Origin of the sequence: Hyphomicrobium sp. CS1BSMeth3, assembly GCF_900117415.1 — a bacterium.
In the GTDB taxonomy this organism is placed as follows: domain Bacteria; phylum Pseudomonadota; class Alphaproteobacteria; order Rhizobiales; family Hyphomicrobiaceae.
On sequence record NZ_FPEI01000006.1, the window covers coordinates 1,017,591 to 1,128,119 of the forward strand.

113 protein-coding genes (2 of these 113 running past the window's edge) are annotated in these 110,529 nt (G+C 65.3%); 55 read left to right on the forward strand and 58 right to left on the reverse strand.

The window, feature by feature from the left end:
- Positions 1–973, forward strand: the 3' portion of a protein-coding gene (gene ychF, locus CS1BSM3_RS19825) for a redox-regulated ATPase YchF (RefSeq protein ID WP_072389873.1). It extends 125 nt beyond the left edge of the window; 973 of the gene's 1,098 nt are visible here — the last part of the coding sequence; its start codon lies off the left edge, out of view; the stop codon is at positions 971–973.
- Between the two features lie 107 nt (positions 974–1,080).
- Here ychF and CS1BSM3_RS19830 read toward each other — a convergent pair whose 3' ends face one another.
- The gene (locus CS1BSM3_RS19830; protein ID WP_072389875.1) at positions 1,081–1,917 is read right to left on the reverse strand and encodes an invasion associated locus B family protein; all 837 of its coding nucleotides are present in this window, start codon (positions 1,915–1,917) and stop codon (positions 1,081–1,083) included.
- 345 nt (positions 1,918–2,262) lie between these two features.
- Between CS1BSM3_RS19830 and CS1BSM3_RS19835 the strand changes: the two genes are divergently transcribed.
- The 3 genes from CS1BSM3_RS19835 (at position 2,263) to CS1BSM3_RS19845 (ending at position 6,014) form a co-directional block, all read left to right on the forward strand.
- Positions 2,263–4,116, forward strand: coding sequence for an extracellular solute-binding protein (locus CS1BSM3_RS19835; protein WP_244540571.1), 1,854 nt, complete (start codon positions 2,263–2,265; stop codon positions 4,114–4,116).
- Positions 4,117–4,271: 155 nt separating this feature from the next.
- Positions 4,272–5,243, forward strand: a complete 972-nt coding sequence (locus CS1BSM3_RS19840; RefSeq protein WP_072394130.1) for a zinc-binding dehydrogenase — start codon at positions 4,272–4,274, stop codon at positions 5,241–5,243.
- Between the two features lie 15 nt (positions 5,244–5,258).
- Entirely contained in the window at positions 5,259–6,014 is a 756-nt protein-coding gene (locus CS1BSM3_RS19845) for an MBL fold metallo-hydrolase (protein ID WP_072389878.1), read from the forward strand.
- A gap of 143 nt (positions 6,015–6,157) precedes the next feature.
- On the opposite strand, the gene CS1BSM3_RS19850 is transcribed toward CS1BSM3_RS19845, so the two are convergent.
- Entirely contained in the window at positions 6,158–6,862 is a 705-nt protein-coding gene (locus CS1BSM3_RS19850; protein WP_072389881.1) for a hypothetical protein, read from the reverse strand.
- A 220-nt stretch (positions 6,863–7,082) separates the two neighbouring features.
- On the opposite strand from CS1BSM3_RS19850, the gene CS1BSM3_RS19855 reads away from it, so the two are divergent.
- Positions 7,083–8,024, forward strand: coding sequence for a sterol desaturase family protein (locus CS1BSM3_RS19855; RefSeq protein WP_072389884.1), 942 nt, complete (start codon positions 7,083–7,085; stop codon positions 8,022–8,024).
- A gap of 67 nt (positions 8,025–8,091) precedes the next feature.
- Here CS1BSM3_RS19855 and CS1BSM3_RS19860 read toward each other — a convergent pair whose 3' ends face one another.
- Complete coding sequence (locus tag CS1BSM3_RS19860; protein ID WP_072389887.1) at positions 8,092–8,310, reverse strand: hypothetical protein; 219 nt, start codon at positions 8,308–8,310, stop codon at positions 8,092–8,094.
- A 263-nt stretch (positions 8,311–8,573) separates the two neighbouring features.
- Here CS1BSM3_RS19860 and CS1BSM3_RS19865 point away from each other — a divergent pair, with 263 nt between their 5' ends.
- Positions 8,574–8,906 carry a DHCW motif cupin fold protein gene (locus CS1BSM3_RS19865; protein WP_072389890.1) on the forward strand — a complete coding sequence of 111 codons (333 nt, stop codon included), beginning with the start codon at positions 8,574–8,576 and terminating at the stop codon, positions 8,904–8,906.
- A gap of 105 nt (positions 8,907–9,011) precedes the next feature.
- On the opposite strand, the gene CS1BSM3_RS19870 is transcribed toward CS1BSM3_RS19865, so the two are convergent.
- The 6 genes from CS1BSM3_RS19870 to CS1BSM3_RS19895 all read right to left on the reverse strand — a co-directional run bounded on the left by CS1BSM3_RS19870 (position 9,012) and on the right by CS1BSM3_RS19895 (position 15,512).
- Positions 9,012–9,437, reverse strand: coding sequence for a hypothetical protein (locus CS1BSM3_RS19870; RefSeq protein ID WP_143149294.1), 426 nt, complete (start codon positions 9,435–9,437; stop codon positions 9,012–9,014).
- The gene (locus CS1BSM3_RS19875; RefSeq protein WP_072389896.1) at positions 9,427–10,068 is read right to left on the reverse strand and encodes a DUF5671 domain-containing protein; all 642 of its coding nucleotides are present in this window, start codon (positions 10,066–10,068) and stop codon (positions 9,427–9,429) included. The genes CS1BSM3_RS19870 and CS1BSM3_RS19875 overlap by 11 nt, the downstream gene beginning before the upstream one ends.
- A gap of 78 nt (positions 10,069–10,146) precedes the next feature.
- Entirely contained in the window at positions 10,147–11,805 is a 1,659-nt protein-coding gene (ettA, locus tag CS1BSM3_RS19880) for an energy-dependent translational throttle protein EttA (RefSeq protein WP_072389899.1), read from the reverse strand.
- Positions 11,806–12,126: 321 nt separating this feature from the next.
- Positions 12,127–12,876: an N-acetylmuramoyl-L-alanine amidase gene (locus tag CS1BSM3_RS19885; RefSeq protein WP_072389902.1), complete on the reverse strand. Its 750-nt coding sequence runs from the start codon at positions 12,874–12,876 to the stop codon at positions 12,127–12,129.
- Positions 12,876–13,571, reverse strand: coding sequence for a TerB family tellurite resistance protein (locus CS1BSM3_RS28835; protein WP_072389905.1), 696 nt, complete (start codon positions 13,569–13,571; stop codon positions 12,876–12,878). The genes CS1BSM3_RS19885 and CS1BSM3_RS28835 overlap by 1 nt, the downstream gene beginning before the upstream one ends.
- A 165-nt stretch (positions 13,572–13,736) precedes the next feature.
- Complete coding sequence (locus tag CS1BSM3_RS19895) at positions 13,737–15,512, reverse strand: aminopeptidase P family protein (RefSeq protein ID WP_348532911.1); 1,776 nt, start codon at positions 15,510–15,512, stop codon at positions 13,737–13,739.
- A gap of 326 nt (positions 15,513–15,838) precedes the next feature.
- Between CS1BSM3_RS19895 and CS1BSM3_RS19900 the strand changes: the two genes are divergently transcribed.
- The 3 genes from CS1BSM3_RS19900 to CS1BSM3_RS19910 all read left to right on the forward strand — a co-directional run bounded on the left by CS1BSM3_RS19900 (position 15,839) and on the right by CS1BSM3_RS19910 (position 18,163).
- Positions 15,839–16,090 carry a DUF1127 domain-containing protein gene (locus CS1BSM3_RS19900; protein ID WP_072389911.1) on the forward strand — a complete coding sequence of 84 codons (252 nt, stop codon included), beginning with the start codon at positions 15,839–15,841 and terminating at the stop codon, positions 16,088–16,090.
- Positions 16,091–16,207: 117 nt separating this feature from the next.
- On the forward strand, positions 16,208–16,435 hold the full coding sequence (locus CS1BSM3_RS19905) for a hypothetical protein (protein ID WP_072389914.1): 228 nt from the start codon (positions 16,208–16,210) through the stop codon (positions 16,433–16,435).
- A gap of 123 nt (positions 16,436–16,558) precedes the next feature.
- Positions 16,559–18,163, forward strand: a complete 1,605-nt coding sequence (locus CS1BSM3_RS19910; RefSeq protein WP_143149295.1) for a GMC family oxidoreductase — start codon at positions 16,559–16,561, stop codon at positions 18,161–18,163.
- 349 nt (positions 18,164–18,512) lie between these two features.
- On the opposite strand, the gene CS1BSM3_RS19915 is transcribed toward CS1BSM3_RS19910, so the two are convergent.
- On the reverse strand, positions 18,513–19,268 hold the full coding sequence (locus tag CS1BSM3_RS19915; RefSeq protein WP_072389919.1) for an SDR family oxidoreductase: 756 nt from the start codon (positions 19,266–19,268) through the stop codon (positions 18,513–18,515).
- 276 nt (positions 19,269–19,544) lie between these two features.
- Here CS1BSM3_RS19915 and CS1BSM3_RS19920 point away from each other — a divergent pair, with 276 nt between their 5' ends.
- On the forward strand, positions 19,545–19,745 hold the full coding sequence (locus tag CS1BSM3_RS19920; protein ID WP_072389921.1) for a hypothetical protein: 201 nt from the start codon (positions 19,545–19,547) through the stop codon (positions 19,743–19,745).
- Positions 19,746–19,766: 21 nt separating this feature from the next.
- Here the strand turns inward: CS1BSM3_RS19920 and tilS are convergent, their stop codons facing one another.
- From tilS to CS1BSM3_RS19940, 4 genes are read right to left on the reverse strand one after another with little or no spacing between them, the layout of a single operon-like run.
- On the reverse strand, positions 19,767–21,122 hold the full coding sequence (gene tilS / locus CS1BSM3_RS19925) for a tRNA lysidine(34) synthetase TilS (RefSeq protein ID WP_072389924.1): 1,356 nt from the start codon (positions 21,120–21,122) through the stop codon (positions 19,767–19,769).
- A gap of 57 nt (positions 21,123–21,179) precedes the next feature.
- On the reverse strand, positions 21,180–21,689 hold the full coding sequence (locus CS1BSM3_RS19930; protein WP_072389927.1) for a CoxG family protein: 510 nt from the start codon (positions 21,687–21,689) through the stop codon (positions 21,180–21,182).
- A 24-nt stretch (positions 21,690–21,713) separates the two neighbouring features.
- Positions 21,714–22,370, reverse strand: coding sequence for a histidine phosphatase family protein (locus CS1BSM3_RS19935; RefSeq protein WP_072389930.1), 657 nt, complete (start codon positions 22,368–22,370; stop codon positions 21,714–21,716).
- Positions 22,371–22,381: 11 nt separating this feature from the next.
- On the reverse strand, positions 22,382–23,566 hold the full coding sequence (locus CS1BSM3_RS19940; RefSeq protein WP_072389933.1) for an acetyl-CoA C-acyltransferase: 1,185 nt from the start codon (positions 23,564–23,566) through the stop codon (positions 22,382–22,384).
- Between the two features lie 216 nt (positions 23,567–23,782).
- On the opposite strand from CS1BSM3_RS19940, the gene CS1BSM3_RS19945 reads away from it, so the two are divergent.
- Together CS1BSM3_RS19945 and CS1BSM3_RS19950 are read left to right on the forward strand one after the other, a co-directional pair.
- Positions 23,783–24,304, forward strand: a complete 522-nt coding sequence (locus tag CS1BSM3_RS19945; protein WP_174263738.1) for a MarR family winged helix-turn-helix transcriptional regulator — start codon at positions 23,783–23,785, stop codon at positions 24,302–24,304.
- Between the two features lie 2 nt (positions 24,305–24,306).
- Entirely contained in the window at positions 24,307–25,395 is a 1,089-nt protein-coding gene (locus CS1BSM3_RS19950) for an HlyD family secretion protein (RefSeq protein WP_072389939.1), read from the forward strand.
- A 35-nt stretch (positions 25,396–25,430) separates the two neighbouring features.
- Here CS1BSM3_RS19950 and CS1BSM3_RS19955 read toward each other — a convergent pair whose 3' ends face one another.
- Both CS1BSM3_RS19955 and CS1BSM3_RS19960 read right to left on the reverse strand, forming a co-directional pair.
- Positions 25,431–26,522, reverse strand: coding sequence for a MerR family transcriptional regulator (locus tag CS1BSM3_RS19955; RefSeq protein ID WP_072389942.1), 1,092 nt, complete (start codon positions 26,520–26,522; stop codon positions 25,431–25,433).
- A 353-nt stretch (positions 26,523–26,875) separates the two neighbouring features.
- Positions 26,876–27,757 (reverse strand): sulfurtransferase, encoded by an 882-nt coding sequence (locus CS1BSM3_RS19960; RefSeq protein WP_072389944.1) that lies wholly within the window; start codon positions 27,755–27,757, stop codon positions 26,876–26,878.
- Between the two features lie 128 nt (positions 27,758–27,885).
- On the opposite strand from CS1BSM3_RS19960, the gene CS1BSM3_RS19965 reads away from it, so the two are divergent.
- The 5 genes from CS1BSM3_RS19965 to CS1BSM3_RS19985 all read left to right on the forward strand — a co-directional run bounded on the left by CS1BSM3_RS19965 (position 27,886) and on the right by CS1BSM3_RS19985 (position 31,626).
- Positions 27,886–28,677, forward strand: coding sequence for a vWA domain-containing protein (locus CS1BSM3_RS19965; RefSeq protein ID WP_072389946.1), 792 nt, complete (start codon positions 27,886–27,888; stop codon positions 28,675–28,677).
- A gap of 6 nt (positions 28,678–28,683) precedes the next feature.
- Positions 28,684–29,391 (forward strand): DnaJ domain-containing protein, encoded by a 708-nt coding sequence (locus CS1BSM3_RS19970; protein ID WP_072389949.1) that lies wholly within the window; start codon positions 28,684–28,686, stop codon positions 29,389–29,391.
- Positions 29,392–29,584: 193 nt separating this feature from the next.
- On the forward strand, positions 29,585–29,953 hold the full coding sequence (locus tag CS1BSM3_RS19975; RefSeq protein WP_143149296.1) for a hypothetical protein: 369 nt from the start codon (positions 29,585–29,587) through the stop codon (positions 29,951–29,953).
- A gap of 248 nt (positions 29,954–30,201) precedes the next feature.
- Positions 30,202–30,939: a CDP-alcohol phosphatidyltransferase family protein gene (locus tag CS1BSM3_RS19980; protein ID WP_072389955.1), complete on the forward strand. Its 738-nt coding sequence runs from the start codon at positions 30,202–30,204 to the stop codon at positions 30,937–30,939.
- 309 nt (positions 30,940–31,248) lie between these two features.
- Positions 31,249–31,626, forward strand: coding sequence for a hypothetical protein (locus CS1BSM3_RS19985; RefSeq protein ID WP_143149297.1), 378 nt, complete (start codon positions 31,249–31,251; stop codon positions 31,624–31,626).
- Positions 31,627–31,632: 6 nt separating this feature from the next.
- Here CS1BSM3_RS19985 and mazG read toward each other — a convergent pair whose 3' ends face one another.
- Complete coding sequence (mazG, locus tag CS1BSM3_RS19990) at positions 31,633–32,505, reverse strand: nucleoside triphosphate pyrophosphohydrolase (RefSeq protein WP_072389961.1); 873 nt, start codon at positions 32,503–32,505, stop codon at positions 31,633–31,635.
- Between the two features lie 21 nt (positions 32,506–32,526).
- Positions 32,527–33,183 (reverse strand): LOG family protein, encoded by a 657-nt coding sequence (locus tag CS1BSM3_RS19995; protein ID WP_083528751.1) that lies wholly within the window; start codon positions 33,181–33,183, stop codon positions 32,527–32,529.
- Between the two features lie 263 nt (positions 33,184–33,446).
- On the opposite strand from CS1BSM3_RS19995, the gene CS1BSM3_RS20000 reads away from it, so the two are divergent.
- A complete protein-coding gene (locus CS1BSM3_RS20000; protein WP_072394136.1) occupies positions 33,447–34,361 on the forward strand; it encodes a PhzF family phenazine biosynthesis protein in 915 nt (304 codons plus the stop codon).
- A gap of 69 nt (positions 34,362–34,430) precedes the next feature.
- Here CS1BSM3_RS20000 and CS1BSM3_RS20005 read toward each other — a convergent pair whose 3' ends face one another.
- Positions 34,431–36,329, reverse strand: a complete 1,899-nt coding sequence (locus tag CS1BSM3_RS20005) for a methylmalonyl-CoA mutase family protein (protein ID WP_072389964.1) — start codon at positions 36,327–36,329, stop codon at positions 34,431–34,433.
- A 335-nt stretch (positions 36,330–36,664) separates the two neighbouring features.
- On the opposite strand from CS1BSM3_RS20005, the gene typA reads away from it, so the two are divergent.
- Positions 36,665–38,485, forward strand: coding sequence for a translational GTPase TypA (gene typA / locus CS1BSM3_RS20010; RefSeq protein WP_072389967.1), 1,821 nt, complete (start codon positions 36,665–36,667; stop codon positions 38,483–38,485).
- A 261-nt stretch (positions 38,486–38,746) separates the two neighbouring features.
- Here the strand turns inward: typA and CS1BSM3_RS20015 are convergent, their stop codons facing one another.
- Genes CS1BSM3_RS20015 through proB form a run of 3 tightly spaced genes read right to left on the reverse strand, consistent with a single transcriptional unit; the run spans position 38,747 to position 41,922 of the window.
- The gene (locus tag CS1BSM3_RS20015) at positions 38,747–39,415 is read right to left on the reverse strand and encodes a cyclase family protein (protein ID WP_072389979.1); all 669 of its coding nucleotides are present in this window, start codon (positions 39,413–39,415) and stop codon (positions 38,747–38,749) included.
- A 25-nt stretch (positions 39,416–39,440) separates the two neighbouring features.
- Positions 39,441–40,730, reverse strand: a complete 1,290-nt coding sequence (locus CS1BSM3_RS20020) for a glutamate-5-semialdehyde dehydrogenase (protein ID WP_072389982.1) — start codon at positions 40,728–40,730, stop codon at positions 39,441–39,443.
- 16 nt (positions 40,731–40,746) lie between these two features.
- Positions 40,747–41,922, reverse strand: coding sequence for a glutamate 5-kinase (gene proB, locus CS1BSM3_RS20025; RefSeq protein ID WP_072389985.1), 1,176 nt, complete (start codon positions 41,920–41,922; stop codon positions 40,747–40,749).
- 403 nt (positions 41,923–42,325) lie between these two features.
- Between proB and CS1BSM3_RS20030 the strand changes: the two genes are divergently transcribed.
- From CS1BSM3_RS20030 to CS1BSM3_RS28335, 5 genes are all read left to right on the forward strand, one after another.
- Positions 42,326–43,222 carry an amidohydrolase family protein gene (locus tag CS1BSM3_RS20030; RefSeq protein ID WP_072389988.1) on the forward strand — a complete coding sequence of 299 codons (897 nt, stop codon included), beginning with the start codon at positions 42,326–42,328 and terminating at the stop codon, positions 43,220–43,222.
- Between the two features lie 11 nt (positions 43,223–43,233).
- Positions 43,234–43,689: an NUDIX hydrolase gene (locus CS1BSM3_RS20035; RefSeq protein ID WP_072389991.1), complete on the forward strand. Its 456-nt coding sequence runs from the start codon at positions 43,234–43,236 to the stop codon at positions 43,687–43,689.
- The gene (locus CS1BSM3_RS20040) at positions 43,686–44,111 is read left to right on the forward strand and encodes a methyltransferase domain-containing protein (protein WP_143149298.1); all 426 of its coding nucleotides are present in this window, start codon (positions 43,686–43,688) and stop codon (positions 44,109–44,111) included. The genes CS1BSM3_RS20035 and CS1BSM3_RS20040 overlap by 4 nt, the downstream gene beginning before the upstream one ends.
- A gap of 228 nt (positions 44,112–44,339) precedes the next feature.
- On the forward strand, positions 44,340–45,323 hold the full coding sequence (gene meaB / locus CS1BSM3_RS20045) for a methylmalonyl Co-A mutase-associated GTPase MeaB (protein WP_083528752.1): 984 nt from the start codon (positions 44,340–44,342) through the stop codon (positions 45,321–45,323).
- Between the two features lie 51 nt (positions 45,324–45,374).
- Positions 45,375–45,533, forward strand: coding sequence for a hypothetical protein (locus CS1BSM3_RS28335; RefSeq protein WP_174263739.1), 159 nt, complete (start codon positions 45,375–45,377; stop codon positions 45,531–45,533).
- Between the two features lie 14 nt (positions 45,534–45,547).
- On the opposite strand, the gene CS1BSM3_RS20050 is transcribed toward CS1BSM3_RS28335, so the two are convergent.
- Entirely contained in the window at positions 45,548–46,588 is a 1,041-nt protein-coding gene (locus CS1BSM3_RS20050; protein ID WP_072389997.1) for a 5-oxoprolinase subunit C family protein, read from the reverse strand.
- Positions 46,585–47,331, reverse strand: a complete 747-nt coding sequence (gene pxpB, locus CS1BSM3_RS20055) for a 5-oxoprolinase subunit PxpB (RefSeq protein WP_072390000.1) — start codon at positions 47,329–47,331, stop codon at positions 46,585–46,587. The genes CS1BSM3_RS20050 and pxpB overlap by 4 nt, the downstream gene beginning before the upstream one ends.
- A gap of 155 nt (positions 47,332–47,486) precedes the next feature.
- On the opposite strand from pxpB, the gene CS1BSM3_RS20060 reads away from it, so the two are divergent.
- The 3 genes from CS1BSM3_RS20060 to CS1BSM3_RS20070 all read left to right on the forward strand — a co-directional run bounded on the left by CS1BSM3_RS20060 (position 47,487) and on the right by CS1BSM3_RS20070 (position 51,030).
- Complete coding sequence (locus CS1BSM3_RS20060; protein WP_072390003.1) at positions 47,487–48,266, forward strand: LamB/YcsF family protein; 780 nt, start codon at positions 47,487–47,489, stop codon at positions 48,264–48,266.
- 47 nt (positions 48,267–48,313) lie between these two features.
- Positions 48,314–48,694, forward strand: coding sequence for an MAPEG family protein (locus tag CS1BSM3_RS20065; protein WP_072390005.1), 381 nt, complete (start codon positions 48,314–48,316; stop codon positions 48,692–48,694).
- Between the two features lie 77 nt (positions 48,695–48,771).
- A complete protein-coding gene (locus CS1BSM3_RS20070; RefSeq protein WP_072390008.1) occupies positions 48,772–51,030 on the forward strand; it encodes a DUF3604 domain-containing protein in 2,259 nt (752 codons plus the stop codon).
- A gap of 12 nt (positions 51,031–51,042) precedes the next feature.
- Here the strand turns inward: CS1BSM3_RS20070 and CS1BSM3_RS20075 are convergent, their stop codons facing one another.
- Positions 51,043–53,322: a hybrid sensor histidine kinase/response regulator gene (locus tag CS1BSM3_RS20075; RefSeq protein ID WP_072390011.1), complete on the reverse strand. Its 2,280-nt coding sequence runs from the start codon at positions 53,320–53,322 to the stop codon at positions 51,043–51,045.
- Between the two features lie 32 nt (positions 53,323–53,354).
- Positions 53,355–53,807 carry a response regulator gene (locus tag CS1BSM3_RS20080; RefSeq protein WP_072390014.1) on the reverse strand — a complete coding sequence of 151 codons (453 nt, stop codon included), beginning with the start codon at positions 53,805–53,807 and terminating at the stop codon, positions 53,355–53,357.
- A 494-nt stretch (positions 53,808–54,301) separates the two neighbouring features.
- Here CS1BSM3_RS20080 and CS1BSM3_RS20085 point away from each other — a divergent pair, with 494 nt between their 5' ends.
- Positions 54,302–55,678 carry an MATE family efflux transporter gene (locus tag CS1BSM3_RS20085; protein ID WP_072390017.1) on the forward strand — a complete coding sequence of 459 codons (1,377 nt, stop codon included), beginning with the start codon at positions 54,302–54,304 and terminating at the stop codon, positions 55,676–55,678.
- A gap of 182 nt (positions 55,679–55,860) precedes the next feature.
- Here CS1BSM3_RS20085 and CS1BSM3_RS20090 read toward each other — a convergent pair whose 3' ends face one another.
- The 5 genes from CS1BSM3_RS20090 to CS1BSM3_RS20110 all read right to left on the reverse strand — a co-directional run bounded on the left by CS1BSM3_RS20090 (position 55,861) and on the right by CS1BSM3_RS20110 (position 59,179).
- Positions 55,861–56,139, reverse strand: coding sequence for a CtrA inhibitor SciP (locus tag CS1BSM3_RS20090; RefSeq protein ID WP_072390019.1), 279 nt, complete (start codon positions 56,137–56,139; stop codon positions 55,861–55,863).
- Positions 56,140–56,426: 287 nt separating this feature from the next.
- Positions 56,427–57,239, reverse strand: coding sequence for a twin-arginine translocase subunit TatC (gene tatC, locus CS1BSM3_RS20095; RefSeq protein WP_072390022.1), 813 nt, complete (start codon positions 57,237–57,239; stop codon positions 56,427–56,429).
- A 7-nt stretch (positions 57,240–57,246) separates the two neighbouring features.
- Positions 57,247–57,849, reverse strand: coding sequence for a Sec-independent protein translocase protein TatB (tatB, locus tag CS1BSM3_RS20100; protein ID WP_072390025.1), 603 nt, complete (start codon positions 57,847–57,849; stop codon positions 57,247–57,249).
- 178 nt (positions 57,850–58,027) lie between these two features.
- Positions 58,028–58,273 (reverse strand): twin-arginine translocase TatA/TatE family subunit, encoded by a 246-nt coding sequence (locus CS1BSM3_RS20105; protein WP_072390028.1) that lies wholly within the window; start codon positions 58,271–58,273, stop codon positions 58,028–58,030.
- Positions 58,274–58,480: 207 nt separating this feature from the next.
- Positions 58,481–59,179: a response regulator transcription factor CtrA gene (locus CS1BSM3_RS20110; protein WP_072390031.1), complete on the reverse strand. Its 699-nt coding sequence runs from the start codon at positions 59,177–59,179 to the stop codon at positions 58,481–58,483.
- Positions 59,180–59,907: 728 nt separating this feature from the next.
- Here CS1BSM3_RS20110 and CS1BSM3_RS20115 point away from each other — a divergent pair.
- On the forward strand, positions 59,908–60,288 hold the full coding sequence (locus CS1BSM3_RS20115; protein WP_072390034.1) for a flagellar export protein FliJ: 381 nt from the start codon (positions 59,908–59,910) through the stop codon (positions 60,286–60,288).
- Between the two features lie 85 nt (positions 60,289–60,373).
- Here CS1BSM3_RS20115 and pip read toward each other — a convergent pair whose 3' ends face one another.
- The 3 genes from pip to CS1BSM3_RS20130 form a co-directional block, all read right to left on the reverse strand.
- Positions 60,374–61,339 carry a prolyl aminopeptidase gene (pip, locus tag CS1BSM3_RS20120; RefSeq protein WP_072390037.1) on the reverse strand — a complete coding sequence of 322 codons (966 nt, stop codon included), beginning with the start codon at positions 61,337–61,339 and terminating at the stop codon, positions 60,374–60,376.
- Positions 61,340–61,378: 39 nt separating this feature from the next.
- Entirely contained in the window at positions 61,379–63,220 is a 1,842-nt protein-coding gene (locus CS1BSM3_RS20125; RefSeq protein ID WP_072390040.1) for a sodium:solute symporter family transporter, read from the reverse strand.
- 80 nt (positions 63,221–63,300) lie between these two features.
- On the reverse strand, positions 63,301–63,561 hold the full coding sequence (locus CS1BSM3_RS20130; RefSeq protein ID WP_072390043.1) for a DUF4212 domain-containing protein: 261 nt from the start codon (positions 63,559–63,561) through the stop codon (positions 63,301–63,303).
- Between the two features lie 293 nt (positions 63,562–63,854).
- Here CS1BSM3_RS20130 and CS1BSM3_RS20135 point away from each other — a divergent pair, with 293 nt between their 5' ends.
- Complete coding sequence (locus CS1BSM3_RS20135) at positions 63,855–64,508, forward strand: response regulator (RefSeq protein ID WP_072390046.1); 654 nt, start codon at positions 63,855–63,857, stop codon at positions 64,506–64,508.
- A gap of 16 nt (positions 64,509–64,524) precedes the next feature.
- Here the strand turns inward: CS1BSM3_RS20135 and CS1BSM3_RS20140 are convergent, their stop codons facing one another.
- Positions 64,525–68,025 carry a hybrid sensor histidine kinase/response regulator gene (locus tag CS1BSM3_RS20140; protein ID WP_072390049.1) on the reverse strand — a complete coding sequence of 1,167 codons (3,501 nt, stop codon included), beginning with the start codon at positions 68,023–68,025 and terminating at the stop codon, positions 64,525–64,527.
- Positions 68,026–68,337: 312 nt separating this feature from the next.
- On the opposite strand from CS1BSM3_RS20140, the gene mscL reads away from it, so the two are divergent.
- Positions 68,338–68,748, forward strand: a complete 411-nt coding sequence (gene mscL, locus CS1BSM3_RS20145; RefSeq protein WP_072390052.1) for a large-conductance mechanosensitive channel protein MscL — start codon at positions 68,338–68,340, stop codon at positions 68,746–68,748.
- A 47-nt stretch (positions 68,749–68,795) separates the two neighbouring features.
- Here mscL and CS1BSM3_RS20150 read toward each other — a convergent pair whose 3' ends face one another.
- From CS1BSM3_RS20150 to CS1BSM3_RS20165, 4 genes are all read right to left on the reverse strand, one after another.
- Positions 68,796–69,608 carry a YkgJ family cysteine cluster protein gene (locus CS1BSM3_RS20150; RefSeq protein WP_072390055.1) on the reverse strand — a complete coding sequence of 271 codons (813 nt, stop codon included), beginning with the start codon at positions 69,606–69,608 and terminating at the stop codon, positions 68,796–68,798.
- Between the two features lie 422 nt (positions 69,609–70,030).
- Positions 70,031–71,044, reverse strand: a complete 1,014-nt coding sequence (locus CS1BSM3_RS20155; protein WP_072390058.1) for a radical SAM protein — start codon at positions 71,042–71,044, stop codon at positions 70,031–70,033.
- Positions 71,045–71,114: 70 nt separating this feature from the next.
- A complete protein-coding gene (locus tag CS1BSM3_RS20160; RefSeq protein WP_072390061.1) occupies positions 71,115–72,317 on the reverse strand; it encodes a cytochrome P450 in 1,203 nt (400 codons plus the stop codon).
- A 10-nt stretch (positions 72,318–72,327) separates the two neighbouring features.
- Entirely contained in the window at positions 72,328–72,543 is a 216-nt protein-coding gene (locus CS1BSM3_RS20165) for a ferredoxin (protein WP_072390064.1), read from the reverse strand.
- Between the two features lie 187 nt (positions 72,544–72,730).
- Between CS1BSM3_RS20165 and CS1BSM3_RS20170 the strand changes: the two genes are divergently transcribed.
- Together CS1BSM3_RS20170 and CS1BSM3_RS20175 are read left to right on the forward strand one after the other, a co-directional pair.
- The gene (locus CS1BSM3_RS20170; RefSeq protein WP_072390067.1) at positions 72,731–75,493 is read left to right on the forward strand and encodes a valine--tRNA ligase; all 2,763 of its coding nucleotides are present in this window, start codon (positions 72,731–72,733) and stop codon (positions 75,491–75,493) included.
- Between the two features lie 25 nt (positions 75,494–75,518).
- Positions 75,519–76,166 carry an FMN-binding negative transcriptional regulator gene (locus tag CS1BSM3_RS20175; RefSeq protein WP_072390070.1) on the forward strand — a complete coding sequence of 216 codons (648 nt, stop codon included), beginning with the start codon at positions 75,519–75,521 and terminating at the stop codon, positions 76,164–76,166.
- A gap of 5 nt (positions 76,167–76,171) precedes the next feature.
- On the opposite strand, the gene CS1BSM3_RS20180 is transcribed toward CS1BSM3_RS20175, so the two are convergent.
- The gene (locus CS1BSM3_RS20180; protein WP_072390073.1) at positions 76,172–76,633 is read right to left on the reverse strand and encodes a GNAT family N-acetyltransferase; all 462 of its coding nucleotides are present in this window, start codon (positions 76,631–76,633) and stop codon (positions 76,172–76,174) included.
- 171 nt (positions 76,634–76,804) lie between these two features.
- On the opposite strand from CS1BSM3_RS20180, the gene rimO reads away from it, so the two are divergent.
- From rimO to CS1BSM3_RS28115, 3 genes are all read left to right on the forward strand, one after another.
- Complete coding sequence (gene rimO / locus CS1BSM3_RS20185) at positions 76,805–78,136, forward strand: 30S ribosomal protein S12 methylthiotransferase RimO (protein WP_244540638.1); 1,332 nt, start codon at positions 76,805–76,807, stop codon at positions 78,134–78,136.
- A 225-nt stretch (positions 78,137–78,361) separates the two neighbouring features.
- Positions 78,362–78,775: a hypothetical protein gene (locus tag CS1BSM3_RS20190; protein ID WP_072390076.1), complete on the forward strand. Its 414-nt coding sequence runs from the start codon at positions 78,362–78,364 to the stop codon at positions 78,773–78,775.
- Between the two features lie 6 nt (positions 78,776–78,781).
- Positions 78,782–79,369 carry a hypothetical protein gene (locus tag CS1BSM3_RS28115; protein ID WP_143149300.1) on the forward strand — a complete coding sequence of 196 codons (588 nt, stop codon included), beginning with the start codon at positions 78,782–78,784 and terminating at the stop codon, positions 79,367–79,369.
- 10 nt (positions 79,370–79,379) lie between these two features.
- Here the strand turns inward: CS1BSM3_RS28115 and CS1BSM3_RS20200 are convergent, their stop codons facing one another.
- Entirely contained in the window at positions 79,380–79,919 is a 540-nt protein-coding gene (locus CS1BSM3_RS20200; RefSeq protein WP_072390082.1) for a GNAT family N-acetyltransferase, read from the reverse strand.
- 120 nt (positions 79,920–80,039) lie between these two features.
- Here CS1BSM3_RS20200 and CS1BSM3_RS20205 point away from each other — a divergent pair, with 120 nt between their 5' ends.
- A complete protein-coding gene (locus tag CS1BSM3_RS20205; RefSeq protein ID WP_072390084.1) occupies positions 80,040–81,047 on the forward strand; it encodes an FAD-dependent oxidoreductase in 1,008 nt (335 codons plus the stop codon).
- Between the two features lie 30 nt (positions 81,048–81,077).
- Positions 81,078–82,127, forward strand: a complete 1,050-nt coding sequence (locus CS1BSM3_RS20210) for a fumarylacetoacetate hydrolase family protein (RefSeq protein WP_072390088.1) — start codon at positions 81,078–81,080, stop codon at positions 82,125–82,127.
- 33 nt (positions 82,128–82,160) lie between these two features.
- Here the strand turns inward: CS1BSM3_RS20210 and CS1BSM3_RS20215 are convergent, their stop codons facing one another.
- Positions 82,161–82,751 (reverse strand): DUF4337 domain-containing protein, encoded by a 591-nt coding sequence (locus tag CS1BSM3_RS20215; RefSeq protein WP_072390091.1) that lies wholly within the window; start codon positions 82,749–82,751, stop codon positions 82,161–82,163.
- Between the two features lie 291 nt (positions 82,752–83,042).
- Between CS1BSM3_RS20215 and CS1BSM3_RS20220 the strand changes: the two genes are divergently transcribed.
- From CS1BSM3_RS20220 to CS1BSM3_RS20270, 11 genes are all read left to right on the forward strand, one after another.
- Positions 83,043–83,546, forward strand: coding sequence for a cupin domain-containing protein (locus CS1BSM3_RS20220; protein WP_072390094.1), 504 nt, complete (start codon positions 83,043–83,045; stop codon positions 83,544–83,546).
- Between the two features lie 255 nt (positions 83,547–83,801).
- Positions 83,802–84,275: a Na+/H+ antiporter subunit E gene (locus tag CS1BSM3_RS20225; protein ID WP_072390097.1), complete on the forward strand. Its 474-nt coding sequence runs from the start codon at positions 83,802–83,804 to the stop codon at positions 84,273–84,275.
- Positions 84,275–84,553, forward strand: a complete 279-nt coding sequence (locus tag CS1BSM3_RS20230) for an MrpF/PhaF family protein (protein WP_072390100.1) — start codon at positions 84,275–84,277, stop codon at positions 84,551–84,553. Before CS1BSM3_RS20225 ends, CS1BSM3_RS20230 begins: the two co-directional genes overlap by 1 nt.
- Entirely contained in the window at positions 84,550–84,921 is a 372-nt protein-coding gene (gene mnhG / locus CS1BSM3_RS20235; RefSeq protein WP_072390103.1) for a monovalent cation/H(+) antiporter subunit G, read from the forward strand. The genes CS1BSM3_RS20230 and mnhG overlap by 4 nt, the downstream gene beginning before the upstream one ends.
- Before the next feature lie 17 nt (positions 84,922–84,938).
- Positions 84,939–85,472, forward strand: a complete 534-nt coding sequence (locus CS1BSM3_RS20240) for a DUF4040 domain-containing protein (RefSeq protein ID WP_244540572.1) — start codon at positions 84,939–84,941, stop codon at positions 85,470–85,472.
- Entirely contained in the window at positions 85,469–85,885 is a 417-nt protein-coding gene (locus CS1BSM3_RS20245; RefSeq protein WP_072390107.1) for a Na(+)/H(+) antiporter subunit B, read from the forward strand. Before CS1BSM3_RS20240 ends, CS1BSM3_RS20245 begins: the two co-directional genes overlap by 4 nt.
- Entirely contained in the window at positions 85,885–86,250 is a 366-nt protein-coding gene (locus tag CS1BSM3_RS20250; protein WP_072390110.1) for a cation:proton antiporter subunit C, read from the forward strand. The genes CS1BSM3_RS20245 and CS1BSM3_RS20250 overlap by 1 nt, the downstream gene beginning before the upstream one ends.
- Positions 86,247–87,740: a monovalent cation/H+ antiporter subunit D family protein gene (locus CS1BSM3_RS20255; RefSeq protein WP_210188813.1), complete on the forward strand. Its 1,494-nt coding sequence runs from the start codon at positions 86,247–86,249 to the stop codon at positions 87,738–87,740. The genes CS1BSM3_RS20250 and CS1BSM3_RS20255 overlap by 4 nt, the downstream gene beginning before the upstream one ends.
- Positions 87,740–89,227: a monovalent cation/H+ antiporter subunit D family protein gene (locus CS1BSM3_RS20260; protein ID WP_072390113.1), complete on the forward strand. Its 1,488-nt coding sequence runs from the start codon at positions 87,740–87,742 to the stop codon at positions 89,225–89,227. The genes CS1BSM3_RS20255 and CS1BSM3_RS20260 overlap by 1 nt, the downstream gene beginning before the upstream one ends.
- 2 nt (positions 89,228–89,229) lie before the next feature.
- Entirely contained in the window at positions 89,230–89,484 is a 255-nt protein-coding gene (locus CS1BSM3_RS20265) for a hypothetical protein (protein WP_210188814.1), read from the forward strand.
- The gene (locus tag CS1BSM3_RS20270) at positions 89,474–91,162 is read left to right on the forward strand and encodes a Na(+)/H(+) antiporter subunit D (protein WP_072390116.1); all 1,689 of its coding nucleotides are present in this window, start codon (positions 89,474–89,476) and stop codon (positions 91,160–91,162) included. The genes CS1BSM3_RS20265 and CS1BSM3_RS20270 overlap by 11 nt, the downstream gene beginning before the upstream one ends.
- Positions 91,163–91,431: 269 nt before the next feature.
- On the opposite strand, the gene gmk is transcribed toward CS1BSM3_RS20270, so the two are convergent.
- Together gmk and CS1BSM3_RS20280 are read right to left on the reverse strand one after the other, a co-directional pair.
- On the reverse strand, positions 91,432–92,082 hold the full coding sequence (gene gmk / locus CS1BSM3_RS20275; RefSeq protein ID WP_072390119.1) for a guanylate kinase: 651 nt from the start codon (positions 92,080–92,082) through the stop codon (positions 91,432–91,434).
- Positions 92,083–92,090: 8 nt separating this feature from the next.
- On the reverse strand, positions 92,091–92,993 hold the full coding sequence (locus CS1BSM3_RS20280) for a YicC/YloC family endoribonuclease (protein WP_072394153.1): 903 nt from the start codon (positions 92,991–92,993) through the stop codon (positions 92,091–92,093).
- Positions 92,994–93,314: 321 nt separating this feature from the next.
- Between CS1BSM3_RS20280 and CS1BSM3_RS20285 the strand changes: the two genes are divergently transcribed.
- The 4 genes from CS1BSM3_RS20285 to CS1BSM3_RS20300 all read left to right on the forward strand — a co-directional run bounded on the left by CS1BSM3_RS20285 (position 93,315) and on the right by CS1BSM3_RS20300 (position 97,589).
- Positions 93,315–94,529, forward strand: coding sequence for an LLM class flavin-dependent oxidoreductase (locus tag CS1BSM3_RS20285; RefSeq protein ID WP_210188815.1), 1,215 nt, complete (start codon positions 93,315–93,317; stop codon positions 94,527–94,529).
- Positions 94,530–94,565: 36 nt separating this feature from the next.
- Positions 94,566–95,093 carry a thiamine pyrophosphate-binding protein gene (locus CS1BSM3_RS20290; protein WP_072390122.1) on the forward strand — a complete coding sequence of 176 codons (528 nt, stop codon included), beginning with the start codon at positions 94,566–94,568 and terminating at the stop codon, positions 95,091–95,093.
- A gap of 174 nt (positions 95,094–95,267) precedes the next feature.
- Positions 95,268–95,879, forward strand: a complete 612-nt coding sequence (locus CS1BSM3_RS20295) for a thiamine pyrophosphate-dependent enzyme (protein ID WP_072390125.1) — start codon at positions 95,268–95,270, stop codon at positions 95,877–95,879.
- 69 nt (positions 95,880–95,948) lie between these two features.
- Positions 95,949–97,589 carry a flavin-containing monooxygenase gene (locus tag CS1BSM3_RS20300; RefSeq protein WP_244540573.1) on the forward strand — a complete coding sequence of 547 codons (1,641 nt, stop codon included), beginning with the start codon at positions 95,949–95,951 and terminating at the stop codon, positions 97,587–97,589.
- Between the two features lie 72 nt (positions 97,590–97,661).
- Here the strand turns inward: CS1BSM3_RS20300 and rpoH are convergent, their stop codons facing one another.
- The 7 genes from rpoH to CS1BSM3_RS20335 form a co-directional block, all read right to left on the reverse strand.
- The gene (gene rpoH, locus CS1BSM3_RS20305) at positions 97,662–98,555 is read right to left on the reverse strand and encodes an RNA polymerase sigma factor RpoH (RefSeq protein ID WP_072390128.1); all 894 of its coding nucleotides are present in this window, start codon (positions 98,553–98,555) and stop codon (positions 97,662–97,664) included.
- A gap of 319 nt (positions 98,556–98,874) precedes the next feature.
- Positions 98,875–99,381 (reverse strand): phosphatase domain-containing putative toxin, encoded by a 507-nt coding sequence (locus CS1BSM3_RS20310; protein ID WP_072390131.1) that lies wholly within the window; start codon positions 99,379–99,381, stop codon positions 98,875–98,877.
- Positions 99,382–99,397: 16 nt separating this feature from the next.
- Positions 99,398–100,522 carry an NADH:flavin oxidoreductase/NADH oxidase gene (locus CS1BSM3_RS20315; protein ID WP_072390134.1) on the reverse strand — a complete coding sequence of 375 codons (1,125 nt, stop codon included), beginning with the start codon at positions 100,520–100,522 and terminating at the stop codon, positions 99,398–99,400.
- Between the two features lie 158 nt (positions 100,523–100,680).
- A complete protein-coding gene (locus tag CS1BSM3_RS20320; protein WP_072390137.1) occupies positions 100,681–100,995 on the reverse strand; it encodes a lipid-A-disaccharide synthase N-terminal domain-containing protein in 315 nt (104 codons plus the stop codon).
- On the reverse strand, positions 100,944–101,816 hold the full coding sequence (locus CS1BSM3_RS20325; protein WP_072390140.1) for a glycosyltransferase family 2 protein: 873 nt from the start codon (positions 101,814–101,816) through the stop codon (positions 100,944–100,946). The genes CS1BSM3_RS20320 and CS1BSM3_RS20325 overlap by 52 nt, the downstream gene beginning before the upstream one ends.
- Positions 101,813–102,610: a phosphatase PAP2 family protein gene (locus CS1BSM3_RS20330; RefSeq protein WP_083528757.1), complete on the reverse strand. Its 798-nt coding sequence runs from the start codon at positions 102,608–102,610 to the stop codon at positions 101,813–101,815. Before CS1BSM3_RS20330 ends, CS1BSM3_RS20325 begins: the two co-directional genes overlap by 4 nt.
- Positions 102,611–102,613: 3 nt before the next feature.
- Positions 102,614–104,173, reverse strand: coding sequence for an ArnT family glycosyltransferase (locus tag CS1BSM3_RS20335; RefSeq protein ID WP_174263740.1), 1,560 nt, complete (start codon positions 104,171–104,173; stop codon positions 102,614–102,616).
- A 230-nt stretch (positions 104,174–104,403) separates the two neighbouring features.
- On the opposite strand from CS1BSM3_RS20335, the gene CS1BSM3_RS20340 reads away from it, so the two are divergent.
- On the forward strand, positions 104,404–105,597 hold the full coding sequence (locus CS1BSM3_RS20340) for a type III PLP-dependent enzyme domain-containing protein (protein ID WP_072390146.1): 1,194 nt from the start codon (positions 104,404–104,406) through the stop codon (positions 105,595–105,597).
- Between the two features lie 50 nt (positions 105,598–105,647).
- Here CS1BSM3_RS20340 and CS1BSM3_RS20345 read toward each other — a convergent pair whose 3' ends face one another.
- Together CS1BSM3_RS20345 and CS1BSM3_RS20350 are read right to left on the reverse strand one after the other, a co-directional pair.
- A complete protein-coding gene (locus CS1BSM3_RS20345; RefSeq protein ID WP_072390149.1) occupies positions 105,648–106,097 on the reverse strand; it encodes an HIT family protein in 450 nt (149 codons plus the stop codon).
- A gap of 63 nt (positions 106,098–106,160) precedes the next feature.
- Positions 106,161–107,033 (reverse strand): MBL fold metallo-hydrolase, encoded by an 873-nt coding sequence (locus CS1BSM3_RS20350; RefSeq protein WP_072390152.1) that lies wholly within the window; start codon positions 107,031–107,033, stop codon positions 106,161–106,163.
- A gap of 148 nt (positions 107,034–107,181) precedes the next feature.
- On the opposite strand from CS1BSM3_RS20350, the gene CS1BSM3_RS20355 reads away from it, so the two are divergent.
- Positions 107,182–107,949 (forward strand): enoyl-CoA hydratase/isomerase family protein, encoded by a 768-nt coding sequence (locus CS1BSM3_RS20355; protein WP_072390155.1) that lies wholly within the window; start codon positions 107,182–107,184, stop codon positions 107,947–107,949.
- A 9-nt stretch (positions 107,950–107,958) separates the two neighbouring features.
- On the opposite strand, the gene rlmH is transcribed toward CS1BSM3_RS20355, so the two are convergent.
- The 5 genes from rlmH to CS1BSM3_RS20380 all read right to left on the reverse strand — a co-directional run.
- Positions 107,959–108,441, reverse strand: coding sequence for a 23S rRNA (pseudouridine(1915)-N(3))-methyltransferase RlmH (rlmH, locus tag CS1BSM3_RS20360; protein ID WP_072390158.1), 483 nt, complete (start codon positions 108,439–108,441; stop codon positions 107,959–107,961).
- 49 nt (positions 108,442–108,490) lie between these two features.
- Positions 108,491–108,901 (reverse strand): ribosome silencing factor, encoded by a 411-nt coding sequence (gene rsfS / locus CS1BSM3_RS20365; protein ID WP_072390161.1) that lies wholly within the window; start codon positions 108,899–108,901, stop codon positions 108,491–108,493.
- A gap of 251 nt (positions 108,902–109,152) precedes the next feature.
- Entirely contained in the window at positions 109,153–109,575 is a 423-nt protein-coding gene (locus tag CS1BSM3_RS20370; RefSeq protein WP_072390164.1) for a GFA family protein, read from the reverse strand.
- A gap of 25 nt (positions 109,576–109,600) precedes the next feature.
- A complete protein-coding gene (locus tag CS1BSM3_RS20375) occupies positions 109,601–110,305 on the reverse strand; it encodes a ribonuclease activity regulator RraA (RefSeq protein ID WP_072394162.1) in 705 nt (234 codons plus the stop codon).
- A 153-nt stretch (positions 110,306–110,458) separates the two neighbouring features.
- Positions 110,459–110,529, reverse strand: partial view of a histidine phosphatase family protein gene (locus CS1BSM3_RS20380; protein WP_072390166.1) — the end only. 505 nt of this gene lie beyond the right edge of the window; 71 of the gene's 576 nt are visible here — the last part of the coding sequence; the start codon falls outside the window, past its right edge — the gene reads right to left on this strand; the stop codon is at positions 110,459–110,461.

Sequence of the window (110,529 nt, forward strand, 5' to 3'; positions counted from 1 at the left end):
GGGCGAGGTCGGCGTGCCGGATCCACGCCTCGACGAGCTTGCGAGCATCGCCAAGTCCGGTGAGACCATCCCGACGCGGTTGACCTTCGTCGATATTGCAGGGCTCGTGAAGGGCGCTTCGCGCGGCGAGGGGCTCGGCAACAAGTTCCTCGCGCACATCCGCGAGGTCGATGCCGTCGCGTACGTGCTGCGCTGCTTCGAGGATGACGACATCACCCACGTCGCCAACCACATCGATCCGCTGGCTGACGCGGAGGTCGTCGAGACCGAGCTCATGCTCGCCGACATGGAGAGCCTCGAGCGTCGGCTCTCGACGGTCGAAAAGCGCGCCAAGAGCGGCGACAAGGAAGCGGCCGCCCAGGTCGCGCTGATGCAACTCGCATTGGTGCCGCTGCGTGAGGGCAAGCCGGCGCGCACGGCCGTTGTTCCCGAGGAGGATCGGGCGGCCTTTCGCGCCTTGCAGCTCCTGACGGCCAAGCCGGTCCTCTACGTCTGCAATGTCGACGAGGCCTCGGCCGCCGCCGGAAATCGTTTCTCGGCGGTCGTTGCCGAGCGCGCCAAGGCCGAAGGCGCGGCAGTGGTCGTGATCTCCGCCAAGATCGAATCCGAGCTTGCGGGGCTCGCCGACGACGAGCGCCAGGCTTTCCTCGCCGAGATGGGTCTCGAGGAGCCGGGCCTCAATCGCCTCATCCGCGCCGGCTACAACCTTCTGGATCTCGTGACGTTCTTCACTGTCGGGCCCAAGGAGGCGCGCGCCTGGACCGTCTCGCGCGGCACACGGGCGCCGCAGGCGGCCGGCGTCATTCACACGGACTTCGAGAAGGGCTTCATTCGCGCCGAGACGATCGCGTACGCCGACTACGTCGCCAACAAGGGCGAGGCGGGCTGTCGCGACGCCGGCAAGATGCGGCTCGAAGGGAAGGAGTACGTCGTCCAGGACGGCGACGTCATGCACTTCCGCTTCGCGAATTAATCGGCGCCAAGAGCAGCTCAAAGCGCTCGACCGGCCAAAGTAAAACCCCTCCCCGCGGCCAGCGGAGAGGGGTTCTTCATTTCACGAAGTCCAGCGCTGCGCGCCGCTTACTTCTTCTGGGCTGGCGGCGCGGCCGGAGCAGGCCCCTTGCCGTCCTTGGCCGCTTCCGCCTGACGCTTGCGTGCCTCCTCGACGAGCTGCTGCTGGCGCTCGGCAATCTGCGTCATGAGAGCCTTGCGGGCCTCGGAATACTTCTCGTTGTCGATGGGCTGGCCTTCGAGCGCCTCGGTGAAGCCGGTCAGCGGCACTGGGAATGCCACGACCTGCCCCTGCGCATTGATGGCGAGCACCATGAGACCAGCGCCGGACTTGAAGCCGTCGACGAGCTGCTTGGTGGCCTCGATCTCGGCCGTGCAGCCGGCCGGATGGCAGAGCGTATAGTTGAACTTGATCGGCTCGAGCTTGCTGTCGTCGAACTTCTCGTTCTTCTGGATCTTGTCCCACAAGTCGGCATTGTAGATCGTGGCGCGCAGGCCGGGACCGATCGCCATACCGAGCGGCACCATGATCATCAGGTGCTGCTTCTCCTCGCCTTCGACCTGACGAAATGCCGCCGACACTAGGACGAGGCCCGTATTGCCATCGAGCCGCTCATGATGCGTGAGGCAGATATTGCGCTGCTCGCGGGTCGGCTTGCCCTCTTTGTCGCGAAGTACGATCGGGGCCTTCTCGCACAGCTTGACCCACGCGCTCTGCGGCTTCTCGCCGGCCTGCGCTGCGGGCTGTTCCTTCTTCGCAGCAGGCGCTGCTTTCTTCTGATCCTTCTTTGGGGCCGGCTGCTGCGCCAGCGCTGCGCCCGTCGCCAGAGCGAGCGCGCAGGCGGCCACAGTCATGGCGCGTGCACTATTTGACAGCCACCCGAAAACCCGAGTCTTCTCGATCATCGTTCTCGAACCCTCGTCTGCAGAGCGGCCACGTAGGCCGGAATCCCCTTGATCGTCGAGCCTCACCCGGGCTGACGACGACGTGCGGCGCACCTGTTGGCGTCGCCCATCTCACCCATCGCCTGTTGCCCGGCACTAAGGGCCCGAATACGGCATTCCCGTGACGTGGTCTTGAGCTTGCGTCGTCGTGCACAAGCGATGCCGGGTCTACCGTGGCGTTCCGGCAACTGCAGCGTTCAGTTTGGCCCGCCGACGAGGCCGGGCGGCGGCGCCAAGTTCAAGTCGTTCCAAGGAAAGGCGGCGCGAGACTTGATCCCGCCCCGATCGCCGTGCATGTGTCGCGGCATGGGCTGGAGGGTAGCTGGAAGGCGGATCACGCGGACGCGGGCAACGCACCTCAGTGTCTGGACTGGGGCGTGTACGCTCCTTCTTGCGCTGCTCGCACTTATCGCGCTCGACGCTGGTCGAGCCTCGGCCGAGCCCCAGCACGGCATTGCCATGCACGGTGCGCCGGCGCTGCCGGCGGACTTTTCTTATCTCCCCTATGTCAATCCGGATGCGCCCAAGGGCGGCCGGATCGTGCTCGGTCAGCACGGCTCCTTCGACAGTCTGACGCCCTTCATCGTCCGGGGCGTCGCCGCGGCGGGTTTGCGCGACTACGTGTACGAGAGCCTGCTCGGGCGCTCGCTGGACGAACCCTTCTCGCTGTACGGCCTCATTGCCAAGTCCATCGAGACGGACCGCGATCGCAGCTACATCGTCTTCAACATCGATCCGCGCGCGCGGTTCTCCGACGGCCAGCCGGTAACGCCCGAGGACGTCCTCTTTTCCTGGGAGCAGCTCAAGGACAAAGGCCTGCCTTTCATGCGGGCCCACTACCGCACGGTCTCGAAAGCGACCATCCAGCCGGGAAATGCGGTCCGCTTCGATTTCGAGGGCCACGGCAATCGTGAAGCACCGCTGCTGCTCGGTCTCATGCCCATCCTGCCGAAGCACCGCTTCGATGCAGAGACCTTCGAGCAGACATCCCTCGAAGTTCCGATCGGGAGCGGTCCGTACATCGTGGGTTCGGTGGAAGCCGGGCGGTCGATCACCTATCGCCGCAACCCCGAATGGTGGGGACGCGATCTGCCGATCAATCGCGGGCGCTTCAACTTCGACGAGGTGCGCTTCGACTACTACCGCGACGCGACAGCGCTCTTCGAGGCCTTCAAGAGCGGGCAGATCTCGCTCCGGCCGGAGGAGGATCCAGCGCGCTGGGCCGAAGGCCGCGCGCTTCCCGCCGTAGCCGAGGGCCGAGTGAAGATCACCGAGTTCGATGTCGGCGTGCCAGCCGGCATGGCCGCATTCGCTTTCAATACGCGGCGCTGGCCCTTCAATGATGCGCGCGTGCGCCAAGCGTTGATCCAGATGTTCGATTTCGAATGGATCAATAGCAATCTCTATCACGGCGGGTTCACGCGCACCCAAAGCTACTTCGAGCGCTCGGCGCTCGCCTCGACGGGCCGGCCGGCCGATGCGCGTGAGCGAGCCCTGCTCGCGCCCTTTGCCGGGCTGATCAAGCCTGATGTGCTCGAGGGGACGTGGCGTCTGCCCGTCAGCGACGGCTCGGGCCATAACCGCGAGAACCTCTCGCGCGGCATTGCACTGCTCAAAGAAGCGGGCTTCTCCCTCCAGAAGGGGCGTATGCAGGCCGCGGAGGGGCGGCCGCTGAGCTTCGAGATCCTCGCGGCGACGCGCGCGCAGGAGCGCCTCATGCTGAGCTTCACCAATACGCTGAAGCGGATCGGCATCGACGTGCGCGTCCGGCAGGTGGACAGCTCCCAGTACCAGGAGCGCCTCAGGACCTTCGATTTCGACATGATCCAGGCGCAGTGGTCGGCCTCGCTCTCGCCCGGCAACGAGCAGGTCAACCGCTGGGGAAGTGCCGCCGCCGATATCGAGCGCTCGCTCAACTATCCCGGTGTCAAAAACTCGGCCGTCGACGCCATGATCGAGGCCCTGCTCAAGGCCGAGGAGCGGGAGGATTTCGAGGCGGCCGTGCGCGCGCTCGATCGCGCCCTCATCTCTGGCGATTACGTCATCCCGCTGTTTCATGCGCGACGCCAGTGGGTCGGCTATTGGTCGTACCTCGAGCCTGCGCCGCGCCCGACGCTCTTCGGCTTCAACGTCGATACGTGGTGGCACAAGCCGCAGTAATCCCTGCTCCGACTGCCTTCCAGCAAAGCTCTGCCGACGTCCCAAGTTGTGCGCCACGTCGCGCTCCTCGCTGGGCCTTAACGCGCGCGCACAATCAGGTATCATCGCCGCAGACCTGAAAGGCGACAGAAACTCATCGCGGAGGAAGCGACATGATGAAGGCCGTGGTTGTCGGCACGTCCGGCGTCGAGGTGCGCGAAGTGCCGAAGCCCACGCCGGGACCGACGCAGGTGCTGGTGCGGGTGCAGGCTAGCGGGCTCAATCGCGCGGATTTGATCATGGCCTCGGGCCGACCGCATGGTGCGCATGGCGGCGCCGGCGCCATTCTCGGCCTCGAGTTCGCCGGCGAGGTCACGGAGGTCGGCAGCCAGGTGAGCGGCATCAAGGCGGGCGACCGCGTCATGTGCTCCGGCAATGCGGGCTACGCCGAATACGCGGTGTCGGACTACGGCCGCGTCACCAAGATCCCCGCGAACAACATGACCTTTACGCAGGCGGCGACACTGCCTGTGGCGCTGCAGACCATGCACAATGCCGTCGTGACCGCAGGGCGCCTCAAGAAGGGCGAAAGCATCCTGATCCAGGGCGCGAGCTCGGGCGTCGGGCTCATGGGCATGCAGATTGCCAAGCACATGGGGGCGAGCCTCGTGCTCGGCTCATCGACGAACGCGGGCCGCCGCGCGCGTCTCAAGGAGTTCGGCGCCGACGTCGCCATCGACACGACAGACCCGACATGGCCTGATACGGTCATCAAGGCGACCGACGGCAAGGGCGTCGACGTCATTGTCGATCAGATCTCGGCGCCCGTCGCCAACGGCAATCTCAAGGCGGCCAAGGTGCTCGGCCGCATTGTCAATGTCGGCCGGCTCGGCGGCTTCACCGGCGAGTTCGACTTCGACCTCCATGCCATGAAGCGCATCGACTATATCGGCGTGACGTTCCGGACCCGCTCCGTCGAGGAAGTGCGCGAGATCAACCGTCTCATGCGCGTCGATCTCTGGGATGCGGTCGAGTCCGGGAAGCTCGCGCTCCCGATCGACAAGACCTATCCGCTCGACAAGGCGGCCGAGGCGCTCGCCCACATGAAGGCGAACGAGCACTTCGGCAAGATCGTGCTGACGCAATAGGGCGGGCGGAGTGTCATGAAGTTCGGGAGCTACAACCTCGACATTCTCATCACTGGTTACCCCGGAAAATCCGTCTGTCATGGCAGCCTCGGCTGGAGCACGATCGCGCTTCTGCGCGGCGAGGGCCGTGTCGCGCTCGTCGATGTCGGGTCGTTCAACCAGCGTTCGCTCATCCAGAAGCAACTCGCCACGCATGGGCTTGGTCCGGCTGACGTGACGGACGTCATTCTGACCCATTCGCATCATGACCACTCGGTGAACTGGGTCATGTTTCCGAAGGCGCGCGTGCACATCGGCGCGGGCGAGCTCGAGTGGTCCTTGAAAGAGCCCTTCGGCACTGGGCCGGTGCCTGAACTGTACGTGCGCGAGCTCGCGGGCTCACCGCAGCTCGTGCGCGTCACACCCGGCAGCGAGGTCCTGCCGAGGATCGTGAGCCACCACGCCCCAGGTCATACGCCGGGACATCTCATCTTCACGATCGAGGGCGCCGAGCGCGACGTCATCTTCACCGGCGATGCGGCCAAAAACCGTGTCGAGCTGACGACCCTCGAAGCGGACATGACCTACGATCCTGCCGTCACGCGCGCCTCGATCGAGCTCATGTGGAAGCTCTGGCAGAAGAAGCCCAACACGCTTCTCGTTCCTGGGCACGACGTCCCGATGGTGCTGAGGGACGGAAAGCCGACGTACATCGGCAAGCGCGAAGCCGCCATCACGGCGTGGTTCGGCGATACGCTGGAGCAGACGACGCTGATCTCGCTCGTCACGTGATCGGTCGCGTCTTTGCTTCTCCTTCTCCCCGTTCTTACGGGGAGAAGGTCGGGATGAGGGGCGGGAGCTTGTGCGACGTTAGCGTATGCCGCCGCCCCCCCCCCTAACCCTCTCCCCGCAAGCGGGGAGAGGGGACTAAAGGCTTATTCTTTCGCCGCAGCCGTCGGCCCACCCTGCGTCGAGCGCCAGTCCTTCGCGTAGAGCGGCAGCGTGCCGTTGTTGAAGGCGCGCGCATCGTAGAAGCGCAGCTCGCGCTCGAAGCTCACCGAAACCGGCCCCGATGACAGCCACTTGTCGACGACGCCGAGATCATCGGCCACTGCCTGCTCCAGCGTCAGCTTGAATCCGTAGGGGCCCGTCTTCTCAATGATCTGCGCTGGCTTCTGGTCATCGCCGCGCGTGTAGAAGAGCACGGTTTCCGTTCGGGAGGCGCGGCCCGCGAGCGAGAGCGGCGCAAAGGGCTGGTAGGCCTGGGCGCGCGTCCTCTCCATGGTCCAGCGGCCGAAGTCCGCTGCATAGAAAAGTTTCGTCTGGCTCGTGCGCGGGTCCGTGACCGCAAGCTCCATGGAGAGGACCGTGCCCGTGCGCGCGCCTTCGTTGGCGAACGTCACCGGGATCGCGATGACCTCGAAATTCGAGTTGTTGTACGGCGCCGAGAACTGAATGACCGGCGGCACGAAAATGCGCACGTCCGGCTGTTTCAGCGAGGTCTCCCAGAGGCTGTAGGCGGAGAATGCCAGTGCAACGAGCGCAACCAGCGTCGCGACCTTCCCACCCTCGCGCTTGACCACCGTACCGACGGCAACGTCGCCCGCCTCGCTCTGGATGCGCCGTGCCATCAGTGCCATGCCTGTCCCCTGCCCCAATATCCCGTGCGCGGAACATGGGACAGCAAATTGGGCAGGCATGAGGCGCTGGGCCGGGCATCCGCCGAGCCGCTCTGCCGGCGGTCGCCGTCATGGTTTCGCGTTCGTTACTTGCGGGCGAGCCCCTGGCCGCAATGACCTTCGCTCGAAATTAACTCGACTTGCTTAAACTGGAAAACCAAGACGATCTCAGCGGGGTGCCATGCTGATCGACTATTTCACCGGCCGCGCGGTCGCCTGGACAGGAATGATCAGCAAGCCGCACATGATCGCGGTCATCGGCTTTCTCTGCGCGCTGCTCGTCATCGATCTCGCCCTGCGCGGATGGCGCCTCTCATGGTCGCGACGCGCAGTCATGGGTGTCTTCGCCACGCTGACCATCTTCCACGTCAACTTTCTGCTTGTGCCCCTCATCTGGCTGCTCTCCGAGAAGATCAAGGCACTCTATGCGCTCGCCGGGATCCCAAGCATCCCGACAGAGTTCTGGGGCCACGCACCGACGTGGTTCATGGTCATTCTCGCCCTCTTCGCATACGACTTCGCGAACTACTGGAACCATCGACTGCTGCACATGCGCCTGCTCTGGCCGGTGCACGCGATCCACCACTCCGACCCCGATGTGAACGGGCTCACGGCGTATCGCATTCACCTGTTCGAAGGCTTGGTGATGTGGGTCTCCTTCACGCTCATGCTGACGTGGCTCGGCCTGCCGAGCGACGCGATCGGGATCAGCGCCGCGTTGCTTGCCCTGCACAACATCTACGTCCACGTGAACGTCGATTGGGATCACGGACCGCTCCGGCTCCTGGTGGCCTCGCCGCGTTTCCATCGCTGGCATCACGCGGACGTGCCGGAGGCTTACGGCAAGAACCTCGCCAATTTCTGCCCGCTCTTTGACGTCATGTTCGGCACCTACTACAACCCCGGCAAATGCGAGGAGCGCGTGGGGGCGACCGGCGTTCCCGAGAACGACGTCGTGAAGCTTCTGCTCTATCCGCTCAAGGAGTGGGCGCGCATGCTGCTCGGCGGCCTATCCAGCCTTTCTCGGCGCTTTGCTGCCGAGGCACAGAGTCAGACCTCGGAAGGCCATCTCGAGGATGCGCCGGCGTCCGCCTCGCATTTCAATCCCTCGCGAAGCGCCTGAGTTCGTAGGCGTGGCATCCTTTGGCTGAGGCTCGCATGCCTCAGCCAATACGCGGCGTGAGCGCACGTCACCAGCGGGGGATGCGAATGGGGCCGTTGATTCCGATAATGAATGTACCCGGGCCGTCGGCGTCGCGCCCGACGACGACATCGCCACAGGTGGGCTGGCGGAATACAATTGGGCCTCTCAAGACATCCAAGGCACTCGCAAGACCAGCACCGCTGGCGGCACAGATCTCGTCGGCGCGGAGCGGACGAATTTCAGCGCGATTGTCACTGTCGGTCATTTCCGTTCTCCCGGATCAGAAGCAGGCCACCATGGTCTACCCATGGCACTCTCCTATCGCGACTACGACCGTGCGCGCTGTTTCGTGCGGAACATGATGCAGCACTTTCTGCCGAGGTCGACCGGGCGAAGCGTTTTCAGGTCTGAATCTGAGGGTCGCGACGGCGGCCTCTCCATGCGCTAGATTGGCCGAGGCGCGTCGCGCGCGATCGCGTCGCGCCTCGGCGCCCACTCGGCCACGTCGACAAGAAGCAGGAAGCAACAATGGAACTGCCCACTCTTCCCTTCACCATTACGGATTGGAGCGCGGTTCCCGCGGAAGATCACGCCGGAGAAACGGGCAAAGCCATCTGGCGCACGTTCATGATGGGTAATGTGCGCGTCCGCCAAGTGGAATACACGCCCGGCTATCTCGCCGATCACTGGTGCGACCGCGGGCACATCCTCTACGTGCTCGAAGGTGAGCTCGAGACTGAGCTGCGCGACGGCCGCCGCTTCGTTCTTCGCCCCGGCATGAGCTACCAGGTGTCGAACTTCGGCGATGCGGCGCATCGCTCCTACACGAAGACCGGCGCGAAGCTGTTTATTGTGGACTAGGCGTGTGAGCGCGCTTCTGCGACTGATCTGGCCGACGGGTTTCCGGGGACGCCGTCGCGTATTCCGCGCCTACGCTTCATCGAGGACAGCGGGCTTTGCGCGAGCCTAGCGAATGCGTCCCGTGATGCACCCGGAGGCCGGCTCGAACGCCCATCGCGTATTCGGAGAGCTGGACGAGAGGCGCGCCACGCGGTGGGCATCGTGGAATTTGGCGCAGATCGAATAATCTTCTTCGCTCTTCCGCGTGTATTTGTAGGGTTCACCGGTCTCATCGTCGAGGAACGCCGGCGGCTGCAGGTTGCGCGCCCCACAATAGGATCGCAGGCTTTCCGTGGTCAGCGCGACGGGGAGAACTGTAGTCTTGTCGGATGTGCAGAGCAGCGTTCCGGCGAGCATTGCGAGTTCCTGATAACGGCGATCGTCGAATGTCCGGCGCCGCGCCTCAGAGGGGCTGCCGACGACGTAGGCTCCAGCGATCACAGCAAGCAATGTCGCACCGACGGCCGCAATCATGAAAGCTCTAGTGCTCATCTCTAAAATCCTCGAGGCCGCGCAGATAGAAGACGAAGATGCCCGCCGAGACCAACGCGACGGTTGCGGCCTTCAGGATGAAACGAAGAGTAATCTCCCCCTTCAGGAAACTGTAGATGACGTAAACGGCGACGCCGAGAAAGCTGAGCGCCGACACGAACAACGCGAGATAGGTCAGCCAATTCCTGACGAGCGACCTCTGGTGGCCGGCGTCCTGCGCGATCTTTCGATCGGTGTAGAGTGTCATTGCGACGAACGCGGGCACCGAAACAACGAGCGACGCTATTCCCCAGCGGATCTGGTCAGCCGATTGCCGCTCCACGTATGCGTAGTCGACCGGATCGGGGAGCACGAGATTGAGGATCGAGAAGATCAGCCAAATGAGCTGCCAGGCCGAAATGCCGAGGGCCGTGAATAGGAGCAGATAGACGAATGCGTCGCGCGCCGTCAGACGGAGGCGTGGTCGTGGGACTGGTGGGATGAACGGCACATCGGAATAGGCAGCGAGGGCTGAGTCGGCCTCTTTCGATGACCAGCCGCTGGCTTGCAGCACAGACTGGATCTCAGCTCGCGATTTTCCTGCAAGCAGTGCCTCGCGGACGAATTGAACCAGAGGATCTTTGGCGTCCATTTGGCCTCCGCTTGCTGTGATTGGATCTGTGGCGCGTTCCGTCAGAGCCGCGAGCCTAGCGTCCGATCCGACGTTTCATTACCTCTCAAACCGCTTGAACTTGATGCGGTGGGGCTCGACGGCGGCATCGCCGAGGCGGCGCTTCTTGTCCTCCTCGTAGTCCGCGAAGTTCCCCTCGAACCACTCGACGTGGCTGTCGCCCTCGAAGGCGAGGATGTGCGTCGCGATACGATCGAGGAAGAAGCGATCGTGCGAGATGATCACGGCGCAGCCGGCGAAGTCTTCGAGTGCGGCTTCGAGCGCCGAGAGCGTCTCGGTATCGAGGTCGTTCGTCGGCTCGTCGAGCAGCAGCAGGTTGCCGCCTTCCTTGAGCAGCTTCGCAAGGTGCACGCGATTACGCTCACCGCCCGAGAGCAGGCCGACCTTCTTCTGCTGATCCGCACCCTTGAAGTTGAACCAGCCGCAGTAGGCACGTGAGTTCACTTCACGCTTGCCGCCGAGGCTGATCTGGTCGAGGCCGCCGGAGATCTCCTCCCAGACGGTCTTCTTGTCGTCGAGGTGCGCGCGCGACTGATCGACGTAGGAGATCTTGACCGTGTCGCCGACCTTGATGCTGCCCTTGTCCGGCTTCTCCTGATCGACGAGCATTTTGAAGAGTGTGGTCTTACCAGCGCCGTTCGGGCCAATCACGCCGACGATGCCGCCCGGCGGCAGCTTGAAGGAGAGGTTGTCGATCAGCAGGCGATCGCCGAAGCCCTTGCCGAGCCCATCGGCCTCGACGACCATGTCGCCAAGGCGCGGGCCTTGCGCGATCGAGATGGTGGCGCGGCCGACATCCTCGCGCCCGGCCTCTTCGGCAAGCTTGTCATAAGCCTGGATGCGCGCCTTGGACTTGGCCTGACGCGCCTTGGGCGAGGCCTGGATCCACTCCAGCTCGCGCTTGAGCGCGCGCTGGCGGCCTTCCTCCTGCCCCTTCTCGACCTCGAGGCGCTTCGCCTTCTGCTCGAGCCAGCTCGAGTAGTTGCCCTTGTACGGCACGCCCTGACCGCGATCGAGCTCGAGCGTCCACTCCGTGATGTTGTCGAGGAAGTAGCGGTCGTGCGTGACGAGGATCACGCAGCCGGCATACTCCTTGAGAAAGCGCTCGAGCCACGCGACGCTTTCGGCATCGAGATGGTTCGTCGGCTCGTCGAGCAGCAGGATGTCCGGCTTCGACAGCAGCAGGCGCGTGAGCGCGACGCGGCGCTTCTCACCGCCCGAGAGCTTCGTGACATCGGCATCACCGGGCGGGCAGCGCAGCGCATCCAGCGCCTGCTCGACCTGGGCGTCGAGGTCCCAGAGGTTCTGCGCGTCGATCTGATCCTGGAGCGCCGTCATCTCGTCGGCGGTTTCCTCGGAGTAGTTCGCCGCGATCTCGTTGAAGCGATCAAGGATCGCCTTCTTCTCGGCGACGCCCTCCATGGCATTGCCGAGCACGTCCTTCTCGGCATCGAGCTCCGGCTCCTGGGGGAGATAGCCGACGCTGATGCCCTCGGCGGCCCAGGCCTCGCCGGTGAAATCCTCGAGCTGGCCGGCCATGATCTTGAGCAGCGTGGACTTGCCCGCGCCGTTGAGGCCGACGACGCCGATCTTGGCGCCCGGGTAGAACGAGAGGTTGATGTCCTTCAGCACCTGCTTGCCACCCGGATAGGTCTTCGAGAGGCGGTGCATGTGATAGACGAATTGCGGGTTGGCCATCGGCGGCGGATCCTCGTCGCGGAGAATTTGGGGATTGGGCGCCTTTTAGCCGATGCGGCTTCGGCCCGCAAATCGCGCCTTTGGCGCGAACGAGGCTGCCGCCTCGCGCTCCGCCCGGGGGACACCCCCGAACCCCCGTCTTTTTGAGATTTGGAGCGAGCCGCGAGCGCCTCTCATCCCCTCTCCCCGTCCTTACGGGGAGAGGGTTAGGGTGAGGGGCGGCGGCAACCGCTAACGCCGCGCAAGTTCCCGCCCCTCATCCCGACCTTCTCCCCGTGAAGAACGGGGAGAAGGGGAAGTACGCCGCACTGCAGGCGCCAGCTATACCGCAGCCAGCAAGGCTTCGAGTGTCGCAAGCGTCGAGCGGTCGACGCGGCCGTCAGGGCGCTCAGGACGGAAATGGAGCTGGAAGGAGCGCACGACGGTGGCGCCCTTGGCATCGAGCGTCTCGGAGGGCGCAATGCCGTAGCCGTATTGCGCGAGAAGTGCCGTGGTCTGCCCGATGAGGGGGGCGCAGTCCCCAGCGCCGAAGCCGAACTCGGACACATCGACGGGTGTCGGCGCAACCCAATGCCCGACGCTGGCGGCATGGAGCCTGGCCCAGTCGAACTTCTCGCCGGGGTCGATCTTGCGTCCGGGCGACACATCCGAGTGCGCGAGCACGCGCGTCGCAGGAATGCCGTTCCGCGCGACGATGTCCTGTGAGAGGGCAATGACGGCCGCCATCTGCGTCTCGCCGAATTCGGGATAGCCGAGATCGTGGCCTGGGTTCTGGATCTCGATGCCGATCGACGCCGAGTTGATGTCCGTCTCGCCGGCCCATGAGCCGACGCCTGCGTGCCACGCACGCTGACTTTCCGCCACCATCTGCGTGATGCATCCCGCTTCGTCGATCACGTAGTGGCACGACACGCGCGACACGGGTTCTGCGAGCCAGGCAATGGCGCGCGCCGCGCTCATCATCCCTGTGTAGTGCAGGACGAGCATGTCGGCGCGGGGCTTGCCACGGCGCGGCTCGAAGTTCGGCGATGGATGCAGCGCCTGGACCAGCGGCGAGCAAGCGCGGTCCATCAGAAGCCGCGCTCCTTGCGCAGTGTGTCGAAGGCGGCGTTGATCGCGGCGAGCTTGCGGTTCGCGGCGGCGACGAGCTCTGTGCCCTCGCCGAGGCCCGACAGGCGGTCCGGGTGGTACTGCACCGCGAGCTTGCGGTGACGTGACTTGACCTCGCTGTCGCTTGCCGAGGGTGAGAGCCCGAGGATCTCGTACGGGTTGCCTGCATCGCGCACGAAGAGCGCTCGGACATAGCGAAAGTCACTCGGCGAAATGTCAAAGATCTCCGCAACCGAGCGCAGATAGCTCTCCTCGCGCTCGTGCAGTACGCCGTCGGCCGCGGCCACCACGAAAAGACCTTCAAGCACCTGCAGGAGCATGGCGCGGTCCCCGGCGAGCAACTCGGCGATCTGGCGCGCATAGGCGTCGTAGCCGGCGACATCCTGCTTGGCGAGGTCGAACACCTGCCGGACGTGGCCCGTTTCTTCAGCCGGGACATGCATGAGGCGGGAAAAGGCCTCGACCTCGTCACATGTCACGACACCATCGGACTTGGCCATCTTGGCCGAGAGCGCGATGAGGCCGATCGTGAACGCGATATTATGACGAGGATCGGCGCGCCGGCCCCCGCGCGTGAGACTGCGCAGATAGGAAATAACCGAGCCGGCTTTCGCCAGCCCTGCCGCCACATTCGGAAATCGCTGCCAGATGGTCATGGGGCGCGCATGATAGTGGGAGTTCCGGGCACAAAGAAGCGGCGGTTTGCCTCTATGACGACTTGCCAAGCGGAATGTGATGACGCGTGATTTAGGTGTCGCGCTTGCAGCGCCCCATCCGGGACACCCTCAATACCCAAGGACGGGCCCCCGCCCTTTATGACTTCAAGAAAGCGCGATCGGCGCCGTCGCCTGTGCGAGCCACGTGCGGTCCGCGTCATTGAGATGGGGGCCGACCACGGCCGCGACATGCGCATGATAGGCATTGATCCAGGCAAGCTCGCCCGCGCTGAGGAGGGCTGGATCGATGAGGCGGCGATCGATCGGCACGAGCGTCAGTGTCTCGAAGCCGAGCATCTCGCGTTCACCGCCGGGAAGGGCGGCAGGCGGATAGATGAGCAGCAGGTTCTCTATGCGGATGCCGTACGCGCCGGTCTTGTAGTAGCCGGGCTCGTTCGAAAGGATCATGCCCGGCTCGAGCACGACGTGCCCGCGCTTCGAGATCGACTGCGGCCCCTCGTGCACCGAGAGATAGCTGCCGACACCATGGCCCGTGCCGTGGTCGAAGTCGAAGCCCGCTTGCCACAGCGCGTGCCGCGCCAGCACGTCGATATGAGCGCCGGTCGTGCCCGCAGGAAAGCGCAGCTCCGAGATCGCAATGTGCCCCTTGAGCACGCGCGTGAAGCGATCGCGCATCTCCGCTGTGGGCGCGCCGATCACGACGGTGCGTGTGATGTCGGTTGTGCCGTCGATATACTGGCCGCCGGAGTCCACCAGGAAGAGCTCGCCTGAGCGAAGTTGGCGGTTCGTCGCCTCTGTCACGCGATAGTGCACGATCGCGCCATTGGGCCCCGAGCCGGAGATCGTATCGAAACTGATTTCCTTCAGCGCCTGCGTTTCCGCCCGCATAGCTTCGAGCGTGCGCACGGCCGTGATCTCGTCGACGCCGCCCTTCGGCGCCTCGCGATCAATCCAGGCGAGGAAACGCGTGACCGCAATGCCGTCGCGCTCATGCGCGATGCGCATACCGCGGATCTCGGCCTCGTTCTTGCGCGCCTTGGGCAGGATGCACGGGTCCGACGCATCGCTGATACGGCCCCGCGCGCCGCCGAGCCGCTGCCATATCCACATATTGGCGGTGGTCGTATCGAGGCGCACCCGCTTCTTTTCATGACGGAGCGACGTCAGCCGATCAGCAAGCGCTTCGGGCGCGCGAACGTGCGTGACGGCGCTCAGGTGCTTCCTGACCTCCGGGCCGATCTTGGCCTTGTCGATGAACAGCTCAGGCTTGCCGGTGACCGGCACGACGGCAAAGGCCAGCGGCGTCGGATTGTGCTTCACATCCGATCCGCGGATATTGAAGAGCCAGGCGATCGAGTCCGGCAGCGTCAGGACGACGGCGTCCTCGCTCGCCCCCTTGAGCAGCCTCTGCAGTGCCTTGATCTTGTCGGCGGCGCTAACGCCCGCCCATTCGAGAGGCTGGATCGAGAGCGCCCCTTGGGGAGGCGCGGGCCGCTCGGCACCCCAGACAAGGTTCACAGGATTGCGCGCCAGCGGCTTGAGCACGAGGCCGGCCTTGGCGAGGCCTTCCTCAAAACGGGCTATGGCGGCCCGCGTGTGCAGCCAGGGGTCGAAGCCGATCCGGGCCCCTTTCGGCAGGTTCTCCGCCAGCCATTGGCGCGGCTCGGTCTCGGGGATCTGCACGATGTCGAAGATGGACGTGTCCACCTGATCGGCGGCCTGGAGGGTATAGCGCCCATCGACGAAGAGCGCGGCCTTCTTGGCGGCAATGACCGCGAGACCGGCCGATCCCGTAAAGCCCGTCAGCCATGCGAGACGCTCGGCCGAGGGAGGCACGTACTCGCCCATGTGCTCGTCGGAACGCGGGACGAGCACGGCATCGACGCCCAGCGCCGCGAGCCGCGCACGGAGCCGCGCCACCCGGTCTGCCCCCAATGCCGGGTCCGCGGACGAGGAAAAGTCCTGGAACATGATCACCTTAGTAGACGGCGACTGATCGCCGTGCAATGCGCCTCTTTATTGTGCGTCGCATCAATTGTGTTAGAAATATAACTCATTGTAAGCGCTATTTTAAATCCATGCGTATTCCGCATAGCTGAGCCTGGATGCGGAGACTACCGCATATGCGAAGGACTCATTACATTCAGCATATCGCAGTGCACAACGGGCCCACCAGAGGCCCAAGGCCCTGCAAACAAAACAAAATTCGTGCGTACGCGCAAAACTAAACAGAGATGAGAGCAATCATGGCCACGACAACCACGCCGGTCGGCTTCGCCGCCGAAGACATCTCCACCGAAACCACTGCCGCGAAGCCCGGTTTCTTCGCCCGCTTCTTCCAGAGGCTCATCGAAGCTCGGATCGCGCGCGCCGAAGCAGAGGTCAAGCCGTACCTCGCACGCCTCAGCGACGACCGCCTCAAGGACCTCGGCTTCACGGGCGGGGACATCGAGAAGCTTCGCGAGAAGCACTACGTCCAGGCCGTGTACTGGAGCTGAGCCCACGTCAGGGCGGCATCTAGCGTAACGAACTCAGCGGCCGGCACCTCATGCTGCCGGCCGCCTGTCATTTCCGGCTCGATCCGAGATCGCCGGGCATTTCCACAGAGAACGATCATGAAAACCCCAGGACACAATGCCGCGTTCGCACCGTCGGACGCGCATACGACGACTGCCCGCTCGAACCCTCTGGCTGTCCTGCGCCGCTTTTTCGGAGGCGAGCGCGTCAGCGTACTCCGCGAGCTCGATGATTTCCTGCTGCGCGATATCGGCGCTTCGGGCGAGGATATCTGGCGTGTCCATCGCCTGCGCAATGGCGAGCGTCCGACGCTTCTCGTCGGCTAGGCCCATGCGCGCGCCGTAGACGCGACCGCGACGCCCAGGCGCGTCAACGGGCAGCTTTTCCGCCACCCATCACCGCTGCATACTCCGCCCCGTCAAGAACGCATGGACCGGGAGGAAGCGGCGATGGCCGAAGATGAAGCCGACTATGTCATCGTCGGTGCTGGCTCGGCGGGGTGCGTGCTCGCCAATCGCCTAAGTGCAGATGGCTCCCGCGTCGTGCTTCTCGAGGCCGGTCCGCGCGACTGGCATCCGATGATCCACATTCCGGCCGGCGTTCTGAATCTCCTCTACAACCCGCGCGTCAACTGGATGTACAAGAGCGAGCCGGAGCCCGCGACGGGCAACCGGTCCATCCACTGGCCGCGCGGCCGCGTGCTCGGTGGCTCGAGCTCGATCAATGGCATGCTGTTCGTGCGCGGCAACACGGCCGACTACGACGGCTGGGCGCAGGCGGGCTGCCGCGGCTGGTCCTATGAGGACGTGCTCCCTTACTTCAAGAGCATCGAACGCTACGCACCGGGCGACAGCGCCCATCGTGGCAAGAGCGGTCCGCTGCTCATCGAGGACTACCGCACGATCCTGCCGCTGACGCATCTCTTCGTGAAGGCCGCGCAGGAGGCGGGCTTTCCTTTCACGCCCGACTTGAGCGGCGCGCAGATGGAAGGCGTAGGCTACTCGCAGATGTCGCGCAACGGCCGCTTTCGGGGCTCGACGGCGCAGACCTTTCTCGCCGAGGCGCGCGGCCGCCCGAGCCTCAAGATCGAGACGAACGCGCAAGCGACAGGGCTCATCCTGGACGGGCGCCGCTGTGTCGGTGTTACATTCCGGCAGGGAAACACCGACCGCACCGTGCGTGCGCGTCGCGAGGTGATCGTCTCCGGCGGTACGATCAATTCGCCGCATCTGCTGCAGGTCTCCGGGATCGGACCTGCCGCGCATCTCAAGTCGATCGGCGTCGACGTGCGCCACGATCTTCCCGGTGTCGGCGCCAATCTCTCGGACCACTATGCCGTACGCGCATCCGCGCGCGTCCGCGACACCGTTTCCATCAATAAGCTCGCACGCGGCATTCCGCTTGCGCGGGAGGTTCTGCGCTGGGTGACGACGGGACGCGGCGCGCTCACGTTCGGCGTATCGAGCGCGCAGGTTTTCTGCCGGAGCCGCGAAGGCCTCGCGAGCCCCGACATACAACTCCTTTTCTCGCCGGCGAGCTACGACGAGCAGAAGTTCGGAACGCTCGAGAAGAAGCCAGGGATGACCATTGCCGTCTCGGTCGCGCGGCCGGAAAGCCGCGGCACGATCATGGCAACCTCGCCCGATCCGCTCGCGCGCCCCGCCATCCGGCCGAACTATCTCGCCGTCGAGAACGATCTCGCCGTGTCTGTCGCGGGTCTCAAGCACGCGCGGAGGATTTTTGCCGCGCCGTCTTTCGCGCCATACGTGGAAAGCGAGACCGTGCCCGGCAAGGGCACCGTCACCGATGCCGATCTGGCCGCCTTCGCGCGCAAGGTCGGCGGCACGCTCTATCACCCCGTCGGCACCTGCCGCATGGGCGAGGATCCGCAAGCCGTGGTTGACTCGCGCCTGCGTGTGCGTGGGCTCTCGGGCTTGCGCGTGATCGATGCCTCGATCATGCCGATCGTGACGACCGGCAACACGAACGCGCCGACGATCATGATTGCCGAGAAGGGCGCCGCCATGATCCGCGAGGATGCGCGCGCGGCGTGAGACTTCGCGTCTTCGACGCGAGCGAGGCTAGCCTCGCGCTCCACCGGGGGACACCCCCGGAGCCCCCGTCTTTTATGGATTTGGAGCGAGCCGCAGGCACGACAGATCCCTTCTCCCCGTTCTTCACGGGGAGAAGGTTAGGATGAGGGGCAGGAATTTGCGCGACGTCGACGTATGCCGCTGCCCCTCACCTCGCCCCTCTCCCCATTCAAGACAATGGGAAGAGGGAGAAGCGTGGGCGCGTCATACACCGCGCTGTCGCTCTGGCCGCCGCGGGCATAGCACCACGGTAAGGTTGCGAAGCACCCCTTCCCAGCAGCCCGCGGCACTAAGCAAAAGCGCGAGTACCTCAACCCCGCCCTTCGAACGGCATGGCCGTCGCTTTGATGGTCATCGTGAACACGTTCGTGTCGAGCGGCAGGCTCGCCATGTAGCGGATCGCCGAGCCGCAATGGTCCACATCCATGACCGGCTCCGGCATGATGTCGCCGCGGGGCTGCGGCACGCCAGCCTTCATGCGCCCGCCCATGGCTGTGTCGGCATTACCGATATCGAGCTGGCCGCAAGCGATGTTGAAGGGCCGCCCGTCGAGGGCGATGCACTTAGTGAGGCCCGTGATGGCGTGCTTCGTCGAGGTATAGGCGACCGACATCGGCCGCGGCGTATGTGCCGAGATCGAGCCGTTGTTGACGATACGCCCGCCCTGGGGCGACTGCGCCTTGAACTGGCGAATGGCTTCCTGTGCGCACATGAAGCAGGCCGTGAGATTGAGATCGACCACGCTCTGCCAGTCCTCGAGCTTGATGTCCTCCATCGGTCCGGCAGGCAGGCCCTTGCCGGCATTGTTGAAGAGGAAATCGAGCCGCCCGAAGGTCTTCACGGTCTCGGCGAACACGCGCTTCACCTCGGCCTGCTTGGTCACGTCCGCAGGGATGGCGAGGATGCGCCGGCCGCCGGCCTTGGCCAGCGCCACGGTCCCTTCCAGCTCAGCCTTGCGGCGGCCAACCACGGCCACGTCCCAGCCGTCTGCTTGGAGATGAAGCGCGGCCGCACGGCCGATGCCGGTGCCGCCGCCGGTGATGATCGCGACCTTGTTCGTTGCCATGCCGGCGTTCCTCTCCTGATTGTTTTGAGGGCCCCGAGGGGCGTTCAGTGGCGCACATCCGATCATGAAAGCGCAGGCGCGATCAAGGGCGCTCGGGGCGGCTTTCGGCGCGGTTGAGGCAGGCCTGCGACGGGCTCATGAATTCGCCATGCGCATTATGCATAGCGGTTTTGCGACGCACCATGATTGTTGCGACGCACCATCTGCGGTATATGGCATACCAGAGCATACGCACCGGCAACAGGCGCGATGCCGAGATGAGCAAAGGAACAGATCATGAGCACCAAGGCCTATGATTCCGCCCTTGATTTCACGCCGAGCGAGGCAAAGAAGCCGAGCCTCTTCGCGCGCTTCAAGGAGTACATGTCGGCCCTCGATGCCGGCCTCGCTGCCTGGCGTGAGTACGAGCGTCTGCGCATGAGCGGTGTCGAGCACAGCGTGGCCGCCGCGAAGGCCTTCGAGAAGCACTACGAGTAATCCCTGGACGGGCGGCAGCGCCTAGTCCGAGCGGACGAAGTCGATAGTGATGCGCGGTGAGCGGGGCACAGTCAGCCCCGCAACCGCGAGAATTGCCTCTCCCTGGATGCAGGCCGCCAAAGTCGCCGCCGCCCCTGGTGGTAGGCGTAATTTCCCCAGCTCTGGATGCTCGTTTTTCAGAGCCCGCCATCGCGCTGGGCCGAGCGCCCGGACGTCGATCGTCCCCCCCACATCCTGAGCCGCGCTGATCCTGAAGCGGCCGTCCCAGACGCCCGTCGAGCCCGGCTCGAGCCTGAGACGCGGCAGCTCAGCCCGCCCTGCCTCCCGCCATACACGCAGCTCGCCGGCCGGCCGCCAATCGAGCCGGCAGCCGCCGAGTGTTGCCGCGCGCGCCGGCCAAATGCGCTCGGATGTCGCCCGCACGCGTGCGGCGAGCGCTTCGATCTCCGAAAGCCGCGGCGCCGGCGCATGGCCGCCAAAGGCTGAGATGAGGCGCGCCAGCAGCCGGATGGCCATCTCATCAGGTGTATTCTTCAGAACGTCCATGGCAATCGAGCCGAACTGCCCGTCGTGCCAATCTATGGCGCGGTCGCCGGCTTCGGCCGCTAGATGCTGTGCGGCCTCACGCGCCCGCGAGAGACGCGATGCGCTGCGCGCGATCGCGGCGCTCGTCACGCCGAGTTCCGCGAGGCTCGCGAGCGCCTTGCGGATACGAACGCGCTCGAAGTCGTCGCGCGCATTGCTCGGGTCCTCGCGCCATGAGAGGCCCGCTTCTCTGAGCGTCGCGACGAGCCGCGACTTCGGCAGATCTAGAAGGGGGCGATGGAGATGCAGTGCCGTGCCTGCCGGTGCCGACGACGGCAGGGTCTCATCGGCACGCATGGCGCTGAGCCCGTCGATGCCGCTCCCGCGCGCAAGCCGCATGAGAAAGGTCTCGGCCTGGTCCTCCATGTGGTGAGCCGTCAGGAGCGGGCGGACCGCCGCGCCATAGGGAAGCGCCTCCTCGCTGAGGGCTTCGTGCATAAGGTGGTAGCGGGCGGCGCGAGCTGCAGCCTGAATGCCGTGCGTTGGTTTCTCGCCCGTCCATCTGAGCAGCCAGCCGCGCAGACCTGCGGCTACGGCCTGAGCTACAACCCACGCTGCGTCCTCGGCTGAGCCGGCCCGCAGGCCGTGGTCGACCGTCAGCACGATGAGGCGCGGACGATTGACGTGCTGAGCGGGCACCAACGGCGGCACGAGTTCGAGCGCCCGCGCAGCCACGTGCATGAGCGCCATGCTGTCTGCGCCGCCGGACACGGCAAGCGCGATCGGCGCCCCGAGCAACGGCTCGAAGCGCGCACGAATTTCATCGTCGGTGATGGGTGCGTCCGGATCCATGTCTCACTCCGCACCGTGCGGTGCGCGGAATAGGCAAAGGCCCGGCGCGATTGGAACTCAGCCGCGTCGCAGCCACTTCGTCCAGCGGCTCTTCTTCTCCTCGGGCGCCGCGGTTTCGTTGCTCTCGCCGTTCAGCTCTTTGACGAAATTGCCGAAGAACTCGCCGGCGAGCTTGTTGGACGTCGCCTGTATGAGGCGACCGCCGAGCGTCGCGAGCTTCCCCCCGACTTCCGCCTTGGCGTTATAGGAGAGCTTGGTCGTGTGCTCATCGATCTCGGTGAGCTCGACGCGGGCACGACCCTTGGCAAAGCCGGCCGCACCGCCCTGTCCCTGGCCGACGATGTCGTAGGAGGAGGGCGGATCGAGGTTCTCGAGCGTCACATTGCCGTTGAAGGTCGCCGAGATGGGACCGATCTTCAGCGACACCTTCGCGGCAAGATCGGTGGGCGAACGCTGCTCGAGCTCCTTGCAGCCCGGAATGGTGCGCTTCAACACCTCGGGATCGTTGAGCGCGTGCCAGACCACCTCGCGGGGCGCATTGATCGTGTACTCGCCGGTGATGTCCATGGCTTGCGTGCCCTTCTTCTCTTCTTATGAGACATTGTCGCTATCCGCGCCGATATCGGCGAGCCGCCGCGCGCGCCATCTGGTGCCGTTGCGCTCGAAAAGCAGCGGCGTGGCATTAGCGAGGTGATGGGTCTCGAGGTCAATGCCGAGTGTCGGGCCGAGCACATACAGGATACCGCCGTGCGCGACCAGCGTCGAATGCTTGGTGTCGGCAAGGCTAAGGGCGCGCTCGATGCCCTGACGCGCGCGGCGAACGAAGAAGTCGAGTGCCTCGCCATTGGGCGGCGCATCGCGCCAGTCGTGATCGGCCGAGGACTTGCCGACGAGATCGCCGAACCAGCGCTCGCGGAGGCCTTCCTCGGGCTCGGGCGTGAGACTGTGGGGGCGCCCGAGGATCTCCGCCGTCACCCAGGCGCGCGGCATCGTGCTCGAGACAATGCGCTCGATGCGCTCGCCCTTCAGCGCCTCCGATGCAGCTTCCGCCTGGGCAAGTCCGCGCGCATTCAGAGGCTGATCGGCCTTCTGGAAAATGCGCGCGTGATTGCCGTCTGTCTCGCCATGCCGCACGAAGAGAAAGCGCGTGCACCGCGGCGTCAGCGGCTCTTCGCGCGCCATGCGGAAGAGCTCGTCGAGGCCACGATGCAGGTAGCCGGGCGTGGTGAGAGAGCCGGATGCCGCCATCGTCACCTGCCTCAGACGATTTCGAAGAGGCCGGCCGCACCCTGGCCGCCGCCGATGCACATGGTCACGACGGCATACTTCTCGCCGCGGCGCTTGCCCTCGATGAGGGCGTGTCCCGTCAGCCGTGCGCCGCTCATGCCATAGGGATGCCCGATCGACACTGCGCCGCCGTCGACATTGAGCCGCTCCCAGGGAATGCCGAGCTTGTCGCGGCAGTACACGACCTGCACGGCGAACGCCTCGTTGAGCTCCCAGATGCCGATGTCCTCGACCTTGAGGCCGTGCTTCTTGAGGAGCTTCGGCACCGCGAATACGGGGCCGATGCCCATCTCGTCGGGCTCGCAGCCGACGACCTCGAAGCCGCGGTAAATGCCGAGCGGCTTCAGGCCGCGCTTCTGGGCTTCCTTGTCGCTCATGATGACGGTCGCGGAAGCGCCGTCCGAGAGCTGGCTCGCGTTGCCGGCGGTGATGAAGTTGCCTTCGCCCATGACGGGCTTCAGCTTGGCGAGGCCTTCCATGTTCGTGTCGGGGCGGTTGCCCTCGTCACGCGTCAGCGTGACCATCTCCTTGCCGACGGCCTTGCCCTCCTTGTCGTACAGGATCTTCTCGGCCGGCAGGGGCACGATCTCGTCATTGAACTTGCCGGCCTGCTGGGCGGCAGCCGTGCGCCGCTGGCTTTCGAGCGCGTACTCGTCCTGCGTCTCACGGCTGATGCCGTAGCGCTTCGCGACGTTGTCGGCCGTCTGGATCATCGACCAGTAGAGCTCGGGCTTGTGCTCGACGATCCATTCATCGCGGGTGCGGAACTTGTTGGCATTCTCGTTCTGCACGAGGCTGATCGAGTCGAGCCCGCCGGCAACGTAGATCCCGCCATCGTCGGAGCGCACGCGCTGGGAGGCCATGGCAATGGTCTGCAGGCCGGACGAGCAGAAGCGATTGACGGTGGCGCCTGCCGTCGTGACCGGAAGGCCGGCCCGGATCGCGATCTGGCGGGCGATATTGCCGCCGGTTGCGCCCTCGGGCAGCGCCGAGCCCATGAGAACGTCGTCGATCTCCTCCGGCGCCACACCGGCACGCTTCACGGCCTCCGCGACGACGTGGCCGCCGAGGCTCGCGCCATGGAGGTTGTTGAAAGCGCCGCGGTAGGCGCGCCCGATCGGCGTGCGGGCGGTCGAAACGATGACGGCGTCGGCCATTGGCGTCTCCTCTAGGTGTGGTTTGGCCCGAGTGTAAACCATCCCTTGGGCTTTTGGCAGCTCGCGAAGCCTCGCGCCGGGCCTCGAATTGGAGGTCGGCACCCCGCTCGGGCAGCGAGCAAGCCTTGCATTGCTCATATGCCGCTTCGTTGCCTTGACGATTGTGACCCGGGTGATAATAACCGCAATTACTATTTGCCTGGGGAGGCGACGCCAGTGGCCGATAGGGACCACCTGCAATTCGGCTGGCTAACTGCGGATACGGCGCGTTTGCTCCGTACGGTGTTCGCGCGGCGTGTGCGCGACCTCGGCCTGACGCGCGCCCAGTGGCTGGCGCTCACCCGCATCAACCGGCGCCCTGGCGTGAGCCAGTCCGAGCTTGCCGATATGATGGAAATCGAGAAGGCGCCCGCCGGCCGCATCGTCGACCGGCTCGAGGAAAAGGGCTGGGTCGAGCGTCGCGCCGAGCCCAGTGACCGGCGGGTTAACAGGATCTATCTCACCGAGCTCGGAACCCGGGTTCACGCGGCGATCGCGCCGCTCGCAGATGCAACCGTGCGCGATGCATTGGCGGGCCTGACGCCGCCTGAGCAGGAGCGCCTCGTTGCCCTCATGAGCAAGGTGAAGACGCAACTTACGAAGCTCGCGGCCTCCGACCCGCGAGCGGATTTTTCAGAGATTGATGGTATCGAAGACGCCGACGACGACGGGGTCGGGGCGTCAGCACGAGCGGGATGACCATGACAACCAAGCGCTGGACGCGCCCCATTTTGCTGGTGGTGGTCCCATTTCTCCTGGTTGCCGGCGCTGGCATATGGTGGCTGTGGAGCGGCCGCTACGTCTCGACCGAGAACGCCTACGTCAAGGCCGACATCGTTCAGGTCTCGTCGGAGGTGCCGGGGCGCATCATCGAGGTGCGTGTGCGCGAGCACCAGCAGGTCAAAGCCGGCGATGTTCTGCTGACGGTCGATCCCGAGCCGTATGCCATCGCCCTCGCCAAGGCCGAGGCCGAGCTCGATCAGATGCGCTCGCGCGTCGCCGGCTTCCGGGCCGAGTACGCCGAAGCCCAGATGGAGCTCTCCGAGGCCAAGAGCAGGATCGCCTTCTTCGAGGCCCAGCACGGCCGCCAGAAGCAGCTCAGCGACCGCGGCGTCGGCTTTGCCTTCCGTGCCGAGGAGGCCGAGAGCAATCTCACGGTCGCCCATGCCCGCGTGAATGTGATCGAGCAGAAAATCGAGCGCATTCTGACCCAGCTCGGCGGCCAGGCCGACAAGCCCACCGAGGAACATGCGATGGTTCGCGAGCGCCTCGCGCTCCGCGACCGTGCCCGCCTCGAGCTCGTGCGCACGCGCATCCAGGCGCCGGTGAGCGGCCGCGTGGTCAATGCCAAGCTGCTGCCCGGCGAGCAGATCCGCGCCGCGACGCCGCTCTTCGCGATCGTCAGCGATGCCGAGCCCTGGGTCGAGGCCAACTTCAAGGAAACCGAGCTGACGCACGTCAGACCCGGCCAGAAGGCAACCGTGGTGCTGGACATCTACCCGGACGTCACATGGAAGGCCCGCGTCGTGAGCATCAGCCCGGCGACAGGTGCCGAGTTCGCGCTGCTGCCGCCGCAGAACGCCTCGGGCAACTGGGTCAAGGTCGTGCAGCGGCTTCCCGTGCGCGTGCGCATCGAGCCGAACGGGACCGATCTGCCGCTGCGTGCCGGCATGACTGCCACCGTCAGCGTCGATACCGAGCGCGAGCGCAAGCTGAGCCAGGTGCTCGGCTGGGGTACGGCCTCCGCGACCGACAAGGCCGCGCGCGAGAAGCGCGCCGAGCAGCGTTAGGCGCGGCGCTACTTCCCATCACCAAGCGAAGCCGACTACCCTTTGCTGGTGGCTAGCAAGGTCCCCCGACGACTGAGCGCCGCTGCTTCCACCAATGACGTCGATGGCCGCCACGCGATCACGCCCTCTGTGCGCGCACGCACGTCCGGTGGCGCGAGACATGTCGCAACAGCCTCGTAGCCCGGCGCACCGCAGTACGGCGCAACAAGCCGCGGCGGACTGTGATTGGCCGGGCAGAGAATGATGCTCTCATCTGCGCCGGCGCTCTCGAGATCGAGGATCAGATCAGAACGAGTGAGCAGGAACAGCGCGCCTGCATCTGGCGCCCGGCGCCGGAGATAGCTCATCAGCGCCTCTTGCGTCGGACCATCCAGACCCTGCTCCGGCACGTCGACAGTGAGATTGGCGTTGCGCTCGGCTTCCAGCACCGTGAGCAAGGCGAGCAGCGCATCCGACGGGCTGCCGCCACTATCGATGATGGCAGCGGCAGCTTGCTCGACGTGCGCATTCAATGCCGGATTGGCATCGCGTAGCGCGCTCGCCGCCGCGCCTTGATCCTCCAATCGATCGAGCCCCACGAAACGTCCATTCGGCATTTCCTCCGCGAGCTTCATGGCAAGGCGCGTCTTGCCGCTGCCGAGCGGGCCGACAATGAAATTCAAGCGCCCGGCGTCGCGCAGCACGAAGCGCTCCCCACCCCATGGCCATGGCAGATCGAATGAGACGCTGAGCTTGGACGCTGGCCGCAGAGAGCGCGCGATTTCCGCTGCTGGAGGCTGGTTGCCACGGGCGAGATCGGCTCGCAGGCGGCGAACTTTGTCGACGGCGCTGCTCAATTCACGGACACGCTCAGCGAGCGCAATCTCATGGGTTGCGAGAATGCGCTCCAGGACCTGCGCGTCGCCATTCAGGACGCGGGATACTTCGCCGAGGCTGAGGCCGAGCGCACGCAGTGCGACGATCTCCGCTGCACGCGCCATCTGCGCAGCGTCGTAGGCGCGCCATCCCGCCGCCGTGCGGGCGGGCGTGATGAGGCCGCGCTCCTCGTAGAGGCGCAGCGCTTTTGCGGAGATGCCGAGCTGCGCCGCAGCCTCGGAGGCATTCAGGAGTTTGAGGGTAGCGTTCACGACTCACCTCGCCGTTGTTGGAACGCCAGTTCTATGAGGGATGCCGCAGGGGCCGGGTCAAGCGCCGACTTGATCGCGCCTTTGGCGCGAACAGGGCTGTCGCCCTATGACCCACATCGTGCCCAAGGCGCGTGTCTTCGACACGACGGACACCCCCACACCCCGTCTTTTATGGATTTGGAGCCCACCGCTGGCGCCACCATGTCCCTTCTCCCCGTCCTTCACGGGGAGAAGGTTAGGATGAGGGGCGGCGGCATACGCTAACGCCGCGCAAGTTCCCGCCCCTCACCCTAGCCCTCTCCCCGCGCGCGGGGAGAGGGGAAAGTCTCCCCGCGTCGCGAAGCGACTGTTCCTCACCCCACTTCCATCGGCAGGCTCGGATCGTTCGCCCATTCCTGCAGGGAGTGGATGTAGACCTCGACATCCTCCTTGCCGAGGGCCGCAAGCGCGAGCGCCGTCAGCGAGGCTGCGATGCCACCGCCGCAGTAGGCGATCACGCGCTCCCCACCGAGCAGGCCCAGATCTCCAAAGCGCCGGCGCAGTTCAGGCAGCGGCAGGAGGGCATTCGTCTGGGGATCGACGATGCCGCGCGAGGCGACATTGCAGCTCCCGGGGATGCGGCCGGCGCGCCCGTAGTGCACGCCGCTCTTGCCGGCGTGCTGCTCGGGCGAAAGCGCATTGACGATGCGCACGTCGGATGCACCGATGGCGCCCGCCACGCGCCCTTTGTCCGCGAAGAAGCCTGGACGTGGACGAGCGGTGAATTTTGCGAGCGGATGCTTAACCGGCATTGTCTCGAGAGGACGGCCTTCCTTGCGCCACTTGATGAGACCACCATCAAGAACGGTGGCGTTGTCGAAGCCATAGGCCTTGAGCATCCACCACACGCGGGCAGCCCAGGCATTGTAGCCGGCGTCGTAGAGGACGATTTGGGCACCATCGCCGACGCCGAGCCGGCCGGCGGCGTCCGCAAAGGCGTCCGGGCCCAGCGCCGAGAAGCGGAACGAGCTCGCAGTGTCGGAGAGATCCCGGGCGAGGTCGATGAACGCAGCCCCGGGAATGTGGCCCCCGCCGTAGTCCGCCTCTCCGCTCGTCACCTGTTGCCCGGAGTTGTCGGGAAGGGGCGCGAGGTGCATGGTGCAGTCGAAGATTCTCAGGTTCGGATCGGCGAGCCGGTCGGCCAGAGTCGCCGTGTCGATCAGTGGTCGCGGCAATTTGGCTGATGCTGAGGCCATTCTAAAACTCCGGTCTTTTGAGGATGTTGCGCTGACCACTGTTGAAAGGCGGCCCGTCGCTCGCCATCCTAGAAGGGGATGGCTGCGCGGCAAAGCGCAGCCGGTCCTCGCGCCTGAGGTAGTGGGCAATGAGCAGCGACAAAAAAGGAGCGCGTGACAAGGTACGCGGGCCGAACCCGGCAGCCGCCTCGTCCGGCTCGGTGCCGAGTGCGGCGTCCGATCGTCAGACGCCGGCGCCTTCGGGCGCGACGGACGTCGAGGCCTTCCTGGCCCGCGTGAAGTCGCTGAGCCCCCAGACGACGGTCGGTCGAGGTCGGCTCGTGTTCGCCATGGATGCCACCATGAGCCGCCAGGCGACCTGGGACATGGCGCTCGCGCTCCAGGCCGAGATGTTCCATGCCGTCGCCGAGGTGGGTGGGCTCGACGTACAACTCGTGTTCTTCCGCGGGGCCGGCGAATGCCGCGCCTCGAAGTGGGTCTCGGATCCCGATGCGCTCGCCCGCCTGATGACGACGGTGCAGTGCCGCGGCGGGTACACGCAGATCGGCAAGGTGCTCTCGCACGCGCGCCAGGAGACGGAGAAGCGGAAGGTCAATGCCCTCGTCTATGTCGGTGACTGCATGGAGGAGGCCGTAGACGACCTTTGCGGCCGGGCGGGGGAGCTCGCGCTGCACGGCGTGCCGGTCTTCCTGTTCCAGGAGGGGCGGGATGCTGCGGCCGAGATGGCATTCCGGGAGATCGCCCGGCTCACCAAGGGGGCTTGGTGTGCATTCGACCAGGGCTCGGCCGACCAGCTCCGCGCGCTGTTGAGGGCGGTTGCGGTCTATGCCTCCGGCGGGCGTACCGCGCTCCAGCAGCTCAGCACGACGCGTGAAGGTGCCGGCGCACGCCTGCTGCTCACCCAGATGAAACGGGACTGAGGCGCGATGCAGTACTTCCTGCTTGGCGTGCTCGTCCTTGTCCTGACCCTCGTGGCGATCCGCTTGTTCAACCAGGCCAACCCGGCGACCATGGCGCGCCACATGCGGATCGCGGGGGCCGTTGCCGCCCTCGCCGGCGCCCTCTTCTTCATGGTGCGCGGCGCGCTCGTCTATGCTTTCCCGCTCGCAGCGCTCGGATGGTGGCTGCTCGGCGGGCAGGGCATCGGGAATTGGGGGAACATCGGCTCACCGCGCCGCGCGTCGGGGCAGACCTCGCGCGTCGTGACCGAGCACCTGGAGATGGAGCTCGATCATGCGAGCGGCGCCATGCGCGGGCGAGTGCTCAAGGGGTTCTTCGCGGGTCGGAACATCGAGGACCTGAGACCTGTCGAGCTCGCGCACCTCTGGCAGGACTGCCGGTACACCGACCCGGCCTCCGCGCAGCTCGTCGAGGCGTTTCTGGACCGCATTCACCCAACCTGGCGGGAGGATATGGCCCGGGCCGAGCATGAGCGCCCGAAGGGGCCGGACGGCCGGATGACGGTCGAAGAGGCGCTCGACATCCTGGGACTTGAGCCGGGTGCGGACGAATCGGCCATCCGCCAGGCCCACCGTGAGCTGATGCTCAAGCTCCATCCCGACCGGGGAGGCTCGACCTATCTTGCGGCCAAAATCAATGAGGCAAAAGACACATTGCTTGGTGGCTCCGCCTGAGGGCAGTGGCCTAATGTGTTGATAATGTGTTGCTTTGGTGACGTGTTAACCTGCGCTACGTACTATTGCTTTCAGACCACACTCGCATAGGCAAAAGCCCGGTGCGGTGACTTGACGGTGGAAACAAACCTTGTTTTCGAGGGGGGGCCACGTCAAATTACGGCTAACGGAATCGCGACTTTTTGGGGAAGTCATGCGCACTCGTATTGGATTGCCGGCCTTGCTGGGCGCGCTAATGCTCGCTGCCCCGTCGGCGTTCGCCTTCGAGGAGACCCGCGCGGGTGGCGCAACGCCGCCGGCTGGGTCGTCTCAGGCCGCCTCGCCGACAAGCAAAGCTCTCCCGCTCGAGCTGGGCGGGACGGGCACGTCGGTTGCGCCCTCGGCCGGGACCGAGGTTCGTATCCCGGGCCTCGGCAAGCTCGGCATTCTGCCGAAGCTGGATTTCGGGCTCGAGCTGCTCTACGGCGTCAACGAGCAGACCTTCGACGATCGCCGTCTGCGGCCAGCCGACAAGAGCGACGATGGTCTTGGCGTCCGCGGTACGCTGCGCCACCGCTTCTGATGGCGCGCAGGCCTTTGGCCTTGCGGCACAGCCATGGATGGACAAGGGAGCGCTTTGGCGCTCCTTTTTCGTTCTAAAGCGTCGGACCTCGAATGCGACCCACGGTTCGGGTTGGGCTCAAAGTCGCATTCGAGGTCCAAAGACGCTTTAGATTCAATGGTTCTAAAGCAACTTTGGACTTGAAATTCGCTCCCTGCCCGGCCTCGAGGTGAGGCGAATTTCATGTCCGTTGCTTTAGGGGGCGCGCCATGACGACTGACCCACACCGCTATGAGCTACCGGAGCCCGGAGGCTGGCGCTGGCTCGCCGCGTCGGTTCATCTTTTCACGGCGCTGGGCATTGTGTGTGCTTTGCTCGCCGCCCACGCGCTCCTCGACCGCGCCTACGAGACAGCTTTCGCGTGGCTCGGCATTGCCCTCATCATCGACGGCATCGACGGGGCCTTCGCCCGTGCCCTCGATGTGAAGCGACGGCTGCCGCGCTTCTCCGGCGAGAAGCTCGACCAGGTCGTGGACTACGTCACCTACGTCTTCGTGCCGGCGCTGGCGCTGCAACTTGGCGGGCATCTGGATGGCCTCTGGGGCGGCATCCTGGCGAGCCTCATCTTGCTCTCGTCGCTCTACCACTTCTGCGACAACGGCAACAAAGCCGACGACCATTGCTTCGTCGGCTTTCCCGCCATCTGGAACATCGTCGCGTTCTACATCTTCGCGTTCGCCCTGCCGGGATGGGCGGTGAGCATTCTCGTGCTCGTCTGCGTGGCACTGACCTTCGTCCCCATGCGCTGGCTCCACCCCATGCGCGTGAAAGCCCTGCGGCCCTTGAATCTCGCCATGAGTGGGGTCTGGGCTTTTGCCGCTGTCTGGACCGTGGCGACCGGATTTCCCGCGGGACCGGGGGCCATGGCCGCGCTCGGTCTGGTGGCGGTATATGGCGTTGGCCTCTCGGTGCTCTGGCCATTGCTGGGCGGGGATGAAGCCCCCTGACGGCGGATCTGGCCGGGAGTTATCCACAACTCGGACAAGCCCCCTGCGCCCAGGCGTCGCAGCCGTAATGAGGATTTTCAGAGGTCGGCCCGAACCCTGAAATAGTTAATTCTTCAAGCTGTTAACCTATCGCTAAGAACTGTTTCACCCTGCCGCCTTAAAGCAGGCCATTCTCTTCCCATGGGAACCGTTGCCTTGAAGCGGCTACGCGGCCGTCAAATTGGGGCCTACAAGGACCTGGAAGTAACCGATCCAGTCAGCGGTAGATTACGGGGACGTTGTATGAGTTCGCAGATAGCAATTGCGGGGGTGGCATTAGTCGCTGCCATAGGTGGTGCAGCAGCCGAGGCGTCGGATGTTCGGCCCAATCTTCATGAGGTCGTCGCGGATCGGACAGTGACGCTGCACACGCCGGGTGGTCCGCTGCCGATCAGCTACTCCGGCAATGGCACAATGATCGGTCGCGCCAAGGATCTCGAGTTCTATACGGGCTCCGCGTTCGATCGGGGAACCTGGTGGGTGGTTGCCGACCGCGTATGCCATCGCTGGCGGAGCTGGCTCGGCGGCAAGGAATACTGCGTGACGCTGCGCATGGACGGCGAGAAGGTCCACTGGCGCAGTCAGGACGGCTACTCGGGGACAGCGACGCTCGGCGCCAAGCGCCGTGTGTATGAAGCCGGGATGTAAGAGGCCTCAGCCGCCGCGCTCCTTGGTCTTGGCCTCGATCCAGAGATCGTCCATCTCTTCGAGCGTGGCCGCAGCAGGTGTCTTTCCCTGCTCGGTGAGGCGCTGCTCGATATAGGCAAAGCGCCGGACGAACTTGGCATTGGCCGTCCTGAGCGCCGTCTCGGGGTCGATGCCGAGGTGTCGCGCGACGTTGGCCATCACGAAGAGCACGTCGCCGAACTCATCGACAATGCGCGGATCGACCGGCCCGTCCGGCGGGCTCGATCCCCGCGGATCGGCCGGTACGGCGATCTCTTCGAGCTCGGTGAGCTCCTCCTGCATCTTGGAGAACACCGGCGCCAGCGATGGCCAGTCGAAGCCGACGCGCGCCGCCTTCGCCTGGAGCTTCACCGCCCGCGTGAGACCGGGAAGCCCTACGGGCACGTCAGCCAGCAGTGATGTCGGCTCCGGCGCTGCCCCATTACCGTCCGCCTGCTTGGCGGCCCGCTCCTCGGCCTTGATGTTTTCCCACCAGCCCTTGGCAAGCTGGGCCGAGCGCGCCTTCTCGTCACCGAATACGTGCGGATGGCGGCGGATCATCTTCTCGGTCACCCCGCGCGCCACGTCGTCAAAATCGAACGCGCCTTCCTCCTCGGCCATGCGGGCGTGATAGACGACCTGCAGGAGCAGGTCCCCGAGCTCCTCCTTCAGATCGGCCCGATTGCCGCGCTCGATGGCATCCGCAACCTCGTAGGCCTCTTCGATCGTATAGGGGGCGATCGTCTCGAAGCTCTGCTCGAGATCCCATGGGCAGCCGGAGCCCGGAGTCCTGAGCGCGGCCATGACGGCAATGAGGTCGGCAATCGTCTTGCGCGAGCCGGGCTGGTCGGGCGGAGCCATCGTCTGTTCCTGATTGGGGCGTCACATGCGTCCGATGACGTCGGCGCGCTCCTTGGGAACGGCCGGCGCGGCGGCGGCAATGGCCGGCAGAATGTCCTCGGCCGTCTCGACGATGGTGTAGGGCACGTGCAATCCCTCGCGGATGAAAGTCTCCTTGCGCATATGCGCGAGCAGATCACAAAGCGAGTCCCAGTATCCGGCAATGTTCGCGATGACGATCGGCTTCGTGTGCCGGCCGAGCTGTGCCCAGGTGAGCTGCTCGACAAGCTCTTCGAGCGTGCCGATGCCGCCGGGCAGCGCCACGAACGCGTCCGAGCGATCGAACATCAGCCGCTTACGCTGATGCATGTCCTCGGTGACGATCAGCTCGTTGACGTCGCGCAGCATCTTCTCCTTTTCCGAGAGGAACGAGGGGATGATGCCCGTCACGTGGCCCTTGTGCTTGAGGACGGACTTGGCCACCGCGCCCATCAGGCCGAGGCTTCCGCCGCCATAGACGAGGCCCACGCCGGCTTCCGCGAGCCGCTGCCCGAGGATGCGCGCGCCTTCGGCAAAGGCCGGGTTCAGTCCCGTGCCCGAGCCGCAGAAAACACACACGCTGTTGATGCCCGAAAGGCCCTTCGGGGGTTGAACCGAGTTCTTCTTGTTGGTGGTCTTATTGGCGTTCTTGTTGGTCATTGTTCTACGAATTCCTTGGGGGTGCCGATGGCAGCCACCTGCAACTCTTAGCATCACAATATGGTGGTGATGCAGGCAAATTGCCTCAATCACATGAACGTTGGAGGGACCCACAATCCGTCCGCGGTCTAGTCTCGACGCGCAGCCGGATGGGTGGCGTATGTGGCGACAATCGCGGGAGAATGGTTGGACGGCAGCGCGATTCCATGCATGGTTGCGCGCCAGAAGCCGCCGCCAGCGAAGCGCGGCACCCGGGACGCACGATGCAGCTCAAATTCTACACTCTGGACGTCTTCACCGAAACGCGCTTTGGCGGCAATCCGCTCGCCGTTGTCATGAATGCCGATGCGCTACCCACCGGTCTCATGCAGGAAATCGCCCGCGAGCTGAACCTCTCCGAGACCGTATTCGTCCAGAAGGCTCAAAACCCCGCGGCCTCCGCCCGCATCCGCATCTTCACCCCGACGGTGGAGCTGCCCTTTGCCGGCCATCCGACCATCGGCACCGGCATTCTCCTTGCTCAGCTCCGGACGGGCAATCCTGCCGCCGACCAGGATGCGCTCGTGGTGCTCGAGGAGACGATCGGTGCGGTCCGCGTCGGTGTCCGCCTGCGCCCGGGCAAGGCGCCCTATGCCGAGTTCGACGCGCCCAAGCTGCCGGAGCAAGCGGGCGAGGCGCCGAGCAGCGAACGCCTCGCAGCGGCGCTCGGGCTCACGCCCTCCGAGATCGGCTTTGCGAACCACCGCCCGACGCAGTGGTCGGCTGGCGTGCCATTCACCTTCGTGCCCGTCGCCTCCATGGCCGCCATCGGGCGCGCCGAAATCGTCTCGACGCATTGGGCGACCGCCTTCGGCAGCTCGCGCGCCGGCAAGGTCTATCTCTACACGCGCGACACCGTGCACACGACGTCCTCGTTTCATGCGCGCATGTTCGGCCCGGCAGCCGGCGTCGCCGAGGATCCCGCGACGGGATCGGCCGCCGCCGCATTTGCGGGCGCCGTCAACGAGTTCGACCAGCTCCCGGCCGGCACGCACAAGCGCAATATCGAGCAGGGCTTCGAGATGGGCCGTCCGAGCCTCATCGCCCTTTCGTTCGAGGTTGCGGCGCGCGGCAAGCTCGAAGCCGTGCGCATCGGCGGTAGTGCCGTGCGCGTCACCGAGGGCCAGATCGAGATCTGATCGGCAAGATCAAGTCGCGCCTTCGGCGCGAGTAGGGCCACAGGCCTACAACCCGTTCGCCCCCATCTTTTATGACTCTGAGATGCCCAACGCCTTGTGCAACGCGCCGAGCGTTTCGAGTGCGTCGGCGCCCGCATAGACGAACGCATCCACGCCGGCCGCCTGCAGCGCAGCCTCGAGATCCTTCGGCCGGCCAGCAAGATATACGTGCTGGGCACCGGCCGATTTCAGTGCGCTTGCGACGGCCCCGCCAATATCGGCATAGGTCGCGTCGGCTCCGCAGATGCAGGCAATGGCGGCACCACTTGTCTTGAACGTAGCGGCAGCCCCCTCTGCGCTCAAGAGCGGCGCTGATTGGGCGACGGCAATGCCGCCTGCCGCGAGGAAATTCGCGATCCATGTCGCGCGCGCGCCGTGGCTCGCGAGATCGCCGACACAGGCAAGGAAGACTTTCGCGGGCGCGCCGGTACGCGCGGCGTGCGCCTCGGCTCTGGCGCGAAGTGCCTCGAAGGGCTCAGCAAGCCGCCGTGCGACAAGCGGCCTGGTGCGAACGATGCCGCTGTCGGCGGAAGCCGATGCCTCCGGCCACGGCGTGACTTTCACACCGTCGTCGCCCAGCTTCGGGAAGGCCGACACGCCGGTGATTTCCATGCGCCCCGTCGCGATCTGCTTCGCGCGCGCCTCTGCAACCTTGGCGATGTCGTCCTGGATGCGGCCACTGGTCAGCGCCGCCGCCATTCCACCCGCAGCCTCGATCTCCTGGAAGAGCTTCCAGGCCGTCGCGGCGAGGTCTGCCGTCAGGCTTTCGATGGCAAAGCTGCCGCCGGCCGGATCGAGCACGCGCCCGAGGCCGCTCTCCTCCTGCAGCACGAGATGCGTATTGCGCGCCATGCGCCGCGCGAAGCCGTCGGGCTGTCCGAGCGCCCACGTGAAGGGGAGGACGGCAATCGCCTGCGCCCCGCCTATGGCCGCCGTCGCGCAGGCGATCGTCGTGCGCAGCATGTTCACCCAGGGATCGTGCTTCGCCATCATGCGCAGCGACGTCTCGGCGCCGAACGTCATCTGAGCGACGGCACCACCGGCGCCGCAGGCTTCGGCAACTTGCCAGACGAGACGACGCACAGCGCGCAGCTTGGCGAGACCCATGATCTGGTCGGCATCGATGGCGAGATTGATCGCGATCTTGGGCAGCGCTTCTGCCGGCGCAATTCCTGCTGCATCGAGCGCGCGCAGGTAGGTAGTGAGCGTGGCCAGCACGATCGCCAGCTCCTGCGCCTCGCTGGCTCCGGCAGCATGATAGGGATGGCCGTCGGCGACGAGGGCCGTCAGGTGTGGCGCGCCCAGCGCGCCCTTGGCCAGAGCCGCGGCCTCGGCGAGCGCGGCATCGAGCGGCTGTCCCAGGGATCCGCTCCGCGCCAGGGTGCCGAGCGGATCGGCATTGAGGGCGGCGAGGCGAGCCTTGTCGGAAATGTTCGCGGCCCGCCACAGCTCCGCCAGGCTTGCCGCCGCTTTCGCAGTTGCCTCGCCCGCATCCAGCGCAATGGGGCACACGTCCAGCATGACGCCCTTGAGCGCGATGCCAAGCGTCCCGGCATCCGGCGCGAGGCCGCACCGTCCCGGCCCTGCGATCTGCAACTTGAGAGAGGTCGTGCCCCCTTCGAGATCTTCAAGGATCGCCGCGTTGGCCCTCGCCGCGTCCGTCTCGGCATAGATCTGGCGGATATCCCAGGGCGGCGTGATCGTGGCGGCACTGGCCCCGCGGAGGTAGGGGGCGGCCCCCGGCTGCTGCCCCGAGAGCCCCTGCGGCGCGTCCGCGCGGCCATAAACCGGCGCTATTCGGAGCCCGTCAGCGGTCCGGGCAACCAGCCGGCGCTCGAAATCCGCGCCCTTGAGGGCCTTTTCCACCAGCGCCAGCCATTGCGCCCGCTCGGGGACGGAAAACCCTTCCATCAGGGACAGTTCGGTCATTGGTCCGCAATCCTGTGTCGTACTCAGCCAATCCCTAGCGCCCCGCTTCCGAAGTTCGCCAGGGCTCGCTGCTGGTGGCGAGCGAACTTCGGAAGCAAAAGGGGCTCTAGAATCATAGGCTTACTAGCGTGATTCAGATCGAGAAATTCGCTCCGTACCCGGCAACGGGCGTTGGCGAATTTCTCGACCATCACGCTAGCGCGTTTGTTGCGCTGCGTTAATCCCTCGATTGGTCATGCCGCACCCGACCGGCAATGACATCCGGCCCTGGCTGTGGTAGGCACCCGCAACCCTTTTTTGCGCCGCACCATGCGGCCCCCACCCGGACCGCCTGTATGGATATCCGCAATATCGCGATCATTGCCCACGTCGACCACGGCAAGACCACGCTCGTGGATGCGCTGCTGAAACAGTCCGGCGCCTTCCGCGAGAACCAGAAGGTCGCCGAGATGGTGATGGACTCCAATGATCTCGAACGCGAGCGCGGCATCACCATCCTGGCCAAGAACACATCCATCGTCTGGAACGACACGCGCATCAATATCGTCGATACGCCGGGCCACGCCGACTTCGGCGGCGAGGTCGAGCGCATCCTCAACATGGTCGATGGCGCGGTGCTGCTGGTGGACGCTTCCGAAGGCCCGTTGCCGCAAACGAAGTTCGTCGTCTCCAAGGCGCTGCGCCAGGGCATCCGCCCGATCGTCGCGATCAACAAGATCGATCGCCCCGACGAGCGTCACAACGACGTGCTGAACGAGATCTTCGATCTCTTCGCGAGCCTCGATGCGACCGACGAGCAGCTCGACTTTCCGGTTCTGTACGGCTCAGGCCGCGATGGCTGGATGGCCACGGACCCTTCGGGTCCCAAGGAGGACCTCAAGCCGCTCTTCGAGCTCATTCTGAAGCATGTGCCGCCGCCCGTCGCGGAGGAGGGGCCCTTCCGTCTGCTCGCGACGACGCTCGAAGCGGACGCCTATCTCGGCCGTATCCTCACGGGGCGCATTCTCTCCGGCAGCATCAAGCCGAACCAGACCATCAAGGCGCTCTCACGCGAGGGCAATCTCATCGAGACGACGCGCGTGACGAAGGTGCTCGCCTTCCGCGGTCTCGAGCGCACGGCCGTCGAGGTCGGCGAGGCGGGCGACATCGTCGCCATTGCCGGCGTGACCGACGCAACCGTTGCCGACACGCTCTGCGATCCGTCCGTCGAGACGCCGCTGCCCGCGCAGCCGATCGATCCGCCGACGCTCACCATGACCTTCCGCATCAATGATGGTCCGTTTGCCGGCCAGGAGGGCGACAAGGTCCAGAGCCGCGTCATCCGCGATCGCCTCATGAAAGAGGCCGAGCGCAACGTCGCGATCCGCATCACGGAGAACCCGGACAAGGATTCCTACGACGTTTCGGGACGTGGAGAACTCCAGCTCGGCGTGCTCATCGAGAACATGCGCCGCGAGGGCTTCGAGTTGACGGTCTCACGCCCCCGTGTGGTCTACAACTCGGACGAGGCCACGGGCCAGCGCACGGAGCCTGTCGAGGAAGTGATCATCGACGTCGATGAGCAGCATTCCGGCGTGGTCGTGCAAAAGCTGTCCGAGCGCAAGGGCGAGCTGCGCGAGATGCGTCCTTCGGGTGGCGGGCGCACGCGCCTCGTATTCCTTGTGCCGACGCGCGGGCTCATCGGCTATCAGGGCGAGCTTCTGACCGATACGCGCGGCACGGCCGTGATGAACCGTCTGTTCCACGCGTATGCGCCCTTTAAGGGCGATGTGGCAGGTCGCCGTCAGGGCGTGCTGATCTCGAATGCCGCCGGAGAGGCAACGGCATACTCGATCTTCTACCTGCAGGAGCGCGGGGCCATGATGATCGACCCGCAGACGCGCGTGTACGAGGGCATGATCGTCGGCGAGCACAGCCGAGAGAACGATCTCATCGTCAATATCATCCAGGGCAAGAAGCTCTCCAACGTGCGCGCTGCCGGCAAGGATGATGCACTGACTCTCACGCCGCCTCTGCGCATGACGCTCGAGCGAGCCATGAGCTACATCACGGATGAGGAGCTCGTCGAGGTCACGCCAAAGTCCATTCGCCTGCGCAAGCGCTGGCTCGATCCGAACGAGCGCAAGAAGATGGAGCGCGCGCGGGAGGCCGTTTAGGCTTCGCGCCTACGGCGCGAGCGAGACGCGTGCCTCTGGCATGCCTTCGGCATGACCTCGCGCTCTGCCGGGGAGGGACACCCTCCCGGACCCACCCGTTCTTATGAGTCGATCGCTCGCGACGAGCGCAACAAATCCCTTCTCCCCGTCCTATACGGGGAGAAGGTTAGGATGAGGGGCAGGAACTTGCGCGACGTTTGCGTTTGCCGCTGCCCCTCACCCTAACCCTCTCCCCGCAAGAGCGGGGAGAGGGGATTTAAGCTACATCCCCTCGATGCAGTAGACGCGCGCGGGCGCACCATCGGCACCGGGGATCTTCAACGGTGCCGCCGAGAGAAACACCTCCGGCTCGCGAATGTCTGAGGTGTTCGCGACGTACTCGATCATGTGCACGCCGGCGCGCAGGAGCACGTCGTGTGTGACCTGCTCGGCGAGGGGGCGCCTCTCGCCCTTGAGCATGAGGCGGATCGGATAATCCTGCGGAAAGCTGTAGCCGATCGTGCGAATGCCCGTTGCAAGCAGCCACTCGGCAGCCTCGCGCGTGACATACGGACTGTCGAGCCAGAATTCCTTCGTCATGGGGGAGCGCTGGCGATCCCAGTTCGACTTGAGCAGCACCATGCCGCCGCGCTGGATGTGCTTTCCGCGCGCCGCGAGCTTCTCCGTGCCAATCGCCTCGTTCGGCTGCACATCCGTGAGGTCGACGACGGCGCAGCGCCCGACAAGATCGTCGAGCGGCGTCGCCTCGATGGTGGCACCATCGGCGAACATGTGCCGGCGCGCGTCGACGTGCGTGTAGGCATGGCAGGAGACCTTGAGCCACGTCACCTGCGCGAGATCGCCCTTGGCGAGGTCACCGGTGACGCTGATCTCCGTCGCCCAGCGCGGATGATCGCCCGCAATGGGCATGGATAGGTCGACGATGCGCATGGCGCCCTCCCTGTGAGCGGCGCGGTTATTTCGGTCGTGTCTGACCTGTCCCGCGCACTTTGTATTTGAAGGTCGTGAGCTGCTCGACGCCGACGGGGCCGCGTGCGTGCAGACGCCCGGTCGCGATGCCGATCTCCGCGCCAAAGCCGAACTCGCCGCCGTCGGCAAACTGCGTCGAGGCGTTGTGCAGCACGATGGCGCTGTCCACGCGCTGGAGAAATTGCTCGGCCGTGGCGTCGTTCTTCGTGATGATGCTGTCGGTATGCTGCGAGCCGTAGCGCGCGATGTGCGCGATGGCCTCGTCGATGCCGTCTACAACTTTCGCGGCGATGATCGCGTCGAGGAACTCGCGGCCATAATCGTCGGGCTGCGCGGCCTTCACGCGTGCATCGGCTTTCTGCGTCTCGGCATCGCCGCGCACCTCGCAGCCTGCATCGAGCAGGGCCTTCACGAGCGGCGCGAGATGGGTGCCGGCCACCTTGCGATCGACGAGGAGGCACTCCGTGGCGCCGCATACGCCCGTGCGGCGCAGCTTGCCGTTGATCACGAGCGGGACTGCGATGTCGAGATCGGCCTCACGATCGATGAAGGTATGGCAGATGCCTTCGAGGTGCGCGAAGACCGGCACGCGCGCTTCCTGCTGAACGCGGCCGACGAGGCCCTTGCCGCCGCGCGGCACGATCACGTCGATCGCGCCATTGAGGCCGGCGAGCATGTGGCCAACGGCGGCGCGGTCCGTCGTCGGCACGAGCGTGATGGCTGCCTCGGGCAAGCCGGCCTCGCGCAAACCTGCAACGAGGCATTCATGAATGGCCGTGGCCGAGCGCTGGGCATCGGAGCCCGTGCGCAGGATCGCGGCATTGCCCGATTTGAGCGTGAGCCCGCCGGCATCGGCCGTCACGTTCGGCCGGCTCTCGTAGATGATGCCGATGACGCCGATGGGCACGCGCACGCGCTCGAACTTGAGGCCGTTCGGCCGCTCCCACGCGGCGATGACGGCGCCGACCGGATCGGCGAGCGCGGCGATATCTTCGAGGCCTTTGGCGATCCCCTCGATGCGCTCGGGCGTCAGCGTCAGGCGGTCGACGAAGGACGACGCCTGACCGGCGGCCTTCACGTCAGCCACGTCAAGCGCGTTCGCCTCGAGGATCGTCGCTTCGGAACGGCGCAGTGCGGCTGCCATGGCGCGGAGAGCGGAATTCTTCTGCTCGGTCGGGGCGAGCGCCAGCTCAGTGGCGGCAGCACGGGCACGCGTGCCGAGATCGAGCATCAGGCGCTCGACGTCGGGCTGATCGATACGTTCAGGACGGTTCATGTCCGCTCCATCTGGGTCATGAGCCTGGCTTGGCGAGAACCTTGCTCAGCGCCATGTCGTCGCGATGAATGAGCTCGGCGCGTCCGGCGTGGCCGAGGATCGTGGCAATCTCGCTCGAGCGCTTGCCTATGATAGCCGCAGCTTCGTCATGAGGATAGGCAATGAGACCGCGGCCGAGGTCGCGCCCGTCGAGCGCCCGGATCGTGACCGCATCGCCGCGGTCGAAGGCGCCATCGACGCGGACGACGCCTGCGGGGAGCAGGCTCTTGCCCTGGCCCAGGGCCTTCTCGGCGCCGGCATCGACGAAAATCGTGCCGCGCGATTCGAGATTGCCCGCAATCCAGCGCTTGCGCGCCGCGACCGGATCGGACGGGGCGATGAACCACGTGCAGGGCGCGCCTTCGGCAAGCCGGCGCAAAGGATTGAGCGCCGCACCTTCCGTAATCACCATGTCCGTGCCCGAGCCCATGGCAATGCGCGCAGCTTCGAGCTTCGTCACCATGCCGCCCTTGGAGAGCTCCGTCCCGGCGTCTCCAGCCATGGAGAGGATCTCGTGCGTGATCTCGTGCACGACGTCGAGGCGGCGCGCGTTCGGATCCTTCGCGGGTGGCGCCGTGTAAAGCCCATCGATGTCGGAGAGCAGCACGAGGCAGTCGGCGCTCATCATGGAGGCGACGCGCGCGGAGAGGCGGTCATTGTCGCCATAGCGGATCTCGGTGGTGGCGACCGTGTCGTTCTCGTTGACGACGGGGATGGCACCGCAGCCGAGCAGGGTTGCCATCGTGCGCCGGGCGTTGAGATAGCGGCGTCGCTCCTCGGTATCGCCGAGCGTCAGCAGCACCTGCGCCGCCGTCAGCCCGCGCGCCTTGAACACCTCCTGGTAGGCGCTCGACAGGCTGATCTGGCCGACGGCCGCTGCCGCCTGGGACTGCTCGAGGGCGAGTGCGCCTTTCGGCAGCTTCAGCACGTGGCGGCCGAGCGCGATCGCGCCAGAGGAGACGAGAATGATCTCGCGCCCCTCGGCTGCGAGCGCCTTCACGTCATCAGCGATGGATTCGAGCCAGGCCGACCTCAGGCGCCCCGTCGAGCGCTCGACGAGCAGCGCGGAACCGATCTTGACCACGATGCGGCGGGCATCGCGCCATTCAGGCCGGACAGCGGCTGTGGATGTCTCTTTCCGGGCGGCGGGCATGGCACGGGCTTGGGCTCCAGGAGTGAGGCGCTCACATAGCAGAAGCCGCGGGTTCGCGCACCCCGGCTGCCGCAATCGTGGTGTGCGATCAATCGCGCCTGTGGCGCGAACAGGGCCTCGGCCCTGTAACCCGATCGGGGGACACCCCCGAACCCCCGTCTTTTATGGACTTGGAGCGAGCCGCGAGTGCTGCCATGTCCCTTCTCCCCGTTCTTCACGGGGAGAAGGTTAGGATGAGGGGCGGGAGCTTGTGCGACGTTGGCGTCTGCCGCCGCCCCTCACCCCGACCCTCTCCCCATTGAAGACAATGGGGAGAGGGGGAAGTGGAGCCCATTCGCGCCGAAGGCGCGAGTGGCCGCCAAGTCGTGTATCGTGGCGGTTAGCGACTTAGGAGGTGGAGCGGATGTATCTCGAGCCAACGCTGACAACCTTCACACCACCAGCCGGCGGCTGCGACTGCCACACGCACGTGTTCGGCCCCTTCGACCGCTATCCGTTGGCGCGCGAGCGCAGCTACACACCGCCGCCGGCACCCGTCGAGGATCTCATCACGCGGCTCGACCGTACGGGGCTCGGGCGCGCCGTCATCGTGCAGCCCAGCGCCTACGGCACGGACAACCGGCGCACGCTCGATGCCGTAAGGGCCTATCCCGATCGCCTGCGCGCCGTCGTCGTCATCGACGGCACGGAGGACAACGCGGCGCTCGCCGAGATGCACAATGCCGGCGCGCGCGGCGTGCGGCTCAATCTGATCAGCGCGGGCGGGCCGCGTGGGACGACGGTCGCAGAGCTATTGACGCGTGTTGCTTCGCGCATCCGCCCGCTCGGCTGGCACATCCAGATATATACCGACCTCGACGTGATCGCGGAAAATGCCGCAACGCTGCAGGAGCTCGGCGTCGACATCGTGCTCGATCACATGGGCAAGGTTGATGCAACCCAAGGCGCGGCGCATCCGCAGTTTCCGGCGCTGCGGCGGCTGATGGAGACAGGGCGCTTCTGGGTCAAGCTGTCGGGCACGTATCGCGTGTCGCCCGAGTTCTACGGCAATGCGGCTGTGACGGCGCTCGCGCGGGCGCTGATCGCGCTCAACCCGGAGCGCATGGTCTGGGGCACGGACTGGCCGCATCTCGCCAACCACAATCGCGTTGCTTCCGCAGAGCCGCCGCCGATCGACTATCATGCCATCGACTACGGCCGGCTGCTGAGCCTAGTCCCCGAGTGGACTGAGGACGAGAAGCTGACGGCGCAGATCCTGTCGAGTAATCCAGCGCGTCTCTATGACTTTCCCTCAACGTGAGATCCCTCGCGATGCCTGAAGCCCTCAAGCGGCCGGAGTGGCCGCGCCCCGCGGCGAGCGCCGTGATCTTTCGCAGCGATACGGTGCTGATCGTCGAGCGGGGGAAGGGGGCGCTGCCCGGAACCTGGAGCCTGCCGGGCGGACACATCGAGCCTGGCGAGAAGGCGCGCGACGCCGCTATCCGCGAGCTCCACGAGGAGACGGGGCTCGCTGTGGCGATCGAGGGGCTCGTCGATGTGCATGACGGCATCTTCCGGGACGGCGAGGGGACGCTGCGGGCGCACTACGTCCTGGCCGTCTTTTGGGGTTACTGCGAACAGGGAACGCCGATCGCCGCGACGGACGTGCGTGACGCGCGCTTCGTGCCGGTCGGCGAGGTGGACGGCTATCGCATGACCCCGGGGGCGCAATCCGTCATCCGGCGCGCGTACGAGCTGAGCCGGAACAGCTCGCGACCAGAAGCATAATGGCCGCGATCTCTGCCAGGCTTGCCGAGCTCGTCGATGCTCTACCGCTTAGGTCCGGCCTGCGCGTTCTGGAGATCGGCTGCGGACCGGGCGTCGCGGCGAGGGAGATCAGCCGGCGCATAGGCAACGGCTATGTGCTGGCGATCGATCGCTCGGCTACGGCAATCAAGCAAGCCATCGCGGGCTCGGGGCCTGAGATCGCGAGCAGACGGCTCGGCTTCCTTCAGTGCGCCGCCGAGGGCTTCGAGCTGGGGAAGGGCGAGCCGCGCTTCGATCTCGCGATTGCATTCCGTGTCGGCGCCTTCGATGGGCGGCATCCCGAGATCGAGGAGATGGCGATCGCGCGCGTCAAAGCCGCGCTGAAGCCGAAGGGCAGAATGTTCATCGACGGCGGCCGGCCGCTGCAGGAGATCAGGCTCTGAAGGGCCGATTTCCTGGTATCTGCCGAAGCCTCGAGTCATTCGCATAATATATATTATGGAATGTGTTGAGGTGCAGGATCGGCAGCATGAAGCCCGGAACGGCTGGAGATTTGGGCGTGGTTCGGCGACTGAGCTCTATGGCCGCTGAGCCCGATGGCGCCCCGACAATCCCCCGGCAGCCCACCGCGATCCGTTGCCAGGATCGGCCCCTGACCGTATCTCTCAAGGATGACCGCTGAGGCCGATCCTCTGACAGCCGCAAAGGAAGACAGCGCCCCCGACGCAGGCACCGCTCTCGTCGCGCGGATGCGCGCGGGCGAGCGCCGTGCCATTGCCGAGGCCGCGACCGAATGCGAGCGCGCCGGCATCCGGCCGAGCCCTGGCCTGGCTAGCCTCATGCGCGCCATGCAACCTTACCTGGGCCGCGCCCGCCTCATCGGCATTACCGGCCCCCCCGGCGCCGGCAAGTCGACGCTCGTCAATGCGCTCATTGCCCACCTCCGCGCCCTCGGCCTGACCGTCGGCGTGATCGCCGTCGATCCCTCGAGCCCGATCTCCGGCGGCGCCATCCTCGGTGACCGCGTCCGCATGACCGCCGCCCTCGACGACGATGGCGTGTTCGTGCGCTCGGTCGCGAGCCGCGGCGCGCTCGGCGGGCTCTCCCCCGCGGCTGTCCGGGTTGTGGATGCGCTCGATGCGGCAGGCTTCAACGTCATCCTCATCGAGACCGTCGGCACGGGCCAGAGCGAGATCGACATTGCCGAAGTCGCGGACGTCAGGATCGTCGTCAACGCCCCAGGCCTCGGGGATGACATCCAGGCCATGAAATCTGGGCTGCTGGAGATCGCGGATATCCTGGTCGTCAATAAGGGCGATCGCCCGGATGCCGACGCGACGCTCGCCCAGCTCAAGAGCGCGGCGGCCATCCGCTCCTCACGCGTCCCCGTCCTCAAGTGCACCGCCGCCACCGGCGACGGCATTAAGGCACTGTGGGAGGCCACGGCCCCGCTCGCCGAAGCCGCACTGCTGGTCGCACCGGAGATCCGCCGCCGCCGGCGGGCCCGCACGCTCATTGCCCGGGCCGCTGCCGAGATGCTGGCCCGGCGCGTCCGTGCCGGCGAGGTCGATCGTCTCAGGCCCCTCGCCGACGACCTGCTCGAGGGCCGCCTCAGTCTCGACGAAGCAGCGCGGCGTCTGCTCGAGGGAACGTAAGCGCCTCCCCCTGGTTATGCTCTTGAGCGGCAAAAACCTGGAGGACATCCCATGGCCAGTAGCGACTATGACCGGCCCATGGCCGAGCGCCCGGTCGATTCCACCGCCCCGCCACATCGCGACAAGAACGGCGCAACCTGGAGCGGCCCGCTCGGCATCACGCTGGCAATCATTTTCGTCGTTCTGCTGCTGATGGCACTGCTGGGTTAGGTTGGGTCAGGCGATCAGTCACCCATCCAGGCATCGGCGACGCCGCTGATCAGATTGGCGCCATAGAGCGCAGCTTCGCGAAGTCCCGTCTCGGGTGCGGCGGGCTCCAGGCTGTCCCGCCAGCCGGCCTCGACGCGTGCCTGGGCGCGCCTCAGCTCTTCTGCCGCCTCGACGCTGATGACCTCGAACTGAAGCTTCGCGCCCGGCCCGACGCGACCGAGCGCCGGGAGATCGACGCTCGCGACAGTGGCGATCTTCGGGTAGCCGCCCGTCGTCTGGCGGTCGGCAAGCAGGATGATTGGCTGGCCGTCGCCCGGCACCTGGATCGATCCCGGCGCAATGCCATCGGAGACGATGTTGAAGCCCTTCGCATGGGCAAGCGCGGATCCGGCAAGCCGTATCCCCATGCGATCGGCGGCACGCGTCACCTCGTAGGTTCCCGAGAGCAGCGTCGATATCGCTTCGGGGGTGAAATAATCGTCCTGAGGCCCGAGAACGAGGCGGATGCGCTCAGGCACGGCAAGATCGAGATCGGGGAGCCTGAGCTCGGGGCGCTCCTCGACCTCCTCCTGCACAATCGGCAGCAAATCGCCGACGGCCAGGGCGCGTCCCTCGAAACCGCCGATCTGAGCGCGCGTCAGCGTCGAGAGGCTGCCCATGACGGGCTGCAGGGCAATGCCGCCCTCGACAGCCAGGATGCAGGATATGGCATTGCGCCCGGCCATGACCCGCAGGCGCGCGCCGCGCTTGAGGCGCACGCTCTCGGCGGCGGGAATCTGACGCGTCGCCCCCTCCTCGGTCACCTCGAGCCCAGCGCCGAGACCGGCGCAAGCAACGCGCACGCTTTCTGCTGCAACCTCGAGGGTCGCTCCAAGGTACAGCATTTCGAGCACGGCCATGTCCGGTGCATTGCCGACAATCGTGTTCGCCGCCGCCATGGCGACGCGATCGAGCACGCCCGCGGTCGGCACGCCGAAGCGCTGATAGCCGAAGCGACCGGTATCCTGAACAGTTGTGCCGAGACCGGCAGCGACGACGCGCAGATGTCCGCTCATTCAAAAACCTTGAGCGTATCGATGTCGAAGGTGCCGTCAGCTCGGGCCGCCTGCATGTCCTCGAACACCTCGCGGCTGACCGACACGAATTGCACGGTGTCGCCGGGCGAGAGCAGTGCCGCCTTCTCCCGGCGTGTATCGAAGAGCGGAACAGCCGAGCGGCCGATGATGTGCCAGCCTCCGGGGCTATCGAACGGATAGATCGTCGTCTGGCCGATGGCGATGGCGACAGAACCTGCGGACACCTTGATGCGCGGGCTCGTGCGGCGTGGCAAGGCCAGTGTCTTGGGAAGATCGCCCATGTAAGCTTGGCCCGGCAGAAATCCGATCATGTAGACGAGATGCTCGATGGCGACGTGCGTGGCCACGACCTCCGCTGGATCGAGCCCCGCTGCGGCCGCAACGTCGGCAAGGTCCGGCGCAAAGTCATCGCCCTCGTAGCAGGTCGGGAAATACCAGCGCTGACCGACCAGAGCCTCTGCCTGGAGATCGTCGATGAGCGGCACGAGCAGAGCCTGGAGCTCGCGCGCCCGCACAACCAGCGGATCGTAGTGCACCATCAGCGAGCGGAATGTCGGCACGGCCTCGCTGACGCCCGCAATTCCAGCAGCCTCCACGCGACGGCACAGATTGAGCACCAGCGCCGAGAGATGACGGTCCATGCGGTCGCCGAACTCGACGACCAGTGACGTGTCACCGCTCGGCAAGAAGCGCGGGGCCACCGCAAGCTCCTTCCTTGGCATTACGAGTTCTCTCCCCCAGCCCAGGCGCCTCAGCTCTGCCGCGTGGCGTGGCAGCTTGGCGGGCCAGCCCGTCGCTGCTACCTATCGAGACACGCAGGAGCGCTCGACGCCTGATCCCCACGCCACGACTCCCCCGATCTGTGAGGAAGCGAACAATGGCCGCCAAAGTCAACCTCAATGCCGACATCGCCGAAGGCTGGGGCGCCTACGACATCGGCAACGATGCCGCGATGATGGACATCGTCAAGTCGGCGAATGTCGCGTGCGGGATGCATGCGGGCGACGCCAACACCATGCACCGGCTGGTCATGCTCGCCCGCGACAAGGGCGTGAGCATCGGCGCGCATCCGGGCTTCAACGATCTGTGGGGTTTCGGACGCCGGCAGATCCGCATGTCGCCGGCGGAGCTCGAATACCTCGTCGCCTACCAGATCGGCGCCCTGCAGGGCATCGCGGCCTACGGCGGGCTCAAGGTTACGCATCTCAAGACGCACGGCGCGCTCAGCAACATGGCCTGCGTCGAGGCCGACTATGCCATGGCCATCGGCCGCGCGATCAAGACGATTGATCCGAGCATGATCTTCGTCGTCCTGTTCGGCTCCGAGCTCGAGAAGGCCGCGCAGAAGCTCGAGTTGCCGATCGCCCGCGAGGGCTTTTGCGATCGCGCCTATGCTGACGACGGCATGCTGGCCTCGCGCTCGATCCCCGGTACGGTCTTCAAGGATGCCGCGAAGGCAACGGCGCAGGCGTTGCGCTTCGTGCAGCAGGGCGAGGTCGTCTCGGTCTCAGGTAAGGTGATCAAGGCGAAGATCGACACGCTTTGCGTCCACGGCGACGAGGCGACCGGTGTCGCGGTGGCGCGCGGCGTTCGTGACAGTCTCGAAAAGGCCGGCATCGAGATCGTTCCGTTGACCGGAATGAACCTCTCCGGCTGAACCGAAGTTGTAGCTTCAGTCGACGGTCCGAGCAGGCAGGGGATCAGATGAGAACAGCGGCGCTCTATGCGGGCCTCCTTGGTCTAGTCCTCCTCGCGTTGACGCTCAGCGTTTCGGAGGCGCGTCATCGCACGAAGACCTCGATCGGCGATGGCGGCGACGAGGTTCTCCGACGCCGCATCCGCGCGCACGGCAATTTCGTCGAGTACACGCCGCTGACGCTGTTGCTGCTCGCGCTCTCGGAGCACCTCGGCATGGGCTCGCTGTTCGTGCACGTGCTCGGGCTCGCGCTGCTGGCCTCCCGCGTCTCTCATGCCTATGGTATCAGCCAGCCGAGAGAGCCGCTTACCTTCCGCATGCTCGGCATGACCGGCACGCTCATCGTGCTGGTCATCACCGCGCTCTACTGCATCTGGGCCTTTTTCTGACGCGCAGCCCGGCGCATTCGACACCCCTCACACCGACAGGCGCGGATGAACCGCGCCCAAAAAGCAGGAAACGCCTCATGCCCTACTCGACTTTCCGCCCAGAGCTCATGGGCAGCGCGACGCTCTCTCCCACCGGCCGGTTCGAGGCGGGCTCCTGGCAGTCCTTCACGCTCGTCTATACGGCAGGCGCATTCGGCGTTGACGACACAGGCAGCCTCAAGATCGCGTTCCGCTTCGCGACCGATCTCGGCCCCGTGCAGTTCGACGATCCGAAGGCACCCGGCTACACGACGCTCGAAGCCTCGAATGGCGCGACGCTCGAGGCGCGCTGGGAGTTCAAGCGCAACATCCGCCCGTGGAGCCGCTCGCTCTACATCGGCGTCATGAAGCATTTCCTGAAGCCGGGCGACACGATCACCATCCGCTTCGGCGACACCCGCTTCGGCTCGCCCGGCGTGCGCCTGCAGACGTACTGCGAGAAGATCTTCGAGTTCCACGTCCTCGTCGACGCGATCGCGACCTACGACTATGTCGCGCTGCCCGTAAGCCCGACCATCGAGATCGGGCCAGGCCCTGGCGTCGCGTGGCAGGCGCTGCTGCCGTCCATGGTGCGGGCCGGCGCGCCCTTCCGCTTCGGCATAAAGGTGGATGATGCCTGGGGCAATCCGTCGGACCTAGTGACGCGCACGGTCCGTCTCGCGCCGAGCCGGCCGGTCTCGGGGCTTCCCGCGACTGTCGATCTCAAGCAAGGCACCTTCGGCGCAACGCTCGATGGGCTCTCCGTGCGTGAGCCCGGCGATCTCACCATCGATGTCATCGACGAGAACGGCGCCCTTCTCGCGCGCAGCAATCCGCTGCGGATCGCCGCCTCCGATGCTGCGAGCGTCCACTTCTGGGGAGATACGCACGGCCAGTCCGACGAGACGCTCGGCACGAACCCCGCGCGCGAGTATTTCGCCTTTGGCCGCGACCGCGCGTTGCTCGACGTCATGAGCCATCAGGGCAATGACTTCCAGATCACCGGCGAGTTCTGGCGTGATCTCAATATCGCCACCGCAGAGTTCGACGAACCTGGCCGCTTCGTCTGCATTCCCGGCTACGAATGGAGCGCCAACACCGCCGTCGGCGGCGATCGCAATGTGATGTATCGCCACGAAGGCGAGACCATCCACCGCTCGAGCCACGCCCAGATCACCGAAGGCGGTGACATGGTCGACGAGGCGAACGACGCGCACGAGGCGGGCGCCCTGTTCGAGAAGCTTACCGGCAAGGACTGCGTGGTCATGGCGCACGTCGGCGGACGCTATGCCGACATCACCTACGCGCACGACGGGCGCCTGGAGACGGCCGTCGAGGTGCATAGCGACTGGGGCACTTTCGAGTGGATCCTGCGCGATGCCTTCGCCAAGAACTATCGCGTCGGCGTCGTGTGCAATTCGGATGGCCACAAGGGACGGCCCGGCGCGTCCTATCCCGGTGCCTCGTTCTTCGGCGCGCAAGGCGGGCTCACGTGCTATCTCGCGCCGCGCCTCGATCGCGATGCGATTTTCGAGGCCATGCGCCGGCGCCATCACTACGGCACGACGGGCAATCGGATGCTGCTGTCGGTGGCGGCGACGACGAAGAGCGACGCGACCCTCTTCATGCGCGATCCGGCCGTCTTCGAAAACCCGGCCACGGAGCGCACGCGCCGCGTCATCATGGGGGATATCGCGCGCGTCGCCGACGAGGACATCGAGTTGCAGATCGAGGTCGTGGCCTCGGCCCCCATCGAACGCCTCGACATTTTCGACGGCACGGAGATCATCGAAACCATTCGCACGTACGGCCCTTCAGATCTCGGCCGCCGCGTCCGTCTTACCTATTCCGGCGCGGAGTACCGCGGGCGCGCGCGAACGACCGTCTGGGATGGCAGCCTTACCATCAACGGCAATGCGATTGCCGAAGCGCGCATGTTCAACAACTGGAACATGGACCGCGGCATTCGCGGGCAGAGGCCGGATGGCCTTTCGTGGAAGGCGGTCACCACCGGCAACTACGGCGGTATCGATCTCTGGCTCGAGGAGCCAAATGCCGGCGCGATCAGCTTCGAGACCAAGCACTGCAGCGGTACGCGGGACATCACCTCGCTCGGCGTCGAGGCAGAGATCTTCCCTGGTGGTGGCCTCGAGCGCGAGGTGAGCCTCGCACGCCTTCCTGAAAAGATGAGCGAGACGCGCTTGACGCTCAGCCGCCGCATTGCCGTGCCGAAGGGGCGCGACACGCGCCTCTTCGTACGCGTGACGCAGGAGGACGGCCACCGCGCCTGGTCGAGCCCGATCTATCTCTTCCGCTAAGCGCGGAAGATCTCACGAGGCGAGCGCTTGGGTGCCGTACACTTCGGCATCCATGCGGTTCAGCAGCGCGATCAGGCAATCCCAGTCGATGGGCTTGGCCAGATGATCGTTCATGCCGGCCTCGATGCAGCGCTGACGATCACCGTCCATCACGCTCGCGGTCAGGCCGATGATCGGCAGGCCCCGCCCGGCCTCCGTCTGGCGAATGTGCTGCGTCGCTTCGAGCCCGTCCATGGACGGCATGTTCACATCCATGAGCACGACGTCATAGGGCTTCTGCCCGACCAACTCGATGGCTTTGTGGCCATTCGCGGCAACGTCGATCGCGTAGCCTGCACCGCGGAGAATGGCGCGCGCCACGCGCTGATTGGGCTCGTTGTCCTCGGCGAGCAGGACCTTGAGATGGCGCTGGGGCCCCGCCGCGGCTGCCGCCGTGGTCCGCGCGACCGGCGCCGACGCCCGCCGGCGCAATCGGTTGCAGATGCGTTCGAAGGACTGCTGGCCGAATGGACGTGACAGAAGCAGATCGGGCTCGATGTCGAGGCCACCAGCATCCGCGACCGTGTCCGCGATGACGAAGAACGGCGCGGACGGGCCACCCTGCTCGGCGGCAATGAGCCTTATGATCTCGTCGCGACTGGACTTCGCCGCGTTGCAGTCGATGACGATGGCCGTGCTCTGCGTCTGACCCAGCCGCTGCAGGACATTGGGCCCGCAGGCCAGCAGATCCATGGTCGCGCCGCTCGAGGCAGCATACGCTCTCATCACGCTTGCCAGCGGGCCTTCATGGCCGATCAGCGCCATCCGCCAGCCGGAAAGCTGGCGCGCGCGGCTGCGATCGGGCGCGTCCACACCGGCGACCGACAAGGGCAGGAGCACGACGAACGTGCTGCCCGCACCGGGTGTGCTCGCGCAATCAATGTGGCCGCCCATGAGCGAGACGAACTCGCGGCAGAGCGCCAGGCCGAGCCCGGTGCCGCCGTGCGTGCGCGTCGTCGAGGCATCGACCTGCGAGAAGCGCTTGAACAGGCGCTCGCGCTTGCTCTCGGGAATGCCGATGCCCGTATCGCTGACCCTGATGCGAAGCTGGGGACGCCCATTGTCCTCGACGCGGTCCACCCACAGCGCGACGCCACCTTCTTCGGTGAACTTGATGGCGTTGCCGATGAGGTTCGTGACGATCTGGCGAATGCGCAGCGGATCGCCGCGCAATGTGCTCGCCAGCAGCGGATCGACGAAGACGGCGAGATCGATACCCTTCCCCCGCGCGGCCGGCGCCAGAAGCGTCGTCACCTCGTGGACGAGATCGGCAATTCGGAAGTCGACATCCTCGATCTCCATGTGACCGGCTTCGATCTTGGAGAGGTCGAGCACGTCGTTGATGATGCCGAGGAGGCTCTCACCCGAAACGCGAATGGTGTCGAGATAGGTGGTCTGCTCGTTATCGAGCGGCGTATTGGCGAGCACGCGCGCCATGCCGAGGATGCCGTTCATCGGCGTCCGCAGCTCGTGGCTCATCGTCGCGAGGAAGCTCGACTTGGCCATATTCGCAGCTTCGGCCTCGGCGACCGATTTGCGCAGCATCTCCTCCGCGCGCATGCGATGCGTGATCTCGTGGAAGACGATGACCTGGCCATCGCTCGGCACCACGCCGATACCCGTCTCGAAGACCTGCCCCGAGGTTGCCGCGAACTGATCGGGCAGACGACCTTCCGTGGCGATCTGCGCGAGGCCGGCATTGACCATGTCCGGCGTCACGGCCTCAGTGCCTTCGGGCTCGATGGCGAGCGCGCGAAGAGCCTGCTTGTTCCAAAGGAACGGTGCGCCGGAGCGGCTGAGGGCGACGATGCCCGCGGCCGAGTTCGAAAGCACAGCATCCAGGATGGCGCGCCGGCGCGCATTCTTGATCGCATAGCGGATCGAGCGATCGAGGAGCTCGGGTGTGATCGCGCCCTTCTCGAGGAAATCGGCGGCGCCCGCCTCCTCCGCCGCGCGATCGATATGCGGGTCGATCACGCCAGTGAGGAGGATCATCGGCGTATCAGGAAACCGACGGCCGGCCTCGCGGATGAACTCCAGGCCGGTCCGCTCGCCGATCCGGTAGTCGACCAGGGCTACGTCATAGGTGCGCTCGAGCAGCTCGAAGTTGGCGCGCTCGTAGGAGCCCGCCCAGACAACCGAGTACTTGTGGTTCGGAACGCACTGCAGGACATCCTGCGTGAGAAAGAAGTCGTCGCGGTCATCCTCGACGAGCAGGACGACCGTTTCGTTCTGTGCCAGCGATTGCGCCATTGAATTGCTGCCTCAATACAATGAACACACGATCACGCGGCTTCGCTGGCCGGAAGCTCGACGATCTCGATCCAGTAATGGTTGAGCGTGCGAACAACATCCACAAGGCCTTCGAAGCTGACGGGCTTCGTAATGAAAGAGCTGACACCGAGGTCGTAGGTCCGCAGGATGTCCTCCTCCGCCTTCGACGTCGTCAGCACGATGACGGGGATGCGCCGGAGCTCGGGATCGGCCTTGATGTGCTTGAGGACGGTGCGGCCATCCATGCGCGGCATATTGAGATCGAGCAGGATCAGGCCCGGCAGGCGGCGCGGCTGGCCGGTGAACTTGCCTTCGCTGCGCAGGTAGGCGAGCAGCTCCTCACCGTCCTCGACGTAGACGCGCGGGTTCGCCAGCCGGCTTTCCGTGAAGGCATCCTCGACGAGCATCCGATCATCGGCGTCGTCGTCAGCAATTACGATGGTCAAAGCTGCTTTACTCGACATGACTCTACTCTCCCCCAACGCCACAATGCTGCCTCCGGACCTCTATTCCCCACGCCCGGTTGGCTCCGAAACTTGACGCCTATGATGGCAGATAAGGCTGAAGCTCCCGTTTAATTGCCTGGAACATCTGTCCGCTTTGTCGCTCACAGATGCTGCCGGCAGAGAGCTGCGTGCCTTCCGCGCCGCGGCGAAGATTGCGCACATAAGGTCGAAGGAGGCTTAACCAACGAGACGAGAGGCGCGGCTCGGGCACGAATGAATGAAATAGAGTAAGTCCCCTGCCAACGAGCGCTTCGGAATGAGCCAATCGGAACGCGCGATCGGCCACAGGCATTTCAAATTTTCATCTTTGCTTTTTCATCTTTGGACGGAGCGCTAGACGGCCCGACCGGCTTGGCCTATAGCAGTGGACGCCATTCACTTGTGCCGTCGCCTTTCGGAATAAAGCCATTCACCCGCAGGAAAATGCATTGCTCGCTGGAGAAGGGGAACGCTTGTCGGAACGCACGCCTTCCCGCCCCCGAGAGCTGCCGACGGCAGCGTACGGGCCACTTCTGACGGCGCCCATTCTGCCGACGTTGGCGGCTCTCTCCCTGCCGAATCTGATCGCGCTCGGCACGCAGTCGCTCGTCGCCATCGCGGAGACGTCCTACATCGGCATTCTCGGCACCGAGCCGCTGGCGGCGATGGCGCTCGTCTTTCCGATGATCATGCTGACGCAGATGATGTCGTCGGGGGCGATGGGCGGCGGCGTTTCCTCGGCGATCAGCCGGGCGCTCGGAGCCCGCGACGTGCGACGCGCGCGTGCACTTGCCCTTCATGCCATGATCGTCGGCGCTCTCGCCGGCATGCTCTTCACGGCCGTCTTCCTGCTTTGGGGCCGCTCGATCTACACGATGCTGGGTGGCGATGCCGCCGTCCTGCCGCTGGCGCTCGAATACTCGGGCGCATTCTTTGCGGGCGCCACGATCGTCTGGTTCTTCAATATCTTTGCGTCCATCGCCCGTGGAACGGGCAACATGCGGGTGCCCTCCTCGACGATCATCGGCGTCGCCATGTTGCAGATCGTTCTCGGGGGCGTGCTGGCCCTCGGTTTCGGCCCCATTCCCCGGTTCGGTCTCGCGGGTGTCGCCATCGGCCAGATCCTGGCCTTTCTCGCCGGCACGATCGCGCTGCTCGTCTATCTGCGCTCACGCTACTCGCGCCTGCGCCTCAACTTTTCGGGGGTGAGCCTCAGCCGGGAGCTGTTCTGGGACATCCTGCGGGTCGGTGCGGTGTCCTGTCTTTCACCTCTGCAGTCCATCCTGACGGTCATCATCCTCGCCAAGTTCGTCGCCGGCTTCGGCACGGCGGGACTTGCGGGCTACGGGATCGGGGTTCGCCTCGAGTTGCTGCTCGTACCGATCGCCTTCTCGATCGGCTCTGCCTCAGTCCCCATGGTCGGCATGGCGATCGGCGCCCGTGACGTTGCGCGGGCGCGCCGCGTAGCATGGACGGCAGCCACCGCCTCGGCCATCATCATCGGCACGATCGGCTGCCTCGCCGCCAATTTCCCGCACGTTTGGGCAAACCTCTTCACCAGCGATCCGAACGTCGAGCAGGCCGCCCACCAGTACCTCGGTATCGCCGGCTATGGCTTTGCGGCGTACGGCTTCGGTCTGTGCCTCTATTTCTCGTCCCAGGGCTCGGGCCGCATTTTCGGCCCCGTGCTCGGCGGCACCGTACGCCTGCTTGTCGTGCTGATCGGCGGCATTCTGCTCCTGCGACAGGGCGGCGATTTTGGCGCCTTCGCCCTGCTCGTCACGGTCGCGATGGTCGCGTACGGCATCTCCACCGGATTGTTCGTGTGGAAGACCCGCTGGGGTCATTGATCGCCGGCCGCAAGAACGCGGCGAGATCTGCCCGGCTCGGATGGCCCAGGCCAAAAGCATTGCGACGGGAGCCGAAGAAGATTCGGCCCGCCGGCGCACATAGCTGCGGTGATTACTTTGCGCGATGATCGCGGGTCCGGCACGGACCGGACGAGCCCGATGGGTCGCCTCGCAACCTCGGCCTAGTTCCGGTAGTCCTTGAGGCGGGTCGCGCGCAGGCCCTGGAGGCCGTGCTTGTCGATCGTGCGCTGCCAGGACAGGAACTCGTCGACAGTGAGCTTGTAGCGCTCACACGCTTCCTCGAGGCTCAGCAGACCACCCCGCACGGCGGCAACAACCTCGGCCTTACGGCGGATTACCCAGCGCTTGGTGTCGCGCGGCGGCAGATCCGCGACCGTGAGCGGGCTGCCGTCAGGCCCGATGACGTAACGCGAGCGCGTTCTGAATTGCTGGTCGGTCATGATACGCGATACTCTCCATGAACTTCGGGCACACTAACCGAGCCGTCTTAATATCGATCTAAGGCGCGCGGTGAACGTGCCAATACTTTTCTGTTCCATTTTTATCACGCCTTAACAATATTTTGGCGATAGATGTTAAAGCTGGTTAACACTTCAGGCGTGTGACAGCGCGAGCACCGCACAAACACGCGCACGCATAAAACCAGCGCCCGCGCCGCATGGAGTCGCAAGGCTCGAAATTTCCAGACAAGTCAGCTAGTTAATGGGCCGGCCTAAGGGCCGATGCCTCAGGCCTGCTCCTGCTCCGCCGCCTCTTTGGCGAGGCGCTCCTTCTCGATGCGGTCGACGATCCAGATCGAGGCCTCGTACAGCAGCATGGTCGGGAGCATCATGGCCAGCATGCTGAACGGATCCGGCGGCGACAGCACGGCCGAGGCGCCGGCAATGCCGACGATGGCATAACGCCGCGCCGAGCGCATGCCGGCGGCGCCAAATACCCCTGCCCTCGCCAGCAGGGTAACGATCACGGGGAGCTGGAAGATGATGCCAAAGCCGAGGATGAGGGTCATCACCAAGGAGAGGTATTCGGACACCTTGGGGAGAAGCTCGATCGCCGCGTGACCATCGCCGCCGGCCTGGGGCGTGATCTCGAGCGAGAACTGGATCAGCAACGGCAGAACTATGAAGTAAACGACGAGCGAGCCGAGCACGAAAAGCAGCGGCGTCGCGATCAGGTAGGGCACGAACGCGCTGCGCTCATTCTTATAGAGCCCCGGCGCAACGAACTTGTAGACCTGGACGGCAACGATCGGAAACGACAGGAACGCTGCGCCGAACATCGCGAGCTTGATGTTGGTGAAGAGCTGCTCGAGGAAATGGGTCGCGATCAGCTTCGCCTTGTCGGCGCCCACCACGCGGACGAAGGGCCAGACCAGTACGTTGTAGATCGGCTTGGCGAAAAAGAAGCAGACTACGAACGTCCCGAAGAACGACAACAGCGAATAAATGAGCCGCTGGCGCAGCTCCGTCAGATGCTCGATCAGCGGCGCCCGGGAAGCGTCGATATCTTCCTGACCATCGCGATTGGTGGTCTCGGTCATGGCGCGCTCATGCCCCGCTCTTGGGTGAGGTCTCGGCGCCTGCGGACGCGGCCCCATGACCGCCACTGCCGTTCAGGCTCCCGCGATCCGAATGCGCGACGACACTCTCAGGCGGCGCGGGTGGAGGCGTCGCCGCCACAGGTGCCTGTTGCATTGGAACGCCATTGGCGTCGTGGGCATCCGGATCCGCTGCCGGCGCGACCAAGGCCTTCTCCTGCTCCTCGGCGGCCGGCTCGCGCAGCTCCTCGGGCGTATAGCCCGTCGTGTGCGGTGACGGGCGCAAGGGATCGTTCAGGTGCGTATCGATATCGGATTTGATGCCGTCGATCTCTTTGGTGACGCTGCTGAGATCACTCGAAAGCGAGTTCTGGGTCTCCTGCATGGACTGATTGAGGTCCTGCCCGAGCCCCTCGACGTCCTTCTTGATCTGATCGAGCTCACTCTCCCGCATCGCCTCATCGAACTGAGCGCGGAACTCGTCGGCCTGGCGCTTGATGATGCCCATGTACTTGCCGATGGTCCTGAGCAGGATCGGGAAGTCCTTGGGGCCGAGCACGATCAGGGCCACGATGCCCAGCAGCAGCAGCTTGCCTGACGTGAGATCGAACATGATCGCTTTCTGTAGTGCAGCCTCAGCGTCGCGTCAAAGTTGCAGCGAAAACTGCGGTGTCAGCGCTGTCAAAGCGGACCTCGCATCGCGCCGACCACAAGGACGCCGCTCGCGCCGTGGCCGACTGCCCGAGCTTCTCCGCCGCGCGCACCGACATTGCCGCGCGGTCGCGAAAAGCCTAGCCGACCTTCGTGCCGGTGGTCGATGAGCCGCTCGCCGACTGGGGCTCGGGCGCCTTGCCCTCGAGCTTCTTCGGCGCATCCGTGGACGTCGCGACGTCGTCGTCCTCGGTCATCCCCTTCTTGAAGCTTTTGATGCCCTTGGCGACGTCGCCCATGATCGACGAAATCTTCCCGCTACCGCCGAACAGCAGCAAGGCGATGACCAGGAAGATCAGCCAGTGCCATACGCTGAATGTACCCATTTCCACTGAACTCCTTGGGGAGGCAGCGCAGTAATCATACTGCTGCCGCCGGTTTTGACGAAAGTATCGCAGAAAGGCCCCCGGCCAGCAAGGCGAGGCGCCCCTAAAAGCCCCTAAATCTCATGCGAAAGGGCGCCGCAGTGGGCGCCCTTCGGTTGACAGGCCTTAACCTCGCGGACGGCAGGAGGCTGCCACCCGCCTCAAGCCTCAGGCAGCCGCGTTCTTGCCGTCGCCCGGCTCGCGCAGGACGTAGCCGCGCCCCCAGACCGTCTCGATGTAATGCTTGCCGCCGGTCGCCGTCTGCAGCTTCTTGCGGAGCTTGCAGATGAAGACGTCGATGATCTTGAGCTCCGGCTCGTCCATCCCGCCATAGAGATGGTTGAGGAACATCTCCTTCGTCAGGGTCGTGCCCTTCCTAAGGGAAAGAAGCTCCAGCATCTGATATTCTTTACCCGTCAGATGCACGCGCTGCCCGTTGACCTCGACCGTCTTGGTGTCCAGGTTGACCCTGAGCTCGCCCGTCTCGATGACCGACTGAGCATGGCCCTTGGAGCGGCGCACGATCGCCTGAATGCGCGCAATCAGCTCGTTCTTATGGAACGGCTTGGTCATGTAATCGTCGGCACCGAAGCCGAGACCACGCACCTTGTCGTCGATGCCGGCAAGACCCGACAGGATCAGAATAGGCGTCTGCACCTTGCTGACGCGGAGGGTCTTGAGAACCTCGTAACCGCTCATGTCCGGCAAGTTGATGTCGAGCAATATGATGTCATAATCATAAATTTTGCCGAGATCGACGCCTTCCTCACCGGTACTCGTCGTGTAAACATTGAAGCCTTCCGACTGCAGCATCAATTCGATGCTTTGTGCCGTGGCGCTGTCATCCTCGATGAGAAGGACTCGCATGCCAACCTCTCTTCCATGACTCTGTTAAAGAGTCCGCTGCCCCGATTGTGAAGAGTACGCTATTGCACTCAGCAAGTTCATAACTTGCACATTACTTCCGAGAGGTTAACAAAACCTAATGAGCGATTACGCGAATGCAGATTATGACACGCGCACCTTGCGTTGCTTTGCCAACGCATAGTCCTCGACGCATCGACTTTCCGCACCAGGCCTCTTAGGCCAATCATGCCAAGTAAACGCACGCACCAGTACATCGTGCGGCAGGCTATCCTGGCCGTACTCGGCAGCTCAGAGATGTCGCTTGTTCGCGAACCTCATGCCATTCATGCAGATTACCCAAGCCGTTGCCGTGACTTGTTCGTCCGCATGCAACCCCCTAAATTGGTTACTACATGATTTGCACAGGTTGCTAAAGCGCACAGTGCTCGCCTCGTGATCGAAAATGACACACGTTGGTCCGATCCGATTCAGGCGTTGCGAAACGGCAACTTAATCCGTTCGTCGGATACTGATCGTGCTTCGGCTCAGGCCAGGCGGCACTCGCAGGTGATCAGCATCACGAACATTTAAGGCGCTGAAACCAGTGCACTGTCGCTCTGTCCGTGTAAATATGATGCCGGAGCATGGGTTTTGCATGGCCTGGACTGTTCGGGCCAAATTTAGGTCGTGTAATCGCCGTGCTCGCTGTTCGAGGCGTGCCGATGCTCGTGAGTAGGGGGTAGACGGTCATGAAGTCCCGCGACGGTGCGTTGAAGCTGAAGCGCTTCGAGGCCGAGGAGAAGCGCCGCAAGGTGGCTGACATCGAGTCGATGATCCACGAGTTCGAGCAGATGGCTGCCGACCTCGACCGCCAGATCACCAGCGAGGAAGAGCGGACGGGCATTCGCAACGAGGCGCACTTCGCCTATTCGACGTTCGCTCGCGCGGCAGCTCAGCGTCGTGACAATTTGCGCCAGTCGGTAACGGGTCTTCGCGAGAAGCTCGAGCAGGCGGTCGCCGTTCGCGACGAAGCCATGGCCGAGCTCGAAGTCGCGGCCACTGCGGAGGAACGCGGCGGCGAGCGTCCGCGGCGCGTCGAGCGCGATGCCGGCGATGCGCGCATCGGCTGAAAGCCTACCGACGAGACCTCTCTGTTGAATGCTCTCGCCTGCCGCAGGTAAACCCTGATCGGCCCCGATCGGCTTGGCGTGCCGCTCAATCCAATCTGCCGAAGGCGCGCGTCGCGGCAACAAGCTCGTGCACGATCCCGGGCTCGGTCATCGCATGTCCGGCATCCGGGACGATGTGCAGCGCCGATCCGGGCCATGCACGGTGGAGCTCATAGGCGCTCCGCGCCGGCGTGACGACATCATAGCGCCCCTGGACGATCACGCCCGGAATTCCCCTCAAGTGGTGGGCATCGCGCAAGAGCTGACCATCGACCTCGAGGAAGCCGTGGTTCATGAAGTAGTGGCACTCGATGCGCGCGAAGGCGAGCGCATAGGCATCCGAGGCAAAGGCGCGCAGCCGCATGGGATCGGGGCGCAGCGCCATGGTCGAAGCCTCCCAGATGCACCACGCCCGCGCCGCTTCGATGCGTATGCGCGGATCGTCATGCGTGAGGCGACGATAATAGGCGGGGATCGGGTCGCGGCGCTCGTCCTCGGGCAGCACCGACAGGAACGCCTCGTAGGCCTCGGGGAAAAGCCAGCTACACCCCTCCTCGTAGAACCAGCGGATCTCCGCCTCGCGAAGCAGAAACACCCCTCTGAGGATCAGCTCGCGCACGCGCTCCCTATGGCGTTCGGCATAGGCAATGGCGAGCGTCGCGCCCCATGAGCCGCCCATGAGCTGCCAGCGCTCGATGTCGAGGTGCCGGCGGAGCCACTCCATATCCTCGATGAGATGCCACGTGGAGTTCGCCTCGAGGCTCGCGTGCGGCGTCGAGCGGCCGCAGCCGCGCTGATCGAAGAGAATGATCCGGTAGCGCGCCGGATCGTGGTAGCGGCGCATAGTCGGATTGCTGCCGCCGCCCGGTCCGCCATGCACGACGAGCACGGGCTTGCCGGCGCGGTTCCCGCACTCCTCGAAATAGATCTCGTGCCCGTCGCCGACCTGCAGGCGGCCGGTCCGGTACGGCTCGATCGGGGCATAGAAGCCGAATTGCTCGCGTGCCGACATTCCTGCTCCCTGACTGCGCGCCCGGGCGGCACCGTCGTCCTAGCCACCCATCTGCCGACGCCGCTCGACCAGAACCTGGCGAACCTCGCGATCATAGAGTGTATCACCGCCCGGCACGCGCAAATCCCGCACGAGCTCCAGCACATGCCTGCCCGGCGGTGGCGTCAGCAGACTGCCCACGCCCATGGCGATCAGTGCCGCGGGTGCGCCGACCACGGCGGCCATTGGGCCAGCAAGACCGAACCCGGCGAACTCACCGCTCAAAATGCTGACAAGGGCCACCGCGAACCCCGCCAGGAGCCCGAGCATGGCGCCCCAACCATTGCACCGCTTCCACCAGATGGACAGCAGCAGGACCGGAAATATCGTCGAGCCGCTGAGTGTCAGCGACCAAAGCAGGAACTCCAGGGGATCACCCGGCGTTACCAGCGCCATCCAACCGGCAAAGAAGGTCAGCGCGACAAAGGCCAGCCGCAGAACTGTCCGGCGAACGCCATCGACCACAAGCTCGCTCTGGGGGCCATTGACAACGTCCTCGGAGAGGATCGTGCCGAGCGTCGCGAGCCCCGTGGCGGCGGCTGCGAGGGCGGCTGCGAGCACGCCCATGATGATCGTATAGACGAGCGCCGTCGGCACCTCGTTGGCCACCGCCAGGACGGGCAGCGCGGCATCGCGCCGGATGGCGAAGCTGGAAAGCGCGAGCCGGGCCGTACCCGTATCGACCGACGCCCACTCGCGCGAGACGAGGCTCGCAACCCAGCTCGGGAGCTGGCCTGCCGGCAGGCCGGCAATGTCCGACATGATGGTTTCGCGCAGAAACACGCCCGCCGCCGACATGGTCAGGAACACGAGCCCGATCATGCATATAGCCCACGCCACCGACTTCCGCGTTGCGTAAACGCCGGGCGTCGCGGCAATGCGGGAGATGAGCGTCGGCTGTCCTGCCACGCCCGCCATGACGGCGAGGATCGACAGCACGAAGGCACCTTGGCCGATATTCGAGAAGGCGGTCGCAAAGCGCCGGGTGGCCGCCTCGAAGCCCCTGTCCGGAAGATCGAAGGCAAAGGCGTCGGCGAGCACCTCGGGAATGCCCTGCGTGAACTCGGCCCGCAGGAGCGTGCGCGTGATGCGGCCGTGGCTCAGTTGCGGGACCGGCAGGTGCCCCATGAGCACGGCAATGATCATGACCGGGATCAGCACCGCCAGCAGCATGACGATGGCCTGCGCGGCGCTGGTCCAGCTCAGAGAGCGCATGCCACCGCTCACCAAGACCAGCACGAGCACCAGCGACAGCGCGATCGTGAGGACCAGCGGCGAAAGCTCGGTCAGCCAGCTTCCGGCCATGAGCGCAACCTTGAGCTCGGCGACGATGAGCAGGAGCAGCGGGACGCTCGCAATGGCGGCAGCAACGACGCGCAGCATCGGGCTCGCGAACCGCAGTCCGAGGTAGGCCGGCACGGAATAGGCGCCGGACTTGCGGATATAGGGCGCGATCAGAATGGCGAACACGACGAGCCCGGTCGTCATCCCGACAGTCAGGAAGAGCGCGTCGAACCCCATGAGATAGAAGAGCCCCGGCAGCGCCGCGACCATCGTGCCGCCGAGGAGCGTCACCGCCAGCGTGAGGCCCGTGAACACGGCAGGCACACGCCGGCCGGCATAGAGCAGCTCGAAGATCGCATTCGAGCGCGTTGCGAGAGCAAGCCCGGCGAGCAGCGCCACGAGCCCACCCGAAATGAGGCCGCGCAGCAAGTGGTCCTCGAGCCCGAGCTGCTCCAGCATCAGCGCCATGAGCACAATGCCGATGAGCAGGCTCGCGAAGATGCCGAAATAGACACCGAGCAGAGGATTGACGAGGTGGCGGCTTGGCGTGAGGGACATCCGGTATCCGAAACAGCTCTCGGGGGAGGCGCGCCTGACTATGACGGCCGGCCACGAGCAGGTTCAAAATTCACTGCGCGTCAGCCGTCCTCGTGAGCGCCGTGCCAGCGGTCGATGACGTCCTGCCGGTTGGCGAACGAGGCGACGGTAATCAATGCAAGTACGCCGACCCCGTGCGCGAGGAGGAAGTAGCCCCAGGGGAAACCCAGCACTCGTGTGCTGTTGAGCTGATCGGCATAGAAGGGCAGCACGAGAACCACCAGGAGAAACGGAAGAAGGCTCGCGACCATCTGCCATTTCGTATGCCGCCAGTAGGGCCGGCGCTCCTTGCGCTCGATCATGCGCCACTCTCCTTCAGGTCACCCCCGTGCGCCGCTCCGGTCACGTCCAGCGCCACCCCGGCCCGAGAGATGTCGGCCTAATGTGGTCGGCGTGCGGCGGGCTCGGGTTGCACAGGCGGCCGCCCATCCTCGCCAACGGGCGCCCCCGCTCCCCGGCCTCTGCCTCAAATGTTAGCCAAGACCGCGGAAACGCGCTAGTTCTTCACCTCACTCCTGTTGAAGATGCCGCGGTCCGAGCAACGCGAAAACACGACTCGCTTGAATGCCCGGCAACCTCGGTGGAGGCTCGGCTGATGGCAATTCGAATCATCGTCGTGGATGATCATCCGCTGTTCCGGGGCGCTTTGACCCAGGCGCTTCAATCAGTCATTGCCGACGGGCGCATCGATCAGGCGGCATCCCTCGGAGATCTCGAGGCGCTGATCTCGGGGCGTCACGATACCGACCTCGTGCTGCTCGATCTCACCATGCCGGGCGTGCAGGGGCTGTCCGGCCTCCTCCTTCTCCGCGCCCAGCACCCCGACATTCCCGTCGTCGTCGTCTCCGCCCACGATGATCCCGAGACCATCCGCAAGTGCATGGAAGTGGGCGCCTCGGGCTATGTGCCGAAGTCGCTGTCCGTCGAGGAGATCCGGGCGGCTGTCGAAACCGTCCTCGGCGGCGGCATCTCGGTGCCATCGGACATCGACCTCTCCCGCCCGGCCGACAGCGACGCCGACGAGGTCGTGGCGCGTCTCTCGACCCTCACGCCGCAGCAGGTGCGCGTCCTGATGATGCTCGGCCAGGGGCTGCTCAACAAGCAGATCGCCTATCAGCTCGGCGTCTCCGAGGCGACGATCAAGGCGCACGTCTCGGCCATCCTCCAGAAGCTCGACGTCGACAGCCGCACGCAGGCCGTCATCGCCATCAACCGCATTGAAGGCGACTGGCGCAGTCCGAAGGCTTAGGCGCGCACGGGCAGATCTATTCGGCGGCGACACGCAACTGCATGGAGATGCGTGTGAGGATCGCGCGGAGCTGAGCGGCCTTGAGCGGCTTCCTCAGCAGGATGAGCCCCATGCCGCGGATCTCGCGCTGCACTTCGAGCGAGTGATCGGCGGTGATGATGACGGCGGGAATTTCCCGCCCCATGGCTGCCGTGATCGACTTCACGGCCTCGACGCCCGTCCCTACGTGGAGATGATAGTCGGCAAGGATCACGCTCGGCGGTCCACCCATCTCGCCGAGCCGCTCGAGCGCTTCGGTGGCGCTCGCCGCCATGACCGACCGGCATCCCCAGCCGTCGAGCAGCGCCCGCATCCCGTCGAGCACGTCGGCTTCATTGTCTATGCAGAGCACTCGCAAGTTGTGGATCTCGCCGACGACCGGCGGCAGACCGGAGGTGCGCGCGCGGACGGCAGCGCCAGAGGCCCGCGGCAAACTCACAGAGAAGAGCGACCCCTTGCCCGGTGTGGAACGGAGCTTGATCGGCGCCTCGAGAACGCGCCCGATGCGCTCGACGATCGACAGTCCGAGACCGAGCCCACGCTCGGACGCGGCGGTCTCCGCGAGCCGGTGAAACTCCTTGAAGACGAGCGCCTGCTGAGCCGGCTCGATCCCCGGCCCCGAATCCCAAACCTGGATTTCGACGCGATCGCCGCGCGGGCGCACGCCAAAAATTACCTTGCCGCGAGAGGTGTACTTTATGGCGTTGGACAGCAAGTTCTGCAGCACGCGCCGCAGGAGCCGCGGATCCGAATGAACGAGCGCGCGGGTTGGAACGACGTGCAGCTCCAGCCCCTTGGCGCGCGCCATCGGCTCGAAGGCGAGAGCGAGCTGGGACATGATCTCACCGAGGATGACCGGGCGGTTTTCCGGTTCCAGCTTACCGGCATCGAGCCGCGAGATATCGAGCAGTGCGCCAAGGATCTCCTCCACCGCATCGAGCGAGGTATCCACATTGTGGGCCAGCCGCTGGGCCTCTTCGGGCAGCGCACGCTCGATGAGGCTCGATGCATAAAGGCGTGCCGCGTTGAGCGGCTGCAGCAGATCATGGCTCGCGGCCGCAAGAAACCGGGTCTTGGCGAGATTGGCCTCCCTCAGCGCTTCATTCACGCGAACGAGTTCCGCGGTGCGCTCGGCGACGCGCCGCTCCAGCGTCTCGTTTGCGCGCGCGAGCGCCTCCGAGGAAGCAACCTGATCGGTGATGTCGAGATAGGTGGTGACGATGCCACCTTGCGGCATGGGCGCCGTGCGGATTTCGAGAATTCGGCCCATGGGAAGCAGATGATCGAGGAATGTCTCGCGCGTCACGGCAAGCCGCGTGAAGCGCTCCTTGACGTGATCCTCGGGCGCGCCGGGGCCGAAATCGCCGCGCAATGCCCGCGTCCTCAGAATGTGCTCAAGCGGCGCGCCGACCCGCACGAGGTCCTCGGGCAGATTGAGAAGCTCGCGGTATTGCCGGTTCCAGCAGATGAGGCGCATGTCGCGGTCGAACACGCCGAGGCCGTGACGGACCTGATCGAGCGCCGACTGCAGGAGATCCCGGTTGTACTGCAGGGCTTCGGAGGCATCATCGAGAAGCCGCAACGCCGACTGCCCCGAGACGTTGCCCCGTCGTAACAGCAGCGACAGCACGAGCCGCGCCGAGGCCGCGCCGATCGCGCTCGTCAGCAAGTGCTCCGTGAAGCGGAGGACGTTGATGTCGGCCTCGGCCTCCGCGACCAGCGGCGTCGCCCGCGAAGCCTCGTACTCGGCGAACGAGCGCTCGGCGCGCTCACTGCCGAGGTAGCGCACGACCGTGTGCTTGAGATCGCCGACCGTGACGGTCGTCCGCCAGAGACGGAAGGACGGGTTCGGCTCGGCGAGCGGCGGATCGCTGGCGCCGAAGAGTTGTGCCTGCATGCGCTCGATGGGCTCGGGCGCGCGCAGCAGCGAGACGAACACGTAGGTCGTGACGTTCGCGATGAGGCTCCAAAGCACGCCGTGCGTCAACTGCTCGAACTGAAGGTAGAAAAGCGCCTGCGGGCGCAGAAAGCCGAGGCCGTAGGGGCCGTCGGCGACAATGCTCATGGGCAGCCAGCCGGCGCGCGCCACCCACGGCAGCAGCAGCGTATAGGCCCAGATGCCGAAACCCACGAGAATGCCTGCGATCGCACCTCGGGCAGTGCCGCGCCGCCAGACGAGCCCCATGAAGAAGGCCGGCGCGAGCTGCGCAATGGCGGCGAACGCGATGAGGCCGATCGCAGCCAGCGCCTGCACTTGCCCCAGCGCCCGATGCACCATGTACCCGAGCAGGATCACTGCGAAGATCGAAACGCGCCGGATGAGCAGGAGGTCCCGGCTCATGTCCACGTCGGCTGCGATCGCGTCGATCCGGCGCCGCAGCAGCCACGGCACGATGAGGCCATTACAGATCATGATGGCGAGCGCGACCGACTCGACGATCACCATCGCCGTCGCTGCCGAAAGCCCGCCGATGAACGCGATCATGGCGAGCGAGTCGGTACTCGACCACATGGGAAGGGCCAGCACGAACATATCCGGCGCGACGCTGAAATGCGGGAGGAACAGCAGGCCCGCAATCGCGATCGGCACGACGAAGATGTTGATGAGCACGAGATAGGTCGGGAACAGCCACGAGGCGCGACGGATCTCCGATTCCGCGTTGTTCTCGACGACCGTCACGTGGAACTGGCGCGGCAGCAGAATGATGCACACGAAGCTCAGCAGCGTCACCGTCACCCAAGTGCTGCCGCTTGGCCCTTTGGCGAAGATGTTCGCGACCTCGCCGCTCGCGCGCACCTTCTCCATGAAGCCGGACACGCCGCCGAACATGACGAAGATCACGAACGTGCCGACAGCCAGGAAGGCAGCCAGCTTGACGAGCGACTCCGCCGCAATGGCCAGCATGAGGCCGTCCTGGTGCTCGGTGGCATCGATGTGGCGGGTTCCGAAAAGCACGGCGAAGACGGCGAGCGCGAGGGCGATGACAAGTGCCGTGTCGAGGCCGAAGACCGCGAGCTCCCTGAACGGGCTCGGGCCGAGCAAGGTCTCGATCGAGATCGAGGCCGCCTTGAGCTGCAGCGCGATGTAGGGCAGCGCACCGAGGACCGAGACCACGGTCGCAATGGCGGCAACGGCCTGGCTCTTGCCGTAGCGTGCGGCGATGAAGTCGGCGACGGAGGTGAGGTTCTGGCTCTTGGCGATCCGCACGATGCGCAGGATCAGCGGCACGCCGAACACGAACATCAGGATCGGGCCGAGATAGACCGGAATGAAGTCATAGCCGCTCGCCGCAGCGAGACCCACGCTGCCGAAGAATGTCCACGATGTGCAGTAGACGGCGAGCGACAGCGCATAGGTGATCGGCCTGCCGCTGCCGCCCTTGCGCGAGCGGATCACCCGATCGCCGAACCAAGCCACGGCAAAGAGCAGGCCGACATAGCCGAGTGCCAGGGTCAGGACCTGCCAGGCTTCGATCATGCTTGTGCCGCACCTTTGGAAAGACGCGCTGCCGACGGCGAGAGCGCATCTTGCTTCGTGCTCTGAGCGCACGCAACAGAGCCGTGGACCTTATGGCTTATCCATTCGGCGAGGATATCTCGCGCCTCGCCGGCCTGCCGCGATGCTCCGTGCGCCCCTCTTTACCTTGTCGGCGATCCACCCCTATCGTGCATCTCGCGAGTCGCATCTCCTGCCGGCAAGACTGTTTTGCCGCCGGACGCGGTTTCACGGCAGCGGACGACTTCCATATTGGCGGCCTCGGAGCATCGACCAACGCGGAGCATCCACCCCATGAAGAAAATCCTCGACGAATTCCGGGAATTCGCCCTCAAGGGCAACGTCCTCGACATGGCCATCGGCATCATCATCGGCGGCGCCTTCGGCACCATCGTTCAGTCGCTGGTCAAGGACGTGATCATGCCGCCCATCGGCATGCTGATCGGCGGCGTCGACTTCTCCGATATCAAAATCCCCCTTCGCGCCGCTGCTGCGGGCAAGGAAGCGGTGACGATGAACATCGGTGTGTTCATCAACAATGTGATCAGCTTCCTCATCGTGGCCTGGGCGGTCTTCATGCTCGTCAAGGGCATCAACATGCTCCGCGAGCGCTTCGAGAAGGAGAAGGCCGCCGCCCCGCCGCCACCTCCGCCGCCCTCCGAGCAGTATCTCAAGGAAATCCGCGACGCCCTGGTCAAGAAGTAGAGCAGTCGCTCAGGGTTGCCTAAGGGCCCGGCCGGGGTCGGGCCCTTTCAGGCTGCAAGCGCGGATGCCACGTGGGTGATGGCGTGCTCGAGCTGGATTTCGCGCGTCACCTGCCGCGGCACTTGTCCGAAGACGTCCTCGCCTTGCAGCCATCGCGCTTCGGCATCGGGCTCGCTGAGCGCCGCATCGAGTGCGGCGCCGAACTCTAGCGCATCCGTCGAAAAGCCCACCGCGCGCATGGCGCCGAGCAGCGTGATGTGGGCACTTCCTGCATGCTGCATGTGCACGCCCGAGATGGGAATGCGGGCATTGAGATTGCGTCCCTCGAATTCGTCGAGGCAAACGGCGACGTCGAGCGACGTCGCCTGACGGCAGACGAGCGGGCGGAACCGATAGACCGAGCAGGCGCCGTCGACGAGCAGCGGACAGGCGAGCTTTCCGCCGATCCTGTCCTTGGGGCTCACGCCGATAAGAGGTCTCGCGCGTTCGCGGACGGCATCAACCGACATGCCGCCGGCCTCACCGCTGCGCACGGCAGCAGCGAGCCGGAAGGCCTCCGGCGGCGTGATGGCGACGAAGGAATAGCAGCAATAGCTGCAGCCTCGCTTGCAGGCGATCTGCTGCTTGGTCGCCGGTCGCGCGGCGAGGGACCTCTCGGCAAGGCTCTGCGCGATTTCGGCGGCTTCGCCCGCCCGCCGCGCATTGCCCGCCTCCTCGAGCTTGGCCCTGACCACCTGCGCGACGGCGACGATCTCGGACGCCCTGGGTTGCAGCGGCAGACCTTGTCCGAGCAATTGGTGGCCCTTCTTGATCCGCTCCCGGATCTCGCGTCGGCGTTGCTGTCGTGAAACTTCGCTCATTCCTCCTCCGGCTCCCTCCGGTCTCGCGCGTGCTCCCGAGCCTACAAGGTTCGGGCCTTGCACGCGAGCACGGGGCTTTATTCGGTTGGTCGTGGGCTGCTGCAAAGGCGTGCTGTCGCCTCGGGTCGTCGCGCCATGCCCGCGGCGGCTAGAGCGACAGCGCTCGTGCATTGCGCCCCACTTCCCCCTCTCCCCATTGCCTTCAATGGGGAGAGGGTCGGGGTGAGGGGCGGCGGCAAACCCAAACGTCGGCGACGTGGCCGCCCCTCATCCTAACCTTCTCCCCGTATAGGACGGGGAGAAGGGACCTGTTGCGCCGGCGGCTCGCTCCAAGTCCACAAAAGACGGGGGCGGGGGTGTCCCTAGGTCGGGCTACAGGGTCATGCCAGAGGCACGCGGCCCTGATCGCGCATCCGGCGCGATCAGGAACAGCTTCCGCCGCCCAGCGCGCAGAATTTCGCGCAATGTGGGTGGCAGAGCTTCACGCGGCCCTCGTCGAACATGCCGCCATCGGCCACCGCGGCCTCGCGGAGCGTCGCGCCCATGCCGAAGGCCCGCTCATAGGGAAGCAGCGTACAGGGCACGACGGTCGGCCGGTCCTCGCCCTTCCGCTTCACGATCATGCGGCTCTTCGCGCACATGAGGTCGCCCGGTTTCTTGCCGAGGATCTGCCAACATCCGACGCTGATCTCGGGAACGTCGATGCTGCCGTCCATCTCAGGGAGCAGCACGAGAGCGTGCGGATCTTCCGTATCGATGCGCCAACCGCGCTCGGCAATGAGCGCGGCATAGCCGGCGCGCATGTCGCTCTCGGGCTCGCTCCAGCAGGTACGGCCCGCGATGGCCGTCTTGAAGCCCTCCCTGGAGAGCCAGTCGATGGCCTCGAGCGATTTGGCGAACGTGCGCGGACCACGCTCGGCTTCATGGAGCTGTCGTGTGTAGTGATCGAGGCTGACGCGGACGGTCAGGCAGTTGCCATATGCCGCGCGCAGGCCGAGGAGGCCCTTCTTGAGGCGCGGGCGAAGCATGGGCTGGAGGCCGTTCGTCAGCACGAGAACCTCGAAGCCGCGCGCCAGTGCCGCGTCCAGCATCGGGATGATATCGGGGTTCATGAACGGCTCACCGCCGGTGAAGCCGATCTCGACCGTGCCGAGATCGTCCTGCGCGATCTCGTCGAGGAAGGCGCGCACCTCATCGGCCGTCAGATAAACGAGCCGATCGTTGCTCGGGCTCGATTCGATGTAGCAGTTGCGACAGGTGATATTGCAGAGCGTGCCGGTATTGAACCAAAGCGTCTGCAATGTCTCCAATCCAACGGTAGCGCGCCGCTCGCCGCGCGCCGTCCAGTCTGGATTTTGGAACTTGGCCTGATCGGTCTTTGCCTTTTCGGCTAGTCTTTCAGGATCGACCAGCGCCACGCGCGCACCTCCCGGCATTGTTCTTCCTTCGCAGAACGCTACCATGGCGCCCCGCGCGACAAACTCACATTGACTTTATTTGCCAGCCTTAGCCGAAAATGAACGGCAGCTGCCGCGGCCCGCGTACGGTCCCCTCCGACCACGTGACCGGAATTGCCGGATCGAGGCGGAATTCGGGAATGCGCTTCAGCCACTCCTCGATGGCGACCGTCATCTCGAGGCGTGCGAGGTTCGAGCCGACACAGCGATGAATGCCGAGCCCGAAGGCCGAATGGCGGTTCTCCTGGCGGTCGATGATGACCTTGTTGGCTTCGGGGAACATGGCGGGATCGCGGTTCGCCGCCGGGAACGACAGCAGCACCATATTGCCCGCCTTGATCGGACAGCCTTCGATGACCGTATCCTGCACGACCTCGCGCGCCATGGTGACAGGCGCATAGGCACGCAAGAACTCCTCGATGGCCGTCGGCATGAGCTTGGGCTCGTCGATGAGGCGTTGGCGATCGGAGGGTGTCTTCGCGAGATGCCAGAGGCTCGAGCCGATGGCGCTCCAGGTTGTATCGATCCCGGCAATCAGGAGCAGGCGGATCATGCCGAGCACTTCCTGCGGCGGCAGTGGCTTTCCGTCCTGGCGCGCCATGATGATGCGGCTGATCAGGTCGTCGCCGGGCTTCCTCGTTCGCGCCTCAACATACCCCGCGAAGTACATGCTCATCTCGTGCACGGCCTTCATGAGGATCTCGTCGTTCGTAATGCCGAGCTCCAGGATCTCGTGGATCCATTGGATGAACTGGTCGCCGTCGCTCTCCGGCACGTCGAGCATATGGGCAATGACGCGGACCGGGATATGCCGCGTGTACATCTGCGCGGCGTCGCAGCGTCCATCGGCGATGAACTTGTCGATCAGCTCATTGCAGATGGCCCGCGCCCGCGGCTCGAGCTTCTTCATCTCGTCGGGCGTGAAGGGCGGCAGCAGGAGCTGCTTCGCCGGCTTGTGATGTGGCGGATCAGACGAGATCGGCGGCGAGGGCATGGGCGGCTCGGGCCGGACCTCGCGCACGACGACCCGGCGGGAGGAGAAGCTCTTGGTGTCGTAGGCGATGGCCTTCACCGCGGCATAGCTCGTCGGCAGGTAGGCGCCGAGGAAACGCTTGGTGTGCGCGATCGGGCACTTCTCGCGAAGGTCGTCCCAGATGGGATAGGGATTGTCGCGCCAGTTCGGGTCGAGGTGATCCCAATCCGTGGTCCAGTCGGTGACCGGCGGGCGGGTACGCGTCGTGTCCTGAGCCATAGGCGCCTCCCTATTCCTCGATGATCTCGACGGCCATCTCGGGGCAGTTGGCCCGCGCGAGATAGGCGGCCTCGAGCTGATCCTCGGGCACGATGCCGTCGCCGATTTCCTTGGAGTTGCCGTACTCGTCGAGCTCGAAGAGCGCCGGCGCCAGTGCCTTGCAGCGGTTGTGCCCCTGGCACTTCTCCGGATCGACCCGGACCCGCACGACCTTCCCTCCCGTCATGACGTTTCCTCCTTATTTTGCTTATTTAGAATGCTTATGGTCTACCTCTGCGCCGGCTCGCGCAAGCCCATCCTTGGACTGAGCACTGTTTTGGCCCGCTCCGGGGAGCGCCCCTTACGTTGACAGGCAGCAGCGGCTAAGCGTAGGACCGGCCACTTCAATTCACGATGACAGATACGGCTCAGACATGCTCGAGAAGACCTATTCGCCCGGCGAGATCGAGGCGCGCGTCCACACGGACTGGGAAGCGGCTAACGCCTTCAAGGCCGGCCGGCCGGACCGCGCCGGGGCCGAGACCTATTGCATTGTCATCCCGCCGCCGAATGTGACAGGCTCGCTGCACATCGGGCACGCGCTGAACAACACGCTCCAGGACATTCTCTGCCGCTACCAGCGCATGCTGGGAAAGGACGTGCTCTGGCAGCCGGGCACCGACCACGCCGGCATCGCGACGCAGCTCGTCGTCTCGCGCCAGCTCGCCGAGCGCCAGATCCACTACAAGGACCTCGGCCGCGAGACCTTCATCGAGAAGGTCTGGGAGTGGAAGGCGCAATCGGGCGGCACCATCCTCAACCAGTTGAAGCGCCTCGGCGCCTCCTGCGACTGGAGCCGCGAGCGCTTCACCATGGACGAGGGCCTGTCGAAGGCCGTCCTCAAGGTGTTCGTCGACCTCTATCGCCAGGGGCTCATCTACCGCGACAAGCGCCTCGTGAACTGGGACCCGGAGTTCCAGTCGGCCATCTCCGACCTCGAAGTCGAGCAGCGCGAGCACACGGGCACCTTCAAGTGGTCGCCGGACCTCAAGGACAAGGAAGGCAACCCAGTTGCGTTCGATGGCGCAGCGCTGGCCAAGGTTCTGGCGCGCGATCCCAACGGGCACATGTACTACATCCGCTATGCGATCGCGGGCAGCCTCAATGAGTTCGTGACGGTCGGCACGACGCGCCCCGAGACCATGCTCGGCGATACCGGCGTCGCGATCCATCCGGACAACGAGAAGCTCAAGCACCTCATCGGCAAGAAAGCCATCCTGCCGCTCGTCGGGCGCGAGATCCCGATCGTCGGCGACACCTATGCCGATCCCGAGAAGGGTACGGGCGCGGTGAAGATCACGCCGGCCCATGACTTCAATGACTGGGATGTGGGCAAGCGCACTGGTCTCGAAGTCATCAACATCATGGACGCCACGGCGAAGCTCAACGAGAACGCGCCGGAAGCCTATCGCGGCCTCGACCGCTTCGTTGCGCGCGCGAAGGTTGTCGCGGATCTCGCGGCGCTGGGCGTCCTCGAGAAGATCGAGCCGCACACGCACGCCGTCCCGCACGCCCAGCGCGGTGACGCCGTCGTCGAGCCCTGGCTGACGGACCAGTGGTACGTCGATGCAGCGACACTCGCGAAGCCCGCCATGCAGGCCGTGCGCGCCGGCAAGACGACGTTCGTCCCGGACAAGTACGCGGCCGACTACTTCCGCTGGCTCGAGAACATCCAGCCCTGGTGCGTCTCGCGCCAGCTCTGGTGGGGCCATCAGATCCCGGCGTGGTATGGCCCGGACGGCAAGCACTTCGTCGCGCACGACGAGGCCGAAGCCGCCGAGCAGGCCAAGAAGCACTACGGCGAGAGCGTCGCGCTGAAGCGCGATGAGGACGTGCTCGACACGTGGTTCTCGTCCGCACTCTGGCCCTTCTCGACGCTCGGCTGGCCAGAGGAGACGAGGGAGCTCGGCCGCTTCTATCCGACGAGCTGTCTCGTCACGGGCTTCGACATCATCTTCTTCTGGGTCGCCCGCATGATGATGATGGGCACGCACTTCATGAAGGAGGTGCCGTTCCGCGACGTCTTCATCCACGGCCTCGTCCGCGACGAGAAGGGCCGCAAGATGTCGAAGACGCTCGGCAACGTCATGGATCCGCTCGAGCTGATCGACAAGTACGGCGCCGATGCGCTCCGCTTCACGCTCGCCGCGCTGACGACACAGGGCCGCGACGTCAAGCTCACGACGGCGCGCGTCGAAGGCTATCGCAATTTCGCGACCAAGCTCTGGAATGCCGCGCGCTTCCTCGAGATGAACGAGTGCCGGCGCGTCGCGGGCTTCGATCCGAAAAAGATCAAACACCGCCTCAATCGCTGGATTGCCGGCGAGACCGAGCGTGCGGCCGGCGAGATCGAGAGCGCCCTTAAGGCCTACAAGTTCAATGAGGCGGCGGGCGCGGCCTATCAATTCGTCTGGGGCATTTTCTGCGACTGGTACGTCGAGCTGGCGAAGCCCCTGCTCACGGGCGCCGATGAGGACGCCAAGGCCGAGACGCAGGCGGCGGCAGCCTGGGTGCTCGACCAGATCCTGCCGTTGCTGCACCCGTTCATTCCGTTCATCACGGAGGAGCTGTGGGCCAAGACCGGCGAGTATGGCCCCAAGCGCGAGACGCTGCTTGCGCTCGCGCCGTGGCCGCGCCTGCTCGGGCTCTCCGATCCCGAAGCCGATGCCGAAATCGGCTGGGTCGTGTCGCTCGTCTCGGAGGTGCGCTCCGTGCGCGCTGAAATGAACGTGCCGGCCGGCGCCAAAGTGCCGCTCGTGCTCGTCAACGCGAGCGCGGATACACGCGCGCGCGCCGAGCGCCATGACGAGACGCTGAAGCGCCTCGCGCGGCTCGAGACGATCACCTTCGAGGCATCAGCGCCCAAGGGCGCGGCGCAGATCGTGGTCGGCGAGACGGTCGCGGCGCTGCCGCTCGCCGGCGTGATCGACATGGATGCAGAAGCGAAGCGGCTCTCCAAAGAGATCGACAAGACCGTGAGCGAGATCAAGAAAGTCACGGACCGCCTCACCAATCCGCAGTTCATGGCCAAGGCGCCCGAAGACGTCATCGATGAATTGCGCGAGCGTCAGTCGGACTTCGAGGCTCGTCAGGATAAACTCAAGGCCGCACTCGCGCGCGTCGAGGCTGCGGCCTGAAAACACCTCCGCACGGAGAGAGGTCATGTACGTACCTGAGCACTTCAAGCTGGGCGATGTCGCGGAGCAGCACGCACTCATGCGCGCCTATCCCTTTGCCGCGCTCATCACCATGAGCGACGCCGGCTACGAGGTCACGCACCTACCGACGAAATTGAAGTCGGAAGGCGCGCTGGGCGTGGTCGAGTGCCATGTCTCGCGCGCCAACCCGCACTGGCGCGAGATCGCCAAGAACGGGCGCGGCCTACTCATGTACACGGGCCCGCAGGCCTACATCACGCCCGGCTGGTATCCATCGAAGGCCGCGCACGGCAAAGTCGTGCCGACGTGGAACTATGCCGTCGTGCACGCGCATGGGACCGCGGAGATCGTCGATGACCGCGATTGGCTCGTGCGCCATGTGAGCGAGCTGACCGATCAGCAGGAGGCCGGCACCGCCACACCGTGGGCGACGAGCGATGCGCCTGGCAACTACATCGAGGTCATGTCGCGCGGCATTGTCGGAATGCGCTTCACCATCGAGCGGCTCGAAGGCAAGGCCAAGATGAGCCAGAACCGCGAGATCCCGGACCGCGAAGGTGTCGTCGCCGGCCTGAAGGCGCGGGGCGACGAGGGCGATGCCAAGGTCGCGGATCTCGTCGCCAGCGAAGCCGAGAAAGCGCGCAAGGACTGAGCTGCCTACTTCGCGACCGGCTTCTTCATGTAGACGGTGAAGCCCTCCTTGAAGGGCTTCTCCGCATAGATCTCGTAGCCGACCCGCAAGTAGATCTCGATGTTCTCGGCGAAGGCCTTGTTCGTATAGAGCCTGATCTCGTCATAGCCGAGCGATGCGGCGAGCACCTCACTGTGGGCCAGCAGTCGCCGGCCAAAACCTCGCCCCTGGCAGTCAGGCGCAACGGCGAGGTTGTAGATCTCCAGATGATCCGGCTGCCGGACAGTATGCACGATGGCTGCTAGTGCCCCATCGACGTACAGCAGGTCTACGCGGTCCTGGCGCAGGACTTCGGCATAGTCGCGGAGCATTGGCGTTGGCTCGCGGCCGATGACAGGCACCCATTTGGCATAGGCCGCGCGTGTCAGAGCCAGGATCGCGGGCGCATCCGCATCGACGCCTTGCCGAATGACCGCATCCCCGCTCATGGGCTCCTCCACGACTGCTCTGGCCTGAACCATGTATCCTGGGCGCGCCCCTTTGCGCCATGACAAGCGCGACCGGACCGGCTACAAGCCCGCGCCATGAGCCAGATCCCCTCCCGTCGCGTCGCCAAATCCGCAAAGAAACCGCTGCCCAAGGCGGCAGCCGGCCCGCGCCTGCGCAAGATCAAGGCCCCGCCGAAGGTCGGCTTCGTCTCGCTCGGCTGTCCCAAGGCGCTGGTCGACTCCGAGCGCATCATCACGCGCCTCCGCGCCGAGGGCTACCAGATCGCCCCCAACTACGACGGCGCGGATGTCGTCGTCGTGAACACCTGCGGCTTTCTCGACTCCGCCAAGCAGGAGAGCCTCGACGCCATCGGCGAGGCCATGGCGGAGAACGGCCGCGTCATCGTCACGGGCTGTTATGGCGTCGAGAAGGATGTGATCCGACAGGCCCATCCGGGCGTGCTCGCGATCACCGGGCCGCATCAGTACGAGGCGGTCATGGAAGCCGTGCACGACGCGGTGCCGCCGTTGCACGACCCCTACCTCGATCTCGTGCCGCCCGAGGGCCTGCGCCTCACGCCGCGCCACTACGCCTATCTGAAAATCTCCGAGGGTTGTAACAACCGCTGCACGTTCTGCATCATTCCGTCGTTGCGTGGCGATCTCGTCAGCCGGCCCGCGAACCACATCATGACCGAGGCCGAGCGCCTGGTGAAAGCGGGCGTGAAGGAGCTGCTCGTCATCAGCCAGGATACGAGCGCCTACGGCCTCGATCTCAAGTACGCAACGAGCCCCTGGAAAGGCGCGCCGCTCGCCGCGCGCTTCCTCGATCTGGCAAAAGCACTGGGCGATCTCGGCGCCTGGGTGCGCCTCCACTACGTCTATCCTTACCCGCACGTCGACAACGTCATTCCGCTCATGGCCGAGGGGAAGATCCTCCCCTATCTCGACATTCCCTTCCAGCACGCGAGCCCGAATGTCCTGAAGGCCATGCGGCGCCCGGCCGCCGGCGCCAAGACGCTCGACCGCCTCGCCGCGTGGCGCCAGACGTGCCCCGATCTCGCGATCCGCTCGACCTTCATCGTCGGCTTTCCCGGCGAGACCGAGGAAGACTTCCAGCAGCTCCTCGACTGGCTCGGCGAAGCGCGCCTCGATCGCGTCGGCTGCTTCAAGTACGAGCCTGTGGCGGGCGCAACGGCCAACGATCTCGAAGGCGCTGTTCCTGAGGAGGTCAAGGAAGAGCGCTGGCATCGCCTCATGCAGGCTCAGCAGAAGATCTCCGAGGAGATCATGACGGCGCGCGTCGGCCGGACCGTGCAGGTCCTGATCGACGAAGTGGACGAGGATGGTGCTGTCGGACGCTCCATCTGGGATGCCCCCGAGATCGACGGCTCGGTCTTCCTCAATGACGCCGAAGGCCTCGAGCCGGGGAGCCTCGTCCAGGTCAAAATCATTGCGGCGGACTCCTATGATCTGTGGGCTGAAGCGATCACGGGCTCGTGAAATCGCGATTCGCCAGCCTCGGCGACGGAAGCAACAATCACCTTTCGTTTGAATGCCATGACTGAATTGCACAGCTCCCGCATGGGGCGCTTAGGTGCCATTCAGCTTAGGGCCATCATTCTGACGCAAGACCGCTGGATGTATGGGGAGAGAAAGGTCGTATCGGCATTTTAAGGCCGGGGGCCCCGCCAACCCTCTTCGGCGGCTCTAATCAGGGGAAAATACATGAAGAAGACACTCATGGCGGCCGCGTTCGCGCTCGCTGGGGCCGGCTTTGCACTGACAAGCCAGGCCAATGCTGCCGTATTCGCGCCGGGACAGGGCGCGTCGCTGAACGGCGAGTCGATCGTAATCGACGTGCAGCGCGGAGATTGGCGCGATGGGCGCCGTGGTCCGCCGCCCCGCATGCATTCGCGCGGCTATCGGCCGGACGGCTACGGCCGCTGGCACCGCAATCACCTCGTCCAGAGGCGCTGGCATCGCCGTCCGTACTACGGCACCATCGTCGGCGGCATCGCCATCGGCGCGCTACTCGCCGGTTCGGCCTACTACGCTTACTCCAGCGCTCCGCCGGCTCCCGGCCTTTGCTGGTACTGGGCCGATCCCTATGAGCGCCAGGGCTACTGGGACTACTGCTGATCATTCATGACGAGTGACAATGAGCAGGTGCAGCCAACGCTGCGCCTGCTTTTTGTTTGCGCAACCCATGGCGAATCATTCAACCTATGGTTGATTAGCCTGGAGCAACTCGCCATGAAGAAGGCAGCAATTGCGGTCCTCCTCGGAGCGACCGGAGTGGCGTACACGACAATTCTACAGGCAGCCCCGCTGTCGCCCGCAGGCATGGAAGCCCAGCGCGGGGACGTTTCGCTCATCATTCAGGCGCGCGGCAAACACGGCGCGCTCCATCAGGGCGCCGGCCAACTGCGCACCTTCCGGCCGAGCCAGGTCGACCGCATCAGACCCGTTATCGGCCAGCCCAGAGTGCGCCCTGGGCAGCCCCTCGCCCCTCGCACTGTGGTGCGCCCTCCCAATCCCAAGCGTAAGCACCATGGCCCGTATGCTCATCGCAAGCGGCCACATCCGTTCTACGTCCACGTCAATGAACCAGCACCGCCAGACAGCGTGTCGGTCCGAGCTATTCATCGCACGCCGGATCGGGGTCTGCTGTCGCCGGACTTCTGCCGCTACTGGGGCGATCGAGGCGAGATCACCGGGGATGTCTGCTGGTAGCGGGTAGGGCCTATCCGCTCGCGAGATCGCGCCCCATGAACAGCAGCGCGGAGCCGTGCCAATCCAGCTCCCGCAGTGGCGCAAATCCGCAGCGCTCATAGAAGCGCGCGTTGCGTGCGCCGGCCCCCGTGACGATGTGGACGCCGGGCGCGCCCAGCGCGGCAGCGTGCTCGGCGAAGGTTCCGACGAGCTGCGCCCCGATGCCTCGGCTGCGCCACGCGGCATCGAGATTGATGTGGAGGTGGGCTGGAAACCGTTCCGTCAGATCGGCCAGCTCGGCAAAGAAGCCCACATCCGTAAAACGCGGAGCCACGGCCGGATCATCGACGGACCCGATCAGATATCCGGCAATGGTCCCGTCCTCGGCGCGCGCGATGAACGCATGCTGGCGGTCATGCAGCAGATAGCGCCCAAGCCACTGCTCCCTGAATGCACTGCGCTCGGCTTCGCTCGCGAAGCTCTGCCGCCGGCTTGAGGCAAAGAAAATCCGCTCGATGCCGGCGAGCGTCTCTGATGTTGCATCATCACCGAGCGGCTCGATCCGCACCATGCTCCCCTTCCCCTCGCCGCCGCCAGTTGCGGCACAGCTTTGCACGCCGAACGGCTTCTCGCCACTTGCCCCCCGTGGTGCTATGCCACCGGCAGAACTCTTGGGCAAAGCGAGCGCTCAGTGACCCGGCTCTCTGCAACAATCGTCGGCGGTGGTATTTTCGGGCTCTGGCAGGCCTACGAGCTGGCCCGGCGCGGCCATGACGTGACGCTCTACGAGGCCATGAGCGAGGCCGAGACCGGCGGCGCGAGCCGCTTTGCCGGCGCCATGCTGGCCCCTTATTGCGAGGCCGAAGGCGCCGAGCCGATCGTCCAGGAGCTGGGCGTGCGCGGGCTGGCGCTCTGGCGCAAGGCCGTCCCGCAAATCGTCATGAACGGCAGCCTCGTCGTCGCGGCCTCCCGTGACCAGGGTGAGCTTGCCCGCTTCGCGCGCATGACCGAAGGCCACCGCGCCATCGATGGCTCGACACTTGGCGAGTTGGAGCCGGAGCTTGGCGGGCGCTTTGGCCGCGCACTCTGGTACCCCGACGAGGGCCACATGGAGCCGCGCCTGGTTCTTGCCTTCCTGACGGGCGAGATCCGCCGGCTCGGGGGCACGCTGCATTTTGGCTCCGCCGTGCCGGCGCCCATCTGGCGCGCCGGCAGTGATGGCGGCGTCGTCATCGACTGCCGCGGTCTAGCGGCCCGCGAGGACCTGCCGACACTACGCGGCGTGCGCGGTGAGATGGCCGTGCTGCGCAGCCGCGAAGTGAAGCTCACGCGCCCGATACGGCTCCTGCATCCGCGCTTTGCGCTCTATGTCGTGCCCTGGAGCGACAACCGCTACATGATCGGCGCGACCGTGATCGAGCGCGAGGATGCGGGCCCCGTCACCGTGCGCTCGGCGCTCGACCTCCTCGGCACGGCCTACGCGCTCCATCCGGGCTTCGGCGAGGCCGAGATCCTGGAGCTATCGGCTGGCGTGCGGCCCGCCTTCCCGGATAATGTCCCCCGTATTGTCGCCAAGGGCCGCCGTCTCCTGGTCAATGGTGCCTTCCGCCATGGCTACCTGCTGGCCCCCGTCATGGCCGAGATTGCCGCCACCTATCTCGAGACCGGCGCCGCGCATCCAATTCTGGACGTAGATTGAAGCTCGGGCGCTGCCGGCAAGGAGAGGCCCATGAAGCTCGCAACACTCCGCAATGGCACGCGCGACGGCGAGTTGGTGATCGTGTCGCACGATCTCACGAAGGCAGTGCGCGCAGCCGACACCGTCGCCGGTCTCGGGACACTCCAGCAGCTCCTCGACGACTGGGACACGTACGTACTGCCGGCTGAGCGCGTCTCTGCCGAGCTGAACGACGCAACGACGAATGGCGGGGAGGCCCGTCTTCCGCTCTTCGATTTCGAGCCGCGTCATGCGATGGCGCCGCTACCCCGCGCGTATCAATGGGCGGACGGCTCCGCCTACATCAATCACGTGGAGCTGGCGCGCAAGGCGCGCGGCGCCGAGATGCCTGCGAGCTTCCACACCGACCCGCTCATGTATCAGGGCTGCTCGGATGTCTTCATCGGCGCCATGGAGCCGGTCCCGGTCGCGGACGAAGCCTGGGGCATCGATCTTGAAGGCGAGCTCGCTGTGATCCTGAGTGACACGCCGATGGGCGTGACGTCGGCCGAGGCGCTGGACCATGTGCGTCTCATCGCGCTCGTCAATGACATCTCGCTGCGCAATCTGATCCCGGACGAGCTCGCCAAGGGTTTCGGCTTCTTCCATGGCAAGCCCGCCTCGTCATTCGCGCCGGTTGCAATAACGCCGGACGAGCTTGGTCCGGCATGGCGCGAGGGCAAGGTGCATCTTCCGATGCTCGCCAGCATCAACGGGAAGCTGATCGGCCGTCCCAATGCCGGCATCGACATGACGTTCTCGTTCGCGGACCTGATCGCGCACGCGACCATGACGCGCCGCCTCGGCGCCGGCACGATCGTCGGCTCGGGAACGGTCTCCAACAAGCTCGATGGCGGTCCCGGCAAGCCTGTCGACGAGGGCGGGGCCGGCTACACCTGCCTCGCCGAGGTACGCGTCGTCGAGACGCTGCTGGCCGGCTCCCCCAAGACACCCTTCCTCCGGTTTGGCGACCGCATGAAGCTCGAAATGCGGGACGCCACAGGCGCAAGCATCTTCGGCGCCATCGATCAGGTCATCGTGCGGCATGAAGGAGCGGGCTGAGGGGCGTATCCATGCGCCCCTCGCCCGCTTCCCCTACCCGAGAAACGGCACTGCGACGAACAGCCAGAAGCCGTTCAGCATCAGCAGTGTGCCGAGGCCACCAGCAGCGAAACTCGCAAGCAGCAGCGTGCTTGTGCCGGCGATGATCGCGACCGACGCCAGCACGATGCCGATCTGGATGAGCGCTCCCGCGAAATCGAAGTAGGGGTCCTTGCGCAGCGCCACGTCGCGCTCGCTCTGGAGCTCCTTTGCGTGCGCCGAGAGCTCCGTCAGCCCCTCGCGCGTGTCCGGCTCGCTTCGGTAGCGCTCCGCGGTCGCCCGCCAGGCGCTGATCTTGGCTTTGATCGCCTGCGCTGCCTCGGGAGCCAGGCCGGGCTGCGCGAGCAGCGTGAGCTCGAGCTCGTCGGCGGCGAGGATATAGCTGGTCCGCCGGATGTTCTTCGCCTGGAAGAACGCCCATGTATTCGAGGCGTCGATATTGGCGCGGTTGGCATCCTTCGTCGCGTTGCCGCCTCCCACGCCGCAGACGGCGAGGAGGACCGCGAGGACGCCGATCCACACCCCGATCCACTTGTTGCGTGCATTGTCACCGGCCAGCTCATCGCGAACATCATCAATCGACATGGCACCCCCAGTTTGAAGCCGTACCCAGCCCGCCGTCCTTCTACGCTCCGGCGCACGCCGCTGCACGCGCGAAGTCTTGGCTCCGCCGCCGCCCGGCATCAACGGCAAGCTGATCGTTCGGCGTAGGCACGACGGGCGTGAGACAGGCTCGCTCCACGCTCTCCGACAGGGCTGGTCTGCCGCCCGGGCGCGCCTGCCCTATTGGCTGGATAGCGCACCACCGTTATGCTCCACGCGACCCGGTTGGACGGAACCGGATTTCAGAAATTTGCCGATTCCGAGGAGGAAACTATGGCCTACACGCTCGAAGCGCTCGCGAACGACATCCGCTCGACGCTCAAGTCCGGTCCCGTTTCAGAGGCCGGACCCAAAGTCGTCACGCTCGTCGAGAAGGCCCTCAAGGACAAAGACTTCCTCCAGTTGAACTTCAGCCGGCCGAACATGAAGGTCCGCGAGGTCATCTATGAGGATCCCGAGACCGGCTTCTGCGTCTGCGCCCACACCTACGAAGGCGCCGCCACCTCCCCCGCGCATGATCATGGTCCGAGCTGGGCCATTTACGGCCAGGCCGAGGGCGTCACCGAGATGACCGACTGGAAGATCATCAAGAAGGGCTCGGGCGAGGATCCTTCCCTGGTCGAGGCGGTGCGGACCTACAAGCTCGAGCCCGGCATGGCCAAGTTCTACGACGTTGGCGCCGTCCATTCGCCGAAGCGCGATGCCGCCACCAAGCTGATCCGCATCGAGGGCAAGAACCTCGACACGGTGAAGCGCTCGAATATCAAAGTGGCCTGACCATCGTCGCGTTGACTTCCGCAGCACCCGCCAACCAGTCCATCGACACCTGCAGTGTCGATGGACTGTGAATACTTACGTTCGCCCGAGGGTTGCCGCAGCGTGAGAATGCCGCTAGGTAACTAACTCGTGACAATCGCGCCCTGGGGAGGAAGCGATGCGAGACGAGGGAGCCACCCCCGCTCATGAGGCGGTGGCCAAGCGGAGCACATTCTACAGCCGGACGTGCGCCTCTACCTACGGGAGCGGCGCCACATGCGTGTGATCTCCTTCGGCGTCATCCTCTACCTCTTCTGGCTCGCGCTCTCCGGCTACTTCAAGCCCTTCCTGCTCATCGGCGGCCTGATCTGCACGCTCTTCGTGCTCTATGCCTCGCGCCGCATGAAGCTCATCGACACCGAGGGCTATCCCGCGCACCTCTTCCCGGCAGCCTCCACCTACTGGCCCTGGCTTCTGTGGGAGATCATCAAGTCCGGCTGGAATGTAACCAAGGTCATTCTGCGGCCACGGCTCAGCATCTCGCCTGCGATGACCCGCCTGGTCGCCAGCCAGCACTCGGCCGCTGGGATCGCGACCTACGCGAACTCCATCACGCTGACGCCCGGCACCATAACAACCGGCGCGAAAGGCAATATCCTCACCGTCCACGCGCTGGAGCGCGGCGGCGCGCTCGACCTCGAAGAGGGTGGTATGGACGCGCGCGTGACACGCTTCGAAAGGGGAGGCTGATGTTCGCCGCAGCCATGCTCGCCGTCATCGCGGCGCTGGTGCTCGTCGTCGTTCGGGTGATCAAGGGCCCGACCGTCTTCGATCGCGTTCTCGCCGGCAACTCCGTGGGGACGCTCGCCATCATCCTGGTTGCGGTTCTCGGCTTTCTCAACGGGCGGCCAGAATTCCTCGACGTCGCGCTCACCTACGGCGTTCTCAACCTGATCGGCACGCTCGCGATCCTGAAGTTCTTCCGCCACGGCGATCTCGCCTACGATGAGCAGGAGGACGAGGCTTGATCTTCCTCGATGTCGCGAGCTGGGTGCTGATCCTCATCGGGTCAGGCTTCATAATTGCGGGGGCGATCGGCGTCCTGCGCCTGCCCGACGTCTATACGCGCATGCACGCGGCAAGCGTCATCGAGACTGTCGGCGCCGGCGCCCTTTTCGCCGGCCTCATGCTGCAGGCGGGCTTGACCCAGGTGACGCTCAAGCTCCTCTTCATCCTGCTGCTCTTCTTCTTCACCGGTCCGGTGATCACGCACGCATTGGCCCAGGCAGCACTGCACGCCGGCGTAAAACCCGAGCTCGAGGAGGATCGGCGGGACCGCCTCAGCGCCAGCAAGACGGATGGCAACGCGGGCTCGGACGAAGGGAGGCTGCCATAGAAGGCTTCACCAACACCGTGCTGCTGACGCTGCTGGTGATCGTGACGATCGCCATCGTACGCATGCGCAGCCTGTTCGGCGTCATCGCGCTGTCGGGCGTCTACAGCTTCCTCATGGCGAGCGTGCTGATGGTCTACGACGCCGTCGACGTCGCCATGACCGAGGCAGCGGTCGGCGCCGGCGTCTCGACGGTGCTGCTCCTCGCCGCCCTGCATCTCACCAAGGCCCGCGAATACCCTCAGCCGCGGCCTGCCGCGATCCCGCTTCTCGTCGCTGTTGTCGTCGGCGTCGCGCTCATTTGGGCAACCTACGACCTGCCTGCCTTCGGAATTGCGGATGCGCCCATCCACAAGCACGTCGCGCCGCACTATCTGCAGAATGCGATTCAGGAGACCCTCGTCGGCAACGTCGTCTCCGCTGTCCTGGCCGACTACCGCGGCTTCGACACGTTCGGTGAAGTGATCGTGGTCTTCACGGCGGGCATCGGCGTCATGCTGCTGCTCAAGGGCCGCCGGCAAGGACGAGATGGCCGCGAAGGAGACGCGCGATGAGGCTCGACGTCGTATTGCGGGTCGGCGTCAAGCTGATCATCCCTTTCATGCTGCTCTTCGGCCTCTACGTGCAATTGCATGGGGACTACGGCCCTGGCGGCGGTTTCCAGGCCGGTGTGATCGTTGCCGGCGCGCTCATCGTCTATGCTCTCATTTTCGGGCTCGATGAGGCCCAGCGCGTTGTGCCGCGCCGGCTCGTCGAATTCCTCGTGCCGCTCGGCGTGCTCATCTATGCCGGCACCGGCGCCTTCGCTCTGCTCAACGGCCACAACTTCCTCGACTACTCGGTCCTGGCCGCCCATGCGCCAGCAGGCCGCGAGCGCGGCATCCTGCTCGTGGAGGCCGGCGTGCTCGTCACGGTCTCCTCGACCATGATCGCCCTCTTCTATGCCTTCTCGGAACGGGGACGCTGATGGGGGCCGTGCAGAACTTCTTCGATCACTATAACTACATCGCCACGATCGTGCTGATGGTTGCCGGGCTCTACATCGTCATTGCCCGCGGCAACATGATCAAGAAGCTGATCGGGCTGATGCTCTTCCAGACGTCGGTCTACCTGCTCTACATCGCGCCCGGCAAAATCATCGGCGGTACGCCGCCCGTTCTCGATCCTAACTTCACGGTCTACTCGAACCCGCTGCCGCATGTGCTCATCCTGACGGCGATCGTCGTCGGCGTTGCGACCATCGCGCTCGGCCTCGCCATCGTCTCGCGCATTCACGAGGCCTACGGCACCATCGAGGAAGACGAAATCTTCGCGCGGGAAGAGCAGGAATGAGTGCCATTACCGCGCAACTGCCCGGCCTTCAGGTGGTCGTGCCACTGCTCGGCGCGATCATCGCCGCCTTCATGAGGCGCGGCACGCTTGCCTGGGCCTGGGCCACGCTGATCACGGCCTTTACGCCGATCATTGCATTCGCCCTGCTCTTTCAGGTGTGGAGCAACGGCCCAATCTCGTACCACATGGGCGGATGGCCTCCGCCGATCGGCATCGAATACCGCGTCGATCTGCTCAATGCCTTCGTGCTCGTGCTCGTGAGCCTCGTCAGCACGATCATGATGCCCTACGCGCGGCGCAGCGTTGCTCATGAAATCGACGGTGACAAGCAGGCATGGTTCTACGCCATGTACCTGCTCTGCCTTGCGGGCCTGCTGGGCATCGCGATCACGGGCGATGCGTTCAACGCCTTCGTCTTCCTCGAGATCTCGTCCCTCTCGACGTACGTCATGATCGCCATGGGTCGCGATCGCCGCGCGCTCGTCGCCTCTTACCAGTACCTGATCCTCGGTACGATCGGCGCCACCTTCTACGTGATCGGCGTGGGCCTCCTCTATCTCGTGACGGGCAGCTTGAATTTCGCCGACATCGCCGCACGTCTCGGCGAGGCCTCGGCTGCCTTCCCACGCCCTGTTCTCGCGGGCCTCGCCTTCCTTTTCGTCGGCATCAGCCTGAAGCTGGCGCTCTTCCCGCTGCACCTCTGGCTGCCGAACGCCTATGCCTATGCGCCGTCGTTCGCCACCGCCTTCCTGGCCGCGACGGCGACCAAGGTCGCGGTCTATCTCTTCCTGCGCATCGCCTTCTCGATCTATGGCGTCGCGCTCGATCTCAAGGCGTTGCCCGTCTCGACCGTGCTCTATCCACTCTCGATCGCGGCGATGTTCATCGCGTCGATCCTTGCGGTCTACGAGCAGAATCTCAAACGGATGCTCGCCTACTCGTCGGTCGCGCAGATCGGGTACATCACGCTCGGCATTGCCTTGATGAACCAGGCCGGTCTTACCGGCGGCATCGTCCACCTCTTCAATCACGCACTGATCAAGGGCGCACTCTTCCTCGCGCTCGGCGCCGTCATGTACCGCGCAGGGACCGTAAAGCTCGACGACCTCGGCGGGATCGGCCGGACGATGCCGCTCACGTTCGCCGCATTCGTCCTTGCAGGCATGAGCCTCATGGGTGTGCCGGGCACGGCCGGCTTCATCTCGAAGTACTATCTCATTGTCGGCGCGCTTGACGCCGGCAAATGGCCCGTCGCCTTCCTGATCGTGGCGAGCTCGCTCATTGCTCTGCTGTATATCGGCCGCGCCGTCGAAGTGGCCTACTTCCGCCCCGTCTCGAAGGCCGTCGCGCACGCCAAGGACCCGCCGCTCATGATGCTGGTCCCGATGCTCGCGCTCACTTTCGCCTCCGTGTACTTCGGCATCGATACCGAGCTTTCGGCTGGCGTCGCGAGCCGGATCGCCGAGTTGCTGATCGGAGGGCTCAAGTAATGCTGGCCCTCGCCCCCGACACGCTCATCATGGCCGCGCTGACGATCCCGATCATCGGCGCGCTCCTCATTCCGCTGTTTCACAACGCACCCAATGCGCGCGAGAGCGTGACGCTCATTACGGCCGGTGCGCTCGCGCTCACAGTCTGGAGCCTGCTGCCGCACGTACTCGCCGGTGCCCGTCCTGCAGCGATCGATCTTGCCGTCGTTCCCGGCCTCAACATCGCCTTCCAAGTCGAGCCGCTGGGTATGCTCTTCGCGCTCGTCGCAGCAACGCTCTGGCTCGTGACGTCCGTCTATTCGATCGGCTATATGCGCGGGAACGACGAGCCGCGCCAGACGAGCTTCTATGTCTGCTTCGCGATTGCGCTCTGGGCGACCATGGGCATTGCTTTCGCGAAGAACCTTTTCACGCTCTTCATTTTCTACGAGATCCTGACGCTCTCGACCTATCCGCTCGTCGCGCACAAGGCGAATGCCGAGGCCATCCGCGCCGGCCGCATCTACCTGCTGATCCTGATCGGCACGTCCATGGTGCTGCTGCTCCCCGCGATCGCCTGGACGTGGGTGCTTTCGGGCACGCTCGACTTCATCCCCGGCGGCATACTCAAGGACAAGGCGACACCCTTCGCCCTGTGCGCTTTGCTCGCGCTCTTTGCCTTCGGCATTGGCAAGGCCGCGCTCATGCCGCTGCACTTCTGGCTGCCGGCTGCCATGGTGGCGCCGACGCCCGTCAGCGCGTTGCTCCACGCCGTTGCGGTCGTGAAGGCCGGTGTCTTCACCATCCTGAAGGTGATCGTCTACACGTTCGGCATCGAGACACTCGCCTATGCCGGCAGCGGCGGCTGGCTCGTCTATGCAGCCGGCTTCACGATCATCGCGGCCTCGCTCGTCGCGCTCAGGAAAGACAATCTCAAGGCGCGCCTCGCCTACTCGACGGTCTCGCAGCTCTCCTACGTAATCCTTGCGGCCGCAATCCTGGCGCCCATATCGGCAGTCGGCGCCGCCATGCACATTGCGGCGCACGCCGTCAGCAAGATCACGCTCTTCTTCGCGGCGGGCTCGATCTACACCGCCGCCCACAAGACCGAGATCAGCGAGCTGGCCGGCATCGGCCGGCGCATGCCCTGGACCATGGGCGCCTTCACGATCGGCGCCATCAGCATGATCGGCCTGCCGCCAACTGCGGGCTTCCTCGGCAAGTGGTTCATGCTCTCGGGCGCCATGCAGACGGGCCAATGGCTTCCGATCGCCATTATCGTCGCGAGCACGCTGCTCAATGCCGCCTATTTCCTGCCGATCGTCTACACGGCTTTCTTCGAGCGCGAGCCGGCCGCCCACGCCGTTGGCGCCGATGCAGCCCGTGATCATGGTGAGGCGCCGCTGCCGATCGTGATCGCACTCACTTTCACCGCGGCCGCGACGGTCGGGCTGTTCCTCTTTCCCGAGGTGCCGCTCGCCCTCGCCAAGCTGATGGCGGGAGTATGATCATGCGCGACACACGCAAGACCTCTCCGACGCTGATGAAGACCCTTGCGGGCAAGGACCTCCGTAAACTGGGCCTCCTTGTTCTCGCGGTGCTGGTGCTGCTCGATCTCGCCGTAGCGCACCATGGATACTTCGGGATCGACGGCACGTTCGGCTTCGCCGCCTGGTTTGGCGCCCTCTCCTGCTTCGCCCTGATCCTGCTCGCCCTCGCCGTCGGCTCCATCCTGCGCGCTCCGGAGGGGACCTATGACGACTAGCCTCTTCTTCTCTCCGGCAACGGCTCTTCTGGCAGGCGCCCTCGCCCTGCTCTTCACGACCGGCATCGCGCGCAAGGCCGTGCTGCTCGCATTCCCACTGCTCGCACTCGTGCTCGTGTGGCAAGTGCCCACCGGCAGCGTCACCGCGAACTATCTCGGCTACGCGCTGATCCCGATCCGGGCCGACGACCTCGCCCTCCTTTTCGGAGCCGTCTTCGCGCTCGCGGCCTTCCTCGGCACCCTTTACGCGCTCGATCGCAGCTCGACACTGGAGCTCACATCCGCCCTGGTTTACGCCGCCGGTGCCCTCGGCGTCGTCTATGCCGGCGACTGGATCACGCTTTTCGTATGGTGGGAGGTGATGGCCATCGCCTCGACGATCATCGTCGTCTGCGGTGGCGAGAAGGCCCACGGTCCGGCCTTCCGCTACGCCCTCATCCACTTCCTCGGCGGCGTCCTGCTCATGGCCGGCATTGCCGGCGAGATCGCCATGAGTGGCAGCGCAACCATCACATCGCTCAAGCCTGATAGCTGGGCACGCTGGCTGATCCTCGCGGGCCTTCTCGTCAATGTCGGCGCACCGCCGTTCTGGGCCTGGGTGTCAGATGCCTATCCGGCCTCCTCCTGGTCGGGCATGGTCTTCCTCTCGGTCTTCACGACCAAGACGGCCGTCTACGTTCTCATGCGCGCCTTTCCCGGCGTCGAGGTACTGGTCTGGGTCGGCCTCGTCATGGCGATCTACGGCATTGTCTATGCCGCCCTCGAGAACGACATCCGTCGTCTGCTCGCCTTTGCCATCGTGAGCCAGATGGGCATCAAGGTCGCAGGCGTCGGCATCGGCACCCCCCTCGCGCTCAACGGCGTCGCGGCCCATTCGGCAGCGGCGGTCATCTACACGGCACTGCTGGTCATGGTCGCAGGCAGTGTCCTTCGCCAGACCGGCAAAACACGCCTGAACGAACTCAGTGGACTGGCGGACGCGATGCCGCTCACCGCCTTCGCCTGCATGATCGGTGCGCTCGCCATTGCCGCCTTCCCGCTCACCTCGGGTTTCGTCTCGAAGTCCATGATCATCGAGGCTGCAGCCAAGGAGCATCTCGCTGGCGCCTGGATCCTGCTCATGGCCGTATCGGCGGGCGCGGTGCTGCACGCCGGCCTGCGACTGCCCTGGCTCTTGTTCTTCGGCGCACCGAAAGAGCGGCTCCACGTCAGTGATCCACCGCAGGCCATGCGGATTGCCATGGCGCTCGCGGCCGTGCTCTGCGTCGTCGTTGGCATCGTGCCGGATGGGTTGTACGTGTTGCTGCCGCATCCCGTCGCCTATGTGCCCTACACGGCGAGCCACATCCTCGTACAGATCCAGCTCCTCGCATTCGCGGCGCTCGTCGTCTATCTCATGCGCGACTGGCTGCAGCCGCAGCGGGGCATCACACTCGACCTCGACTGGCTCTATCGCCGCCTCGGCGCCTGGATCGCGCGCGGGTTCGACGACATCACGGACAGGGGTTGGACGCGGCTCGTCAGCAACCTCAATGGCAAAGCCGCGCGGCTCCATGAGTTGCTGCTCGCATATCATGGCCCGACAGGCACGTTCGGGCGCACATGGCCCACGGGCACCATGGCCTTCTGGACGACCTTCCTCCTCGGCGCGTTCCTGCTGATCGCCGCGATGGGGTAGCCTCGCAGCGCCCTGGCACTTCGCGCTTACGCGCGAACGGGGACTAGTCCCCGCACCCCTACCGGGAGGGACACCCTCCCGGACCCGCCCGCCTTTTATGGACCTTGGAGCGAGCCGCAAGCGCATCAGCATCCCCTCTCCCCGCAAGAGCGGGGAGAAGGGACCTGTCGCACACGCGGTTCGCTCCAATTCATAAAAGACGGGGGTTCGGGGGTGTCCCCCGAGCGGGTCATAGGGCGGCAGCCCTGTTCGCGCTGAAAGCGCGAGCGTCAGCTCTTGCTCTTCAGTCCCTGCTGAAGCTCCCGCGCGAAGGCGGGGAGGCCGGTCTGGCGGCTCGAGCGATGGCGCTCGGCAGAAAGAACCCCGCGAAGGATGCTCAGGCTCTCAGCGACGACATCATTGACGACGACGTAGTCGTACTCGGGCCAATGGCTGATCTCTTCGCCCGCCGCGGCGAGCCGGCGCGCAACCACGTCGGCGCCATCCTGCGCACGGGCGTGCAGACGCTGACCGAGCGCCGCAGCCGAGGGCGGCAGAACGAAGACCCGAACAAGATCCGCCGGCGCGGTTTCAGCGAGCTGCTGCGCACCCTGCCAGTCGATATCGAAAAGGACGTCGCGGCCCGCGTTCAGCGCGTCCATGACCGGCCCGCGCGGCGTGCCGTACAGATTGCCGTGAACGTGTGCCCACTCGAGAAGCTCACCCGCTTCCTTGAGCCGCTCGAAAGCCGCGGCATCGATGAAATGGTAGTCCTGCCCGTCGACCTCGCCCGGTCGCGGCTTGCGCGTCGTCACCGAGACCGAAATGACGAGCGCGGGCTCCGCCGCCAGCAATGCCTTCGCGAGCGTCGTCTTGCCGGCGCCCGAAGGCGACGACAGCACCAGCATCACGCCACGCCGCGCCATGTGAGTGCTCGCCATCCTTGCCTCTATTCGATGTTCTGGATCTGCTCGCGCATCTGCTCGATCACGGCCTTGAGCGCAAGACCTGCGCGCGTCGTCTCGATGTCATTGGCCTTCGAGCAGGTCGTATTCGCCTCACGATTGAATTCCTGCGCCAGGAAGTCGAGCCTGCGGCCCGCCGGCTTCCCGCCGGCCATGAGCTCGCGCGCGGCCGAAACGTGCGCGCGGAGCCGCTGCAGCTCCTCCTCGACATCAGCCTTGACGGCCAGCATGGCGGCTTCCTGATGCAGACGCGTCTCGTCGAGCGGCGCGCCCGTTTCCAGAAGCCGCGCCACCTGCTCCTTGAGACGCGCCCGGATAGCCTCGGGCGAGCGAGCCGGCGAAGCGGCGATCGTCTCCACGAGCGACGAGATCGACGCCAGATGCTCCTCGATGACCGGCCCCAGGCGACGTCCCTCGGCGCGACGCGATTCGACGAGCTGATCGAGCGCGCGCTCGAAGCTCGCGAGCATGGCTGCATGACGCGCCTCGATTGCGGCCTGATCCTCGGCGCCTTCGCCGACCTCGATCACGCCGCGCAGTGCCAGCAGCCCCTCGACGCTCAAGGGCGCGAAGTTCCCGCGCGCGCTCAGCCGCTCGGCAATAGCCATGAGCTGGCCGAGGGCCGCCTCGTTGATGCTGAGCTCCGTGCCGCCGCCGTCGCGGGCGACATTGAGGCTGATAGATACGTTGCCGCGCGTGAGGCGGGCCCCGATCCGCTCGCGCAGGCGCGGCTCGAGAGCTTCATGGCCCGGCGCCAGCCGAAGGCGCACATCGAGACCCTTGCCATTCACGCTGCGAATATCCCAGCGCCACGCGACCGTGCCATGCCGGCCTTCGTCGGCACCGAAGCCGGTCATCGAGGGAACTGGGCTGTCCTGCTTCGCCATGGGCGTGATCATATCTCGGCTGGGGCGCGGGCTTGCGCACGCGCCGAGGGATTTGTGAGAGATTTACTGTCCTGCCATTCGCGATCGGGCAAGCAATTTTGGCGCTGCGGGGCCCGGATCGGCCCGCCGAACCCACAGATAGCCATACCATGGCCAATAAACGGGCGAGCGCTGCGCTGGGCGCGGACCGGCCTTCGCACACCGCTCGCGTCGGGCTCTGGCATTGGCGGCATCCGGCCGCTACCTTGCCACGCGCATATCAGAGCACGTACGAATGGGCTCCGTGGCCCCTGAGCCGGCCATCAATACGGGGAGAGATTCATGGTTCAACGAGGCCCACACCGCGGCCTGATCTTCGGCATCTTCCTGGCGCCCTTCCACCGCGCTGGAGACAACCCGACGCTGGCCATTGCCCGCGACATGGATCTCATCAGCCACCTGGATGCGCTCGGCTATGACGAGGCCTGGATCGGCGAGCATCACTCGGCGGGCTGGGAGCTCATCGCGAGCCCGGAGCTCATCATCGCCGCGGCGGCCGAGCGCACGAAGAACATCCGGCTCGGAACCGGTGTGACCAGCCTCCCCTATCATCACCCCTTTCTCGTCGCCCAGCGCTTCGTCCAGCTCGACCACATGACCAAGGGCCGCGCCATGCTCGGCTGCGGACCGGGCGCACTCACGTCCGACGCCTACATGCTGGCCATCAAGGCCGAGGACCAGCGTCGGCGCATGGGCGAATCGCTCGACGCGATCATGCAGCTCCTCAAGTGCGAGGAGCCGGTCACCATGAAGACCGACTGGTTCGAGATGCGCGAGGCGCGCCTGCATCTGGCACCGTACACCGACCCACATTTCCCGATCGCCGTGGCGAGCACGCAGTCACCGGCCGGCATGCAGGTCGCCGGCAAGCATGGGCTCGGCGTGCTTTCTCTCGGCGCCGGCTTGCCGGGCGGTGTGGATGCGCTGCCCGCCCACTGGAAGATCGCCGAGGACGAGGCTGCCAAGTACGGCAAGACGATGGACCGCAAGGGCTGGCGTCTCGTCATCAACATGCACTGCGCGGAAGACGACGAGCGCGCGCTCCGTGATGTCGCCCATGGCGAGCGCCAGGAGACCGTGACCTATTTCGAGGAAACCCTCGGCCGTCCGCCCGGACGCTCGCAGGATCCGCTGCGCGAAGGCGTGAAGGCCGGCAACACGCTCGTCGGCTCGCCCGAGACCGTCACCAAGGGCATCGAGCGCATGATCGCCGCCAGCAAGGGCGGTGTCGGCGGCGTGATGTTCCGGGCGCACGAGTGGGCGAACCGCGAGGATACTTTCCGCAGCTTCGAGCTCTTCGCGCGCTGGGTCATGCCGAAGTTCCAGGGTTCGCTCGACACCGTGATCGCCTCGCGCGACTGGTGCCGCGACAATCGCGGCACGATCTTCGCGCCGAACGTCAAGGCCATCGAAAAGGCCTATCAGGATGCCGGCAAGGCCCTGCCCGAAGGCTATCGCTCGCGCCTCACCGGCGCGCGCGACGACAGCAAGAGCTGACCAACCAACTCAATTGAACCAGGCACTAGGAAACTGATGACGACACAAACGCGCCATTGGTCGCACGATGTCTTCGCCGAAATGAAGGCGCGCGACATCCAGACCGTCGCCACGATCCCCGATGGCGGCCTCACACAGCTTCTGAACATGGTCGTCGCCGACAAGGACATGCGCCTCGTCACGCTCTCGACGGAGGAAGAAGGCGTCGGCGTCGCAACCGGCCAATGGCTCGGCGGCAAGCGCGCGATGATCGCCATGCAATCTTCGGGCGTCGGCAACTGCATCAACGCGCTCGGCATCCCGGTGACCATGCGCGCGCCGTGCCTCATGCTCGTGACCATGCGCGGCCAGTGGGGTGAGTTCAATCCCTGGCAGGTCCCCATGGGCATGGCGACGCGCACGGTGCTGGAAGCCGTCGGCGTGCGCTGCTTCCCCGTCGAGCACGCTGCGGAGATCGGCGAGACGTTCGCCGCTGCGGCTGACATCGCCTTTCATGGCCGCCTCTCGGCCGCGGTGCTGGTCAGCCAGCGCGTGATCGGCGCCAAGGGCTTCGGACAGAAATAAGGGCTAGTGTGATGATCGAGAAATTCGCCAGATCTCGCGGCTGGGTATCGAGCGAATTTCTCGATCTGAATCACACGAGCAAGTCTATGATTCTAGTGTCCCTTTTGATTCCGAAGTTCGCTCGGGACGCCAGCATCAAGGGTAAGCGAACTTCGGAATCGGGACACTAGCGACATGACCTCGACCACCAAACCCGCAAGCCCGGCGCCCAACAAGATCAAGCGGCGCCCGTTTGTCGCCGAGCTCCTCAAGCACCGCGGCAATGCGCTCGTCGTGCCGGGCCTCGGCAGTCCGACCTGGGACATCTCCGCTGCGGGCGATCAGCCCGAGTATCTCTACTCGTGGGGCGGCATGGGCCTCGCCGTTGCGACGGCTCTCGGCATTGCCATGGCGCAGCCGGACCGTCGCGTGCTCGCGATCACCGGCGACGGCGAGATGATGATGGGCATTGGCTCGCTCGGCGTCGTTGCCGATCAGGCGCCGAAGAACCTCGGCATTCTCGTGCTCGACAACGAGCATTTCGGCGAGACAGGCCGCCAGCACGGTCTCACCGGCGCGCGGACGGACATGTGCAAGGTCGCTGAAGGCTTCGGCATTCAGAAGACCATGCTCGTCACCGAGGAGAGCCAGCTCGGCACGCTCGCCGATCTCATGTTCAAGCAGCCGGGGCCGACATTCGCCGTGGCCAAGATCGCGATCACGGAGGACCCCTGGGCGCTCCCGGTGAAGGACGGTGCGGCGATCGCCCATCGCTTCCGCATTGCCGTCGGCGTCGAGAAGCCCTGATCAGACACGCCAAGAGCAAGAGCCCGCAAGGGCCGCGCATGAGGAAATGAACCGAGCCGGAGATCAGCCGTGGCTGCCGTTGAGATGACCGAACCTGCCGCCCGCACCGATGCGGGCCTCGACTACGACGTCATCATCATCGGCGCCGGCATCTCCGGGCTCTATCAGCTCCTCAAGCTGCGCGAGCTCGGCCTCCACGTGAAAGTCTTCGAGACGGGCACGGGGGTCGGCGGCACCTGGTACTGGAACCGCTATCCGGGCGCGCGCTTCGATTCCGAGAGCTGGTCGTATGGCTATTCCTTCTCCAAGGAGCTGCTCCAGGAGTGGGACTGGACGGAGCACTTCTCGCCACAGCCCGAGACACTGCGCTACCTCAACTACGTCGCCGACAAGTTCGATCTGCGCCGCGATATCCAGTTCAGGAGCCGCGTCGTCGCCGCCCATTTCAAGGAGACGACGCGAAGCTGGGAGATCACGCTCGAGGACGGCAGCCGCCACAACGCCCGCTTCCTGATCACGGCCATCGGCCCACTTTCGACGCCGACCATGCCGCGCATCGAGGGCGTCGAGACTTTCAAGGGCGAGGCCTTCCACACGGCCCGCTGGCCGCATGAACCCGTCAGCTTCGAAGGCAAGCGCGTCGCGGTGATTGGTACGGGCGCGACCGGCGTTCAGACCATTCAGGAAGTGGCCAAGACCGTCGGCCATCTCACCATCTTCCAGCGCACGCCGAACTGGTGCGCCCCCTTGCACAACAGCGAGATCGACAAGGAGACGATGGAGGGGATCAAGAAGCGGTATGACGAGATCTTCGCGCGCTGCAAGGAGACACACGCCTGCTTCGTCCACACCATTGATCCCCGCCGCACGTTCGATGTGACGCCGGAAGAGCGCGAGGCCTTCTTCGAGCACCTCTATGCCTCACCCGGCTTCGGCATCTGGCAGGGCAACTTCAAGGACATCCTGACCGACCGGAAAGCCAACGCCGCCATTTCCGATTTCGTGGCGCGCAAGATCCGCGAGCGCGTGAAGGATCCGGCGGTCGCCGATAAGCTCATCCCGAAGAACCACGGCTTCGGCACGCGGCGCGTGCCCCTCGAGACCAAGTACTACGAGGTCTACAATCAGCCGAACGTGAAGCTCGTCGACATCAAGGAGACGCCGATCGAGCGGATCACGCCGAAGGGCATCAAGACGAGCGATGCCGAGTACGAATTCGACATGATCATCTATGCGACGGGGTTCGATGCCATCACCGGCAGCTTCCATCGCATCGACCTGCGCGGCACGGGCGGGCAGACACTCAAAGAGGCCTGGACGGGCGGACCCAAGACGTTCGTCGGCGTTCAGGTCGAAGGCTTCCCCAACATGTTCATGGTCGTGGGGCCGCATACGGCGCTCGGCAATATCCCGCGCAGCATCGAGTACAACGTCGAATGGGTCACGGACCTCATTCGCCACATGACCGAGCGCAAGCTTACGCGCGCCGACCCGCGCTCCGAGGCAGTCGAGGCTTGGACCGAGAACGTACGCGCAGTTGGCGAGGGCTCGCTCGTCAATGAGGTCGATTCATGGATGACGGGCGTCAACCGCAACGTCGAGGGCAAGCAGGTCCGCACGCTCGCCCGCTACAGCGGCAGTGCGCCCGCCTACCGCGCCTGGTGCGACGCCGTGGCTGCCGGCGGCTACAAAGAGATCGATCTCTCGTAGGCAATCCGAAATGCATCGGGCGCCTCTGGATCCCAGGGGCGCCCGTTTGATTTTCGGATCTGACGAAGGCGCTCAGGCCTCCGCGCCAGCCGCCTCGATCTTGGCATTGGCCTTCTGCATGGCGCGCTGGACCTTCTCGAAGGCGCGCACCTCGATCTGGCGAATGCGCTCGCGCGACACGCCGAACTCGACCGAGAGATCCTCGAGCGTTGCCGGATCTTCCCGGAGGCGGCGGGCCTCGAAGATCTGGCGCTCGCGGTCCGTCAGCGTCTTCAGCGCATTGCCGAGCATGCCGCGGCGCAGTTCCAGCTCCTCGCTCTCGGCGAGCTGCGCCTCCTGATCGGGCGTCTCGTCGACGAGCCAGTCCTGCCACTCACCCGAGTCGGCATCGGCGCGAACGGGCGCGTTCAGTGAAGCGTCGCCGCTCAGGCGGCGGTTCATCGAGACAACGTCCTCCTCGCTCACGCCGAGCTTGGTCGCGATCGCCTTGACCTGATCGGGCTTGAGCTCGCCCTCATCGAGGGCCTGGATCTGGCCTTTCACGCGGCGCAGGTTGAAGAAGAGCTTCTTCTGCGACGCCGTGGTGCCCATCTTCACGAGGCTCCACGAACGCAGGATGTACTCCTGGATCGAGGCCCTGATCCACCACATGGCATAGGTCGCGAGGCGGAACCCCTTGTCCGGGTCGAAGCGCTTCACCGCCTGCATGAGCCCGACGTTGCCTTCGGAAATCACCTCGCCCATGGGAAGACCATAACCGCGATAGCCCATGGCAATGCGGCCGACGAGGCGCAGATGCGACGTCACGAGCTTGTGGGCAGCTTCGGTATCCTCGTGCTGCTGCCAGCGCTTGGCCAGCATGTACTCCTCGTCCGGCTCCAGCATTGGGAACCGACGGATCTCCTCGAGATAGCGGGATAGGCCGGCCGAGCCTGAAGCTACGACCGGCAGTGCTTTGGTCGCCATAGCCATTCCCTCTCTTCGCGCCACGCTGGCCACTTCAGTCAGTAATGCCGAGCTGCGCGAATAGTTGCCGCGGTGGTCTCAGGTACCCTGTTGGTTCAGTCGCCCGTTCCGCGGAAAAGGTTCATCATGTTGTAATGAGAGTACGCCCGATGGACCTCCCGCTCCACTACTGAGGCGTGTTCATCACAAGGTATTGAGGGGCGCGTGAACTTGGCCCCCGCGCGTTTGAGCAGAACGCATCAGATCTCTCCAATCCGTCGCTACGGCACTAAAAATTCTCACTATTTCTTATCGAGCTGTCGACAGCTCGGCGCTCGCTTCACGCCTGATCCCGGCGGCACCATGCGGCAAAATCGACCACCCATTGCCGCTGCGCGTCGGTTTCAGGGATCCGCCGCCCTCGCGCTTCGGACACTGCATCAATGGCCGCTTCGGGCTCCGCACCGAGTTGTACGAGGACCGCCGACGCGAACAACGGCGAACGCCCGCGCCCGGCATAACAGTGCACGCCGACAGTGCGTCCAGCCTCGATCTCGCTCACCATTGCTGCGATCAGCGCCCCTGCCGTCTCGATCGATGCGGGCACGCCGAAGTCGTCCGTCGGAAGGTTATGGAACGCGAGCCCCACTTGCTCCGCGACATTGGCCTCCCAGGCGAGGCCGAGGCGGATGGCCTCCTCACCCTGAAGCATGCTGACCAGGACATCGACGCCGGCCTCCCGCAGGGCCTGCATCTGCTGCGGCAGGCCAAATGCGGGGTCGGGCCGCGTGACAACCGCAAGCCCTCCGCGATCGAAGCCACGGACCCAGTAAACCGTCGGCAGCATGGTGTCTCGTCGTCAGCTACTCTGCCGCTTTGGCCGCAGGCACATACCGCTTAGCCGGCGACCATGTCTTGAGCGTGGCGCGGGCGTACTGAACCGAGACCGGCACCTCTGCGCCGAGCTTGTAAGCGGCGTGCCACGCCCAGTGCGGGTCATCGAGGAAGCCCCGCGCGAGCGCCACCATATCCGCCTGCCCGCCGGCGACGATGGCCTCGGCCTGCTCCGCCTCGGTGATGAGACCCACCGTCATCGTCGGGATCCCCGTCGCCTTCTTGATCGCCTCGGCGAAGGGCACCTGATAGCCCGGCCCGAGCTGGATCTTCTGGTCCGGATGATTGCCGCCCGAAGACACATCAATGAAGTCGCAGCCAGCTTCCTTGAGCTTCTGGGCGAAGAAGACCGAGTCCTCGATCTTGAGACCGTCGTCCATCCAGTCCACGGCCGAGATACGGATGCCGAGCGGCTTGTGCTTCGGCCAGACCTCGCGCATGGCCGCGAAGATCTCGAGCGGCAGGCGAATGCGGTTCTCGCGGCTGCCGCCGTATTGATCCGTCCGCTTGTTCGAGAGCGGCGAGATGAACTGGTGCAGCAGATAGCCGTGCGCGCCGTGGATCTCGATCAGGTCGAAGCCCACACGGTCCGCGCGCTTCGTGGCCTCGACGAATTTCGCCTTGAGCTGCTCGATCTCGGGGAGCGTATAGGCCTCCGGCGTGTGCCAGCCCGGCGCGAAGGGGATCGCCGACGGCGCTTTGGTCTGCCAGGCGCCTTCCGTGAGCGGATCGGAGTGCGACTTGCTCTCCCACGGGCGCTTGCAGGACGCCTTGCGGCCCGCGTGGCCGAGCTGGATGCCGATCTTGGCCGTGCCGAAGCGCTTGCAGGATTGAACGACGCGCTTCATCGCCGCCTCGTTCTCGTCATTGGCGAGCGCGGTGCAGCCGGGCGTGATCCGCCCGATCAGCTCGACACCCGTCGCCTCGACGATCAGCAGACCCGCTCCCGAGTTCGAGAGAGAGCCGAGGTGCAGCATGTGCCAGTCGTTCATATTGCCGTTGTCGGCCGAGTACTGGCACATGGGCGCGACGACGGCGCGGTTCGCAAGTTCGAGGTCACGGAGCTTGATGGGCGCAAAAAGCTTGCTGCTCATGGGGCGACGTTTCCCTTCTGTCAGGATGGACTGCAGGCCCAGCGGGATGTGCGGGATTGAGGCGGAAAGCCACGGTATTCCGTTCAATAGCACGCGCAACGGGGCTGTGGCCACTGCCCCGGCAATATCGGCTCCCCGGCCGCCCTTCCCGTGGTCGCCTAGGCGCTCATGACGCCTTCCCGCAGCTCCCTGCGGACGAAGAAGAGGTTGCGCGCGTAGATCAGGACCCCGAACTGCCCGAGCACGATCACCGGATCCATGCGGTAGACGCCGTAGCAGAAGACGAAGAGCCCCCCGAAGAACGAGAGGTACCAGAAGAGCTGCGGGACGGTCGAGCGGCCCCGGCGCTCGCTCGCCAGCCACTGCACGATCCAGCGGGCCGAGAACATCGCCTGTCCAGCCAGACCGATGCAGAGCCAGGTCAGATCGGCAGCGGAAAGCCCGCCCCACCATGCGACGATTTTGGCGAACACGAGCTTGTCTCCTCGGAGAAGTGGAAATCGTTGGATATGGCGTTCGCCCCCCCGCCCTGGACTTCAGCAATCCTTGGTACGACGGTGCGCGCGCGCAGCCATCTGACGCCGACGAGATCGTAGATGCCGACGATCGCGCGACGCAGGTTGGTGTATTTCGACTGACCTGCGATGCGCGGCCGGTCGTTGACGGGCAGGTAGGCGACATGGTGCCCGTACGAGAGGAACAGGGCCGGCAGATAGCGATGCATGCCGGAGAAGCTCGGCAGTGCCAGGAAGGCCTCGCGGTCGAACACCTTGATGCCGCAGCCCGTATCCGGGCATTGGTCGGCCAGCACGGCATCCCGGAGCCAGTTGGCGAAGCGCGAGGCGAGCTGCTTCGAGCGCTCCGCACGCCGCGTCGTGCGGATGCCGCCAACCAGCGAAGGTCCTGGCAGGACACGGACGGCGTGCCCAACCAGAGCGGCGATGTCGGCCGGATCGTTCTGGCCGTCGCCGTCGAGGGTCGCGATAAGGCCGTAGCGCGCCGCACGGACGCCCGTATGAATTGCAGCGCTCTGGCCGCAGCGCGTTGCGAGCCGGATATAGCGCAGGCGCGGGAAGCCGCCGATGAGCGCCTTCGCCTCTGCGGCCGTGCCGTCATCGCTCGCATCGTCGACGACGATCACCTCACCGACGAGCTCTTCAGGCACGACGGCGAAGATCTCGCGCACGAGACGCTCGGGGTTGCCCGCCTCGTTGTAAGCCGGCAGCACGATCGAAATCCGCGTCTCGCCCTGTCGGCGGTGGGCGTGCGTGGGTGTTGTAGCGGCTGCGTTCATGAGACGTCCGCGCCGAGGCGCGCCTCCCCTGCTTCCGTCGGACGCGACGGCCGAGTGTGGCGATCAAGTCCGGCCGATCGCGCGTGCCACACAGCGATGATTGCCAAGTGAAGGATGCCGACGGTCAGGGCCATGAAGACGCCGGCAAAAAGCACGTCGCTGAGAAAATGTGCGCCTTGCATCATGCGCACGAGGCCTGCCCCGATCCCGAAGACCATGGCGGTGCCGAGCAGCGTCAGCCTGAGCCCGGGCAGCAGCAGGGCCGGGGCGAAGAAGAGCGCGAACATCGAGGAGGCCTCGCCACTGATGAACGAGCAGTTCCGCTTGCACTCGGTGGCGGGCAGCAGCGGGGGCGTGAACTGCCGTGTGCCGCCGAGCTCCACCACATCGCGCGGCCGCGCCCGCCCCCAGTTGTCCTTGAAGATCGTGTTCGCGACGAGCCCCGGCCCGACCGCGAGCACGGCAATGAGGAACCAGCAGCGCGCCTGATCGAGGGCCAGCCAGCGCTTCCGCATGGACACGGCGAGCGCCACCAGCACACCCGCGACGGCGCAACCGATCACGTAAAGGGTAACGAAGAACTGGCGCGGGAGATCCACCGCCCAGCCGGCGCACCATCCGCGCGCGCGCTCGGATCCCGCGCAGAAGTTCTGCAGGGCTTCCGACAGCATGAGGTCGATGCCGGGATTGGCGAGCATGACAAATGCGAGGACCGCGCCGGTCGCGAGCGCCGCCGTCATGAACCTGCGCCTGAAGCGCACTTCCTCAGGAAGTAACGGGTCAACGAGCGACATGCATTACCTCTTGAGAAGACCGTCGAGCACGGCGAGATGGAGCGTCCGGGTCGCGAACGCGCCGGCCGGAACCGACGCCGTGTTGAGCACGACGATGCGGCTGAACTGACCAGTGATGGCGGGATCGGGCGCGGACTGGGAGACGAGCAGGACGGGCGTCAGCGTTTGCTCGGTGAAAGGGTGGACCAGCTCGAAGTGATTGCGCGGTCGCTCGCCGCGCCAGGCAAGGACCTTCAGGGGCAGGGCGCGGCCGTAGTAACCGAGCGCCGCCGCGATCTCGCGGTCGGCCGTGAGGATCGCGGTCACCGGCTTGCCGTCGAGCTGCGTCTCGTTCGCGAGCCGCCCGACCAGCGCGGCGATCTCGCGGCTTCCGAGCGTTCGCGCGAACGGATCGCCGACGAACGCGAGGGTGAAGCGACCGGCCTGCCAGGTTGCCGCGGCGAGCGCGAGCGCAACGACCACGTGCAGCACGAGCGAGGTTCTGAGACGCACCCAGGCGCCGTCACGGATCATGACGGCCGTGACGAGGATGGTCGCGGCGACGTAGGCCGGCGCGGCCCAGTTCGCATGTGCCCGCGACAAGAGGCCCTGGACGGTCACCGCGAGGATGATGGGCACGGAGAGGGCGAGGAGCAGCCTGTCGGGAGCGGCGAGCGCACCAAGGCGGCCGCGCGTCTGCCAGAGGAACGTGATCAGAGCGGCAAAGAGAATGGGCCCGAACACGCCGAATTGAGAGAGCAGGAACTCCGCTGCCTTCCCCGGATGAAGCACGAGCCCCTTCCAGTTGGCGTTCTCACCCGTGTGCACCACGGTCACGAAGCTGTTCGCACTGTTCCAGGCGACATTCGGCAGGATGAGCGCCACCGCGAGCGCGAGCGCGAGCCAGAGATGGGGCGTGCGCAGCAGGCGCCGGTGCTCGGGCGCGATGAGGAAGTAGATCGCGATGCACGGCACGAAGTAGGCCATGGCGTACTTCGCATTGAGCCCGAAGCCGATAGCCGCTCCGAGCAGGAGCGCACTCGCGTAGCTGGGGGCTGACAGGTGGTGCGCGAAAGCTAGGAGGGCGAGTGCCCAGGCCAACAGCAGCGGCACATCCGTGGAGATGATGCCCGATGAGAGAGAGACCGCGGGGAGCGTCGCGTAGACCAGCGCCGACCAGAATCCGATCTCTTCCGAGTAGAGGCGCCGGGCCGCCAGATAGATGACGACGGCCGTGGCCAGATGCATCAATGTTGCCGGCAGACGAACGCAGAACTCGCCATCGCCGCAGACCGCCGTGGAAGCCGCGATGATCCAGGCGATGAGCGGTGGTTTCGAGTAGTAGCCGGCAGCGGGCGCCTGGGCCCAGGTCCAGTACTGCGCCTCGTCGACGAAGAGGTCGGTGCCGTTAAACGCCAGCGCTGCCAAGCGAAACACGGCGACAGCCGCAAGAACGAGTGTCAGCAGCAATGCCCAGGATGTGCGGCCGGACCGGTTGCCCGCCCCGGCCGCCGCATCCGGCGTAATGGACTGTGCTTGACCTCGCTCAGGAGCGAGATCCGTCTCAGTCTGCGACGCCACCATTGGAAAGCCCCCCAACCAACGGCGAAACGCTAGCAAGGGTTTATGACAGATTGGCAACACGCGAGTGTCGGTTCGGTAACACTCCACCGGCCAGCACATATTCGAGCTATGGCCTTGAAAGGTCTTTACATGCGACCCAGCGCAACTTATGTGCACCCGCAAGTGCGGCGATCTCTGCTGGTTTCCTGCAGCTCGCCCGGTCACAGGTCGACTGGTGGAGGTCCCATGGGATGGAGACGTTTCATTCTGCCTCGGCGCTGATTGCAGCCCGTAAGCCCGAGAAGCCCATTATCGGCCTGCGTCCGCACGCCGCGGGTCGCGCAGCGCGATGGTTCCTTGCGAACTTTCCCGGCGATATCGCCTATGCCTACAAGGCCAACAGCACGCCCTTTCTGATCGGCGCGCTGTACGGCGCCGGAATCCGCCATTTCGACGTCGCCTCGCTCCCCGAGCTCGAGGATGCGAAGACGATCCCCGACGTGACGTTCCACTTCATGCATCCCGTGAAGTCGCGGCACGCGATCCGGCGCGCGTTCGCGCTCGGTTGCCGCTCCTTCTCGCTCGACAGCGAGGACGAGCTGAAGAAGATCGTCGAGGAGACCGGCGGCGCGCACGATCTCTCGCTCTGGGTACGCATCGCCGTACCGGCCATCAACGCCGTCATCCCGCTCCAGAACAAGTTCGGGATCACGGGCGCGGCGGCCGTGCGCCTGCTGACGAAGACGCGGCAGGTGGCGAGGTCGCTCGGCATTTCGTTCCACGTCGGCTCGCAGACGCTGGCACCCGAGGCCTATGCCTCGGCGCTTTCGGAGGCGCGCAAGCTCATCACCCGGGCAGGCGTGGTCATCGACGGCATCGATGTCGGTGGCGGCTTTCCCGCGCGCTATTCGGATGACAGCCAGGCGCCGCTCTCGGACTTCATCCAGGTCATCCGCGAGAGCTTCGCGACGCTGCCTGTCGCGAGCAACTGCCGCCTCATGTGCGAGCCGGGCCGGGCACTCTCAGCCGAGTCGGAGAGCCTCATCGTCCGCGTCGACGCCCGCCGCGGCGGCGATCTCTACATCAACGACGGCAGCTACGGGATGCTGTTCGACGCCGCGCACCTCGGCTTCACGTTCCCCGTGCGCCTGGTCGGCCGCGAGGTGCGCGACCCGAAGGCGCTCGCGCCCTTTCAGTTCTGGGGGCCGACCTGCGACTCGATCGACCACATGAAGGGCCCCTTCATGCTGCCCGCATCGATCCGCGAGGGCGACTACATCGAGATCGGCAATACGGGCGCCTATGCCCGCGCCATCGCCGGCAAGTTCAACGGCTATGGCTTCTACGATGAGGTCATCCTCAAGGACCCGCCGATCTACACCATGTACGGCGACGAGGCGGTTTCTCGCCCCGTCGCGCTCGCCGAAGCGGGCGCAACGGTCTAGCCGTGCAGCAGCATTTGCCGAGGGTGGCGGCTGCGCCCCCTCGGCAGGCACTATCCGCCGAGGTGTGAGGCCAAGGCCGCCGCGGTCTCGCGAAGCGCCTCGTCACTGGCCCTAGGCAGGGCGCGGAACGTGAGCTCGGGCTCCACGATATACCGCCGCGACGTGATGTCGGTCTTCTCCACGAGCGGGACGATGTGGGCGTGCGCGTGAGCGATGTCTCCGCCCGTGAACATGAAGGCCACCCGCTGCACGCCGTAGATCTGCTTTTGCGCTTTCGCGAGCCGCTGGCCCAATGCCATGATCTCCGAGCAGAGCTCCAACGGCAGCTCGTCGAAGGTCTCGTAGTGCTCGCGGGGAACGATCTGAACGTGCCCGTCACGGATCGGGCCGATATCGAGAAAGGCGACCAGGCGCTCATTGCGGAAGACTTCGTGCGCTGGGATCTCCCGCCGCGCTATCCGGCAGAAGAGACACGCGCCGTGTGAATGTTCCTCTTTCAAGGTGATACCTTTCAGGATGTCGTTTGCGAACCGTCGCTGTTGGGGCGGCGTTGAAGGCGCGAACTACGCGCCCTTGAAACTGAAAGCATTGCCGTCGCGAACGACACGTCCGGCCGTCGGCATAGGGAAGTGCGCCGGCATGACGAGCATGTCGCTGTCGGCGGTGCGATCCAGGAAGGCCCGCCGGTTCTTGGCCGAGAGCGTCATATCCGTATCCACGCGGCAGCAGAGATCGGGATAGAGGAGCTGGAGCTGGTGGTGGATGGCGTCGCCGACGAAGATGCCGCGCTTGCCGCCGTTCTCGACGTTGATGAGCACGAGCCCCGGCGAGTGGCCATGACATGGCTCGAGCCAGATGCCCTTCTCCAGCTCGAAATCGTCGTCGACGAGCACGGCCTGCTCGGCGCGCTTGATGGGCAGCACACTGTCTTCGAACGACAGCACGTGCATGTTGTTCCTGTCGCCCTTGGCGTACTCGGCATCCCAGAAGTCGTACTCGCGCTTGGCCATGATGTGCTTGGCATTGGGGAAGGTCGGGACCCAGCGGCCATCGAGAAGTTGCGTATTCCAGCCCACATGATCCCAGTGCAGATGCGTGCACATGACGTAGTCGACCTGCTCGGGCTTGACGCCGAGCGCCGCAAGGTCCGCGAGGTAGTTCGTCTGGATCATGCTGAAGTCGGCGCGCGCGGGGCGCGGCTTGTTGTTGCCGCAGCAGGTGTCGATCAGGATCGTATGCCTCGGCGTGCGCACGACGAACGTGTGAAAGCTCATGAGCAGCTTGTCGTCGGCGCTGATGAGCTTGCCGAGACGGGCCTTGCCATCGGCAAGCTGGGCGTCCGTGCAGGCGGGGAAGAACTCCCGCGCAACAAAGGCGGGGAATTCCAGCTCCACAACACGGTCAATGGCGAAGTCGCCGATCTGGGCCAGGGTCATGCGCCGTCTCCTCCCGGGATCTCGTTGCTGGCCGATCATGGCGTGATGGAAGGCCAGCACGCAAGCCGCATGGGCGACATGCGGGTCCCCTATTGCCGCCGGGCTTCTCCGTGACGCACGATGCGGCCAACAAACGGAGGAAATGGCGATGGCCGAACTGGTCCTGAAAGAAATGCGCGGGCCTGTGCAGATCGTGACGCTCAATCGGCCCGCTGTGCTCAATGCGGTGAGCCCGGAGCTGCGCGCGGCATTCACGGCTGCGATGAAGGAGGCCGAAGCCGACGCGACCGTGGGCGCCGTCGTCATCACCGGCGCTGGCAAGGCCTTCTCCGCTGGCCAGGACCTCAACGAGACGGCCAACCTCACTATCGATCAGGTCCGCGGCTGGTGCACGTCCATGCGTGTCATGTACCAGTCCGTGCGCGACCTCTCGAAACCGGCGGTGGCGGCCTGGAACGGCATTGCCGCTGGCGCCGGCATGCAGATCGGGCTCTGCTGCGATGTGCGCGTCGCACATCCTGCTGCCCGTATCGGTCAGCCCGAGACGCGCGCGGGGCTCGCCAGCATCGTCGGCACATATCTCATGGGCCTCTACGTCGGCCATGGGCCCAATCGTGAGCTGTCGCTCTCGGGCGGGCTCGTCGGCGGTGAGCGTGCTCATGCCATCGGCCTCGTCGATCATCTCGTGCCGGAGGGCGAGGTGCTGACGAAAGCGCTCGCCATTGCCGAAGACCTGCTGAAGGTCCCGCCCGTTGCCATGCAGCTCACCAAAGAGCGCTTCCGCACAACCACTCAGCCCGGCTTCGACGACGCGACCGCCGCCGGTGTCCGCTATTCGCTCGAGGCCTACGCGACCGGCGAGCCGCAGCGCATCATGAAGGGGTTTATTGCCGCGCGTGCCCAGCGCAAGAAGTGAGCGCTGTGATCAGGCCCGGTGATACGGGTGGCCCGAAAGGATGGTGATCGCGCGGTAGACCTGCTCGACCAGCACCACGCGGGCAAGCCCGTGCGGCAGCGTCATGCGGCCGAGCGAGAGCGTCAGGTGCGCCCCTTTGCCGGTAAGGCTTGCAGGATGGCCATCGGGCCCGCCGACGAGCAGTGCTGCGGACTTCACGCCCTCGTCCCGCCGCACGCCGAGATACTCGGCGAATTCGGCGCTCGACATCAGGCGCCCGCGCTCGTCGAGAACGATCCTGAGATCACAATCCGCCGTTGCATGAAGCAGGCGCGCCGCCTCATCGGCCTGTCGCGCGTTGGTCTCTCCCGCCCGGCTCTCGGGAAGCTCCTCGATGGTGACCGGTGAGATCCCGATCACCTTCCCGCTCGAAACGCGCTTCATGTAGCGGGCAATGATCGCCCGCTCACCGTCATCCTTGAGACGGCCGATGGCAGCGATGACCAGCCGCATGGCCGCCCCTCCCAGGATAACGCGCCGCGCCGGCGCCCTCAGCGACAGCCTAGTGCGCGACGGGCTCCGCGCCGCGATCCGCCGACCACATCTTTTCCAGGTTGTAGAAGGCGCGGATCTCAGGCTGGAACACGTGCACGATGATATCGCCCGTGTCGATCAGGACCCAGTCGCACTGCGGCTGGCCCTCGACGCGCACACGCTCGCAACCGGCATCCTTGAAGGCCTGCAGGATCTGCTCGGCGATCGCGTTGACGTGGCGATCGGAGCGGCCCGTCGCGATGATCATGAAATCGCCGATCGAGGTCTTGCCCTTGAGATCTATAACGGCGACGTCCTCAGCCTTGGCGTCGTCGAGCCAGTGGACTACGCGGTCCAGCAGGGCAGCAGAGTCGCGTCGTTCGGACACGAACTCAGTCGGAGGTGTGCTCGCGCGAGCACCCTCGGGCGTGGTTCTCATCGTTTGGTGAGCGTCCCTTCGTCATCCGACCCTTATGGTCATGCGACCAGGTGGTCTGAAAGTGCCGGGCTCGCTTACAGGATTAAGGCCCCGCACCGCCGGCGAATTCTGCCGGCACACAAAAGCATATGATGGCGGGCGCCAGATTTACAAGCATCATGCGCACAAAGGCGGCTCTGGCTGATATTTCAGGAGGTTATATCTCCTGTCGCAACCGCCGGACGGCTCGAGGTGGCAAGCCGGCCACACATTCAACCAGTCTGGCAGCCCGCCCGGGGCGGGAGCTCCTCGAATTGCGGCAGGTCGTCCGTGATATCGAACCAGGGGGCTTTGCTGCCGACAAAGACATGCCGCTCCGGCTTGATGCCCGGATCGTCATCGAGCGGGCCGAGCGGCAGGCCATAGGCGGATGAATCGAAATCGAACTTGCTGAGGAGCGCGGTGCCGCACACGCGGCAGAAGCCGCGATGCGTGCCGGGCGAGGACTGGTAATAGGTCACCAGTTCCTCACCCTGAATCCACCGGAAGTCCTGGGCTGCGACCCGCGCCCGCGAGCGGAAGGCCGCGCCATGCGCCTTGCGACACGTGGAGCAATGGCAGTTGAGCGCGCCGGTCAGCGCGCCCGTGATCTCGTAGTGGACACCGCCGCAGAGGCAGCTACCCCGCAATGCCATTTGGCCTCCCAGCGGGCCGGAAACGTCAGCCCTTGCCCTTCGAGGCCTCGTAGCGCGCCTTGGTCTCGGCGTTCATGGGATAGAGTCCGGGCAGCGCCGCCCCCTTCCCGACCTCGTCCATGATCCAGCCTTCCATGCGCTCCTGCTCAGGGCCTTCCTTGAGGATGGTCTCGAGCTGGGCTGCCGGAATGAGCACCGCGCCATCCGCGTCCACGACCACGACATCGCCCGGGAAGACCGCAACGCCGCCGCACGCAATCGGCTGCTGCCACGCAACGAACGTCAGACGCGCGACCGACGGCGGCGCCGCGCCACCCTGGCACCACACCGGGAGGCCCGTGCTCAGCACGCCCGAGACGTCACGCACCACGCCGTCCGTGATGAGGCCGGCCACGCCCTTCTTGACCATGCGCGCGCAGAGGATGTCACCGAAGATGCCGGCGTCGGTCTCGCCCATGGCATCGGCGACCGCGATGCAGCCCGCCGGCATGGCCTCGATGGCCGCGCGCGTCGAGATCGGCGAGGACCAGGATTCGGGCGTCGCGAGATCCTCGCGCCAGGGCACGAAGCGCAGCGTGAAGGCGCGGCCGACGATGCGCGGCTGGTCGGGGCGCAGCGGGCGCGTGCCACGCATCCAGGTGTTCCTGAGGCCCTTCTTGAGCAGGATGGTCGTGATGGTCGCGGTGGTGATCTTGGACAGGGTCGCGACCGCGCTCGCGTCGAGCGTCATGTCGACGGCTTTCTCCGTGCTCATTGGGCATCTCCTCGGGTGAACAGTCAGGGATTTTCAGGCCGGCACTTTCCCGGCTGATACGCCCTCGGCAGCCCGGCGTCCATGGGAGAGCGTGCCCAATTGGCGCGCATCTCCAATTCCGAGCCGGGCTCACAATAGCGCATTGAGCGCCCAGCCCGCGTCCGTCGGGGTGGCGAGATAAGGCATTCCATGGCGCGACT

Coding starts and splice junctions, on each gene's coding strand:
- CS1BSM3_RS19940 (WP_072389933.1), bottom strand. CDS start 23,566: ATGGCCGACGCCGTCATCGTTTCGACCGCCCGCACGCCGATCGGGCGC.
- rpoH (WP_072390128.1), bottom strand. CDS start 98,555: ATGGCGACCAAAGCACTGCCGGTCGTAGCTTCAGGCTCGGCCGGCCTA.
- CS1BSM3_RS19885 (WP_072389902.1), bottom strand. CDS start 12,876: ATGGACCGCGCTTGCTCGCCGCTGGTCCAGGCGCTGCATCCATCGCCG.
- CS1BSM3_RS19900 (WP_072389911.1), top strand. CDS start 15,839: ATGGCCACGACAACCACGCCGGTCGGCTTCGCCGCCGAAGACATCTCC.
- ettA (WP_072389899.1), bottom strand. CDS start 11,805: ATGGCCAACCCGCAATTCGTCTATCACATGCACCGCCTCTCGAAGACC.
- CS1BSM3_RS20030 (WP_072389988.1), top strand. CDS start 42,326: ATGTATCTCGAGCCAACGCTGACAACCTTCACACCACCAGCCGGCGGC.
- CS1BSM3_RS20150 (WP_072390055.1), bottom strand. CDS start 69,608: ATGAGCGAAGTTTCACGACAGCAACGCCGACGCGAGATCCGGGAGCGG.
- CS1BSM3_RS20245 (WP_072390107.1), top strand. CDS start 85,469: ATGAGGCTCGACGTCGTATTGCGGGTCGGCGTCAAGCTGATCATCCCT.
- CS1BSM3_RS20015 (WP_072389979.1), bottom strand. CDS start 39,415: ATGCGCATCGTCGACCTATCCATGCCCATTGCGGGCGATCATCCGCGC.
- CS1BSM3_RS20290 (WP_072390122.1), top strand. CDS start 94,566: ATGACGACACAAACGCGCCATTGGTCGCACGATGTCTTCGCCGAAATG.
- CS1BSM3_RS20335 (WP_174263740.1), bottom strand. CDS start 104,173: ATGGTGGCGTCGCAGACTGAGACGGATCTCGCTCCTGAGCGAGGTCAA.
- CS1BSM3_RS20090 (WP_072390019.1), bottom strand. CDS start 56,139: ATGACCGACCAGCAATTCAGAACGCGCTCGCGTTACGTCATCGGGCCT.
- CS1BSM3_RS20105 (WP_072390028.1), bottom strand. CDS start 58,273: ATGGGTACATTCAGCGTATGGCACTGGCTGATCTTCCTGGTCATCGCC.
- CS1BSM3_RS20265 (WP_210188814.1), top strand. CDS start 89,230: ATGCGCGACACACGCAAGACCTCTCCGACGCTGATGAAGACCCTTGCG.
- CS1BSM3_RS19860 (WP_072389887.1), bottom strand. CDS start 8,310: ATGACCGACAGTGACAATCGCGCTGAAATTCGTCCGCTCCGCGCCGAC.
- CS1BSM3_RS19845 (WP_072389878.1), top strand. CDS start 5,259: ATGAAGTTCGGGAGCTACAACCTCGACATTCTCATCACTGGTTACCCC.
- CS1BSM3_RS20370 (WP_072390164.1), bottom strand. CDS start 109,575: ATGGCATTGCGGGGTAGCTGCCTCTGCGGCGGTGTCCACTACGAGATC.
- mscL (WP_072390052.1), top strand. CDS start 68,338: ATGAAGAAAATCCTCGACGAATTCCGGGAATTCGCCCTCAAGGGCAAC.
- CS1BSM3_RS20375 (WP_072394162.1), bottom strand. CDS start 110,305: ATGACGCTCGACGCGAGCGCGGTCGCGACCCTGTCCAAGATCACCACC.
- CS1BSM3_RS20255 (WP_210188813.1), top strand. CDS start 86,247: ATGAGTGCCATTACCGCGCAACTGCCCGGCCTTCAGGTGGTCGTGCCA.
- pxpB (WP_072390000.1), bottom strand. CDS start 47,331: ATGCCAAGGAAGGAGCTTGCGGTGGCCCCGCGCTTCTTGCCGAGCGGT.
- CS1BSM3_RS19850 (WP_072389881.1), bottom strand. CDS start 6,862: ATGGCACTGATGGCACGGCGCATCCAGAGCGAGGCGGGCGACGTTGCC.
- CS1BSM3_RS28335 (WP_174263739.1), top strand. CDS start 45,375: ATGGCCAGTAGCGACTATGACCGGCCCATGGCCGAGCGCCCGGTCGAT.
- CS1BSM3_RS20260 (WP_072390113.1), top strand. CDS start 87,740: ATGCTGGCCCTCGCCCCCGACACGCTCATCATGGCCGCGCTGACGATC.
- typA (WP_072389967.1), top strand. CDS start 36,665: ATGGATATCCGCAATATCGCGATCATTGCCCACGTCGACCACGGCAAG.
- CS1BSM3_RS20075 (WP_072390011.1), bottom strand. CDS start 53,322: ATGGCGCAATCGCTGGCACAGAACGAAACGGTCGTCCTGCTCGTCGAG.
- CS1BSM3_RS20350 (WP_072390152.1), bottom strand. CDS start 107,033: ATGACCCTGGCCCAGATCGGCGACTTCGCCATTGACCGTGTTGTGGAG.
- CS1BSM3_RS20220 (WP_072390094.1), top strand. CDS start 83,043: ATGGCCTACACGCTCGAAGCGCTCGCGAACGACATCCGCTCGACGCTC.
- CS1BSM3_RS19970 (WP_072389949.1), top strand. CDS start 28,684: ATGCAGTACTTCCTGCTTGGCGTGCTCGTCCTTGTCCTGACCCTCGTG.
- CS1BSM3_RS20020 (WP_072389982.1), bottom strand. CDS start 40,730: ATGAACCGTCCTGAACGTATCGATCAGCCCGACGTCGAGCGCCTGATG.
- CS1BSM3_RS19930 (WP_072389927.1), bottom strand. CDS start 21,689: ATGGACATCACCGGCGAGTACACGATCAATGCGCCCCGCGAGGTGGTC.
- CS1BSM3_RS20130 (WP_072390043.1), bottom strand. CDS start 63,561: ATGATCGAGCGCAAGGAGCGCCGGCCCTACTGGCGGCATACGAAATGG.
- tatB (WP_072390025.1), bottom strand. CDS start 57,849: ATGTTCGATCTCACGTCAGGCAAGCTGCTGCTGCTGGGCATCGTGGCC.
- CS1BSM3_RS19920 (WP_072389921.1), top strand. CDS start 19,545: ATGAGCACCAAGGCCTATGATTCCGCCCTTGATTTCACGCCGAGCGAG.
- CS1BSM3_RS19870 (WP_143149294.1), bottom strand. CDS start 9,437: ATGAGCACTAGAGCTTTCATGATTGCGGCCGTCGGTGCGACATTGCTT.
- proB (WP_072389985.1), bottom strand. CDS start 41,922: ATGCCCGCCGCCCGGAAAGAGACATCCACAGCCGCTGTCCGGCCTGAA.
- CS1BSM3_RS20310 (WP_072390131.1), bottom strand. CDS start 99,381: ATGCTGCCGACGGTTTACTGGGTCCGTGGCTTCGATCGCGGAGGGCTT.
- CS1BSM3_RS20165 (WP_072390064.1), bottom strand. CDS start 72,543: ATGACGGGAGGGAAGGTCGTGCGGGTCCGGGTCGATCCGGAGAAGTGC.
- CS1BSM3_RS20035 (WP_072389991.1), top strand. CDS start 43,234: ATGCCTGAAGCCCTCAAGCGGCCGGAGTGGCCGCGCCCCGCGGCGAGC.
- CS1BSM3_RS20135 (WP_072390046.1), top strand. CDS start 63,855: ATGGCAATTCGAATCATCGTCGTGGATGATCATCCGCTGTTCCGGGGC.
- CS1BSM3_RS19915 (WP_072389919.1), bottom strand. CDS start 19,268: ATGGCAACGAACAAGGTCGCGATCATCACCGGCGGCGGCACCGGCATC.
- CS1BSM3_RS20190 (WP_072390076.1), top strand. CDS start 78,362: ATGAAGAAGACACTCATGGCGGCCGCGTTCGCGCTCGCTGGGGCCGGC.
- CS1BSM3_RS20200 (WP_072390082.1), bottom strand. CDS start 79,919: ATGGTGCGGATCGAGCCGCTCGGTGATGATGCAACATCAGAGACGCTC.
- CS1BSM3_RS20115 (WP_072390034.1), top strand. CDS start 59,908: ATGAAGTCCCGCGACGGTGCGTTGAAGCTGAAGCGCTTCGAGGCCGAG.
- CS1BSM3_RS20080 (WP_072390014.1), bottom strand. CDS start 53,807: ATGTCGAGTAAAGCAGCTTTGACCATCGTAATTGCTGACGACGACGCC.
- CS1BSM3_RS20110 (WP_072390031.1), bottom strand. CDS start 59,179: ATGCGAGTCCTTCTCATCGAGGATGACAGCGCCACGGCACAAAGCATC.
- CS1BSM3_RS19855 (WP_072389884.1), top strand. CDS start 7,083: ATGCTGATCGACTATTTCACCGGCCGCGCGGTCGCCTGGACAGGAATG.
- CS1BSM3_RS20270 (WP_072390116.1), top strand. CDS start 89,474: ATGACGACTAGCCTCTTCTTCTCTCCGGCAACGGCTCTTCTGGCAGGC.
- CS1BSM3_RS19875 (WP_072389896.1), bottom strand. CDS start 10,068: ATGGACGCCAAAGATCCTCTGGTTCAATTCGTCCGCGAGGCACTGCTT.
- CS1BSM3_RS28835 (WP_072389905.1), bottom strand. CDS start 13,571: ATGACCATCTGGCAGCGATTTCCGAATGTGGCGGCAGGGCTGGCGAAA.
- CS1BSM3_RS19965 (WP_072389946.1), top strand. CDS start 27,886: ATGAGCAGCGACAAAAAAGGAGCGCGTGACAAGGTACGCGGGCCGAAC.
- CS1BSM3_RS20295 (WP_072390125.1), top strand. CDS start 95,268: ATGACCTCGACCACCAAACCCGCAAGCCCGGCGCCCAACAAGATCAAG.
- CS1BSM3_RS19995 (WP_083528751.1), bottom strand. CDS start 33,183: ATGACCAACAAGAACGCCAATAAGACCACCAACAAGAAGAACTCGGTT.
- CS1BSM3_RS19980 (WP_072389955.1), top strand. CDS start 30,202: ATGACGACTGACCCACACCGCTATGAGCTACCGGAGCCCGGAGGCTGG.
- CS1BSM3_RS20340 (WP_072390146.1), top strand. CDS start 104,404: ATGGAGACGTTTCATTCTGCCTCGGCGCTGATTGCAGCCCGTAAGCCC.
- CS1BSM3_RS20140 (WP_072390049.1), bottom strand. CDS start 68,025: ATGATCGAAGCCTGGCAGGTCCTGACCCTGGCACTCGGCTATGTCGGC.
- CS1BSM3_RS28115 (WP_143149300.1), top strand. CDS start 78,782: ATGACGAGTGACAATGAGCAGGTGCAGCCAACGCTGCGCCTGCTTTTT.
- CS1BSM3_RS20325 (WP_072390140.1), bottom strand. CDS start 101,816: ATGAACGCAGCCGCTACAACACCCACGCACGCCCACCGCCGACAGGGC.
- CS1BSM3_RS20175 (WP_072390070.1), top strand. CDS start 75,519: ATGTACGTACCTGAGCACTTCAAGCTGGGCGATGTCGCGGAGCAGCAC.
- CS1BSM3_RS19910 (WP_143149295.1), top strand. CDS start 16,559: ATGGCCGAAGATGAAGCCGACTATGTCATCGTCGGTGCTGGCTCGGCG.
- CS1BSM3_RS19865 (WP_072389890.1), top strand. CDS start 8,574: ATGGAACTGCCCACTCTTCCCTTCACCATTACGGATTGGAGCGCGGTT.
- mazG (WP_072389961.1), bottom strand. CDS start 32,505: ATGGCTCCGCCCGACCAGCCCGGCTCGCGCAAGACGATTGCCGACCTC.
- CS1BSM3_RS20250 (WP_072390110.1), top strand. CDS start 85,885: ATGGGGGCCGTGCAGAACTTCTTCGATCACTATAACTACATCGCCACG.
- tilS (WP_072389924.1), bottom strand. CDS start 21,122: ATGGATCCGGACGCACCCATCACCGACGATGAAATTCGTGCGCGCTTC.
- CS1BSM3_RS20355 (WP_072390155.1), top strand. CDS start 107,182: ATGGCCGAACTGGTCCTGAAAGAAATGCGCGGGCCTGTGCAGATCGTG.
- tatC (WP_072390022.1), bottom strand. CDS start 57,239: ATGACCGAGACCACCAATCGCGATGGTCAGGAAGATATCGACGCTTCC.
- rsfS (WP_072390161.1), bottom strand. CDS start 108,901: ATGAGAACCACGCCCGAGGGTGCTCGCGCGAGCACACCTCCGACTGAG.
- CS1BSM3_RS20230 (WP_072390100.1), top strand. CDS start 84,275: ATGTTCGCCGCAGCCATGCTCGCCGTCATCGCGGCGCTGGTGCTCGTC.
- gmk (WP_072390119.1), bottom strand. CDS start 92,082: ATGGCGAGCACTCACATGGCGCGGCGTGGCGTGATGCTGGTGCTGTCG.
- CS1BSM3_RS20225 (WP_072390097.1), top strand. CDS start 83,802: ATGCGTGTGATCTCCTTCGGCGTCATCCTCTACCTCTTCTGGCTCGCG.
- pip (WP_072390037.1), bottom strand. CDS start 61,339: ATGTCGGCACGCGAGCAATTCGGCTTCTATGCCCCGATCGAGCCGTAC.
- CS1BSM3_RS20065 (WP_072390005.1), top strand. CDS start 48,314: ATGAGAACAGCGGCGCTCTATGCGGGCCTCCTTGGTCTAGTCCTCCTC.
- CS1BSM3_RS19935 (WP_072389930.1), bottom strand. CDS start 22,370: ATGGCGGCATCCGGCTCTCTCACCACGCCCGGCTACCTGCATCGTGGC.
- meaB (WP_083528752.1), top strand. CDS start 44,340: ATGACCGCTGAGGCCGATCCTCTGACAGCCGCAAAGGAAGACAGCGCC.
- CS1BSM3_RS19905 (WP_072389914.1), top strand. CDS start 16,208: ATGAAAACCCCAGGACACAATGCCGCGTTCGCACCGTCGGACGCGCAT.
- CS1BSM3_RS20170 (WP_072390067.1), top strand. CDS start 72,731: ATGCTCGAGAAGACCTATTCGCCCGGCGAGATCGAGGCGCGCGTCCAC.
- CS1BSM3_RS20285 (WP_210188815.1), top strand. CDS start 93,315: ATGGTTCAACGAGGCCCACACCGCGGCCTGATCTTCGGCATCTTCCTG.
- CS1BSM3_RS20215 (WP_072390091.1), bottom strand. CDS start 82,751: ATGTCGATTGATGATGTTCGCGATGAGCTGGCCGGTGACAATGCACGC.
- CS1BSM3_RS20070 (WP_072390008.1), top strand. CDS start 48,772: ATGCCCTACTCGACTTTCCGCCCAGAGCTCATGGGCAGCGCGACGCTC.
- CS1BSM3_RS19975 (WP_143149296.1), top strand. CDS start 29,585: ATGCGCACTCGTATTGGATTGCCGGCCTTGCTGGGCGCGCTAATGCTC.
- CS1BSM3_RS20000 (WP_072394136.1), top strand. CDS start 33,447: ATGCAGCTCAAATTCTACACTCTGGACGTCTTCACCGAAACGCGCTTT.
- CS1BSM3_RS19950 (WP_072389939.1), top strand. CDS start 24,307: ATGACAACCAAGCGCTGGACGCGCCCCATTTTGCTGGTGGTGGTCCCA.
- CS1BSM3_RS19840 (WP_072394130.1), top strand. CDS start 4,272: ATGAAGGCCGTGGTTGTCGGCACGTCCGGCGTCGAGGTGCGCGAAGTG.
- rlmH (WP_072390158.1), bottom strand. CDS start 108,441: ATGCGGCTGGTCATCGCTGCCATCGGCCGTCTCAAGGATGACGGTGAG.
- CS1BSM3_RS20125 (WP_072390040.1), bottom strand. CDS start 63,220: ATGTCCCTCACGCCAAGCCGCCACCTCGTCAATCCTCTGCTCGGTGTC.
- CS1BSM3_RS20330 (WP_083528757.1), bottom strand. CDS start 102,610: ATGTCGCTCGTTGACCCGTTACTTCCTGAGGAAGTGCGCTTCAGGCGC.
- CS1BSM3_RS19835 (WP_244540571.1), top strand. CDS start 2,263: ATGGGCTGGAGGGTAGCTGGAAGGCGGATCACGCGGACGCGGGCAACG.
- CS1BSM3_RS20280 (WP_072394153.1), bottom strand. CDS start 92,993: ATGGCGAAGCAGGACAGCCCAGTTCCCTCGATGACCGGCTTCGGTGCC.
- CS1BSM3_RS20155 (WP_072390058.1), bottom strand. CDS start 71,044: ATGCCGGGAGGTGCGCGCGTGGCGCTGGTCGATCCTGAAAGACTAGCC.
- CS1BSM3_RS20050 (WP_072389997.1), bottom strand. CDS start 46,588: ATGAGCGGACATCTGCGCGTCGTCGCTGCCGGTCTCGGCACAACTGTT.
- CS1BSM3_RS19960 (WP_072389944.1), bottom strand. CDS start 27,757: ATGGCCTCAGCATCAGCCAAATTGCCGCGACCACTGATCGACACGGCG.
- CS1BSM3_RS20005 (WP_072389964.1), bottom strand. CDS start 36,329: ATGACCGAACTGTCCCTGATGGAAGGGTTTTCCGTCCCCGAGCGGGCG.
- CS1BSM3_RS20315 (WP_072390134.1), bottom strand. CDS start 100,522: ATGAGCAGCAAGCTTTTTGCGCCCATCAAGCTCCGTGACCTCGAACTT.
- CS1BSM3_RS19830 (WP_072389875.1), bottom strand. CDS start 1,917: ATGATCGAGAAGACTCGGGTTTTCGGGTGGCTGTCAAATAGTGCACGC.
- CS1BSM3_RS20060 (WP_072390003.1), top strand. CDS start 47,487: ATGGCCGCCAAAGTCAACCTCAATGCCGACATCGCCGAAGGCTGGGGC.
- CS1BSM3_RS20160 (WP_072390061.1), bottom strand. CDS start 72,317: ATGGCTCAGGACACGACGCGTACCCGCCCGCCGGTCACCGACTGGACC.
- CS1BSM3_RS20180 (WP_072390073.1), bottom strand. CDS start 76,633: ATGAGCGGGGATGCGGTCATTCGGCAAGGCGTCGATGCGGATGCGCCC.
- CS1BSM3_RS20210 (WP_072390088.1), top strand. CDS start 81,078: ATGAAGCTCGCAACACTCCGCAATGGCACGCGCGACGGCGAGTTGGTG.